The following is a 104796-nucleotide window of genomic DNA, read 5'->3' as shown; positions in this document are numbered from 1 at the left end:
GCGAGGACGCGCCCGTGCGTCCCTCGCCCACCGACGGCCTCGTCAATCTGTGGCGACAACTTCGCATCCGCTGGAGTGCATGACCGTGCGTGAGCACAAGATCGTAGTGATGGGCCCCCTCGGCGCAGGCAAGTCCACCCTGGTGCAGACCCTGACCCGGGGCAAAGCCGTGGTGACCGAAGCCCGCAATACCGACCCCGCCGTGGGCAAGCAATACACCACCGTGGCCATGGACTATGGCGACATCGACCTGCCGGGCGGCGATCGCCTGCGCCTGTACGGGTCGCCCGGGCAGGAACGCTTCTCATACCTCTGGCCGATCCTGCTGGCCGGTGCCGAAGGCGCCATCGTTCTGATCGATGGCAGCGCCGGCGTGGACAGCACGCTGGCCGGGCAGCACCTGAAGGCGATCGCAGACAGCGCGCCGGGGCTGCCGGTGGTCATCGGCCTCACCCGATACGGCAGCACCGATGATCCGGTACAGCCGCACTGGCAGGACTGGTTGCAGGACCATGCACCGCACCTGCCTGCGCTGCCACTGGACCCACGCGACATGGCACAGGCCATCACCGCGATGGATCTGCTGATGAGCCAGATCGAATGCAATGCCATGGCGGTCACCCATGCATGACACCGACCGCACTTCACCCCTGGACGCGCTGGTACGCGACGTCATCGGCATCCAGGCCCTCGTCGTTGCCAGCACCGATGGTTTCGCACTGGCCCAGGCCGGCCCGCAAGGCCATGTCGCCGATCGTCTGGCCGCGATGACCAGCTCGATGCTCGGCCTGGCCAGTGCACTGGGCCGCGAACTGCACTTCGGTGAGCTCGACACGCTGATCCTCGACGCCGCCGACGGCAAGGTGCTGATGCTCGCCATTCCCGGAAAGCAACCGCGCCTGCTGATGACCGCCTGCGACCACCGCTGTGTCATCGGCAATGTGCTCTGGCATGCCAAGCAGTGCGTGCGTGCCCTGGCCGACAGCACGAACTGATGCATGTCCCTCTCACTGCTCAGACGCCTGTTCACCCCCTCACACCCGCAACGGACCACTGAAATGAATATCGCAATCAATAAATGCCTGGACACGCTCATGCAGATCAACGGCGCGCAAGCCGTTGCCCTGGTCGACTACGAAAGCGGCATGCTGTTGGGTGAAGCCGGTTCGGGCGTGGACATGGAACTGGCGGCCGCAGGAAACACCGAAGTGCTGCGCGCGAAGATGAAAACCGCCGAAGCGCTGAACCTCAACGACAACATCGAAGACGTGCTGATCACGCTGGGACGTGCGTACCACGTGCTGCGCCCGGTGTCGGCCAAGAAGGGGCTGTTCTTCTACGTGGTACTGGACCGGCAGAAGGCAAATCTCGCCCTCGCCCGCCGCATGGTACTGGACGTGGAAAGTTCGCTGGCGCTGTAGCACGCAGCAAAGACAGACGGGGGATGGGAACGCCGGGGCTGCTCTGGGGAGAGCGGCCCCGGCCTGCGAGTGCGCCCTGCACACCTCACTTGCCATCGGGAATTCCTTGCATGCCAGCTGGATCGTCAGCGCACGCAGCACGCGACGTGTCATCACGCTACCCGCCCTGGGCCACGGTGGGCATTACCGTCGCGCTGGTCGCCATCTACGCGATCCTGTTGCTTGCGCCCGCCCCACACGCCCCTGCCAGCCGCATGCGCTTGCGCGATGCCGCGAACGCACTGGGCGGCGCCATCACCGCCGTCGAAGCCAGCTACGCCGCGGGCGATCTCACCTTGACCGACCAGCACCTGGGCTTGCCTGCCAGTGCGGCGCACTGCAGCCATCTGCGCGCCTCGCTGCCCGATTCGGGACAGGCCGTGCTGTCCTGCGAGCTACGCGGAACGGCCGCCCTGCGCGGCAGTGTCCGGTGGTCGCGCACCGCTTCCGGCGAGTGGCGGTGCAATGCGCACATTCCTGATGTGCATTCGTTTTCGCTGAAATTCCCTGCGAAATGAAAGCGCGGCGTCTGATTATTTGTAAAAAGCCATCCCAGGCGCCTCAGAAAGTCGATTTTACGAATTGTGGAATATCCCGACTGGGGCATGCGTGATTTTCTATGGCTGCGCCACGAATCATTTTTCGCGGCCATGACCAACGAATCAGCCACGTCACAGAGGATTATCATGAATACCGCATTCGGCCCAGCCCCGCGCACAGGCATGCGCGCCTCCCGGCAAAAGGGTTTCTCCCTGATTGAACTCATGGTGGTGGTGGCGATCATCGGCATCCTGGCGATGATCGCGTTGCCGCAGTACCAGCGTTTCTCGGCGAAGGCGAAACTGGCTGCGGCGCTGGCTGAGATTGCGCCAGGCAAGGTGGGCATTGAATCGGCCATCGCTGAGTCTGGCGAATCCCTGAGCACCACCCTGGCAGACTCCGGGCTTCCCAGCGAAAGTTCCCGCTGCACGACCATTTCCCTGCCGTTCAATGCTCCCGACTCGGTGACGATCCAGTGCGACCTGCAGCTGGACAACACCTATGGCGGAGGGACCCTCAGCCTGATCAGGGATGAACTCGGTGCATGGACGTGTGAAGGCACCATCGACGATCAGACGCTGCTGCCCGCAGCCTGCAGGTCCTGATAAATCTCATCGCATCTGCAGCTTCGGAGTCCTGACAGAGGACGTGAGGACTCCCTTGGCGTTCTGTATCTCACGCACTGGGCAGAGGACAACAATGAATTCATCCAGCAAAGAGGCTGACCGCAATCACGTGGCGTCGATGAGGCCGAGGGGCTTCACCTTGATCGAGCTGATGGTGGTCCTGGCCATCATCGGCATCCTCGGCGTGATCGCACTGCCGCAGTACCAACGATTCACGGTCAAGGCCAGGTTGGCCGCTGCACTCGCAGAGTTGGCACCGGGAAAAGCCGGCGTAGAGGCCATCCTGGCCGAAGGCACATTGTTGTACGACATATCGGTAACGCCCGAATCACTCGGCCTCCCAACGCCCGCGAAGTACTGCAGCGGGTTCACCGTACAGATGGAATTTGGCGACCTGAGATACCGGATGATCTGCTATGTGGGAACGCATGCGGCCTATGGCGGCAATCGCAGGATAGACCTTGTACTGGACAGGGATCTGAAGTGGCGCTGCACAAGCGACATTGAAGACAAGAGCCTGCTGCCGGAAGGCTGTCGCTCCTGAGCGGCGCCCTTCCATCGTCTCCGGAACGGGATTCAGCACCGGCCATTGCCAGTGCGTTGGATCCGGCGCGCCTTGCCCTGTCCCCAGCGTCGATACATGGCGGTCCAGCACGTCAGTTACTTCCGCACCATGCCTACACAAAACATCCCGAGGGACATTTTCCCGGTTGCAGCAGTCCGGCTGTCCAGAACAGCCGGTGTGCCTGCCGCGTTCGCCCCCACCCTCGTCATCGCCGATCCCAACCCCTGGGTCCGTCGTGAACTGGTGCGCAGCGTCCTGCCTCATCTGGAGGGCAAAGTGCCCGGCGAAGCCCGCTCGCCCGCCGAGGTCCTGATGCAGATCGCCAACCCGGACTGCAAGGTGCTGGTCGTCGACCCGTGCATGCCCACCCTGGGCCAGACCGATGGCATGCCGTTGCTGCGCCAGATCTGCTGCCTGCGCAGCGACCTGCTCATCCTGGTCCTGGCCCAGCAACCCCTGCGCGTACTGCAGGATCGCGAGCTGCCGGCGCAGATCAGGCACGTCTACGCGAAGACGGTCAACCCGGTGTGGCTGGGCCGCTTCATCAGCCAGGCACTGCGCGAGGGATCGACCGGCGTTACACCACAGGCGCCGGATGCAGCCCGGTAGCTGGTGCAGCAGTGGCAGGCAGCGCCTCGAAAAGCACGGCGTCCAGGCTGTTGCCCAGGGCCTCCACCCGCACCGTGCTGCCCTGGCCGGTCCGGCGGTGGTAGGCGTTGGCCCGGTCAACCGCAGCGTCGAACGCAGCGGCGCCACTGCTGAAGGCTTCGGCCACACCTGCGGCGGGGTCCAGCAGGGACCACTGCGCGGCACTGCACTTGACGGTAATGACCATGAGACGCTCCTTGTGGGAAACGCGCAGGGACAGTTGCCCCTTTGCTGATGCCGTCACCGTAGCCAGCCCATCAGCGCGGTCCTATCAGATAAGTACGAAAAGCCCGCACGCAGGTGTCAGAACCTGACCCTCATCACATCCCTGAGCTTGTTTAGCCTGTTCATTCCGTGATCCTTGTCACGGAGTCAGTTCGGCTTCACACTATCGTCACTAACAGGGGCCCCTTCCACATGCGCACCTTCATCTCGCAGCAGCGCGGGACGCTGCTCAAGTTCTATTTCGTGGCCAGCTATCTGGTGCTGATCGAGGAACTGATCCGCGCCGCCATGCATTGAGCGCTTGCTGCCGGCTGAGCCCGGGCGGAAACTGTTGCTTTAAAGGCATGGAGTCCGCCCGATGAAAGCGCTTCTTCTGATTCCAGCGCTGCTGGTCCTGTCCGCCTGCGCCAACCCGCATCAGGCGGCCGCCAGCGCCGATGCGGCGGCCCGCTCACCGGCCACACCGAAGGTCGGCGCTGATCGTGACGCCCACGGCTGCATCGGTTCGGCCGGCTACCAGTGGTGCGAGCACAGCCAGCGCTGCGAGCGGCCGTGGGAACTGGCACAGGCCCAAGGCCTGGCCAACACCGCCGAAGCCATCGATGCCTACTGCGCCAAGCCGGCCAGCCCGGCGCGCACGTGAGCTGCGCGCATCATGGCTGAATTGAGTCCGCTGCCCACCCTCGCGCCCGGCCGCTACCGTCATTTCAAGGGAGGCGAGTACGAAGTGATCGGCATTGTCCGCAGCAGCGAGACGCTGGAACCGCTGGTGCTGTACCGGGCGCTCTATGGCGAAGGTGGGCTGTGGGTACGTCCCTACCCGATGTTCGTCGAGCAGGTCCCCGGCAGCGGCGGGCCGCAGCCGCGCTTCGCGCGTATCGACGATTGAATCGGCTCTGCCGGCACGGCCGGCAGCTGCTGCCCGGCCCCAGGCCTGCGCTACAATCGTACCGTCCAGTCGGTTTCTTTCCGCCATGTCCGCATCTCCCTCCCGCTCGCGCCGCAAGGCGCCCGACAGCGTGCGCCAGTCACTGCTGCAGGCCACCATCGACGTGATCGCCGAGCACGGGCTGGCTGCCTTGACCGTGCAGGACGTCGCCGCCGCAGCCGGGGTCAGCAAGGGCGCGCTGTTCCATCACTTCAGCAGCAAGCAGGCGCTGGTCGACGCGGCCGTCGGCGCCCTCATCGGCGAGTTCGAAGCCCGGGTACGTGCATTGCTCGAGGAACTGCCACCCGGCCATGGCCGCTTCAGCCGCGCTTACGTGCAGGCCAATTTCGAGCACCTGCTGCAGCAGGAGCAGGAAAACGACATCGGCCTGACTCTGGGCAACCTGATGGAACCAGGCCTGCTTGCGCACTGGCGCGACTGGAAGCGCGCGATGCTGGCCGAGTTCCCCGACGAGGCCGGTGATCCGCGGTTGTATGCCGCACGCTGCGCCGCGGACGGCTACTGGGCCACCGCCTACGGGCGGCCACTGGACGAAGAAGAACGCATCAATGCACGGGCGATGGCCGAGCAGGCCCTGAAGCTGTGCGACCCGCAGTGAACCGGAGCCGATGATGAACCCCTACGCCTACCTCGCCGCCGCCATCGTGCTGGAAGTCATCGCCACGTCGCTGCTGAAAGCATCCGATGGCATGAGCCGACTGGCGCCGACGCTGGGCGCACTGGTCGGCTATGGGCTGTGCTTCTACCTGCTGTCGATGACCATGAAGTCGGTGCCGACCGGCATTGCCTATGCGATCTGGTCCGGCGTCGGCATCGTGCTGATCTCGCTGATCGGTCTGGTGGTATTCAAGCAGCGCCTGGACGCCCCTGCCCTGGTCGGCATCGGGCTGATCTGCGCCGGCGTGCTGGTGATCAATCTGTTCTCGCGCAGCAGCGCGCACTGAACGCGCTGCCACGCGATAACGGCTAGCTGACCTTCTTCGCTACGCTCATGCCGATCAGGAACAGCACCACGGCGATGATCAGGCCGGCCCAGAACAGGAACTTGGCGATGCCGACGGCGGCACCGGCAATGCCGCCGAAGCCGAGCACGCCGGCGATGATGCCGATGACGGCGAAGATGATGGCCCACTTGATCATGTCGATCCTTTCCCCACGGGGACTATAAACAGTGGGATCAGGCTAGGCCGCCGCCGATGCCGTACTCGTGAACGGGCCGCGTGCGCGGCGTGAATCAGCGCGGACGGAAGCGCAGCAGCGCGACCGCAAATGCCAGGAACACGCTGCCCACCAGGCGCTCGAACCAGCGCTGCGCGAATGGCTTGGCCAACCAGCGGCGCAGGCCATGGCCGCCGGCCGCGTACATCACGTACCAGAACAGCTCGCAGGCGGCGAACGTGGCGACAAGCACGCTGTACTGCAGCGCCTGGCCACGCGACGGATCGACGAACTGCGGCAGGAACGCGGTCGCGAACAACAGCAGCTTGGGATTGCTCAGCCCGACCAGGATCCCGCCGCGGAACACGGTCCATGCGCCGAGCGACCGCGCCATCGGCTCGGCAGCGTCCACCGCCACCGGCGACACCGGCCGGCAACTGTCACGCCACGCTTTCAGGCCCAGCCAGGCCAGATAGGCCACGCCGAGATAGCGCAGCACCTCGAACAGCATCGGCGAGGAATGCAGCAGCGCGCTCAGGCCGGCGGCCGATGCCGCCAGCACCAGCAGCATCGCCAACAGGCAACCGGCCATCGCCGGCACACTGCCACGGAAGCCGAGCCCGACGCTGCGGCCGAGGATATGCAGCATGTTCGGGCCCGGCGTACCGCACAGGACGAATACGGTGGCAAGGAACCACCACCAGGTGTGCAGGGCCATTCGACATCCACTCCAGAAGACTGCACAAGCATAGGCTGCAGCGCTACCCTGTGGCACATACAGCCCGGCATGGAACCGGCGGTTACAGATCGCCCGCGCCCCACCCGGGCGGCGATCCATGCTGCAATGGCAGCCCCTGGCATGGAGCACGGCATGAAGACCCTCGGCCTGATCGGCGGCATGAGCTGGGAAAGCTCGGCGCAGTACTACCGGCTCATCAACGAGGAGGTGCGGCGGCGCCTCGGTGGCGCGCATTCCGCGCAGCTGCTGCTGTGGTCGGTGGATTTCGCCGGCATCAAGCAGCTGCAGCATGACGGCGACTGGGATGCGCTGGGCGACCACATGGCCGATGCCGCACGGCGCCTGCAGGCCGGTGGCGCCGACCTGCTGCTGGTCTGCACCAACACCATGCACAAGCTGACCGACCGCATCGAAGCGGACTGCCCGCTGCCACTGCTGCATATCGCCGACCCGACCGCCGCCGCGATCGTGCAGGCTGGCGCGCGCAGGGTCGGCCTGCTCGGCACCGCCTTCACCATGGAACAGGATTTCTACCGCAGCAGGCTGCAGGACCGCTTCGGCCTGGAGGTCCTCATACCCGACGCGGAGGATCGCCACAACGTGCACGACATCATCTACCGCGAACTGATCGCCGGCGTGGTCAGCGAGCAGTCACGGCAGGCCTATGCCGCAGTGATCGCGCGCCTGGTCGAGCGTGGCGCGGAGGCGATCATCCTCGGCTGCACCGAGATCATGCTGCTGGTGCGGCCGGAGGACAGCGCGGTGCCGCTGTTCGACACCACTACGCTGCATGCGCTGGCTGCGGTGGACGCGGCGCTGGCCTGAGGCACAGCGATACGTGCGCGGAATCAGTCCGCGTCGCGTATCTCCAGTGCGGTGACCAGCCAGTCGACCACGGCCTGCGAATCACAGAGGAAGAACACGGCATCACCCGATCGCGCCTCGGTCAGCAGGCGGTACACGGTGATCGCCACGCCCGACTGGCTGGCAATGAATGCCTCCGGGCTGCGCGGCCCTTCGGCCTGCCTGGCCACGGCCTGCAACGCGATGCGGGCGGCCGCCGTGGCTGGCGGCTCTGCGCCGCGGGTCAATTCCAGCCCGCGCAGGCCCCAGGCAACGAACACATGCTTGCCCTTGAACGTGGTGTCCAGGACGCACACCTCGGCAGCGTCTCCGCCCGCCGAGCGATGAATGACGATACTGCTGATCAACGCAACCCCCTGTGGTCGTCGTGGTCCGCGCATCGTCCTCCACAGGCCGCGCACACGCCAGTGACGGCAGCCACAGGCCGCGCCGACAGGCGTGGGAGACATGTAAAAAGGTGTAACCCGATGCGACCGGATGTGCAGCGATGATACGGGATGTAAGCCGCTGCATGGACCCGCGCGCACTACTAAATCCCCCCTGAGCCCAGGATGCAGCGATCCGTTCCGGGCAGCGTGGACTGCGCCATTCTTGCCGCCCGTTCCCGCACCCGAGGCCCCCAATGATCCATCGCCTGCTGCTGCCCATCGGCGGCATTGCCCTTGCCCTTTCGCTGGCCGCCACCACCGTGGCCGCCCGCGATTACGACGCCGACGCGTTGCCGCCACTGCGCTGCGAATCGCAGTTCAACAAGACCGCACAGTGCCCGATCGAGGGCCCGATGCGCCTGGCCAGGCAGTTGTCGGTCACCCGCTGCGTGGAAAACCAGAACTGGGGCCAGCGCCGCCGCATGCTGTGGGTCACCGACGGCTGCCGCGCCGAATTCGTCGCCGACGATTACGGTCGCTGGCCTGGACGCGGCCGCGGCCATGAGCGCGACGATGATGGCCAACGGCTGGTGTGCGAGTCGTACGAGAAGAAGGAAAAAGAATGCCGCATCCGCGTGCGCCATGAGGTCCGCCTGGTCAAGCAGAAGTCGGTGACGGCCTGCATCGAGGATCGAAACTGGGGCTGGGACCGCCGCGGCGTGTGGGTCAGCGACGGCTGTCGTGCCGAGTTCCGGGTCTTTTGACTGCCGGCCACGCGCTGGCTGCGACGGATCAGTGATCGCGACCGGCGCGCTCGATAGACTGCATGCAACCGCCCGAGGAACGATTGATGACATCGCCGGATCCCGCCACGATGACGCTGCAGATCCGCGAGGCCCGCCCCGTCGATGCCGCCGCGCTGATCGCGCTGGACAGTGTGGCAGCACACGACCCGCGACGGGCGACGCAGATCGGCCAGTGGCTGGCGCAGGGCCAAGTGCACGTGGCCGAGCAGGATCGCGTTGCTGTCGGCTATCTGGTCATCCATCACCACTTCTTCGGCGAAGCCTTCGTTGAAATGCTGATGGTGGCGCACGCGCAGCGCGGCCGGGGCATCGGTGCCGCCCTGCTTCGCCACGCCATTGCGCGACGCGGCGGCGGCAAGCTGTTCACCTCCACCAACAGCTCCAACAGCGGCATGCAGTGCCTGCTTGCTGCGTCGGGCTTCGTCGACAGCGGCATCGTGCACGGCCTGGACGAGGGCGATCCGGAGCTGATCTACCGGTTCGCCGGTGAGTGATCGCGCTGCGCCACGCGCACAAAAAAAACCCACGCATCGCGGCGCAGGCTTCTTGATTCATCACAGTGGTCGGGACGGCCGGATTCGAACCGACGACCCTCTGCCCCCCAGGCATCGTCACAGATGGGCATACCCTGTTGATCAGAAAGGAATTCTGCCCCACTGGGAACACCCCAAAAGTGCAGATTGCGCCCCAATCCGATCAATCACTTACGCGCAGATAGGGTGCAGCTCCGCCCTCCTATACACCCCGCCGCATCTGCTCCAGCCCTGCCCTCACCCACGCTTTGCTGCGGACGTCCCTCGCTCGAGGTTTCGTCTCCCCCGGCGGCTTGCGCGGCTCCAGCGCTGCCTTGATCCGCTCAATCTCCTTCGACCCAGCCTCGGCCAGGCGTCGAGCCTGTTGCTGCTGCTCGCGGGTCGGCGGCAGGCCGGGCAGTGGACGGCGCAACTGGATCGGCGTGCTGTCGGTCAGCCGGGCGACGGCCTCACGCAGAGGCAGCTCGGGATACAGACGTGCTGCGCACCAGCGCTCGGCGTAGCGCTTCGCCTGGCGGACGCTGGCGGCGCGCACTTCCTTCACCTGCCACATCTTCTGGCCTTCCATCCATAACCTGACTCCGGGACCGTCATCAGGCGTGACGCTGTCCGTCTCGCGGCCGTTGTACCAGAGCGCTCACCGGTCTGGACCCAGCCATAGGGGATCGGGGCGGTGCGGAAACCTTGGTAGCCGTGCGAGGTATGCATGACCGGAAGGATACGACCGGCGGTCGCAGATCCTGCGAACGCGCCAGCAACCTGCCTGAATCGTTCGGGCAGAGTCGAGCCATAGTCGACCCTGTGCCGGGGCGGCGCTGCTCACGCGCCCCCCGGGTTGAGCAGCCTGCGGCCCCGGATCCGGCAAGGTCAGGATGCCCGTCTTGGCCGGCTGACACCATCGGGCAACCTCGCCCTGTTGGGTCGGGCTGTCCCTACACGCCCCGGGCACGGCCAGCCGGACTACCCTGCGGCCATGTGCGGCCGATTCGTCCAGCTCCCCGTGATCGACTTCGGCCAGCTGGGGCTGGCTGATCTTGCCCCGGCTTGGCCGAGATCCAGCCAGCTACAATCTGGCGCCGACGCAGCGCGCCTCGGTGATCCTGGACCGCGGCGAAGGCCGGCAGGTCCCCCGACTGGCATGGGGCCTGCTGCCGTTCCGGGCCAAGGCCAAGGGTCTGCAGGGCTCGACCATCAATGCCAGGATCGAGACGGTGGCCACCGAGCCCGCCTTCCGGTCGGCCTTTAAGAAGCGTCGCTGCGTGATCCCGATGGCCGGCTACTACGAGTGGTCGGTGAGCCCCGAGGACGGCAAGAAGGATCCGTGGTTCATCCACGCCACCCGGCCGCTGCTGGCCGCTGGCCTGTGGGAGGACTCCAGCCCGCTGCTGCCCGATGGCAACCTTGGCACCTTCACCATCATCACCGGAGACAGCAGCGGGGTCTCGGCCGACATCCACGACCGCATGCCTGTGTGGCTGCAGGCCGATCAGATCGATGAGTGGATGGCCGCCAGCCCCGACGACGCCATGGCCATGCTGCTGGCCAGCGAGCCGCCGGCGATGGAGGCGTACCGGGTCAGCCGCGCGGTAAATACACCGCGCAACAATTGCGAAGACCTGCTCCAGAAGTCCGCGTGATGCCCGCGCCAGTGTGGGCGGCTGTCGTCCCAGCTTTTGATGAGCGGCCCTCCGAAATCCCTCCCTCTCCATCGGCCTCCGCGGATGTTGTGATCCAACGGCAGCGGCGCAAGGGCGGAACCCACAACATTTTGGACTAAAGTTCCAAGGACGCCGGCCGCTGGCCTGTGAGCGAACATGGAGGAGTAGTGGCAACGGATGAACGAGACAATAGTTGAAAGGCAGAACCGCCGTCGAGAAAGGCAGAAGCTCAAAATATCGAGACTCATCACCGCAGCGGCAGCCATTACCTTCCTATTCTGGGCACGCAAACAATTTAGGCGCGGAGTACTGCAAACATCCCAAAATAACGACTCCACAGCCACGACAACAAAATCGCACATCGAAAATGATTCATTCAAACCAGACCCCTTAGTTCCGCCATTGCGTGAGCTCAAGGACCCTTTACTTGACTTCCTGTACACCTCGCTGGTTTCATACCTTTCCGTTGGGCTCGCCTCGGGCCTTCTGCTACTTACCGAAGCCTATGCCCGGGCGGACATAGCGAAAGTGGCAACTCAAGCATTGTCTGGACTCTCCTCAGTTCCGCTGATGGCTGCGTCGGTAGTGCTCATTTCGGTCAGCTCCCTGGTGCTCATTGCCATAGTATCCGCCCCCTTCTCCCCAAACATCGAACGGCTCGCCAGTCTCCACAAGCCATTCAACGGAATAATAGCTTTCTCTACGCAGCTTCCCTTCGCAATAGCAGGCGTAGATTTGGCCACGAGCTTTAAAATGGCCATAGCATTTAGTGGCCCCGCCCCAATGTACTATCACACATGGCTGGCCGGGATTTGCCTCGGAATTGCGATGATGGAGAGCATCCTCGCGTACTTGGTCAGGCGAGCATCACGCCCCACTCAAAGGCTCAAGCAGTGGGCGAGCACGGTATTTTTTGTGTGGGGAGCACTAATTCTCCTACTGACAGTCGCGGTGGACGTGATTGACTGGAGAAACGTCACAGATCCAGAGAAGATTTGCCGGGCGGAGGCCGACGACCCGACTAGATCGACAGTTCAAGCACGGGAAGATTAGGAGCGGCCTCGATCAGCCTGCCTCCGCGCACCCACACGTTGTACGGCAATGCTAGCTGCAGCTGGCCGAACGCCCGCATCTGTACGTCGTCATACGTCGTCAGCGTGCTGGTGCCATCACTGTTGTGTGCGGTGACGGTCGCCAGCAGTCGAGGACTGCTGCTGACCAGTTCGCCGAATTGATCCCAAAGATCAGTCCGCATCGCTGTAGTGCCTCTCAAGTGTTACGGTCTGCTCGATCACCACTGCCTGCTGATCGATCACAACATCAACGCGCAGCGATTCGCACTGCCCGTGCCATCTCCCCGCAGCGTCAACGACCTCCACCAAGTCCAACGGCATGATAGGACCGACCTCACCTGGTCTAAGTGGATTGGGAAACAGCGGCATGGTGAGGTCGACAGCGGCTTGCCCACCGCGATCGCTGAGGATGTTCCGACCGCGCTCGGCGCCGGCAGCAGCAACATTGATCAGCGGACTGCTGACCTGTTGCGCGAACAGCTGACCTGCCTCGCCGTCCTTGCGCACTTTGCAGGTGATGCCCTTCCCCGGCAGCTCACCGGTGACCAGCACTGCATCGTACAGCGGCGCGCTGCGCATCCGGTACGACGACCCGCAGCTGCCGCGCAAGGCGACCCTGACCGATCTAGGCCTTGCTGCCGCAGAGGCCGAGATCGCCAAGGCACGCGACCTGGCGCTCACGGCATGAGCGTGCAGCCCATCCTGCCAGTGGAGCAGCAATTCGCCACCGGCCATCAAGGCGAGTCGCTCGTGCTGATGGTGTGCCAGGGCTGGCTATGGGCCGGCCTCTACACCGCCGCGCCGCGCGAGTCGCTCCTGAAGGTCGCCGCCAGCGCCAGCCGGAGCGTGGGGGTATCGCACCACTCGCTCACCCTCGGCGGCGTCACGTTTTCCCTCAACCGACTTGCCGCACAGGCCGCGCACCGCTGGCTCGACCGCCAGGGCGTGCGCGTTCGGTCGATCTCCCCCATCAACCGCGCTACGCGCCGCACGCGAGGAATCCCCGCATGAGCCGTTCTGTTGTGATCTATGGGCCGCACCTGTGCGGCAATAACGCCAACGCGCAGGAACTGCGCGAACACTTCGGCCTACAGGCCGTGATTGAAGACTGGGATGGGCACAGCAGCTATCCGCTGGATAACACACTGGTCCTGACTGAGAACCCCGATGCTGTCGCCGACAGCTCATCCAAGGTGATGCACCACGGCTGGGCCATGCGCGCACTGATCGCGGAGTCCCGAGCATGAGCGCACGCCCGCAGCAGACCGGCCGTGCCGCCGAAGTGCGCAACGTCCTCGCCATGTTCCCGCTGGGCGCCACGGTCGAGCAGATCAAGACCGCTGGCCGCATCAACAGCACGCACCAGGCTATCGGCTACACGCTGAAGGGGTTGGCGCGCAGCGGGCAGGCCATATGCCACCGCTCGGGCGTGCGCGGGGGTCTGGCGCCTCTCTAGCCACACGCAGCATGCAATTGCCCCGCTGCGCGCGGCACCTGCCCGGGTGCAGCCGGCCAGCACGCCAGGTCCGCTTACAGGCGTCAGTGACGCGGCGACCACGATCCGACATCGGGCACTGGACCGGCAGCAATTGGCCGACGAGCTGGACGCCTTCCTCGCAGCGGGCGGGCACATCGAGGTGTTGGGACATACACCACTTCGCCCGCTGATGAGCCGGCACGCGGCAAACCACGGCAGCTATGCGGAGCGCATGGCAGCCCATGACATTGACTGAGGCAACCATGAGAAGCGAATTGCACGCAGCGACCGTCACTGAACCCGGCAGGCCCGGCAGCACCTACTCCGATGGCCCTGCGTGGCATGCGTTCGGACTGAGCCGCGCCGCCTATCACGCTGTGCCACGCAGCACGCTGCAGTCGATACCGGTCGAATGGCAGGCGCGCTTTGTCGCGCTAATGGTGGAGGCACGCGCAATGCCGCCGGATGAGGCGTTCCCTGAGTACCAGGTGATCCGTATCGAGGGTGGCGAGTTTGCCCACGACCCCAATCGGCGCTATCGCCACGCCGCGCCCTTCCCCCTTCGCTCTGCTGGCGCCGAGCAGGCCTCCACAGCGCATGCGCTCGCTGGCGCTTTCGTCAACACCGATACCCAATTTGATCAGGCACGCCGATGACCGAGAAAGTCACCACTCTCTCCATGAACTGCCCCGTCCTGCGCGACGCATTCGAAACGATCAGTGCGATCGCGGTCGAGGCCGTGTGGCTGCCGAACCAGGCGAAGACGATCACGCTCGCCCAGGCCCAGACCGCGCTGCGTGATCTGCATCACCGCCTTCCTCGCATGCAGGATCTGCGCGTGTTCGAACCCGCCGTAACCGCCTATGTCTCGACTCTGCGCAGCAGCATGCAGGACGGCGACACGCCGCTCTGCGATACCGCCCGGGCCCGGTTGGCGCAAGCGACCGAGCTGCTGGAGCTGGTCAGGAATCAGTCCCGCACCGCCGTCGATCCGGCGGACCCGTGGCGCGGCCTGTACCACCCGAGTCGCCTCCCAGCGCGCAATGCCGACGGCGAGATCCTATGCCATCCGGACGTACCGGCGTGGGCCGATGGTCGCGAGGTATCGCTGCAACCGCTCTTCCTTGCGCAGGGCTTCGACCTGGCCGTGATCGAGGGCGAGTTTTCCGAAGAGGGAATCGGATCTGGAATCTTCAGCGCGGCGCAGGAGCTGCACGACTGGAATCCGAAGGAACCCGGCGATGACTGGCGTCTCGTCTGGTTGGGCGAGACCGAGGACGGCCTCGCTGCCTGGTTCGTGCAGCCGCTTGCGATCGTCGTGATGGAAGCCAGGAAAGCCGATCATGGCTGACTGCACAAACGCTTGCCTTACGTTTTCGTACGACGACGTTGGCGGCGGCGGTCACCCCATCACCGTATCGCGCCAACCGAGCGACCTTGCACCACTACCTGCGCGACAAGATGGACATGATCGACCTGGTGGCATTGGGAGTGGCGGCGTGAGCGAAGATTGGCGTGCAGCGGATGGCTTCGAGATCCTACTTCGGTTCCGGGTCAATAAGCGCGCGCAGGTCCGTGTAGTCTGTCCGCTCTACGCCGACAAAATCTTGGAAGTCGCCTGCGTACTGGATCGACGCATTCAGCATCCAGCTGAGTTGCTTCCGCAAGCCGCGGAACTCGCTGAACGCACCGGCATAGAGAACATGGGATTTTCCGCCCAGATCCTCGGGATCCTGGGTGACACGAATTTTTGCTCGCATTCGCTTTGCAAGATCGTTGAGCGATCGGCTTGCGCCAATCAGGGTCCCAGCGTCAGGACCCAATGCATTGGGCAAGTTGTGGATGCGGTCTTCAACGGTCTCGGCAACGGCTACGAAGCTCAGAGCAGTCTCATCCAAAGCAATGACTAGCGCGTGTCCGCTCTTGATTCCCATGGCGGCAGTCTCCCACTCGATGGCGGCGTGAAGAGCTTTAAGCGTCGCTGCAAGTCGCCCGGGAAGAACGGTCATCTCCACAAGCATCAAACGTCCGAGTATCCCTGCAGTGTCCTCGCGAAGCTTGACTGCCTCGCCGTGCTGCTGAGCAGCGATCTCCGTTGCCTTTTCGGCTATCTCAGTCGCTCGCTTCGATGTTCCGTGCGCGAGCACCGCCACGAAAGTGGTGGCAGCTGCCGCGCCTACGCCCACAACGACCGCGGCCCAGTCGGCCACATTTCCCCAATCCACCGCGAGCGGACATATCGCCATCGCCGTTTCCCCATGCCCATGATGGATCCGATTCTGCCATGACCGGTACCCGCTACGACTGCCGGCTGCCGAAGCGCACCGGAGGCTTCGCCTCGGGCCGGTCCATCGACAAGGCACTGGGCGACCACGCCCTCACCTACCGCCTGTTCCGCCGCGACCACCGCCGTGCAATGCCCATGCACGCGGAAACCCTTCTTGCCCATAAAAACCGTGCTGTGATCGCCGGCCAACTGCGCCGGGGGCGCCGCGTCCTGAGCGACCAGGTGGACGACATCGATATGGTGGCGCTGCGGTCAGCGGCCTCGCGCGGCGTTTGGATAGCGATCCTAGCGCTTTGGCGCCATCGCAGAAGCAGTTGGCAAGAAGCTACTCACTTCTTGGTGGAGCGCGTCAACCCAGTCTTTCAGACTACGAAAGTCGTCTTTAATAGCCGCAACCTCTATGTTCGACGCGTCAAAACGGCTGCGGCAAATCGCAATGCAACTGCGTACGCGCCGGAGGCTATGTTCGATGTGAAAAAGCTGCACACGCTGCGACTCTTCGAAGACATAGCGATCAGGCACAAGAGGATTGACGGGCAAAGAATCCTCACAAACTCCAAAAAAATCTATCAGTGGCCGGAACGCTCTCTTGGAGAGAATCGTCGGCAAAAGATCAGCCTCAAAACTGTGCACCAGGGCTTGCGCATATGTTGCCGCCTCCAAGTCCATCACCCAGCGCTGGTGCTGAGCTCTCTTTCTCTCGAACTCACCAAGCAGCCCTGCGTCTACCTCTCCCTTTCGATGAAGATAAGTCATCAGCGCAATCACGCCGGCAATGAAACCGACCACCCAAGTTCCGATCGCAGCGGATACGCCTGCGTAAGCGGCAATTGCATCCCACCACACCACGCAGTCATCGACGCCCAAAGGACTGCACCGAAAAACTCCATCAAACCACTTCATTCCCTGATCCCCCTGTGGACTCGCCAGCATTCTGCCACGCAGTCGCGCCGGGTGGAGAACTGCCATGGCTGACCAGCTGCTCACCGCTGCAATGGTCCACATGTTCGCCCTGGCCGGGTTCATGGCCGACATCGACACCCTGTGGGCGATCAGCCGCGCATGCCGCGCCGCCCGAAATGGGCTGCGCTGGTGCTGGCGGAGGTGCGCTCATGGATAAGAAGCCGGACTTCATCATCTGCGACCCGCAGCCCTGTGCGTACCAACGCCGCGACGAACTCCCCGCAGACACTGGCGGCCTTAGCAAGTGGCATGAGATTGGCCGGGATTTCTATATGGAACTTGAGCGGTTGCAGAAGGACGCCCCGGGTGTTGTGCGGGGGATCCAACTGCGAAAGCTCTATGCGGCAAAGGAGGACTGACGATGCGAGTCCTGATCGCCTGTGAGTACAGCGGCGCTGTCCGGGATAACTTCCTTGGGGGGGCACGAGGCCATGAGCTGTGACCTGTTACCGACGGATATTCCTGGACCGCACTACCAGGGCGACGTGCGCGACGTGCTGGATTACCCGTGGGATCTGATGATCGCCCACCCGCCCTGCACCCATCTGTCGGTCAGTGGCGCGCGGCATTTCGAGGCCAAGCGCATGGATGGCAGGCAGCAGTCGGCGGTGTCGTTCTTCATGATGCTGGCGAAGGTCGATATCCCGATGATCGCCATTGAGAACCCGGTTTGCATCGTGTCCTCGACGTGGCGCCAGCCGGACCAGGTTATTCAGCCTTGGCAGTTCGGGCACGGGGAAACCAAGGCTACGGCGCTGTGGCTGAAAGGGCTGCCCCGCCTGACTCCAACGAACATCGTGGAAGGCCGAGAGGATCGCACCCACCGCATGGCGCCCGGGCCTGACCGCTGGAAAGAGCGCAGCAAGACCTATCCCGGCATTGCTGCAGCGATGGCGGACCAGTGGGGATCAATTCTGCACCTGCGGAGGATGTCCGCATGAACACCGCCACCGAGCAGCTGCGCGCCGCGCTGGCCACGAACTGAAGGAGACCAGCATGCAACTGATGACCCCCGAGCGGTGGCTGGCCCGTTACTTCGAAGAAGGCAGCCGCCCGTCTATGCAGGTGCTGCAGCGGCTGCTGCGGGAGGGCAAGCTGCCCGGCCGCAAGGTCGGCGGCACCTGGTTCATCGACGAACACGAATGGCTCGCCGGCGGCGATGATCTTGTCGCGCGAGTATTGGGTGAGGCAGCCTGACGATGGCACCGAGACAACGAAGCAAGAGCCGCCAGGGATGGTCGGCCAACCTGTATCCCAATCGGGAGGGGTTCAAGTACCGGCACCCGGTCACGAAGAAAGAGACGTGGATGGGCACCGACCAAGCCCGCGCGTTCGCCGCGGCCAAGAAGCTCAACGCGCTGCTGATCCCCACCAACGACTTGGTCGCGCGGGTCATCACGCCCGGCGAGACGGTGGCTGATGCGATTGTCGTGTTCCGCCGCGATGACGTGCCCGGCAGGAAGTGGGCGCCGAAGACGGCCGAGGTCTACGAAAGCGTGATCCGACGCATCGAGGCCGGGCTGGGTTCGAAGGCAGTGGCCGACGTGACGGTGAAGGTGTGCGCCACCTTCATCCGCGAGGTGACCGAATCCGACCGCGCGCGCCAGCAGTTCCGGCTGGTGTTGGGCTGGATCCTTGCCTGCGCCGTGGAAGAAGGCTAGATAGATACAAACCCCGCTCTGGCGACGCGCCGGTTCCAGCACGAGCGGAAGCGCGTGCGCCTGACGCTCGACGTGTACCGTGCCATATGGGACCAGGCCGCACCCTGGCTGCGCAACGCCATGGACCTGTCGCTGGTGACGCTGCTGCGCCGCGAGGACGTGGTGACGGTGAAGTTCTCCGACGTTCGTGACGGCCACCTGTGGATGGTACCGTCGAAAACCGAGGGCTCGACGAACGTTCGACTACAGATCGCCGTGGCCGGGCCGCTGCTCGACCTGCTGACGCGATGCCGCGATGACGTGGTTTCGCCGTTCGTGATCCACCGACTGCCGGAGAAGGCCAGGCCCAGCGACAAGCGCGCGAAGGACCGAGCGCACCACACGCAGGTGTTGCCCGAGCAGCTGTCGCGTGCGTTCGCGAAGGCACGCGATGCTGCCGGCGTGGGTGGCGAAGCGCCGCCAACCTTCCATGAGATCCGCAGCTTGGGCGGCGCGCTGTTGCGCGATGCGGGCTGGACGACCGAAGAGGTGCAAGTATTGATGGGGCACGCTTCCAAGTCGATGACCGAGCACTACTTGGACGGCCACGACGCGCCTTGGACGGAAGTCCACGCAGGTGCGGACCTAGTCCGGTGATCGCTTACGATTCGGGACAGGCTATGACTATCTAACGGAATGAGCATTTGCCCGAATCAATGGCAATCCGATCACGCATCCAGCGCCCGCAGTAACGCGCGTGATCGGCTGTGGACAGTACCGCTAGCTTTGTAGGAATTCCCCTACACCCTTGTTCCCTCTTCAAGTGGCAGACTACGTATCGTTACGCCACCGAGGCGTAAGGCCAGCATTGCTAGAGGGGGCAGCATGGTTACGTCAGCAAAAAAGGCTGGGAACTCCAAAAAGAACGGGTTTCCCACTGAAGTCAGCGCAGCTCCGAACAAGGACTTCTTTGTTGAGATGCTCACGCGAGACATTGAACTGGGGGATGCAATTCTTGACTTGCTCGACAACTGCGTCGACGGAATCGTGCGCGGAATTAAGTCAAAGAAACCCAGCACCAAACCATACTCCAAGTATTATGCAAACATAACCATAAATAAGAACAAGTTCGAAATTGAGGACAACTGCGGCGGCATTCCACTAGAACTGGCGCGCAGCAAAGCGTTTCACATGGGGCGACCACCAGGGCACTCTGACGACGCGGCTACCGTTGGCATGTATGGCATCGGGATGAAGCGCGCCATCTTCAAAATTGGGCAGAATACTGAGGTGAAGTCCAGAAATGGCGACGACGCGTTTGCGGTCACCATTTCAAAAGCTTGGCTTGCAAACAAGGATGAGTGGAATCTGCCAATCCGGAAAGTGCCACTTGCACAAATGAAAGCCGAAGGAACCATAATCTCAATTACGGACCTTCGCCCCGAAATCGCTCGTCGCTTCGACCCCAGCAAAGATTCGTTCGTCGAAGACTTTTCAACCTTCGTCTCACAGCACTATTCAATCATCATCTCCAAGGGATTCACCGTCCGAATCAACGGGGTCGCGGTCAGGCCTACCCAATTCCGACTATTAATGAATGAAAAGGGGAGCAAGTCGGCCGCTGGCGGCAGAATTGCACCGTTCGTGGTGGAAACGAACATCCAAGGCGTTGCAGTCACGATTGCGGTTGGTCTATATAGAAACCTTCCGTCAGAAGACGAAGTCGAGCGTGAGCAAGAGGAACGGGCAAGCAAAGATGACGCCGGCTGGACGATTGTTTGCAATGATCGCGTCGTAGTCTATAGGGATAAGACTCGACTCACGGGCTGGGGCGAGGCGGGTGTGCCCGCGTACCACAGCCAGTTCATTGCTATATCTGGCATCGTAGTGATGCAGTCAACGGATCTTTTCAAACTCCCCCTGACCACGACCAAACGCGGCATCGATCCTTCTTCAGAAGTATTCTCAATAACGAAGGATTTCATGCGCGAGGGAATTAAGTATTTCACAAAGTTCACAAACCGCTGGAAGCGCCTCCATCAGGACCGCGATAACTTATACAAATCGTCTGACCTGCATTCACTTGACTCCATAGTCGCCAATATTCCTGCTTCGGACCGGACTATTATTCGCGCGTCAGCGAAAGGTGCCGGAGGCACGAAGTACTCGCCGAAGCTCCCCTCTCCTCCAACAGTGGAGAAAGAAGTTCGAGTTACCTTCTTTAGGCCTAGAGCCCAGATTGAGCTCCTCTCAATGGCGCTTTTCGACGAGCCGAATGTCTCGCCCTCAGACGTCGGACTCGCTTGCTTCGAACGGGTGTTCGAAGAGGAAGGCCAGTAATGTCGGTCCAGGCATTCTCGTATCAACTTCGACCCGGAAAATTCATTGACCGAAGTCTGTTCATTGAACTACTTCAATTGCTTGATCGCCAAGGCTCCAAAGCAGGCTCCTTACGTGAGGCAATTTACATCGGATTTGGCGGTCCGTGCATGGAGGATCACAGAGCACTTCATGCCGCACTTGGCTTGTCGAAGATGATATCGATCGAGAACGATGCAAACGTCTTTCTGCAACAGCAATTCAATCGCCCGCTGAGGGAGATCAGCTGCCTACAAATCGATGCCAAGGACTTTGTGGACGAGTTCGACGCTCATCTGCGTGACCACAAGGTGGCCGCCTCGGCTAGGAAGATTATTTGGTTCGACTTCGAGAAATCTGAAGAGCTGTCTGGACAGCTCCAGTCCCTTCAAAGCCTAATCGGGTTGGCCAACGCGGGCGACGTGCTTCGACTCACCGTGAATGCCCATGCATCTGCTCTGGGCAACATGCGTGAAGGTGAGCAGGAACCTAGCCTGAGAGCAAGGCGGCTGAGCAAGCTTCGTCAGCTTCTAGGAGATTTTGCGCCTGCTGATCTCAATGAGGACTCTACCAAGGGTAGAGAGCTGCCCAAGGCAATTCACTCCGCCATCAAGTTGGCCGCACTCGCTGCGACGAGTCGCTCCGGCAAGACATTTCTTCCTCTGCTAACTGTGAGCTACGCCGACGGCCAAACGATGCTAACGGTTACAGGCATCGTACTTGAGGACGATAATGTGAAGGCGTTTCTTGATGCTACAGGATTGAGAAAATGGGCATTCTACGCGGACGGCTGGGACAAGATCGAGAACGTGTCCGCTGCGCCATATCTCACCCTCAGGGAGCGTATGCACCTCGACCAAGCTGTAATGGGGGGGCGCAACAAGCTGCCCGTCAAACTTAACTATCTAAGAAATGTCCAGAATGTTGGCGGAGAGATTGAGTTAATAAAACTATACAGACGGTACCAGCGGTTCTTCCCCCGCTTCCAGCACGTCGAGATCTGACACGCTCCGGCCGGCGACCATCGGGCCGGAGCTACATTAGCGAACGCACACGCTTAAGGATCGCTTCCGCCAAGAGTGGACTAACGCTGTTTCCTATCTGTCGGAACGAGTGCCATTTGGTTGGATGAAACTGAAACCAATCGGGGAACCCCTGGAGACGTGCAGCCTCGCGGGGTGAGATCACTCGAGCATGCCTGTGATGGATCGGGCGCACAGCTTGAAAGCTTCCCCGATCAGACGCAGTTCCCGCGCGCAATGTCGGGCACAGACCATCGGCTTTGAGCCTAGGGGCTCGGGAAATCTTGTCAGTGCCACCTTGGGGAACCAAGCTAAAGCGCGCAGTAACCTCGGGGCTATGGATCGTTCCCAAATTCCCCGAAACTAGTTTTTTGTCGCGGAGACATGCGATCGACTCCGCACAGCCTACCCCTGCTGGGATGTGCCCTACAAGTCGAGCGTAGAACGGATCTGACTGATCTAGACCCTTTACGACTCTCCAACCCTGCTCTGCGGACTGCCAGCTGCTGCGCACTTGAGGCAGACCAGCCAAGGCGGCACCCACGGTCACCGCCTCGCGCTCGACCTTGAATAGCTCATCCGCCGAGATGTGGCCAACAGATCCCGGGTCGTAACCAAAGAAGAAAACTCGTGGGCGGCTAGTTGGAGCCCCCATGTCACTTGCTGCGACCTGGCGAATAGGCAAGACAATGTAGTCGGCTGGGATAAGTCGAAGTGCGGCCTCTACGACTGACCTGTTTCTATCTGCGAGTATTCCTGGAACGTTCTCTGCGAGGAAGAATCGAGGCCTAATTTCGCTAACGAGTCTGAAGAAATCAGAGAACAGGTTGTTCCTCGGATCCTGCGGGTCGCGCTTTCCCATGTCACTGAATCCCTGACACGGCGGACCTCCTATCAATCCGTCCAAACGCCGACCATCCAGCTTTGCCGCCTTCAAAAGTTCGTCGCCAGTAACCTTACTGACATCCCAATTTAGGTGATTTGCCTTTGGGAAGTTCACAGTGTGCGTAGCAATTGCGATCGGATCTAGTTCCGCCGCAGCGGCGATGTCGAAGCCCGCACGAGCAGCCCCGAGGCTCATTCCACCTACGCCGGCGAACAGATCAATCACTGAGAACTTCTGGCGCAACGAGTCGGAATTGTCGATTTGCTGGGCCAAGGCCGCCTTCCTGTGGTTTCTTTGCGCAGATTATAAGTCGCCCACCTTATCAAGTCGATCGACGACGGCTCCCACGCTTTGACAACCTCCTAACACCCGCCCGCGCAGCTGGTATGGCGTGCATAGGGTGGAGATAAGGTGGAGATAGGGTGCAGAAAGAAAAAGGCTCGCACGACGAAGTGCAAGCCTTTGATCTTATTACCAAAATTGGTCGGGACGGCCGGATTCGAACCGACGACCCTCTGCCCCCCAGGCAGATGCGCTACCAGGCTGCGCTACGCCCCGACTGATGCTGCGATGTGCCCGCCAGTGCGGCGGGCCGTGAAGTATAGCGGATTACGAGGGAAATGGGATCAGCGGCGCAGCAACTGCAGCACTTCTTCCAGCTCCATGCGCACCTGCTTGATGATCTGGTTGCTCAGCGCCGATTCCTCGCGGGCATCGGGACCGTCCAGTCGCAGGCGTGCACCGCCGATGGTGTAGCCCTGTTCGTACAGCAGGCTGCGGATCTGCCGCACCATCAGCACGTCGTGGCGCTGGTAGTAGCGGCGATTGCCTCGGCGCTTGGCCGGTTCAAGGCTGGGAAACTCGGTTTCCCAGTAGCGCAGGACGTGCGGCTTGACGTCGCACAGCTCGCTGACCTCACCAATGGTGAAGTAGCGCTTGGCCGGTATCGGCGGTAGTTCGCGGTTACTGCCCGGATCCAGCATAAGCTTCCACCCGCTCCTTGAGCTTCTGGCCCGGACGGAAGGTCACCACCGTACGGGCGGAAATCGGAATTTCCTCGCCGGTCTTGGGGTTGCGGCCCGGGCGCTGGTTCTTGCGCCGCAGGTCGAAATTGCCAAAGCCCGACAGCTTCACCTGACGTCCCTGTTCCAATGCTTCACGCAGCACATCGAAAAACGCGTCGACGAATTCCTTGGCTTCCCGCTTGTTCAGACCGACTTCGTCGAACAGCTTTTCCGCCATCTCCGCCTTGGTCAATGCCATTGCCTGCTACCCCCGAGTGCTGCCCGCTCAGCCGCGGATCCGGGCGTGGTGTTCACGCTCGATGGCAGTGACCGCCTCGGCCACCACCGCATCCACGTCGCGGTCCGTCAGAGTGCGCGACTTGTCCTGCAAAATCAAGCCCATAGCGAGACTCTTGAATCCCGGCTCGACGCCCTGGCCGACATAGCGATCGAACAAGTTCAGGTCACGCAGCAGCGGGCCGGCGGCCTGGCGGACGGTGGCGGCCAGATCGGCCCAAGCCACCTGTTCAGGCACCAGGAACGCCAGGTCACGGCGCACCGCCGGGTAACGGGACAGCTCGCCGGCACGCGGCAGGCGGCGGGCGGTCAGCGGTTCCAGATCCAGCTCGAAGGCGTAGACGTCGGCCTCGATCTCCATTGCCCGGGCCAGGCGCGGGTGGATCTGGCCGATCCAGCCGATGGCCACGCCATCGCGGAACACCTCGGCCGAACGCACCGGGTGGCCATAGGCACGCGCCGACGGGCGGAACTCCAGCTGCGCACCGCTGGCGGCGGCCAGCGACTCCAGGTCGCCCTTCAGGTCATGGAAATCGACCTTGCGGGCCGGCAGGCCCCACTGCACCGCCTGCGCATCACCGCAGACCGCAGCGGCCACGCGCGGGGTTTCCAACGGTGCCGGTTGGCCGTCGCCGACCTGCTGGGTGAACACGCGGCCGATCTCGAACAGGCGCACGCGGCTCAGCTGGCGCGCGGCGTTGCGGCCCAGCGTGGCGACCAGGCCCGGCAGCAGCGACGGGCGCATCACCGCCAGCTCCGCCGACAGCGGGTTGGCCAGCGGCACCAGGCCGTCGCGCAGCTGCCACTGGGTCAGCAGCACATCGTCGACGAAGGCAAAGTTGACGGTTTCCTGCTGGTCACGGGCGACCAGCTGGCGACGCACGCTCAGTGCATCCAGCTGGGTCTCGCTCGGCATCGCGACGCGCGAGGCACCGCCCGGCAGCGTGGTCGGGATCTGCTCGTAACCGTGGATACGGGCCAGCTCTTCAATCAGGTCTTCTTCAATGGCAACGTCGAAGCGGCGGCTTGGCGCGGCCACCTGCCAACCGTCGGCCGTCGCGCTCACGTCCATGCCCAGCGCGCGCAGGATGCGCTCGACTTCGGCGTCTTCGATGGTGATGCCGAGCACGCGGGTGATGCGCGCGCGGCGCAGCACGATGGTTGCCGGCTGCGGCAGATCGGCCTCACGCACGGCCTCGGTGACCGGTGCCGGGGTGCCGCCGGCCAGGTCCAGCACCAGGCGGGTGGCGTATTCGATGGCGGTGCGCGGCAGTGCCGGATCGACGCCACGCTCGAAGCGGTGGCCGGCATCGGTGTGCAGGCCCAGCTTGCGGCCGCGGCCCATGATCGCGGCCGGTGCGAAGTGCGCGGCCTCCAGGAACACGGCGGTGGTCGTGTCGGTGACGCGGGTGTCGAAGCCGCCCATCAGGCCAGCCAGGCCGACCGCACGGTCGGCATCGGTGACCACCAGGAAGCTGTCGTCCAGCGCGGCATCGCGGCCATCCAGCAGCTTCAGGCTCTCGCCGGCACGCGAACGGCGCACCGCGATGCTGCCCTGCAGGGTGCCGAGGTCGTAGGCGTGCATCGGCTGGCCCAGCTCCAGCATCACGTACTGGGTGATGTCGACCAGCAGCGAGACCGGGCGCACGCCGCTGCGGCGCAGGCGCTCGGCCATCCACAGCGGGGTCTTGGCCGCAGCGTTGACACCTTCGATGACACGTCCCAGGTAACGCGGCGCCTCGGCGCCTGCGTCCAGCTGGATCGACAGCTCACGGCTGCCGACCGCGGCAATGGCATCGGCGGCGAAATCCAGCACTTCGCTGCGGGTGGCCGCGGCGACGTCGTAGGCGATGCCACGCAGGCTGAAGCAGTCGGCGCGGTTCGGGGTCAGCTTGATCTCGATGCTGGCGTCCGGCAGGCCCAGGTAGTCCACCAGCGCCTGGCCGACCGGGGCGTCATCGGGCAGTTCCAGCAGGCCGGACGCATCGTTGTCCAGGCCCAGTTCCTTGGCCGAGCACAGCATGCCGTTCGACTCGACGCCGCGCAGCTTGGCCGGCTTGATCTTCAGTTCGCCGATCTGCGCGCCGACCATTGCCAGCGGCGCGACCAGGCCCGGGCGCGCGTTCGGCGCGCCGCAGACGATCTGCAGCAGCTCGCCCTGCCCGGCATCGACCTTGCACACCTGCAGGCGATCGGCTTCCGGATGGCGGACGGCCTCGACGATGCGCGCCACGACCACGTGATCGAGACCTTCGCCCAGCGCGGTCACCTCTTCCACTTCCAGGCCGATGGCGGTCAGCACTGCGCTCAGTTCATCGCGCGTGGCGGAGGTCGGGACGTGGCTGCGCAGCCAGTTTTCGGAGAATTTCATGGTGTCATCCTGGTGGGCCCGGCGCATGCGCCTGGGCCTGCGAATTTAAGAGCCGTCGAGCAAGCTCGACGCTACGGACCGGCGCTTACGCGAACTGTTTCAGGAAGCGCACGTCGTTCTCGAAGAACGCGCGCAGGTCGTTGACGCCGTAGCGCAGCATCGCGAAGCGCTCCACGCCCATGCCGAAGGCGAAGCCGGTGTAGCGCTCCGGATCGATGCCGACGTTGCGCAGCACGTTCGGATGGACCATGCCGCAGCCGAGCACTTCCAGCCAGCGGGTGCTGCCATCGGGCTGCTGCCAGGCGATGTCCACTTCCGCGCCCGGCTCGACGAACGGGAAGTAGCTGGGACGGAAGCGCATTTCGAAATCGCGCTCGAAGAAGGCACGGACGAACTCGGCCAGCGTGCCCTTCAGGTCGGCGAAGGTCGAATGCTCGTCCACCAGCAGGCCTTCGACCTGGTGGAACATCGGCGAGTGGGTCTGGTCGCTGTCACTGCGGTACACCTTGCCGGCGGCGATCATGCGCAGCGGCGGCGCGTGGTCGCCCATGTAGCGCACCTGCACACCGGAGGTATGCGTGCGCAGCAGGCGGCCGTCGCCGAAGTAGAAGGTGTCATGCATCGCACGCGCCGGATGGTGCGGCGGGAAGTTCAGCGCTTCGAAGTTGTGCCAGTCATCCTCGATCTCCGGCCCTTCCGACAGCTCGTAGCCCAAGCGGCCGAAGATGCCGGTGATGCGCTCCAGGGTGCGGGTGATCGGGTGCAGGCCGGCGCGCTCGCCATTGCGGCCCGGCAGGGTGATGTCGATGGCTTCGGCCGCCAGGCGCGCATCCAGTGCCGCGTCGTCCAGCAGCGCCTTGCGCTCGCCCAGCGCGCGGGTCAGCGCATCGCGGGCTTGGTTGATCGCTTCACCGGCGGCCTTGCGCTCGTCGGCCGGCAGGGCGCCGAGCTGCTTGAGCTGCGAGGTGATGCTGCCACTCTTGCCAAGCAGGGCCACGCGCAGCTGTTCCAGCACGTCGGGGCTCTGTGCGGCGGCCACATCGGCCAGCGCCTGGGTGGTGAGGGATTGGATGTCGCTCATGGGGGGCCGGAACTCCAGTCGATCTGCCATCGCGATGCGCGAAGGGCCGACCCCTGTCGCCACCGCCGGTCCCCGCGCTGCCGCTGTGGCCACGCCGGGACCCAAAAAAGAATGGGGAAGGACTTGCGCCCTTCCCCATGCATTGCCTCTACCTGACACCGTTCACGCGGAACGGAAACGGCATCGGGAAGGACTTATGCCGCCAGCGCGCCCTTGGCCTTTTCGGCCAGCGCGGCAAAACCGGCTGCGTCGTGCACGGCGATGTCAGCCAGGACCTTGCGGTCCAGGGTGATGCCGGCCTTCAGCAGGCCGTTCATGAAGCGGCTGTAGCTCAGGCCGTTGATGCGGGCAGCCGCATTGATACGGGTGATCCACAGCGAACGGAAGTTGCGCTTCTTCTGCTTACGGCCGATGTAGGCGTACTGCTGTGCCTTGATGACGGCCTGCTTGGCGACGCGGAAGACCTTGCGACGGGCGTTGTAATAGCCCTTGGCGAGATCCAGGATTTTCTTGTGGCGGCGACGCGCCTGTACGCCACGCTTAACTCGTGCCATTTTTCAGTTCCTCAGAGGTAAGGGAGCATGCGGTCCAGACGGCCTGCGTCTTCTGCACGGACATGGCCCGTCTGACGCAGATTACGCTTACGCTTGGTCGCTTTCTTCGTGAGGATGTGGCTACGGTTGGCGTGGCCGCACTTGTACTTGCCCGAGGCGGTCTTGCGGAAACGCTTGGCCGCTGCCCGGTTGGTCTTGATCTTGGGCATTGCAATGTCCTTGATGGGATATGACCCTGGTTTCTGACTGATCTGGCGGCGGCCTGGGCCGCTCTTTCCGTCCTGCCATGATCGGCGTACGACCCGTCCTGGGTGGGTCGAGCCGGGCATGATACAGGCAAAACCGCCCTGCCGCCAGCCCTTTCAACCCCCTGACGCTGTACCACAAAAGCAAAGGGACGCCCGCGGCGCCCCCTTACCCTGAACCATTCAGCCAGGCGCCCCGCAAGGCAGCCCTTGCAGCCTCAGGTCTTCTTCTTCGGCGCGATCATCATGACCATCTGGCGCCCTTCCAGGCGCGGACGGGATTCGATGACGATGTCCTCGCCCAGATCGGCCTCGATCCGGTTGGCCATCTCGCGACCCAGTTCCTGGTGGCTCATTTCACGGCCACGGAAGCGGATGTTGACCTTGATCTTGTCGCCTTCCTCAAGGAAACCGCGCATCTTGCGCAGCTTGATCTGGTAGTCGCCCTCGTCCGTGACCGGACGGAACTTCACTTCCTTGATCTCGACCTGCTTGGTCTTCTTCTTGGCCTCGCTGGCCTTCTTCTGCGCTTCGAACTTGAACTTGCCGAAGTCCATGATCTTGCAGACCGGCGGATCGGCCTGCGGCTGGATTTCGACCAGGTCCAGGCCTTCATCTTCGGCCATGGACAGCGCTTCGTCGCGCGACAACACGCCGATCATTTCTCCGTCACTGCCGATCACGCGGACGCGCGGCACACGGATTTCCTGATTCTTGCGGTTCTGTTTGTTGTCAGGGGTGCTGATATTACGTTCTCCCAAGGGTATCGAACCGGTCCGGGTGCCTGTGCGCCCGGACCGGACCTTTGCTTACGCGCCCTCGGCGTGGAGCCGCTCGATGAAGGCCTGCAGGCTCATGCTGCCCAGGTCTTCGCCAGAACGCGTACGCACCGCCACAGCGCCGTTTTCCTTCTCGCGGTCACCAATGACCAGCAGGTACGGCACGCGCTGCAACGTATGCTCGCGGATTTTATAGCCGATCTTCTCGTTACGCAAATCCGAGCTGACGCGGAAGCCTTGCTCCGCAAGGGTTTTGGTCACGCCCGAGACGTATTCAGCCTGGGCGTCGGTGATGTTGGCCACCACCACCTGGGTCGGCGCCAGCCAGGCCGGGAACTGGCCGGCGTGGTGCTCGATCAGGATGCCCAGGAAGCGCTCCATCGAGCCGACGATGGCCCGGTGCAGCATGACCGGGTGCTTCTTCTGGCTGTTCTCGTCCACGTACTCGGCACCCAGGCGGCCCGGCATCATGAAGTCGACCTGCATGGTGCCCAGCTGCCAGGTACGGCCGATGGCGTCCTTCAGGTGGTACTCGATCTTCGGGCCATAGAAGGCGCCCTCGCCCGGCAGCTCCTGCCACTCCACCCCATTGCTGGACAGTGCCGAGCGCAGTGCGCCTTCGGCCTTGTCCCAGGTGGCGTCGTCGCCCAGGCGCGATTCCGGGCGCAGGGCGATCTTGACCTGGATCTCATCGAAGCCGAAGTGCTGGTAGACCGCCAGTGCCTGCTGGTGGAACGCGGTGACTTCCGCCTCGACCTGGTTTTCGGTGCAGAACACGTGGCCGTCGTCCTGGGTGAAACCACGCACGCGCAGGATGCCGTGCAGCGCGCCGGACGGCTCGTTGCGGTGGCAGGCACCGAACTCGCCGTAGCGGATCGGCAGGTCGCGGTAGCTGTGCAGGCCCTGGTTGAACACCTGCACGTGGCCCGGGCAGTTCATCGGCTTGAGCGCGTAGGTGCGCTTCTCCGATTCGGTGAAGAACATCGCGTCCTGGTAGTTGTCCCAGTGGCCGGATTTCTGCCACAGGCTGACGTCCAGGATCTGCGGGCAGCGCACTTCGCCGTAGCCGGTCTTGCGGTAGACCTTGCGCATGTACTGCTCGACCACCTGCCACAGCGCCCAGCCCTTGGGGTGCCAGAACACCAGGCCCGGCGCCTCTTCCTGCAGGTGGAACAGGTCCTGCTGCTTGCCGATGCGGCGGTGGTCGCGCATTTCGGCTTCTTCGATGCGCTTGATGTACGCCTCGAGCTGCTTCTTGTCGGCCCAGGCGGTGCCGTAGATGCGCTGCAGCTGCTCGTTCTGCGCGTCGCCACGCCAGTAGGCGCCGGAAATGCGGGTCAGCTTGAAAGCCTTCAGGAAGCGCGTGTTCGGCACGTGCGGGCCGCGGCACATGTCCACGTATTCCTGGTGGTAGTACATGCCCATCGCCTGGATGTCGTCGGACATGTCCTCGATCAGGCGCAGCTTGTAGTCCTCGCCACGGGCCTTGAAGATCTCGATCACTTCGGCGCGCGGCGTCACCTTCTTGATGACGTCGTAGTCCTGGGCGATCAGCTCACCCATGCGCTTCTCGATCGCGGCCATGTCGTCCGGGGTGAACGGGCGCTCGGAGTAGATGTCGTAATAGAAGCCCTCGGCGATCACCGGGCCGATGACCATCTTGACGTCCGGGTACAGCTGCTTGACGGCGTGGCCGACCAGGTGCGCGCAGGAGTGGCGGATGATCTCCACGCCCTCCTCGTCCTTGGCGGTGATGATGCGCAGGCTGGCATCGTGGTCGATGACATCGCTGGCATCGACCAGCACGCCATCGACGGCACCGGCGATGGTCGCCTTGGCCAGGCCGGCGCCGATCGACTGGGCGACGTCCATGACGCTGACGGGGTTCTCGAACTCGCGGCGGCTGCCGTCGGGAAGGGTGATATTGATCATCGCATTGGCTTCGTGCGGGGCCCGCGGGGCGGGCTGGAAAGCGCTCCCGGGGCGGCGCCCGGGCAACAAAAAAGCGCCACGAGGGCGCCTGGAACGCAGGGCCTTCGGGGGCAGGTCAACAGTGGGCGGTGGTAGTGCTCATGTCGCACGCTCGGCCGGCGCTGGGCGCGGGCCACCTTGTTCCAGTCCAGGGTTCAGCGTTGATCTTAAACCAGCGCGCGGCAAAGCCCAAGCCAGGCCGGCGGCCGCCCCGCCGGCGCGGCTGAATGGAGGCCGCTGGCGGGGTCAAATATCAATGATTACCATACGCAGGCGTTTATCACTCGCGTGTGGCGCGCCCTTTCCCGGCCCTGGATCCGCCCATGTATACGCAGTCGATACCGGCCCGCACCGGCCTGTTCCGTGCCCCGCTGTCCGTCCTGGCCATTGCGCTGGCCACTGTCGTGTCCGGCACGTTTCCGGCACTGGCCGCAGCCGACGAGGCGCGCACCCTGGACACCGTCCAGGTCACCGCGCCGATCGCCACCGAAAGCGGCAGCGCGACCAAGACCGACACCCCGCTGCGCGAGATCCCGCAGTCGATCTCGGTGATCACCGACCGGCAGATGCGCGACCGTGGCATCCATGGCGTGGAGGAAGCGGTGTGGTACACCGCCGGCGCCCAGGGCGGCCAGTTCGGCGAAGACACCCGCAGCGACTGGCTGCTGGTCCGCGGCTTCAGTCCGGCCCGCTACCTCGATGGCCTGGCCATGGTGGAAGGCACCTGGACCGGCGGATCGCGCCTGGAGCCCTATGGCCTGGAGCGCATCGACGTGCTGAAGGGCCCGGCCTCGGTCAATTACGGGGCAATGCCGCCGGGCGGCCTGGTCAACTTCGTCAGCAAGCGGCCGCACGCCAACCCGCAGCAGGAAGTGGAGCTTCAGGTCGGCAACTACGGCCTGAAGCAGGCCGCGTTCGACATCGGCGGCGCGCTCAACGACAGTGGCAGCGTGCTGTACCGGCTGGTTGGCCTGGCCCGCAACAGCGACAACGTGATCGACCAGGTCCATGACGACCGCTATTACCTCGCCCCGTCCCTCACCTGGACCCCGGACGAGGCCAATTCGCTGACTGTACTGGCCCGCTACCAGAAGAACGACACGGTCGAGACCGGTGGCTTCCTGCCCTACCAGGGCACGGTGGTGCCCGGAGCCAACGGGCGCTACATCTCGCGTCACTTCTTCAGCGGCGAACCCGGGGTCAACGACTACACCAAGGAAAGCGCCTCGCTCGGGTATGAATTCCGCCACGATTTCGGCGACGGCACCGTGTTCAACCAGAACGCGCGCTACAGCTGGGCCGAAGTGGATGCCAGCCACGGCAGCCTGGGCCTGTTCGGCCTGGAGTCGCCGGACAGCACGCGGCTGGTGCGCTACTACTACCCGCGCCTGGATACCTCCGAAAGCGTGGCCATCGACAACAACCTGACCTTCAGCTTCCACAGCGGCCGCGTCGAGCACACCGTGCTGGCCGGGCTGGACTATCGCCGCGCTCGCGACGACTACGCTTCGGCCTTCCTGTTCGGCGCACCCGGCATCGATGCCTACAACCCGGTGTACGGCGCGCCGGTGCAGGTGCCCGACTACACCTCGCGCCAGGTGCAGACGCAAAGCATGCTGGGCCTGTACCTGCAGGACCAGATCCGCATCGATCGCTGGCTGGTCACCCTGGCCGGCCGCCAGGACTGGGTCGGCACCGATACCGAGCAGCGTATCGGCACTGCGAGCCGCGCCCACCAGAGCGATGACAGGTTCTCCGGCCGTGTCGGCGTGAACTATCTGTTCGACAACGGCGTGAGCCCGTATGTGAGCTGGTCGCAGTCGTTCCAGACCACCATCGGTACCGACTACGCGGGGCGCGCGTTCGTGCCGACCACCGGCGAGCAGTTCGAGGCCGGCGTGAAGTACCAGCCCGAGGGCGGCCATCTGCTGTTGACCGCAGCCGCCTACCAGATCGAGCAGGACAACACGCTCACCGTCGACCCGCAGCACACGCTGTTCTCGATCCAGCAGGGCCAGACCCGCGTGCGCGGTGCCGAGCTGGAAGGCCGCTGGAACATCGGCCAGGGCCTGAGCGTGTACGGCAGCTACACCCGCCTGGATGCCAAGGTCCGGCGCAGCACCGATGCCGCTTCGGTAGGCAAGCGGGTGGCGCTGGTTCCGAAGGAAAGCGCGTCGCTGGGCGCCGACTACACCTTCACCGCCGGCGCGCTGAGCGGGTTCGGCTTCGGTGCCGGCGTCCGCTACAACGGCGGCATCTATGGCGACATCTACAACGACTGGTACACGCCGTCGTTTACCCTCATCGATGCCAGCGTGCACTACGACCGCGGCCCGTGGCGCCTGCAGGTCAATGCGGCCAACGCCGCCGACAAGAAGTACGTGTCGGCCTGCAACAGCGCGGTCTGGTGCTACTACGGCTACCCGCGCACCGTCACGGCCAGCGTGCGTTACCAGTGGTGAGCCGACGATGATCACGGTGGGCCTGTCGACGCTGGGTTTCTGCAGCCTGGCGGTGCTGTCGGCGATGTTTTCCGCGCTGGCCTTCTACGCCGCCTCGCCGCATTGCCGCTGGCCGCGGCTGCGCCGCGCCGGTCGCCTGGGCCGGCAGATCGGCCTGGTCGCCGCGGTCGCCTCGTTGTGGCTGTGGATGGCCGAACTGGGCGTTGCTGCCGGCCTGGTGGCGATGCTGTGCACCTGGATGCTGGCCGCGATGCTGCTGCCAACGCTGGCGGCCTGGCATCGGCCGGCCGCGGACACCCCGAGCAAGGAGCCGCGCTGATGTGGATGCGCGCCCTGTCGGGCATTTTCACCGGCTTCCTGCTTGCGGCCGCCGCCACCGGCCTGCTGACCTGGCTGCCGCCGGGGCCGTGGCCCAGCGCGGTGGTGCCGGCGCTGATCGCCTTCGTCCCGCTGTGGATGCTGGCGGCGCTGTGGGCCTTCAGTTTCCGCACGGTGGCGCGTGCTTGGCTGGTGCCGGGCGCCTGCGCCGGCGCCGGCTTCGCCGTGTTGTGGCTGCTGCGCCTGAGCGGCGCGGTGCAATGAGACAGAACGCATGAAATTCAGTTCGCAGACCCTGCGCACGTTCACCACCCTGCACACCTGGGTTGGCCTGGTTGCCGGCTTCGGCCTGTTCGTGGCCTTCTATGCCGGTGCGCTGACGTTGTTCCACCACGATCTGCCGCTGTGGCAGACGCCGGGCGCGGCCACCGTGCTGCCGGCGGGACTGGACGATGCGCAGTATCTGCTGGACGACGTGCTGGCCGTGCACCCGGAAGCGCGCCGCCATGTCGGCATGACGTTCCCCGGCGCCGATCACCCGCAGCCGCTGGCCTACTGGCAGGCTGCCGACGGTGGCTGGCGTTATGCCTGGCCGGGCCAGACCGGCGGCAGCCCGACGCCTCCGCAGGCGGGCCTGGCCGAACTGGTCAACGAACTGCACTACAGCCTGGGGCTGCCGGTGGCCGGCATCTACGTGATGGGCATCGTCAGCCTGCTGTACGGCATGGCACTGCTCAGCGGCCTGGTCATCCATCTGCCCAAGCTGTTCGGCGACCTGTTCGCGCTGCGCCCGGGCCGCAACCTCAAGCAGCTGTGGCAGGACGCGCACAACGTGATCGGCGTGCTCAGCCTGCCATTCCACCTGATGTTCGCGGTGACCGGTGCCCTGCTCTGCCTGGTCTTCATCCAGATCGCCCTGCTCAACCCGCTCATCTTCGATGGCAAGGCCATGCAGGTGGTGCCGGCGGCCATGGATACCGCGCCGGTGCGCGCGGCCAGTGGCGTGCCGGCTGCGCCGGGCCGCCTGCGCGAGCTGCATGCCCGCGCACTGGAAGTGGCGCGGGCGCAGGGTATTGCCGATTTTGAACCGGCCTACCTGAAGCTGGCCAACGGCGGCGACGCCAACGCCATCATCGAGATCACCGGCGAATCCAGCGGCACCCTCGGCCCGCTCGGCTCGGTCGCGCTGGACGTGGCCAGCGGCCGCGTGCTGGCCAGCCAGCTGCCCGGCCACCGCGACGCCAACCACGCCACGCTCAGCGCCGCCTACGCGCTGCACTTCGGCGAATTCGGCAACGGCGTGGTGGTCTGGCTGTACTTCCTGCTCGGCCTCGGCGGCGCGTTCCTGTTCTATTCGGGCAACCTGCTGTGGATCGAATCACGGCGCAAGCGCCGGCAACCGCAGCAGCCGCGCGCAGGGGTGAACATGGCCCGGGCCACGGTGGGCGTGTGCATCGGCCTGTGCGTTGCGATCTCGATCGCCTTCGTCACCGCGCTGGTACTTGAACGCGTGGCCCCGGCAGCGGTGGACCACGGCATCCGCTGGGCCTGCTTCGGCAGCTGGGCGGCGTGTGCGCTGTGGGCAGCGCTGCGCCGGCCGGCTCAGGCTGCGCGCGAACTGCTGTGGGCGGCAGCGATCGTGACTGCGCTGGTGCCGATCGTGCACGGCGCGGTCAGCGGCGACTGGCTGTGGCGTGCGGCCGCGAACGACCATTGGCCCCTGTTCTGGATCGATGCGATCGCCCTGGCCATGGCCTTCGGCTTCGCCCGCCTGGCAGTGGCCAGCCAGCGCCGCGCCCGCAACGGCGATCCCAATAGCGTCTGGGCGAATTGAGGCCTTCGTACGGCGTCCGGATCACGCGCCGCTGGGGTAACGGCTGACTTCGATCAGATTGCCGTCGGGATCGCGGAAGTACACCGACTCGATCGGCCCCAATGCACCTGTGCGCGGCACCGGCCCCTCTTCCACCACGACAGCCTGCGCGCGTAGATGGGCCAGCACTTCGGCAATCGCCGCGCCCGTAACCAGGCACAGATCGGCACTGCCCGGCGTGGGCTGCGCGGCATGCGGCTGCAGTGGTGCACTGGCCGGGTGCAGGTTGATCTTCTGCTGGCCGAACTGCAGCGCGGTGCGGCCGGCGCCGAAACGCACGACCTGCATGCCGAGCACGCGCTGATAGAAATCACAGCTGCGTTCGATGTCGGCGACGGTGAGGACCAGATGGTCGAGGCGGTCGATGAGGATCATGCCCGCAGCGTAACGCTGCGGGCGTTGCCTTGCTGTGCGGCCCCGGGCCGATGGCGTTGCCGATCGCGCCGGGCTTCGCCCGGCATCGGCGGGCAACTCAGTCGCCGACGCGTGCCTTCTGCCAGGGGCCGAGCATGGCATTGAGCAGGCTGGCCTGTTCGTCGTCGCCCGTCAGCTCCCACATGAACACGCCGGCCAGGCCTTGCTCGCGGGCGAACTGCGCACGCAGGCCGATCGAGCGCGGGTCTTCGTAGCTGATGAAGATCTTCTTTTCCGGGTTGTACAGCCACGGGCTCTGCGCCTGCGCCTGCCAGTGCTTCGTCCAGCCGGGCTGGTCCAGGTAGCGCGCCTTGATCACCCGCCAGTCGCCGGCGTCGGCCGGTGCGCTGTAGGGTTGATACAGGCCATCGGGCGCATCGCCGGTGACCTTGAATGCGCGCCCGTAGAACGGCACGCCCAGCACCAGTTTATGGGCCGGCACGCCATGGTCGCGGTAGTACTGCACCGCGCCGGCCACGTTGTTCCAGCGCCGCAGTTCCGGTGCCAGCGGATCGGCCTGCACTTCCTGCAACGGGGCATTGAAGGTCGATACCGCCGAGAAGCCGGTGCCCATGTCGTAGCTCATCAGGTTGATGAAATCGAACACCTTGGCCAGTGCCGGCAGGTCGTAGCTGGCGGCCGGATCGTACGGGCCATCGGTCTGCAGGCGGCCGGCGGCCAAGGCGGCGGTCAGCAGCATCGGCTGACCCTGCTTGCGCCCGCGCGCGTCGAGTGCGACGCGGAACGCCTGCGCGAGCTTGGTCAGGTTGGCGCGATCCTGCGGGCGGTGCGCCAGTTCCTTCGGCCCACCGCTGACCGGGAATTCCCAGTCGATGTCCACGCCATCGAAGCTGCCGGCATGGCGATCGAAGAACAGCGCCATGCAGGAATCGACCAGGCGCTTGCGGCTGGCCTCGCTCAGCGCCGCATCGGAAAATCCGCCCGCGCCCCAGCCGCCGATGGAAATCAGCGTGCGCAGGTGCGGATGCGCCTTCTTCAGCTCGGCCAGCGCAGCGAAGTTCCCGGGTGCTTCGGCCCCGATCGTGCAGCGCCCGTCCTCGAGGGTGGAGAACGCGTAGAACAGGTGGGTCAGGCGCTCGGCCGGAATGCTCGACACCGGATAGCGCTCAGCCGAGCCACCCGGGTAGTACGCACCGAAGATCGGCGGTTGTGCCGGTGCAGCCTGCGCTGCGATGGGCAGGGCGCCGGCAATCATTACGGCAAGGACGGCCAAGGTCTGGCGGAACATGCGATCTCCTGGTTCAAAGGCGTCGCCACGTTAGCAAACCGATGCGCCTGCGGGACGGATGTCGCGGCATGTCGTCCGGCGGACAGGCGGCAGCCATTGAAATCTGCCACATCCCTGGCCGACCCGCGCCGAAAGCACGTCGCTGCAGGACAACATGCGACCCGCCTGGGCTATCGTGGCAGCGGATTTTCACCCGCGCATGGACATGACCGCAGAGCACAACGCAGACGGCGAACTGTTGGACGACGAAACCCTTGAAAAACTGCAGTCGCTGGAAGCGCGCGCCTATGCCGCGTTCGACGACGGCGATCTCGTCGATGCAGCCACGTTGTTCGGCAAGCTCGTCGAACTGACTCCCTGCATCCCCCATCTGCACTACATGCAGGGGCTGGCATACAAATACCTGCGCGACTGGCCGGCATCGCTGCAGGCCAACCTGCGCTCGGAGCAGCTGCGCGATGCGTTCGACCCGGCCACCGCGTGGAATGCCGGAATCGCCGCCACCGGTGCCGGCGACTGGGTGGAGGCACGTCGGCAATGGAACCGGTGCGGCATCACCGTGCCCGGCGACGCGGGGCCGATCGACGGCGATTTCGGCGTGGCCTGCCTGCGCCTGGCGCCGTGGTCCGCCGCCGAGGTGGTCTACATGCGCCGCATCGATCCGGTGCGCGCCCGCATCGAGAATGTGCCGCTGCCGGAAAGCGGCTTCCGCTTCGGTGACATCGTGCTGCATGACGGCGCCTCGACCGGCCACCGCAGCTACCGGGAGCAGAGTGTGCCGGTGTTCAATGCGATGCAGCGCCTGCAGCCATCGGACATGGCCACCTTCACCGTGTTCGTGCAGTGTGATTCAGCCGATGACATCGCTGCCCTGGAAGCCATGCAGCTGCCCGGCATCAGCATGGTCGAGGATTGGACCGCGACCGTGCGCAGGCTGTGCCGCCGCTGCAGCTACGGTACGCCGCACCAGCATGACGACGCCGCGGAGCGCGCGGATGGCTGGGCGCGCGCGCGCGATCTCGGCATTGCCGCGCAAGGGCGTGCCGCGGTGGAAAAACTGCTGGCAACGTGGGCCGCTGCGGCACCGGGACGCGTGCTGGAAGCCATCGAACAGCGCGAGCATCCGCCGAGTGACCCCGAGCCGGGCCAGGTCTGGTGGCTGGGCGAGGAAGAAGAGGAAGAAGATGCCCGGTAACGCCGAGCTTGCTCGACTTCGGCGATGTCTCCAACAGCGTGTCAACCAAGGTTGACACCTACCCAGGCGCGGCTGCAGGTGCGAGCGTGTCAACCCAGGTTGACACCTATCGAGGCAAGGCGCAGCGCGTTGTCGCACAAGGCCTTCAGAATTCTTCAGGCGGCTTTCCAGCACTTCAGATGCGGTGCTGGCTCAATCGGGCTCCCTTTCGATGGAGCCCGACGATGCGTCCGATCCTGCTTGCCCTGGCCCTGCTCTGCACAGCCCCCGCGCTGCCCTCCAACGCGCACCCCACGCCACCCGACCCGGCACGCCTGGCTGCACTGCGGCAGGCCATTGCCAGCGACGACCTCAAGCAGATCCGCAGCGTGCTGCTGCAGGTCGATGGCAGGATCGTCTACGAAGGCTATTTCAACGGCGCCGACGCGCAGACGCTGCATGACGTGCGCTCGGCCAGCAAAAGCGTGACCGCACTGCTGGTCGGTGCCGCCATCGGTGAAGGCCGCCTGCCGGGCGTGCAGGCGCAGGTCTACGATTACTTCCCCGCATTCACCGCGCGCCATGCGGTCGACCCGCGGCTGCGCAGCATGACCGTGCAGGACCTGCTGACCATGAGCAGCCTGTGGGAGTGCGATGACGAGAACCCGTTCTCGACCGGCCACGAGGAGCGCATGTACGTGGGCGAGAAGTGGCTGGACTTTGCGCTGGGATTGCCGGTGAAGGGCTTCGCACCGTGGATGCAACGCCCGCAGGACAGTCCACACGGGCGTGCGTTCGCCTACTGCACGGCCAATTCCTTCGTGCTCGGCGCCGTGCTTGAACAGGCCAGCGGGCAGCCCCTTGCGGACTACGCCGCGCGCGTACTGGAGCGCCCGCTGGGCATCAGTGAAAGCCATTGGAACCGATCGCCGGAGGGCATCGGCATGGGCGGCGGCGGCACCCGCTACCGCACCCGCGACCTGGCCCGGTTCGGCCAACTGGTGCTGGATGAGGGGCGCTGGGAGGGCCGCCAGCTGGTGCCGAAGGACTACATCCAGGCGATGGTGCGGGCGCAGGCGACCGCTGCCGATGGCAGCGATTACGGCTACCAGTGGTGGGGCCTGAAGCTGGATGTGCAGGGCTCGCCGCGCACGGTGTGGGCGATGTCCGGGAATGGTGGCAACTACGTGTTCGTGCTGCCCGAACAGCGTGCGGTCGCGGTGGTGACCAGCCAGGCATTCAACCGGAACTTTGCCCATCCGCAGTCGCGGCGCATCCTCACCGAATTCCTGCTGCCGGCGCTGCGCTGAGCGCAACCAGGTCGTCCGGCCGCCACGCTGCGGCCAGCACCTGCGCGCGCTGCCGGCCGATGTCCGAATCAAGGCGATCGAGCAGTGCCGGCCAGCCCGGCGCGCTGCGCAGGGGCGCAAACAGCGGCGTGACGCGCAGCCATGCCACATCGCGGAAGCCCTCATCAACGGCTTGGTGCAGCGCCGCCACGGCATCGTCGGCGCGTGCATCGGCCTGCAGCAGCAGTGCCCGCTCCATGGCCGCGTCGGGCCATCCGTCGCCAGCCCCCGCACTGGCGCCAAGCTGCTGCAGGCGCTCGGCGATCCAGCCGGGCGGGACGGGTTGCGCGCCCTGCAACGCCGCCAGGGTCTGCCCGAGTGACTGTTGGGGCCGCAGTTGGCGGCCGCGCTCGAAGGCGTCTGCCGCAGCTGACCGATCTCCGGCCAGCAGCGCCAGCTCCCCCTGCAGCCGCAGCAGCTGCGGATGCGGCGTGCCACGTGACAGCGCCTCGTCCAGCGCCTGCCGGGCCTGTTGCGGCGCGCCGGCCAGGTACAGGCTGCGCGGCCATGCGATGTTGGAAAAGACGTTGTCCGGATACAGCTGGAAGTTGCGGGCGTGGCGCTGCGCCGCCACCTGGGTGAAGCCCAGCAGCTCCAGCTCGCGCGCGACCTGCACGTCCCGGAAGCGCACGCGCTCGGGCGCTTTCAATGACAGGTTTTCGCGCAGCGCCGTCGCCAACTGGCCGCGCTCCTGCTGCAGGTAAGCCAGCGACGCGCGGCTGCGTTCGTCGCCCGGGTCAAGTTCAAGGGCGCGGGTATAGCCGGTGATCGCCTGGCGCATGTCGCCCAGGCAGTCCTGCGCGTATCCCCACAACGCGTGGACGGCGGCATCGCGTGGTGCACGCTGACGCTCCTGGTCGGCCAGGGCCAGCGCCTCCTTCATCTGGCTGGGCGTGCCGTTGAACAGGCAGCCCTGCGCCGAGAGGGCACGCGACAGGCCGCGCCGCGCCGGCGCCGAGTCCGGATCGGCCTGCAAGGCCTGCCGGTACAGGTGGATCGCGCGCTCGTTGTTGCTGGCCTGGCCGATCGCTGCGTAATAATCCGCGCGCTGCAGCAGCGGGTGCACGGCACCGCGCGGTGTCGGCCGAGTCCACACCAGCAGTGTGAGCGCCACGGCCAGCGCTGCGACGGCAGCTGCACCCCACCTGGCTCTGCGGCTCCAGCGCGAGCCCGCGGGCGGCGCGGTGGCGGGCAGCGGCGGCGCGCACAACTGGTAGCCACGGCCCCGCACCGAACGGATGTAGCGCGGGCGCCGGCTGTCATCGCCCAGTGCCTGCCGCAACAGCTTGACCCGCTGGCTGACCGCGTCTTCGCCGACCACCGCCGGCGCCCAGACCTGCGCAGCCAGGGTGTCAAAATCCACGACCTCGGTGCCATGTGCGAGGAGCACGTCCAGCAGGGTCCAGCTCAGGCCGCTGACCGGCAACGCTTCGCCGTTGCGGCTGACGCGTTGCGCCGGGCGATCGATGTCCAGGTCCAGCAGCCGCAGGTTGCCCATGAACGAAGCATACCGGCACGGCGGCGCCGGATCGCGGGCAAAGAAAAAGCGGGCCGAAGCCCGCTTTTTCATTTGCGAAAGCGTGAGGACCAACGGTCCTCACCCACCGCGACAGCGTAATCGACCGGAGGTCGATTACTCGGCGCTGGCGGCTTCGCCTTCTTCCACGGCCTTCATCGACAGGCGGATACGGCCCTGCTTGTCGACTTCCAGCACCTTGACCTTGACCACATCGCCTTCCTTCAGCACGTCGCCGACCTTCTCGACGCGGTCGCTGGAGATCTGCGACACGTGGACCAGACCGTCCTTGCCCGGCAGGATCGTGACGAACGCACCGAAGTCCATGATCTTGGCGACCTTGCCTTCGTAGATGCGGCCCGGCTCGACGTCCGAGGTGATCTGCTCGATGCGGGCCTTGGCGGCCTGGGCAGCGATGGCGTTGACCGAAGCGATGACGATGGTGCCGTCATCCTGGATGTCGATCTGGGTGCCGGTTTCCTTGGTGATGGCCTGGATGGTCGAACCACCCTTGCCGATCACTTCGCGGATCTTGTCCGGGTGGATCTTGATGGTCAGCAGTCGCGGCGCGTAGTCGGACAGCTCCGAACGCGGGGCGGTCAGGCCGTGGGCCATTTCACCCAGGATGTGCAGACGGCCAGCCTTGGCCTGCTGCAGGGCCTGCTTCATGATCTCTTCGGTGATGCCTTCGATCTTGATGTCCATCTGCAGGGCGGAGATGCCCTCAGCGGTACCGGCCACCTTGAAGTCCATGTCGCCCAGGTGATCTTCGTCACCCAGGATGTCGGACAGGACGACGAAGCGCTCGCCTTCCTTGACCAGGCCCATGGCGATACCGGCAACCGGCGCCTTCACCGGCACGCCGGCGTCCATCAGGGCCAGCGACGAACCGCAGACCGAGGCCATCGACGAGGAGCCGTTCGACTCGGTGATTTCCGAGACGACGCGGATGGTGTACGGGAACGATTCCAGCGACGGCATGACAGCCAGCACGCCACGCTTGGCCAGGCGACCGTGGCCGATTTCGCGGCGCTTCGGGCCCATCATGCGGCCGCACTCACCCACCGAGAACGGAGGGAAGTTGTAGTGGAACAGGAAGTTTTCCTTGTACTCACCGGCAACGGCATCGATGACCTGGCCGTCACGGGCGGTGCCCAGGGTGATGGTCACGATGGCCTGGGTTTCGCCACGGGTGAACAGCGAGGAACCGTGGGTACGCGGCAGCACGCCGGTCTTCACGGCGATCGGGCGGACGGTGTCCAGCGCACGGCCGTCGATGCGGACCTTGGTATCCAGCACCGAGTTGCGCATGGTGCTGTATTCCAGCTCGCCGAATTCCTTCGACAGCTCGGCCGGGTTCCAGCCCTCGGCGGCCACACGGCCGGCCAGGGTTTCGACCACGTCCTTCTTGATCGCCGAGATGGCGTCGCGGCGCTGCAGCTTGTCGCGCACCTGGAAGGCTTCGCCCAGGCGCGGGCCGATGGCTTCCTTCAGGGCGGAGATCAGCGCGTCGTTCTTGGCCGGGGCTTCCCAGGTCGACGGCTTGGTGCCGGCTTCGACGGTCAGCTCGTTGATCGCGTTGATGACCTTCTGCATTTCGCGGTGACCGAAGGTCACGGCGCCCAGCATCACTTCTTCGGACAGCAGCGCGGCTTCGGATTCGACCATCAGCACGGCGTTGGAGGTACCGGCGACGACCAGTTCCAGCTGCGAGTCAGCCAGTTCGCTGACGGTCGGGTTCAGGATGTACTCGCCGTTCTTGTAGCCGACCTTGGCAGCGCCGATCGGGCCCATGAACGGGGTGCCGGCCAGCGACAGGGCAGCCGAGGCACCGATCAGGGCAGCGATGTCGCCGTCCACGTCCGGGTTCAACGACATGACCGTGGCGATGATCTGCACTTCGTTCTTGTAGTCTTCCGGGAACAGCGGGCGGATCGGACGGTCGATCAGGCGCGAGATCAGGGTTTCCTTCTCGGTCGCACGGCCTTCACGCTTGAAGAAACCACCCGGGATACGGCCGCCGGCGTAGAACTTTTCCTGATAATCGACGGTCAGCGGGAAGAAGTCCTGGCCTTCGCGCGCGCTCTTGGCGGCGACGGCGGTGACCAGCAGTACGGTGTCGTCCATCTTGACGATGACGGCACCGCTGGCCTGGCGGGCGACTTCGCCGGTCTCAAGCGTGACGGTGTGCTTGCCGTACTGGAAGGTTTTGGTGATTTTTGCCACGGAGGGTGTCCTTGGGGATGCTGTCTGCGAATTTGGACCGTCGGCGACCCTTGCCGCCAGCGGGTGGCCGGATCGTTCCGGCCTGAATCGGGGATTGCGGTGCTACAAAACAAAACCGCGGCGCATCGCTGCGCCGCGGGGGGATTCGTTGCTTAGCGACGCAGGCCAAGCTTTTCGATCAGGGCCTTGTAACGCTCGACGTCCTTCTTCTTCAGGTAGTCGAGCAGGCTGCGACGGCGGTTGACCATCTGCAGCAGGCCGCGGCGGCTGTGGTGGTCCTTCTTGTGGGTCTTGAAGTGGCCGGTCAGCAGTTCGATGCGGGCGGTCAGCAGTGCAACCTGGACTTCCGGGGAGCCGGTGTCAGCCGAGCTGCGCTTGTTGTCTTCAATGACCTTCTGGGTGTCGATCGACATTTTCTTTTTTCTCTGTGATGCGTGGCCGGCAGGAACGCGCTTCGCGCACCGCCAGGCTCGCCGTGGACTACGAGGATGAAACCTGCGCGAGGCAGGTTGCCGGAAAACGGCCGCGAAATTGTAACGGTCGGGGGCTTCCGGGACAAGGACCGGGGCTGAACCGGCAGGCCCCGGTCAGAGATTGAATCGGCGCTGCGGGGCCAGCAGGCCACTGTCATCGACCTGGCCCAGCCCCTGGACAGCATCGTCCGGACCAAACACCGTCACCAGGCCACGCGGCCAGGACACGTCGCGCTGGCGCTGGCCGACGCAGAAGCGGTGCGCCTGTTCAGCGTCGAGGTCGACCCGCGGGTATTCGGCCAGGCCAGCCGCCAACGGCAGCAGCAACGCGTCCATGCCGGCCTCGTCCCCCGCCTCGACCATCGCCCGCAGCTGGTCCAGGGAGACCATCGCCGGCGCGCGGAATGGTTCGACCCACAGCCGGCGAAGCGCGCTGATATGGGCGCCGCAGCCCAGGCTTTCGCCCAGATCGCGCGCCAGGCTGCGGATGTAAGTGCCCGAGCCGCAGGTGACGCGCAGGCGCAGCCGCTCCGGCTGCTGCTCCAGAACCTCGATGGCGTGGACCTGGACCTCGCGCTCCGGGGCCTCGATGGCATCACCGCGACGGGCCTTCACATACAGCGGCTCCCCACCCTGCTTCAGCGCGGAATAGATCGGCGCCCGCTGCAGGATGCTGCCGGTCAGCGGCGCCAGCGCGGCCCGCAGCGCTTCGGCACTGATCACCGGCACCGGGCGCTGCAGCAGCACCTGGCCTTCGGCATCGTCGGTATCGGTGGTCTGCCCGAGCACGATCTCGGCGTCATAGGCCTTGGCCGAGCCGAGCAGCAGGCCGGCGATCTTGGTCGCCTCGCCGAAGCACAGCGGCAGCAGGCCGGTGGCCAGCGGGTCGAGGCTGCCGGTGTGGCCGCCCTTCTCGGCACGGAACAGGCGGCGCGCCACCTGCAGGGCGGCGTTGGAGCTCATGCCGGACGACTTGTCGAGCAGCAGGATGCCATCCAGGCGGCGGAACTGAATTCGGGTCATGACAGGATGTTGTAGAACCGAGCCATGCTCGGCTGCCGCAGCGCGGCCCAGACGGGCATCACGTTGCCGGTATGCAACAACGCCGGGCATGCCCGGCGTCGTGCGGTTATTCTTCGTCGCCTTCGCGACGCTTCTCCGCGGCCAGCGTATCGGGCAGGTCGCGCAGGATGTTGTCGATGTGCTCACCACGGTCGACCGAGTCGTCGTAGTGGAAATGCAGTTCCGGCACGTGGCGCAGCTTCATCGCGCGGGCCAGGTCCATGCGCAGGCGGTAGCCCAGCTCCTTCAGGCCGGCGACGGCTTCGGCCGAACGCTCCGGCATCAGCGCGGTGACGAACACCTTGGCATGGGCCATGTCGCGGGTGATTTCCACGTCGGACACGCTCACCGAGGGCAACCCGTGCTCGCGCACGGCGTTGTGCACCAGGGTGCCGAGTTCACGGCGCAGCTGGGCGGAGACACGGTCGGTTCGATGGAAAGTCTTGGGCACGCGGTCGGGCTCTCGATTCAAATGTGACCCAACCAAGGTCGGGTCCTACCAGGAGGAGCGGCCCGACCAAGGTCGGGCCCCACCAGGGGGCGGACCGAACCCGTGAGGGCCGGTCCGTTGCAGCATTACAGGGTGCGCGGCACTTCGATACGCTCGAAGCACTCGATCTGGTCACCCGGCTTGACGTCGTTGTAGGCCTTCACCGCGATACCGCATTCGGTACCGTTGCGGACTTCCTCGACGTTCTCCTTGAAGCGGCGCAGCGATTCCAGCTCACCCTCGAAGATCACCACGCTGTCGCGCAGCACGCGGATCGGCTTGTTGCGCTTGACCACGCCCTCGATGACCATCGAGCCGGCAACGGCGCCCAGCTTGGAGCTGCGGAAGACGTCGCGGACCTCGGCGATACCGATGATCTCTTCGCGGATCTCCACGCCCAGCAGGCCGGAAGCCACCTGCTTCACCTGATCGATCACGTCATAGATGATCGAGAAGTAACGCAGGTCAACGCCGTTGGATTCGATGATGCGACGGGCCGAAGCATCCGCACGCACATTGAAGCCGATGACGGTGGCCTTCGAAGCAGCCGCCGAATTGGCGTCCGACTCGGTGATGCCACCCACGCCGGAGTGGATCACGTTGATGCGGATGTCTTCGTTGGACAGCGCGACCAGTGCCTGGCTCAGGGCCTGCACCGAACCCTGCACGTCGGCCTTGATGACCAGGTTGAGGACCTGCTGGCCCTCGCCCTTGCCCAGGGTCGCCATGATGTCTTCCATGCGGCTGCCGGCAGTGGCGACCAGGCGCGATTCACGGCGCTTGGTCTCACGCTGCTGGGCAACGTCCTTGGCCAGGCGCTCGTCCTCGACCACCACGAAATCATCACCGGCTTCCGGCACGCCGGACAGGCCCAGGACCTGCACCGGGATGGACGGGCCGGCGAACTCCGGCTGCTTGCCGGTTTCGTCGAACAGTGCACGCACGCGGCCGTACTGGATGCCGCACACCAGGTAGTCGCCCTTCTTCAGGCGACCCTGCTGCACCAGCACGGTAGCGACCGGGCCGCGGCCCTTGTCCAGCGACGATTCGATCACCACGCCCGAGGCGCGGCCTTCGTCAACGGCCTTCAGTTCCAGCAGTTCGGCCTGCACCGAAACGGCGTCCAGCAGGTCGTCGATACCCAGGCCGGTCTTGGCCGAGATCTCCACCATCTGGATGTCACCGCCGAAGTCTTCGGCCACGACCTGCTCGGAGAGCAGTTCGTTCTTGACCCGCATCGGGTCGGCGCCGGACTTGTCGATCTTGTTGATGGCCACGATCAGCGGCACACCCGCCGAACGGGCGTGCTGGATCGCTTCCTTGGTCTGCGGCATGACGCCGTCGTCAGCGGCCACCACCAGCACCACGATATCGGTCAGCTTGGCACCGCGGGCACGCATCGAGGTGAACGCGGCGTGGCCCGGGGTATCCAGGAAGCTGATGACGCCCTTCGGCGTATCGACGTGGTACGCACCGATGTGCTGGGTGATGCCGCCGGCTTCGCCAGTGGCGACCTTGGTGCGGCGGATGTAATCCAGCAGCGAGGTCTTGCCGTGGTCGACGTGGCCCATGATGGTGACCACCGGCGGACGCTGCACGGCTTCGCCCTGGTTTTCACCGGTCGAGGCCAGCAGTGCGTCTTCGGCGTCGTTGTCATTGGCACGGATCGCCTTGTGGCCGAGTTCTTCGGTCACCAGCGCTGCGGTGTCGTGGTCGATGGACTGGGTGATGGTGGCCATCACGCCCATCTTGAACAGCGCCTTCACCACCTCACCGCCCTTCAGCGCGAGCTTCTGCGCCAGGTCGGCCACGGTGATGGTTTCACCGATCGCCACTTCGCGCACGACCGGTGCGGTCGGACGCTCGAAGGCGTGCGGACCGGCATTGTTGCCACCGCGCGACATGTCGCGACGGCCACCGGACTGGTTGCGACCGCCCGGACGACCCCGGGTGTTGCTGTTGTTGCTGTTGCCACGACGCGCACGGTCAGCGGCCGACAGATGCATCTGGCCGGCAAAGCGATCGCCCGGGCCACGCTCATTGCGCGGCGCGCTGCGGTTGTTGCGGTCGTCGCTGCGCGGCGGCGGCGGTGCACTACGCGGCGCAGCCGGGGCTGCGGCCGGGGTGCGCGGCGGACGCGGCGCGGTTTCGTCGATCGGCGCGCGCACCTTGGGCTTGCTGGCAGCCAGTGCCTCGGCCGCCTTGGCGGCAGCCGCAGCTTCTTCGGCGGCCTTCTTTTCGGCCTCTGCGCGTTCCTTGGCGGCAACCTCTTCCTCGCGGGCACGGACGATGGCTTCGTCGCGCAGACGATCCTTCTCGGCCAGGGCCTGCTGTTCGGCAAGGTTGCGCGCACGCGACTCTTCCAGCTTGCGCAGGATGTCGGCGCGCTCTTCGTCCGGCGTCATGGCGCGAGCACCATCCTTGACGTAGGTGCGCTTCTGGCGCACCTCGACATTCACGGTCGTCTTGCTGCGACCGGAATTGACCGTCACTTCCTGCTGCTTCCGGCGGTTGAGCGTGATCTTCTTTGCAGACTGATCGGTCTCTTCCGGGGCCTGCTCGGGCTTGCCGTGCGAACGACGAAGGAAGCCCAGGAGCTTCACCTTCTCGGAGCTGGTCACGACCTGGTCGGGACCGCTGAACTTCATGCCGGCACCGGCCAGCTGTTCCAGCAGTTTTTCGACCGGCGTGTTGACCAGTTCGGCAAGCTTGCGGATGGTGGTTTGCTGCGACATTCGGATCCTATGATCTTGTGGGCGCCCCCCCGCATCTGGAGGTGGCGCGGATTCTACGCCCTGAGCGGCTCAGGGCCCTGTTCATTGCCGGCTCATTCGCCGCGTTCCAGTCGGGCGATCTCTTCGGCACGGGCGGCCAGGATCAGCGCAGCGGCGCGCGCCTGATCCAGTCCTTCGATGCCGAAGTCCATGACCTCGTCGGCGGCCAGGTCGGACAGGTCCTCGCTGGTACGCACGCCGTGGCCGGCCAGCGCATACGCGGTGGCTTCGTCCATGCCCTTCAGGGACAGCAGGTCCTGCGCCGGCTGGCCGTCTTCAAGGCCTTCCTCGACTGCCAGGGCCTCATTGAGCAGCGCATCGCGGGCACGAGCGCGCAGCTCTTCGACGATGTCCTCGTCGAAACCTTCCACGGCCAGCAGTTCGCCGACCGGGACATAAGCGATTTCCTCGACGGTGCCGAAGCCTTCGCTGACCAGGATGCCGGCGATCTCTTCGTCCACTTCCAGCTTGTCCATGAACAGCTGGCGGGCCGAAGCCTGCTCGGCCTCCGACTTGGCGGTGACCTGGTCCTGGGTCATCACGTTGAGCTGCCAGCCGGTCAGGCGGCTGGCCAGGCGCACGTTCTGGCCGCCCTTGCCGATGGCCTGGGCCAGGCGGTCTTCGGCAACCGCCAGGTCCATCGAGTGCTTGTCTTCATCGACGATGATCGACTGCACTTCGGCCGGCGCCATCGCGTTGATGACGAAGTTGGCCGGGTTGTCGTTCCACAGCACGATGTCCACGCGCTCGCCATTGAGCTCGTTGGACACGGCCTGCACGCGCGAACCACGCATGCCGATGCAGGCGCCGATCGGATCGGTGCGCTGGTCGTGGGCGAGCACGGCGATCTTGGCGCGGTCGCCCGGATCGCGGGCACAGGCCTTGATTTCCACCAGGCCCTGGCCGACTTCCGGCACTTCCAGCTTGAACAGCTCGATCATGAATTCCGGCGCGGCGCGGCTGATGAACAGCTGCGGGCCACGCGGTTCCGAGCGCACTTCGGCCAGGTAGCCGCGCACGCGGTCACCGGCGCGCAGCACGTCGCGCGGAATGCCCTTGTCCTTCGGAATGAAGCCTTCGGCGTTGCCACCGAGGTCGACATAGATGTTGCCGCGCTCGGCGCGCTTGACCACACCGGTGATCAGTTCGCCGACGCGATCCTTCCACGCATCCACGACCTGCTGGCGCTCGGCTTCGCGCACGCGCTGGACGATGACCTGCTTGGCGGCCTGGGCGGCGATGCGGCCGAAGTCCGGGTTCTCGATCTGCTCTTCGATGTAGTCGCCGACGTCCACGCCTTCGGCTTCGTCGACGGCGTCCATCAGGCGGATCTGGCGGTCCGGCGATTCCATCACCACGTCGTCGGCCACCACTTCCCAGCGGCGGTAGGTTTCGTAGCTGCCATCCTTGTGGTCGATGACCACGCGGGTCAGCACTTCCTCGTCGGGATAGCGCTTCTTCGCTGCCGAGGCCAGGGCGGCCTCGATGGCATCGAAGATCACTTCACGCGGCACGCCCTTCTCGTTGGCGACCGCGTCGACTACCAGCAACAGTTCCTTGCTCATTGGCTCACTCCGCGCGCGGCTTCTTTGCCGCCGGCTCGTTGGAAGAAGAATTCTTGTTCGGCTTCGGACGCTTCGGCGCCGGACCGGTCGGCTTGCTCGGGGCCAGCCCCAGCGCCACCCAGTCAGGCATGATCCGTGCCTTGTCGATGTTGTCGGCCGACACGACCACTTCGGTCTTGTCGACAACGAAGGTGATGGTGTCCGCAGCCTCGTCGGTTGCTTCGATGCGGCCCTGCAGGCGACGACGGTTGTCCTGCGGCAGCTTCAGGGTGACCTTGGCCATTTCGCCAAGGTGACGACCGAACTGCTCCAGGTTGAACAGCGGACGATCGACGCCCGGCGAAGACACTTCCAGCGTGTAGTTGCCGCTGATCGGGTCTTCGACGTCCATCTGCGCCGACACTTCCCGGCTGACGCGTTCGCAGTCGTCGACATTGATGATGCGCTCGGGCTGTTCAGCCAGCGGCACGTCGATGTAAAGGCGCAGGGTCGCACCGCCGGGGGCCGGCAGATACTCAACGCCCAGCAGCTCCAGGCCCAGCGACACAACGGTCGGGGCGAGCAGATTCGCGATGTCGGTTGCCTTGTCGCTCACAGCCTGCCTTGATCTCTATGGTTGGGTGCCGGCCTTGGCCAGCGTGGAAACATGACGCCCCGGAAACGACAAAGGGCCCGCTGGGCCCCTTTTTCCGGAAAGACTCCGGTGACTGGATTCCGGTTGCAACCTGCAGTGCCTGCTGGTTGCGGCCCTCCTTCCGGGTCCGGACTCCCGCTGGGAGGCCGCCTTCAGGGGTACTGCTAGGCCGCTGATGATAGCGGCTGCACCGCGCTGGTGCAAGGTGCGGGGCCGGGGCCAGATCCCTTTCCCGCAGCAAAAGGGATCTGGCCCCGATCGCGCGGAGACGCCACACAACCCAAAGAAAAACGCCTTCGAAGCAGGACTTCGAAGGCGTTTTCTTTACTTGGTAGCGGGGGCAGGATTTGAACCTGCGACCTTCGGGTTATGAGCCCGACGAGCTGCCAGACTGCTCCACCCCGCATCAGAAGCGGAATCATGAGGCATTGCTGGGATAAATGCAAGCTTTCCCTCATTCATCAAACCGGTTGGCGCCGATCCGACGTTGGTAGCGGGGGCAGGATTTGAACCTGCGACCTTCGGGTTATGAGCCCGACGAGCTGCCAGACTGCTCCACCCCGCACCGGAAGTGTTTGAACTGCTGCCCTGCTCTTTCGAGGAGGGCTACCGCAACGATGTTCTGGCTGAACCGCTGCAGTGACAACTCAGGCTGCGCATATTACACGAATCGCGCAGCTTTGTGTCAACTTTTATGCAAGATGCGCAAATGCCTGCTGGCACCAGACCATGATCGGGTTCCAGGCAATGCCCAGCGCCAGCAGCGCCAGTGCGTTCACGCCCAGCACCAGGCCCAGCACGCGGTCGTTGCTGCGCGGCATGGCCTCGCCCACCGGCTCATCGAAGTACATGACCTTGATGACGCGCAGGTAGTAGAAGCAGCCGACCACGGCGCACAGGACGCCCAGGATCGCCAGCCACAGCAGGCCGCCATTGACCGCCGCGCCCAGCACGGCCAGCTTGGTCCAGAAGCCCAGGAACGGCGGGATGCCAGCCAGCGACGCCATGATGCACAGCACCAGGCCGGCCATCCACGGGTTGCGGGCATTCAGGCCCTTGAAGTCTTCGATGTTCTCGGCTTCGAAGCCAGCACGCGACAGCGCGATGATCGCGCCGAACGCGGCGGTCGACATGATGGCGTAGGCCAGTGCGTAGAACAGCGCGGCGGCGTAGCCCTGCGCGCCACCACCGGCGATGCCCATCAGCAGGAAGCCGATGTGCGAAACGGTGGAGAACGCCAGCATGCGCTTCAGGTTGCTCTGCGCGATGGCCATCAGGTTGCCGATGACCAGCGAGACCGCGGCCAGGCCGGCAATCAGCAGCTGCAGTTCGGTCGACAGCGGGCCCACGCCCATTTCCAGCAGGCGGTAGGCCATGCCGAAGGCGGCCAGCTTCGGCGCCGAGCTGATGAACAGTGCGATCGGTGCCGGGGCACCCTGGTACACGTCCGGCAGCCACATGTGGAACGGCGCGGCACCCAGCTTGAAGGCAACGCCGGCGATCATGAACACCGCACCGGTGATCAGCAGCACGCGCTCTTCCGAGTGCGGGATGGCATCACGGATGACGTCCAGGTGCAGGCTGCCGGTGGCGCCGTAGATCAGCGACATGCCGTACAGCAGCAGGCCCGAGGCCAGCGAACCGAGCACGATGTACTTCATCGCCGCTTCGGAGGCCAGGCCGTTCTCGCGGTTGCTGGCAACCAGCGCGTAGGAGCACAGCGCCAGCAGTTCCAGGCCCAGGTAGACCATCAGCAGGCTGCCGGCCGAGACCAGGATCATCATGCCGGCGGTGCCGAACAGGATCAGTACCGGAATCTCGCCCTGGAACAGGTTGCGGTCACGCAGGTAGCGCCAGCCATAGACCAGGGTCAGGCCGCTGAGCAGCACGATCCCGGTCTTCATCACGTCCGCGGCGGTATCGCGCACGAACATGCCATGGAAGACCTCCCCCTGCCCGCCCACGCCGGTGGCCAGCATGAACAGCACCACGGCCAGCGCAGCGAGCGAGAACAGGTGGGTGACGATCTTGTTCCGGTTGCTGACGAACAGGTCGAGGATCATCAGGGCGAAGGCGCTGCCGATCAGCACCAGCTCGGGAGCGAGCGGTGGCAGGTCAGCGGCGGTCAATGGCAGCAGCGGCGAGGTGGTCATCATCAAATCCTGGAATTACAGCAGCTTGCTGGATGCGATCTGCATCGCCAGCTTCGCGATCGAGGGCTCCATCAGGTCGGTCAGCGGCTTGGGGTAGATGCCCAGCGCCAGCACGCCGATGGCGAACACGCCCAGCACCAGCCATTCGCGGCCGTTGATGTCCTTCAGTTCGGCCACATGGCTGTTGGCCACTTCGCCGAAGAAGATGCGCTTGTACAGCCACAGGGTGTAGGCGGCGCCGATGATCAGGGTGGTGGCCGCGCCCAGCGCGATCCACGGATTACGCTGGAACGCCGACAGGATGACCATGAACTCGCCAACGAAGCCGCTGGTGCCCGGCAGGCCGGCATTGGCCATGAAGAACAGCATGGCGAAGGTGGCGAACCACGGCATCACGTTGACCACGCCGCCGTAATCGGCGATGCGGCGGCTGTGCATGCGGTCGTACAGCACGCCGACGCAGGAGAACATCGCGCCGGACACGAAGCCGTGCGAGATCATCTGCACCATGGCGCCCTGCAGGCCGAGGCGGGCGGCGTCGGCATTGCCGGCTTCACGCACCAGCCACAGGGCGATGAAGGTGCCCAGGGTGACGAAGCCCATGTGCGCGATCGACGAATAGGCGATCAGCTTCTTCATGTCGTCCTGCACCAGGGCGACCAGGCCGACGTAGATCACCGCGATCAGCGACAGCGCGATCACCAGCCAGGCCCATTCCTGCGATGCATCCGGGACGATCGGCAGGTTGAAGCGCAGGAAACCGTAGCCGCCGATCTTCAGGGCGATGGCGGCCAGGATCACCGAACCGGCGGTCGGCGCTTCCACGTGGGCATCCGGCAGCCAGGTGTGGACCGGGAACATCGGCACCTTGACCGCGAAGGCGATCAGGAAAGCGAAGAAGATCCAGGTCTGTTCCTTGGCCGACAGCGGCAGCGCATACAGGTCGGCCAGCTGGAAGCTGCCGCCCTTCAGGTACAGGTAGATCAGTGCCACCAGCATCAGCACCGAGCCGAGGAAGGTGTACAGGAAGAACTTAAGCGCGGCGTAGATGCGGCGCGGACCGCCCCAGACACCGATGATGAGGAACATCGGGATCAGCATCGCCTCGAAGAACACGTAGAACAGCATCGCGTCCGTGGCCGAGAAGATACCGACCGTGACGCCTTCCAGGATCAGGAAGGCGGCCACGTACTGGTTGACGCGCTTGTCGATGGCGCTCCAGGCGCCGATCAGGGCAAGCACGCTGACCAGCGTGGTCAGCAGGATCAGCGCCACGGCAATGCCGTCCACGCCCAGGTTGTAGCCGATCTTGTACGCCGGGATCCACGCATGGGTCTCGACGAACTGCAGACCGTCGATGCCCGCGTTGTAGCCGCTCAGCAACGAGAGGCTCGCCACGAAGGTCAGCACCGCGACGCCCAGCGACGCCCAGCGGGCGGTCTGCGCATCACGGATCGCAAGGATCAGGGCGCCACCGAGGATCGGCAGCCAGATGAGGACACTGAGTAGAGGCCAGTTCGACACGTCTTCTTATTCCGTACAGGTCATCAACGCAGGTAATGCATCAGCACGCCCAGCAGGGCAATCAGGCCGATGATCATCGCGAAGGCGTAGTGATAGAGGAAACCGGATTGGGTACGACGCAGCACGCCGGCTGCGACGTCCACAACACGTGCCGAGAGATTGACCACGCCGTCGACGATGTTGCTGTCGATCCAGCGTGCGACCTTGCCAAGCTTGACGCTGCCGCCGGCAAAGCCATCGATCCACAGCTTGTCGAAGCCGTACTTGTTTTCCAGCACCGACACCAGCGGGGCGAAGGTCTTGCGCGCCTTGCCCGACAGGTCCGGCTTCCACAGGTAGAACAGTGCAGCCAGCAGGAAGCCCGCCAGGGTCAGCCAGAACGGCGGCAGCATCATGCCGTGCAGCGCGAACGCCACCGGCCCGTGGAACTCTTCGCCCAGGAAGGCAACGGTGTTCTTGGCCGGATCGTAGAAGTCGACGATGCCGGTGAAGAACGTGTTGACCTGGCCCTGGATCGCCGCGTGGGCGTGGTGGCCGGCCCAGTCGGTGCCATGCAGCATCGGACCGATGCTGAAGAAACCGATGGCGATCGACGGGATGGCCAGCAGGATCAGCGGCAGGGTCACCACCCACGGGGTTTCATGCGGCTCATGCGGACCGTGGCCATGGCCGTGGTCGTCATGGGCATCGCCGTGGTGTGCATCGGCATGGTGTGCGTCTGCGGCGTGGTGATCGTCATGGCCGTGGCCATGGTCATCATGCGCGTCGCGGAAGCGCTCCTTGCCATGGAAGGTCATGAACAGCAGGCGGAAGCTGTAGAAGCTGGTCACCAGCACGCCACCCAGCACCGCCCAGTAGCCATAGGTGGCCACCCAGCTGTTCTGCATGTGGGCGTGGATCTCGGCCGCCTCGATGATGGTGTCCTTCGAGTAGAAGCCCGAGAAGAACGGCGTACCGACCAGGGCCAGGGTGCCGATCCACATGGTGACGAAGGTGATCGGCATGTACTTGCGCAGGCCGCCCATCTTGCGCATGTCCTGCTCGTGGTGCATCGCGATGATGACCGAGCCGGCGCCCAGGAACAGCAGGGCCTTGAAGAAGGCGTGGGTCATCAGGTGGAACACGGCGGCCGAATAGGCCGACACGCCCAGTGCCACGGTCATGTAGCCCAGCTGCGACAGCGTGGAATACGCGACGACGCGCTTGATGTCGTTCTGCACGATGCCGATCAGGCCGGTGAAGAACGCAGTGGTGGCACCGATGAAGAGGATGAAGTTCAGCGCGGTCTGCGACAGCTCGAACAGCGGCGACATGCGGGTAACCATGAAGATACCGGCGGTCACCATCGTCGCGGCGTGGATCAGTGCCGAGATCGGGGTCGGGCCTTCCATCGAGTCCGGCAGCCACACGTGCAGCGGGACCTGGGCCGACTTGCCCATGGCGCCGATGAACAGGCAGATGCAGATGACGGTGGCGATCGACCAGATCACCGGCTCGTTCAGCAGCTGCATGCCGAGGATCGTGCCGTCCCAGATCTGCAGCTGGGCGCGCGGATCAGCCAGCATGCCGGCCTGCGAGAACACCTGCGAGTAGTCCAGGGTGCCGAACACCCACAGCACGCCGGCGATGCCCAGCAGGAAGCCGAAGTCACCGACGCGGTTGACCAGGAACGCCTTCATGTTGGCGAAGATCGCGGTCGGGCGCTTGAACCAGAAGCCGATCAGCAGGTACGACACCAGGCCCACCGCTTCCCAGCCGAAGAACAACTGCAGGAAGTTGTTGCTCATCACCAGGGTGAGCATCGAGAAGGTGAACAGCGAGATGTAGCTGAAGAACCGCTGGTAGCCCGGATCGTCCTGCATGTAGCCGATCGTGTAGATGTGGACCAGCAGCGACACGAAGGTCACCACCACCATCATCATCGCGGTCAGCTTGTCGACCATGAAGCCGACGTGGGCCGAATACTGGCCGACTTCGAAGAACGTGTAGATGTTCTGGTTGAACGGCTGCGCGCCGCCCCACAGCAACTGGTAGAGCGTGTACATCGACAGGCCGCAGGCAACCGCGACGCCGAGGATGGTGATGGCCTGCGCGCCGAAGCGCTTGACCTGGCGACCGAACAGGCCGGCGATGATGCTGCCGAACAGCGGTGCGAGCACCACTGCGATCAACAGACTCTTGGAGAGAGTGATTTCCATCTGTGGATCAGCCCTTCAGCGAATCGACTTCGCCGACATTGATCGTGCGGCGGGTACGGAACAGGGTCACCAGGATCGCCAGGCCGATGGCGGCTTCCGCGGCGGCGACGGTCAGGATGAAGAACACGAACAGCTGGCCGGACGGATCGCCCAGCTGACGCGAGAAGCCGACGAAGTTGATGTTCACCGACAGCAGCATCAGTTCGATCGACATCAGCAGGACGATGACATTCTTCCGGTTGAGGAAGATGCCGGCCAGGCTGATGGCGAACAGCACCGCGCCGAGCGCAAGCATGTGGCCAAGGGTAATCACGGCTGGGTCTCCTCGCCGGCGGCCGGCTTGCTGTTGCTGTGCACGACCGGTGCTTCTGCACCCATCTTGACCATGCGCAGGCGCTGGTCGGCCTTGACCATGGTCTGCTCGCCCGGGTTCTGGCTCTTCACGCCGGTACGGCGGCGCAGGGTCAGCATCACGGCGGCGACGACGGCCACGGTCAGGATGACGGCAGCGAATTCGAACGGCAGCAGGTACTCGGTGAACAGCGTGCGCGCCAGCCAGGTGACGTTGGAGCTGTCGGCGGCGACCGCAGCAGCGTTGTCGGCCGGGAACGGCGTGACCGATCGGGCCTTGACGCCGATCAGGATCAGCATCTGCACCAGCATCGCGACCGCAACGATCAGGCCGACCGGCAGGTAGCGCACCCAGCCCTCACGCAGCTTGGTGGGATCGATGTCCAGCATCATCACCACGAACAGGAACAGCACCATCACCGCGCCGACGTAGACCAGCACCAGGGCCACGCCGAGGAACTCGGCGCCCACCAGCAGCCACACGCAGGCGATGGAGAAGAAGGTCAGCACCAGGCAGAGCACGGCGTGAACCGGGTTGCGCACGCTGATCACCGCACCGGCCGAAACCGTTGCCGCGATGGCGAACACCCAGAAAGCGATATTTACCCAATCCATCTCTCGACCTCAGCGGTAAGCGGCATCGGCGGCGCGACGCTCGGCGATCTCGTTTTCGAGACGGTCGCCCAGGGCCAGCAGCTGCGGCTTGGTAACGATGTTTTCGCCACGATTCTCGAAGTGGTACTCGAGGATGTGGGTTTCGACGATCGAGTCCACCGGGCAGCTTTCCTCGCAGAAGCCGCAGAAGATGCACTTGAACAGATCGATGTCGTAGCGCGTGGTACGGCGGGTGCCGTCTTCGCGCTTGGCCGAGTCGATGGTGATGGCCAGCGCCGGGCACACCGCTTCGCACAGCTTGCAGGCGATGCAGCGCTCTTCCCCGTTGGGATAACGGCGCAGGGCGTGCAGGCCACGGAAGCGCGGCGACTGCGGGAACTTCTCCATCGGGTACATCATCGTGTACTTCGGCTTGAAGCTGTACTTCAGCGTCAGCCAGAGGCCCGCCAGCAGTTCGAGCAGCAGCAGGCTCTTGAAGTAATGGGTAATCCTGTTCATCACTTTAGACGCCCTTTTGAATCACGCCGAAGAACACCATGACGGCGGTAACCGCGATCCACAGAATGGCCAGCGGGATGAAGACCTTCCAGCCCAGGCGCATGATCTGGTCATAGCGGAAGCGCGGGAAGCTGGCACGGAACCAGATGTAGGCACTGGCGAAGAAGAACACCTTGACGAACAGCCACGGTGCACCGCCCTTCCAGATCCAGTCGACCAGCGGCGAGACATCACCGAAGTTGACCCAGCCCTGGATCGGGCTCAGCCAGCCGCCGAGGAAGAAGATCGAGATCAGGAAGCTGATCAGGATCATGTTCGCGTATTCGGCCAGGAAGAACAGCGCGAAGGCACCGCCGGAGTATTCGACCATGTGGCCGGCAACGATTTCCGACTCGCCTTCCACCACGTCGAACGGCGCGCGGTTGGTTTCCGCCACGCCCGACACCCAGTAGATGACGAACAGCGGGAACAGCGGCAGCAGGAACCAGTCGAAGAAGCCGGAGCTGCCGGCCTGCGCCATCACGATGTTGCTCAGGTTCAAGCTGCCCGAGGCGATCATCACGCCGACCAGGGCGAAGCCCATCGCGATTTCGTAGCTGATCATCTGCGCCGAGGCGCGCATGGCACCCAGGAACGCATACTTCGAGTTGGATGCCCAACCGGCCAGGATGATGCCGTAGATGCCCAGCGAGGTCATCGCCAGCAGGTACAGCAGGCCGGCGTTGGCGTTGGACAGCACGATCTGCGAATCGAAGGGCACCACCGACCAGGCCGCGAAGGCCGGGGCCAGGGTGATCAGCGGGGCCAGCAGGTAGATCGCCTTGTTGGCGCTGCTCGGCTGGACCACTTCCTTGAACAGCAGCTTGAAGACGTCGGCGAAGGCCTGGAAGATGCCCATGCCCACGTACATCGGGCCGTGGCGGACGTGCATCCAGCCGATCAGCTTGCGTTCCCAGACCACGTAGAAGGCCACCGAGACGATCACCGGAACGGCGATCACCAGGATCTTCAGGATGATCCAGATCAGCGCGCCGATGTCACCGAGGCCCAGCAGCCACTGGTGCAGCGGGTCGACCGCGTTCAACAGCAATTCGTTCATGCAGCCACCACCGATACGCGAGCGGCACCCAGCGGCGCGGTCGCGCCGTGGCCCGATTCAATCCAGACCGAACCCGCAGCGACGCGGGCGTCGACCACCACCGGCAGGGTGGCCTTGCCGGCATCGGTGCCGACCTTGGCCATCTGCCCTTCCTGCAGCTGCAGGCGAGCGGCATCTTCAGCGTTCAGCACGATGCGCGGGGCGTTGTTGAGCGGATGCGACTGCAGCGCCGGGGCGCGACGGACCACCGCATCGGTGCGGTAGATCGCGGCGGTTGAAGCCACTTCCAGGCCTTCGCCGGCCACGGCCGGCTGCGCCGAAGCGGCAACGCTGACCGACACCGGCGCCAGGCTGGCACGCAGGCCGGCCAGGTCGGTGAAGTCGAAACCGGCCAGCGCCATTTCGCCGCCCAGTGCGCGCAGCACGCGCCAGCCCTCACGCGCCTCGCCCGGCAGCTTGCCGCCGGCACGGGCCGACTGCTCGCGACCATCGAGGTTGGTCAGGGTGGCGTCGATTTCCGGCAGCGCGCCGATCGGCAGGATCACATCGGCAACGTCGCGGGTGGAGGCACAGGCGAACTGGCTGAAGGCCACCACCTTGGCACCGACCAGCGCCTTGCGCGCGGCCGGAGCATCGGCGAAGTCCAGGCCCGGCTCCAGGCCGTACACCACGTAGGCCTGGCGCGGCTGCGCCAGCATCGCGGCGACGTCCTTGCCGGCCGGCAGCACGCCGGCACGGGCCAGGCCAACGGCATTGGCGCCCTGCGGGATGCGGCACAGCTTGGCACCGGTGGCGGCTGCGAAGTCACGCGCAGCGGCGCGGATCGCGGCAGCCTGCGGGTGGTTCTCGGCGATGCCACCGACGATCAGCACGGTGTTGTTGCCACCCTGCACTGCCGAACGCAGCTCGGCGTTGGCCAGCGCGTCGGCGAACTTCGACGGCGCGACGATCTGCTTGCCGGCGATGCTGAAGGCAAAGTCGAAGTCCACCGGGTTGACGACGTGGATCTTGGCGCCGTTGGTGGTCTGCGCCTTGCGCAGGCGGGCGTGCAGCAGCGGCAGTTCGTGGCGGATGTTGCTGCCCAGAACGACGATGCGGTCGGCGCCTTCGATTTCCGCCAGCGGCAGGCCGAACACTTCGGCGGTTGCGGCGTCGGAGAAATCGCGGTTGTTGATGCGGTGGTCGATGTTGCTCGAACCCAGGCCCTTGGCCAGGCGGGCCAGCAGCGCGCCTTCCTCGTTCGAGGTCGACGGATGCACCAGCACGCCCAGGGTGTCGCCCTGGTTGGCCTTGAGGATTTCGGCGGCCGCGGCCAGGCCTTCGGCCCAGCTCACTTCCTTCCACTCGCCATTGACCTTGCGCAGCGGCTTGACCGCACGGTCTTCGCTGTACAGGCCCTGGTGCGAGTAGCGGTCACGGTCGGACAGCCAGCACTCGTTGACGGCTTCGTTGTCGCGCGGCACGGTGCGCAGCACTTCGCCGCGGCGCACGTGCAGGAACAGGTTCGAACCCATCGCGTCGTGGTAGCCCAGCGACTCGCGTGCGGTCAGTTCCCACGGGCGGGCGCGGAACTGGAACACCTTGTTGGTCAGCGCACCGACCGGACAGACGTCGACGACGTTGCCGGACAGCTCGGTGGTCAGCGGCTTGCCGTCGTAGGTACCGATCTGCAGGTTCTCGCCGCGGTACATGCCACCCAGTTCATAGGTGCCAGCCACGTCGGCGGTGAAGCGCACGCAGCGCGTGCACTGGATGCAGCGGGTCATCTCGGTGGCGACCAGCGGACCCATGTCCTCGTCCGGCACCACGCGCTTGCGCTCGTTGAAGCGGCTGACCGAACGGCCATAGCCCAGCGACACGTCCTGCAGCTCGCACTCGCCGCCCTGATCGCAGATCGGGCAGTCCAGCGGGTGGTTGATGAGCAGAAACTCCATCACCGAGCGCTGGAACTTCAGTGCCTTCTCGCTGCGGGTGGCGACCTTCATGCCGTCCATCACCGGGGTGGCACAGGCCGGCGCCGGCTTCGGCGACTTCTCCACGTCCACCAGGCACATGCGGCAGTTGGCGGCGATCGGCAGCTTCTCGTGGTAGCAGAAGCGCGGAATGGAGATGCCGGCCTTGTCGGCGGCCTGGATGATCATCGAGCCCTTGGGCACGACCAGCGACTTGCCATCGATCTCGATGGTGACGTGATCGGGTGGGACGCTCGGATTTACGGGTTGCGCGCTCATGCAGCGGCTGCCTCCACCTTCTTGCCGTCAACCATCGAATGACCGTTGACGATGTAGTACTCGAACTCGTCCCAGAACTGGCGCAGGAAGCCCTGGATGGGCCATGCAGCCGCTTCGCCGAACGCGCAGATGGTGTGGCCTTCGATCTGGCCGGCCACTGCCTTCAGCTGGTGCAGGTCTTCCATCGTGGCCTTGCCGGCAACGATGCGCTCCAGCACACGGTGCATCCAGCCGGTGCCTTCGCGGCACGGGGTGCACTGGCCGCAGGATTCCTTGTGGAAGAACTGGCTGATGCGGCATGCGAACTTGACGCAGCAGACGCTGTCATCGAGCACCACGACGGCGCCCGAACCCAGGCCCGAGCCCAGTGCACGGATGGTGTCGTAGTCCATCGGCAGGCCCTTCAGCTCGGCCGCGGTCAGCACCGGCATCGACACGCCGCCCGGAATCGCGCCCTTCAGGGTGCGGCCCGGACGCAGGCCACCGGCCATTTCCAGCAGGTCATCGAAGGTGGTGCCCAGCGGCACTTCGAAGTTGCCGCCGTTCTGCACGCAACCGGACACCGAGAAGCACTTCGGGCCGCCGTTGGCGGTCAGGCTCAGGCCCTTGAACCACTCCGGGCCGTTGCGGATGATCGCCGGCACCGAACCGTAGGTTTCGGTGTTGTTGATCGTCGACGGCTTGCCGTACAGGCCGAAGTTCGCCGGGAACGGCGGCTTGTAGCGCGGCTGGCCCTTCTTGCCTTCCAGCGATTCCATCAGCGCGGTTTCTTCGCCGCAGATGTACGCGCCGGCGCCCAGCGCACCGTAGATGTCGATGTCCACGCCCGAGCCCATCACGTTCTTGCCCAGCCAGCCATTTGCATAGGCATCGGCCAGGGCCTGCTCGAAATGTTCGAACGGCTCGTGGTGGAACTCACCGCGCAGGTAGTTGTAACCCACGGTCGAACCGGTGGCGTAGCAGGCGATCGCCATGCCTTCCACCACCGAATGCGGGTTGTAGCGCAGGATGTCGCGGTCCTTGCAGGTGCCCGGCTCGGATTCGTCCGAGTTGCAGAGGATGTACTTCTGCATGTTGCCCTTGGGCATGAAGGACCACTTCAGGCCGGTCGGGAAGCCGGCGCCACCGCGGCCGCGCAGGCCCGAGGCCTTGACCATCTCGATGACCTGCTCCGGCGGGATCTTCTCTTCGAGGATCTTGCGCAGGGCGGCATAGCCACCGGTCTTCAGGTAGCTTTCGTACGACCACGGGGTGTCGTAATGCAGGGTGGTGTAGACCACCTGGTGCGGCAGCGGCGCGGGGCCGACCGGACCCTTGGATTCGTGGTGATGTGCCATGCCCTTACTCCAGCCCGTCCAGCAGCTCGTCGACCTTTTCCAGGGTCAGACGCTCATGGTAGTGACCGTTGATGACCATCATCGGCGCGCCACCGCAGCCGGCCAGGCACTCTTCCTCGCGCTTGAGGTAGACGCGGCCGTCCGGGGTCGATTCACCGTGCTTGATGCCCAGCTTCTTCTCGCAATGGCGCACGATGTCCTCGGCGCCATTGAGCCAGCAGCTGATGTTGGTGCAGATGGCCACGTTGTTGCGGCCCACCTTCTCGGTCTCGAACATCGAGTAGAAGCTGGCGACCTCGTAGGCCCACACCGGCGGCAGGTCGAGGTACTTGGCCACGCCGGCGATCAGTTCGTCGGTCAGCCAGCCCTCGTTCTGCTCCTGGGCCGCATGCAGCCCCTGCAGCACGGCAGAGCGCTTGCGGTCCGGCGGGAACTTGGACAGCCAGTGATCGATGTGAGCGCGGGTCTTGTCGCTCAGCACCACCATCGGGTCGACGTCGCGCGCCGCCTCGAAATTACCTGTCGCCTTCATCGGCCGACCTCAGCGAAATGCATAACGTGAAATTCCAGAAACTGCGGCGCCGGCTTGCGCCGGCTGCCTGCAGCGGGCGTTGGCGTGGCGGACGGCATTACCGGTCAACCTCGCCGAACACCAGATCGTAGGTGCCGATCATTGCCACCACGTCGGCCAGCATGTGGCCGCGCACGATCGAATCGATCGAGGACAGGTGGGCGAAGCCCGGCGCACGCAGGTGCACGCGGAACGGCTTGTTGGCGCCATCGGAGACCAGGTAGCAGCCGAACTCACCCTTCGGGGCTTCCACCGCCGAATAGGTTTCACCGGCCGGCACGCAATAGCCTTCGCTGAACAGCTTGAAGTGGTGGATCAGCGCTTCCATGTCGTCCTTCATGTCCTCGCGCTTGGGCGGAGCGACCTTGAAGTTCTTCACCATCACCGGGCCCGGGTTGGCCTTCAGCCACGCCACGCACTGCTTGATGATGCGGTTGGATTCGCGCATTTCGGCAACGCGGACCAGGTAACGGTCGTAGCAGTCGCCTTCCTTGCCCAGCGGGATGTCGAAATCGACGGCATCGTACTTGGCGTACGGACGCTTCTTGCGCAGGTCCCAGGCAACGCCCGAGCCGCGCAGCATCACGCCGGTCATGCCCCACTGGTGGGCCAGTTCCGGGCTGACCACGCCGATGCCGACCGTACGCTGCTTCCAGATACGGTTGTCGGTCAGCAGGGTTTCGTATTCGTCAACGCGACCCGGGAACTCGTTGGTGAAGTTCTCCAGGAAGTCCAGCAGCGAGCCTTCGCGCGAAGCATTGAGCTGCTTCAGCGCCTTGCCCTTGTGCCAGCGCGATTCCTTGTACTTGGGCATGTGGTCCGGCAGGTCGCGGTAGACACCGCCCGGACGGTAGTACGCCGCGTGCATGCGCGCGCCGGAGACCGCTTCGTAGCAGTCCATCAGCTCTTCGCGTTCGCGGAAGGCGTACAGCATGACCGCCATGGCGCCCAGATCGAGCGCGTTGGAGCCCAGCCACATCAGGTGGTTGAGGATGCGGGTGATTTCGTCGTACATGGTGCGGATGTACTGCGCACGCTCCGGCGCCTCGATGCCCATCAGGGTCTCGATCGCGCGCACGTAGGCGTGCTCGTTGCACATCATCGACACGTAGTCCAGGCGATCCATGTAGCCGATCGACTGGTTGAACGGCTTGGACTCGGCCAGCTTCTCGGTACCACGGTGCAGCAGGCCCACGTGCGGGTCGGCGCGCATGATGGTCTCGCCGTCCATTTCCAGGATCAGGCGCAGCACACCGTGAGCGGCCGGATGCTGCGGGCCGAAGTTCATGGTGTAGTTGCGGATTTCCTGCCGGCTTTCGGCGGCGTTGCTGGCGAACGCTTCGCCGGCCTGGTGTGCGTGGCTCACTTCACTGCCTCCTGCGCGCGCTCGCCTTCTGCGGTCTGCAGACGGGCGTCGTCACGGATCACGCGCGGCACGCCGACACGCGGCTCCACCGAGGTGACCGGTTCGTAGATCACGCGCTTCTTTTCTTCGTCGTAGCGGACTTCGACATTGCCGATCAGCGGGAAGTCCTTGCGGAACGGATGCCCGACGAAACCGTAGTCGGTCAGGATCCGGCGCAGGTCCGGGTGGCCTTCGAAGATCACGCCGTACAGGTCGAACGCTTCGCGCTCGAACCAGTTCAGGCCCGGCCAGATGCCGGTCAGCGAGGACACCACCGGCAGCGCTTCGTCAGGGGCGAAGCAGCGCAGGTGCATCATCAGGTTGTGCTGGTACGAACGCAGCTGGGCGACCACGGCGAAACGCTGGGTCGGCATGTGCTGCGGGCGGGCACCGTCAGCGCCGTTTTCCTCGGTGGGGAACTCGCCCCAGGCGAAGCGGCCCTGGGCCTTGCCTTCGACACCACGGCTGAAGCCCTGCGAGGACACGTCGGCGGTGTCCCATTCGTCGGAGCCATAACCGAGGTAGTCGACGCCGCAGAGATCCACGGCCTGCTCGAAACCAAACTCGTCACGCAGCGCCAGGGCGGTGGCGTGCCACTCGGCGGCAGGCACTTCCAGCGTCACTTCGCCGCGGGGTTCGACCACGATGACCTTCGCACCAGCGAAACGTGCGGACAGTCGGTCGATGAAGGATGCTTGCTCTGCCATGGGGGCTTGGCGCGCTCTTGTCAGGTGAAGGGGTCAGCGGGCGATGGTCTGTGTACGCCAGATCTTCTTCTGCAACTGCAGGATCCCGTACACCAGCGCCTCGGCGGTCGGCGGGCAGCCCGGGACATAGATGTCCACCGGCACCACGCGATCACAGCCGCGCACCACAGAATAGGAGTAGTGGTAGTAACCACCGCCGTTGGCACAGCTGCCCATCGAGATGACCCACTTCGGGTCCGGCATCTGGTCATAGACCTTGCGCAGCGCCGGGGCCATCTTGTTGACCAGGGTACCGGCCACGATCATCACGTCGGACTGACGCGGCGACGGGCGGAACACCACGCCATAGCGGTCAAGGTCCAGGCGCGCGGCGCCGGCGTGCATCATCTCGACCGCGCAGCAGGCCAGGCCGAAGGTCATCGGCCACATCGAGCCGGTGCGTGCCCAGTTCAGCAGTGCGTCGACGCTGGTGGTGACAAAGCCCTTTTCCAGCAGCGGGTTGTCGCCTTCCGGCCGCAGGATGTCATCAACCCGGCCTTCCGGCGACGGATTGTTCATGAGGCCATCGAGAGTCTGAATCACTCCCATTCCAGCGCTCCCTTCTTCCAGACGTAAATGAAACCGAGGAACAGCATGCCGACGAACAGGCCCATGGTAATGAGCGAACGGGCGCCCAGCTCCATGAAGACCTGGGTCCACGGCACGATGAAGATGATTTCCAGGTCGAAGACGATGAACTGGATCGCGATCAGGTAGTAGCGCACGTCGAACTTCATGCGCGCGTCTTCGAAGGCCTCGAAGCCGCACTCATACGGCGACAGCTTTTCCAGATCGGGGCGGCGGGGACCGAGGAATCGACCAACCAGCATCAGCGTAATGCCGATACCGGTGGCAACGATCAGAAACAGCAGAGACGGCAAATATTCGGCCAGCACAGCGATTCTCTCTTGCCTCTGCCGCTGCGCCTGCAGGCGCTTTGGCATGGGGGAGTGGACGGGAATCTGCCTGGCGCCTTGCGCGCCAGACGAACCCGCTTTACTTACAAATGGTGCCCAAGAGGGGACTCGAACCCCTACGACCTAAGTCGCTACCACCTCAAGGTAGTGCGTCTACCAATTCCGCCACCTGGGCAAACGATCACATCAGACTATCTTCCCGATGCGCCGCGTATTGTAACCGGCTTCAGTGTTTCTGGGAGCCTTCCGAAGGCTTTTCTTCACCAGAAACCGAAGATTCCGCCTTAGCCGGCACATTCGCGGCCGGAACCGGGGCGGCCGGGACCGCATCGGCCTTCGGAACGGCCGGCAGTTCGCCCGCCGGAGCCGCCGGAGCGGTTGCCGCCGGGGCGGACATCAGGCCCAGATCCTGGTCGGCCGCCGGGCGCGTGCCGTGACCGGCATACCAGGCCATGAAGAGGCTGATGCCGAAGAACACCACGGCCAGCCACTTGGTCGACTTGGACAGGAAGTTCGAGGCGCCGCGCGCACCGAACACCGTACCCGAGGCACCGGCACCAAAGCCCGAACCCGCCGCCGCACCCGAGCCACGCTGCATCAGGATCAGCGCGATCATGGCCACAGCGACCAGCACGTAGACGACATTGAGGATCAACATCAGCATTGGAAACCGCCCTCGGACAATACTTCTAGGATTAGTTCGCGGCCGCCGCCCTTGCGATGGCCAGGAAGTCCGCGGCCACCAGGGAGGCACCGCCGACCAGCCCACCATCGACATCCGGCTGCGCGAACAGTTCCCCGGCATTGTCGGGCTTCACGCTACCGCCGTAAACAATGGGCAGTGAATCAGCAATTCTAGCATCGATACGCGCGACTTCGCCACGGATGAACGCGTGCACCTGCTGTGCCTGCTCCTTGCTGGCGGTGCGGCCGGTGCCGATCGCCCAGACCGGCTCATAGGCCACCACGGCCTGGGCGAAGCCGGCCGCGCCGACCAGCTCCAGCACCGGCGCCAGCTGGCTGGCGATGACCGCTTCGGTCTGGCCAGCCTCGCGCCGCTCCAGGGTTTCGCCTACGCACAGCACCGGCACCAGGCCGGCATGCAGGGCCGCAGCGAACTTGCGCGCGACCAGCTCGCTGCTTTCGTGGTGGTACTGGCGGCGCTCGGAATGGCCGACCAGGCCATAGCGGGCACCCACCTCGTGCAGCATCGCCGCGCAGACCTCGCCGGTATAGGCGCCCTTCTCGTTGCTGCTGACGTCCTGCGCACCGAACACCAGGCCGGTGTCGCCGAAGTCCTCGACGAGCTCGCCCAGGTAAGGCAGCGGCGGCAGGATCACCACGTCCACCCCCTCCAGCGGCAGCCCGGCGGCCACCTGCCCCAGCAGTTCATTGGCGAATTGACGGCTGCCATGCAGCTTCCAGTTTCCGGCGACGATCTTGCGGCGCATGAGCGGGTGGCTCCTGTGTGAAGTCAGCCGGTCATGATACCCGCTACGGCAAAAATCCGTTTCCGTGTAAGCGGTTACATGGATTTTCAGCCAACGGCGCGACCCCTCGTGGCGGGTTTGGGGTTGGGTGGGTCGCAGAGAGCCCGGTTGGATCTGGGTCTTGGCCGGGCGGGTGGGACTGCGCAGGGGTCGCTGCAAGTACGTCCCTGTAAGCTCGGTCGCCGCATCCATGCGGCTCACGCCCCTGCGCAGCCCCACCCGCTCGGCCTCTGACAGATTCCGGCGGTTCCGCCCGCCACGGAAAGAAAAAAGAAGATCAAAGGCAGAAGCCGAGCCCGCTCCCCGCCCTCGATACCTGACAGATCTCATCCACGCATGGCGTGGATCTACCGTGTCGACCAAGGTCGACACCTACCGCAAATCCCGATTTACCCACCGTCACCGGGAGACTGTCGGAGGTGGGGCGGTGTGGGTTGGCAGGACCGTTGGCGCCATGGATGGCGCCATCGAGCCCCCAGGGATGGGTTCACGGCGTGTCCTGCCGACCCACACCGCCCCGCCCAACCCGCAGAAACCCAGAGCCGCTTTGGCTTTGGCTTTGGCTTTGGCCCCTGCGGGTGCAGGGCGCAGCCCAGCAAAGAAAAAGGCCGCCTTTCGGCGGCCTTTTCATTACTTCAGCTTGATCTCGCGCAGGCGTTCCTCGAGGAAGCCATGGGCGGTGATCGCCTCCGGGTACCGGCTGGGGTTCTCGGCGGTGATGCACGACGGCAGCACGTCGATCAGGAAATCCGGGTTCGGGTGCAGGAAGAACGGCACCGAATAGCGCGGCTGGCGGGCCAGTTCGCCCGGGGGGTTGACCACGCGATGGATGGTCGACGGGTACACATGGTTGGTCAGGCGCTGCAGCATGTCGCCGATGTTGACCACGATGGTGTCCGCGTCTGACGTAAACGGCACCCACTCGCCATCGTGCGACTGCACTTCCAGGCCGGCGGCACTGGCGCCGACCAGCAGGGTGATGAAGTTGATGTCGCCGTGGGCACCGGCGCGCACGTTCGGGATGTCGTCGGTGGTGATCGGCGGGTAGTGGATCGGACGCAGGATCGAGTTGCCGAAGTTGGTCTTGTCGGCGAAGAAGTCCTCCGGCAGGCCGATATGCAGGGCCAGCGCCGACAGCACGCGCGAACCCAGGTTGTCCAGCGCCTGGTACAGGCCGTAGCCGCGCTCACGGAAACCTTCGACCTCGGTCGGCCACAGGTTCGGCGCCATCACCTCGCGGTACTTGGAATCATCGGCGATTTCACGGCCGATATGCCAGAACTCCTTCAGGTCGAAGTGCTTGGAGCCCTTGGCGGTTTCCACACCGAACGGGGTATAGCCGCGGGCGCCGCCGCTGCCGGCCACGTGGTACTTGCGCTTGACCTCGTCAGGCAGGGCGAAGAACGCCTTGAAGGCATCGTAGGCCGCGTCGATCTCGGCCTGCGGGATGCCGTGGTTGCGGATGCCCGCGAATCCCCATTGGCGGTAAGCGGCACCCAGCTCGGCCACGAAGGCCTCGCGGTCGCTGTCGAAACGGGTGATGTCGAGGGTGGGGATCTGGCTCACAGCGGTTCCTGGCTTGTCGTTGGTCTGGGGGGCCAGCGCATTCACGGCCCGCCTGAACATTGTGACAGATCGCCCGGCGGACGCTACCCGGCACAAGGAAACAAACCGATACAATGCGCGACCCGCGAGTACTTTAACGAATCCCTTACGTTGTCGCCGCGCGTTCCACCCGTGCCATCCCGACCCGCCCCGCACCATGCCCAACGCTTCAGACACCGCCGCCCTCCCCCTCGCAGGCCAGGCCCTCCGCTGGCGCCAGCTGGCGTGGTGGTCGCTGTTCGTGGCGGGCAACGCGGCCATTGCCGCGCTGATCACTCTGGGCAACGTGCCGCTGCAGGACAACCCGGGTGGCAGCCAGGGCCTTGCCTATCTTGCCATCGCCCTGCCCGGCCACCTGCTGGCGTTCGGCGCATTGGCCGGCCTGCTGCCGCTGCTGCTGGGCCTGTGGTCGCGCAGCGCGCGCACGCTGAGCATCAGCGCAGTGCTGCTGCAGGGCCTGTGGCTGTGCCTGCTGCTGGTCGATGCCAAGGTCTTCACCCTGTACCGCTTCCATCTCAACGCCATGGTCGTGAACATGGTGTTCGGCGGTGCGCTGCAGGACCAGGTCGCCCTGTCGTGGAAGACCTGGCTGCAGGTCGGCGTGCTGGTGGCCGCCCTCTTCACCGCCGAAAGCCTGCTGGCCTGGGCCTGCTGGAAGCTGCTGCCGGCCGCGCCGCGCCGACGCCGGGTCCTGCAGGCATGGGCGGTGGTGGTCGTGCTGATGGCCAGCGGCCAGGTCGCCACGGCCTACTACGACGCGCGCGGCGACCGCGATGTGATCGCCCAGTGGAACTACCTGCCCTGGGCCCAGCCGATCACCGCCAAGAGTTTCATGCGCCGGCTGGGCGTGGTCAGCGAACAGCAGGTCGGCCTGCCCGATCCGCGTCACGCCCAGCTGCTGTATCCGCTGCAGCCACTGCGCTGCCAGAATCCGCACCGCCCCAACGTGTTGATGGTGGTGCTGGAATCGCTGCGGCAGGATGCGCTCACCGCGCAGGTGATGCCCAACACTTCGGCACTGGCCCGGTCCGCACGCGTGTACGACCGCCACTTCAGCACCGGCAACGCCACCCGTTACGGCCTGTTCGGCCTGCTCTACGGGCTGCCGGGCGGCTACTGGCCGAGCATGCTCGACGAACAGCGCGGCTCACAGCTGTTCAAGGTACTGCAGCAGCAGGGCTACGACCTGCATCTGTATGGCAGTGCGCCGCTGTACAGCCCGGAATTCGACCGCACCGTGTTCGCCGACGTGCGCGACCAGCTGCACCAGGGACCACCCGGCCTGCGTTCGGAAGGCCGTGACCGCAGCATCGTGGCCGCGCTGCGCAACGACATCCGCGCCAGCCAGGCCGCGCATGCCCCCTGGTTCGGCTTCGTCTTCCTCGATTCCACCCATGCGCCGTACCACATCCCCGCAGGCTATCCGCCGCTGGCGACGCCGATGGCCGGGGACATCGACTTCCTGAAATTCGGTCCGGATCACGATCCGACCCCGGAGTTGAACCGCTACCGGACTGCGGTGCACTACGCCGACAGCCTGCTGGGCACGCTGCTGGACGACCTGCGTGCGCAGGGCCTGGAGCAGGACACGATCGTGCTGGTCACCGGCGATCACGCCGAAGAATTCAACGACCTCAAGCTGAACTACTGGGGCCACAACGGCAACTTCTCCGACTACCAGCTGCAGGTGCCGTTCGTGCTGCATTGGCCCGGCCAGGCAGCGGGACACGAAACCCGCACCAGCTCGCATGAAGACTGGGTGCCGACGCTGATGCGCCATGCACTTGGCTGCGAGAACGCGCTGTCCGATTTCAGTACCGGGCAGGACCTGCTGGCCGAGCCCGCAGGGGAGCGCGCACTGGTGGTGGAGAGCTGGTCGCAACGCGCCGTCCGCCACGGTGATGCCATCTACGTGTTCGACAAATTCGGCAATGCCACGGCACTGGACCTGCATTACCGCCCCTTGCCGCAACAGGCCCCGGATGCCGCTGCCGTCCGTACCGCATGGGAAGCGCTGACCCGCTTCCGCAACCGCTGACTACAAGGATCGCCCCATGAAACGTCCTCTGCGCATCCTGCACACCGAAGCCGCCAAGGGAATGGGTGGCCAGGAGATCTACATCTTCCGCCACATGCAGGCCATGCGCGCGCGCGGCCATGCGGTGTCGCTGCTGTGCCAGCCCGACGCGCGGCTGGCCCAGCTGGCCCGCGATGATGGCTTCACCGTGCACACCCTGCGCATGGGCGGCCTGGCACGCCTGCTGCGTGGCATCTGGTCGGTCTCGCGGCTGGTGCGCCGCGAACGCTACGACGTGGTCAACACCACCAGCCGTCGCGACGCCCTGATCGCCGCCGCCGGCGCCCGCCTGGGCGGCACGCCGCTGGTGGTGCGCTCGCGCCACCTGATGAGCCCGGTCAACTCGCTGCTGACCTACACCGGGCTCCCGCACCGGGTGCTGACCGTCAGCAGCTTCGTCAAGCAGCTGCTCGCCGATCGCGGCATCCCGGCCGAGCACATCGGCATCGTGCCGCCGATCGCGGTGCCGCCGCGCTGGAGCGACATGCGCCTGGAGAACCCCTGGCAGCGCCTGCAGCAGGTGCGCGCCGAAGTCCGCGCCGAACTCGGCTTCGGCGAGCAGGACGTGGTGGTGGGCTGCGTGGCGGTGTTGCGTGAACCCAAGGGCCATGCCGACCTGCTGCAGGCGATGGTTCCGCTGTGCAAGGCCAACCCGAACCTGCACCTGGTGGTGGTGGGCGACGGCCAACCGGTGATGGAGCGGCTGCAGGCGATGTGCGCGGAACATGGGCTGCAGCAGCAGGTCCATCTGCTGGGCTACCGCGACGGTGCCTGCCGCCTGATGGCAGGTTTCGATGTCTTCGCCCTGGCTTCGCACAAGGAAGCTGCAGGCACCGTGTTCCTGGAAGCGGCCTATGTCGGCGTACCGATCGTGGCCACGCGCGTCGGCGGCGTGCCGGAGATGGTGGTCGATGGGAGCAACGCAATCCTCACGCGTTTGGGCGACAATGCAGCCCTGACCGGCGCCCTGCGCCTGCTGGTGGATGATCCGGAACGACGCCGGCAGATGGGTCGCGCCGGCTGGGACTGGATGCGCAGCGCGCACCGCTTCACCCCGGCTGGCCACGGCGAAACCACCGAACACTATTACCAGCAGTGGCTGAAGGAGCTGGGACATGGCTGATGCCCGAACCGTACCGGTGCTGATGCACCATCACGTCAGCCCGTCGCCGGGCATGATCACCGTGTCACCGGAGAACTTCGAGAGCCAGATCGCATGGCTGGCCAGCAATGGCTGGACCTCGCTGACGCTGGACCAGTACGCCGGTTTCCTGGCCGGCACGCCGGTGCCGCGCAAGTCGATCGTGATCACCTTCGACGATGGTTACCTGGACAACTGGGTGTATGCACACCCGATCCTGCAGAAGTACGGCATGCACGCCGTGGTGTTCGTGGTGACCGGCTGGATGGGCGAAGGCCCGGAGCGCCCGCACGCCGGCATTGCCGGGGCGACGCTGCCGGCCACGCCGGACCATCGCGGCTGCGAAGCGGCGATCTACGAACAGGATCGCAGCGATGACGTGATGATGCGCTGGAGCGAAGCACGCGCGGCCATTGCCGCCGGCACCTTCGAAGTGCACTGCCACACCCACACCCACACCCGGTGGCTGCGCCGCAACGACCTCGACCGTGCGCAGCGGCGCGCGGGCCTGAGCCAGGACCTGGCGATCTCGCGCGGCGTGCTGCAGGACAAGCTGGGCGAAGTGTCCGATACGCTGTGCTGGCCGTATGGCGACTTCGACCAGGACCACATTGACGTGGCGCGCGAGCACGGCTTCCGCTACCTGCACACCACCCATCCGTTCGGCCGCAACGTGATCGGTGGTGACCCGGAACGCATCTACCGCTTCGCGATCCGCAACCGCCCGGCGAGCTGGCTGCGCAAGCGCATCGCGCAGAGCTACACCCCGCTGATCGCACCGCTGTTCAATGGCTTCAAGGCGCGCCAGAAGAAGATGGTGCCGGGGCCGTGAGCGCAAGGGCCTCCCCGCCCGCTGCGGCGCGGGAGGCCTGCGTTGGTCTCAGAAGAAGCGCCCGTACACGGCCTGCACGATCTCGCCGTTGCCGGTGTTGATCAGCAGCGCATCCGGCCCGTAACGCACCCATTCGTAGCCCATCGGCGGCATGTCCAGGCCGAACAGCCAGAAGTCGTTGAGGATGTAGTCGCCGATCCAGTACGGACGCGGCAGGAACTGGCCGTAGTGCCAGCGCTGGTAGGCATAGCCCACCGGTGGATGGTAGGGCCCGATGCGGAAGGCATGATCGGCGCGGAAGTTGTGGCGGTACTCCTCGCGGAACGCCGGCCGGGCATTGCCCAGCTCACGCGGGCGCTCCATCCGCGGGTAGCCCCACGGCGCGCGCATCGGCTCCTCGCGCGGAGCGGACATATGGGGTCCACCTTCGGGACGGCGTTCTGCGCTGGCGACCGAAACGCCGCCCAGCAAAGGCAGCACCAGCAGCGCACCTGCCAGCAGGCAGCGGCTGTAGCGCAATGAGGTGTTCATGGTCAGGGTCCTTGCAACAGGAGTGGAAGGATGGAGCACGAACGGCTCCGACCGGGTCCCTGCCTGCGCAGAGCCTGCATGCAGGCCAGAGATCCTGATTCCGGAAATACGCCGCGCATCGTTCACGCCATGTCACAAAGCGCACAGCCGCAGCTGAACGTGATAGCGGGTGGCGATCGGTTCAGTCACCCCGCTGGAAAGCAACATGGCCGCAGAGCGGCCATGTCGTGGTACCCGGGTGTATGATCGTCGGAATCAGGCGGCCGCTTCACGCACGGCCGTGGATAGGCGATCGAGCGTTTCCTGCATCAACACCGCATCATCGGCTTCGACGGTGACCCGCACCACCGGCTCGGTACCGGATGGCCGCAGGAAGGCACGACCACGGCCGGCCACCGACTGCTGCGCGACGGCCAGTGCCGCCTGCACGCTGTCGGCCTGCACGGTGGCCTTGGCCGAGACATTGCCCAGGCGCACGTTGACCGTCTTCTGCGGTACCCGCAGCAGTCCCTTCAGCGACTGGCGCAGGGTCTGCCCGCTGTTGCGCAGTGCCACCAAGACCTGCAGGGCGCTGACGATGCCATCACCGGTGGTTGCCCGGTCCAGGCACAGCAGGTGACCGGAGGCTTCGCCACCGAGCACGCCACCGCCTTCGATCAGCGCCTGGTGCACGTAACGATCGCCCACGTTGCTGCGCACGAACGGAATCTGCAGATCGGCGAATGCCTTCTCGATGCCGTAGTTGCTCATCAAGGTGCCGACCACCGGGCCGCGCAGGCGGCCTTCGGTCTTCCACGCGCGCGCCAGGATGTACAGCAGGTCGTCGCCGTCAACCGGATTGCCCTGGTCATCGGCCATCAACACGCGATCGCCGTCACCATCGAAGGCGATGCCGAGATCGGCGCGGGTCTCGCGGACCTTGGCCGCCAGATTGTCGATATGGGTGGAACCGACGCCGGCATTGATGTTGACACCGTTCGGTTCGGCACCAATGCCGATCACTTCGGCACCCAGTTCGCGGAACAGCAACGGCGCAATCTGGTAGGTGGCGCCGTGGGCACAATCAAGCACCAGGCGCACACCGCGCAGATCGAACGCGCGCGGCACGCTGGCCTTGCAGAACTCGATGTAGCGGCCGACCGCCTCGCGCGCACGCGCTGCCTTGCCCAGCTTTTCCGATTCGGCGGTGGTGAACGGAACGTCCAGCGCCGCTTCCAGGGCCAGCTCGGTGGCATCGTCGAGCTTCTCGCCCTGGGCGGAGAAGAACTTGATGCCGTTGTCGTAATGCGGGTTGTGCGAGGCGCTGATGACGATGCCGGCATCCACGCCCAGCGTGCGGGTCAGGAAGGCCACCGCCGGGGTTGGCATCGGCCCCAGCAGCTGCACGTCAGCGCCGGCGGCGACCAGCCCTGCCTCCAGCGCTGCTTCGAACATGTAGCCGGAAATACGCGTGTCCTTGCCGATCACCACGATCGGACGGTGCCCGTCCTGGCCGCGCTGGGCGACCAGCACCCGGCCCAGCGCATTGCCCAGGCGCAACACGAAGTCGGCCGAGATCACCCCCTCGCCGACCCGGCCGCGGATGCCGTCCGTACCGAAGTACTTGCGGCCTCCCATCACGCGACCTCTGGCGCCGGCTGGCGGCCCAGCATCGCCAGCAGGTCGGACAGGCGGTCACGCAGTTCACGGCGGTCGCAGATCTGGTCGATGGCACCGTGCTCCAGCAGGAACTCCGAGCGCTGGAAGCCTTCGGGCAGCTTTTCGCGCACGGTCTGCTCGATCACGCGCGGGCCAGCGAAACCGATCAGCGCCTGCGGTTCGGCGATGTTGATGTCGCCCAGCATCGCAAACGACGCCGACACGCCACCGGTGGTCGGATGGGTCAGCACCGAAATGTAAGGCAGGCCGGCTTCACGCAGCTTGCCCAGCGCGGCCGACGTCTTGGCCATCTGCATCAGCGAGAACAGGCCTTCCTGCATGCGTGCGCCGCCACTCTGCGAGAAGCACACGTAGGGCGCGCCGATCTCGACCGCGGTTTCCGCAGCCAGTGCGAAGCGCTCACCGACCACCGAACCCATCGAACCGCCCATGAAGGCGAAGTCGAACGACGAGGCGACCAGCGCACGGCCCTTGAGCAGGCCACGCATGGCAATCAACGCGTCATACTCGCCGGTGTTCTTCTGCGCGATCTTGATGCGCTCGCTGTACTTCTTCTGGTCCTTGAACTTGAGCAGGTCGGTCGGGCCCAGCCGCGCACCGATCTCGGTGGTGCTGTCGGCGTCGAACAACGCGGCCAGGCGCGCGCGGGCACGGATGGCCATGTGGTGGCCGCACTTCGGGCAGACCTCAAGATTCTCTTCCAGTTCCGGCCGGTACAACGCGCTGCCGCAGCTGCTGCACTTTTCCCACAGGCCCTCGGGGACGCTGCGCTTCTTGCTGGGGGTGTTGTCGGTGCGGATGCCAGACGGCATCAACTTGCTGAGCCAACTCATGCGGGAGGACACTTCCGTTCAGGGCGGCCCAAAGGCCGCAAAGGCGGACAGTCTAGCTCCGCTTTCCCCGCCCGTGCACCCCTTGCCGGGCTCCGGGCGGGCGGAAAAAACCATGCTGGGACGTACGTTTAGCCCCGTGGCGGCGCCGGACATTGGCCGGCAGCCACTGCATGCGGGCGGCTGCGGAGGATGCCGGCAGGCGGCCGGCACGACCGTTACCCGTCCAGCGCCTGCCTCAGCGGGGCAAGGAAGGCCCGGGCGCGCTGGGCCGCGTCTTCAGCCGAGCCGGCTTCGGCCAGCGCCGCGACCAGCGCACTGCCGACCACAACGCCATCGGCCTGCCGCGCCATCGCGGCGGCACTGGCGGCATCCTTGATGCCGAAGCCAGCCACCACCGGCACCGCAGCGCGTTCGCGCAGGGCCTGCAGGCGCGCACTGGCGGCATCGCTGTCCAGGCGCTCGGAGGCACCGGTGACACCGGCGAAGCTGACGTAATAGAGGTAGCCACGGGCCAGTGCCAGCAGCTCGTCGGCGCGCGCCTCGCTGGTGGTCGGCGAGGCCAGCAGGACCAGCGCCAAGCCGGCCGCATCGAAGGCCTGCTGCGCCTCACCGGCTTCTTCCGGCGGCAGATCGACCAGCAGCACGCCATCCACGCCAGCCTCGACGGCCGCCTTGGCAAACGCGGCGTAGCCGTGGATCTCCACCGGGTTCAGATAGCCCATCAACACCACCGGTGTCTGCGCATCGCGCTCACGGAACCGGGCTACCGCCTGCAGCACGTAGCGGCTTCCGGCACCCCGTGCCAGCGCGCGCTCGGAACTGCGCTGGATGGTCGGGCCATCAGCCATCGGGTCGGAGAACGGCACGCCCAGTTCGATCACATCGGCGCCGGCATCGACCAGCGCGTGCATGACCGGCACGGTTGCTTCCAGCGAGGGATCACCGGCGGTGACGAAGGGGATCAGTGCCTTGCGGCCAGTGGCACGCAGGCGGGAGAAGCAGGCATCGATACGCTCAACGGACATGTCAGGTACATCCTTCAATCAGGTCAACGGCGCCGCTGGCGCCCCAGTACATTCTCGATACAACGCCATCGACGATCTCCACGCGGATCGCCAGGTCCGAGCCCGGGTCCTGCCAGAGCAGACTCTCGCCGGCTTCCGGATCCTCGCCATACGGCTGCGCGGTGGCACCGCGCGGAAGCAGCCGCAGCGCTTCTGCGCGTGCCATGTCCAGGCGCAGGCCGAACGGTCCCGGCTGGATCACCACTTGCCCAGAATCGTCGATCGGGGCCAGGTCGAAGCGCACCACGTCGCCGTCCTGCACCATCATCGCCACGCCTTCGGGCAGCGTGCCGCGCTCGTAGTATTCGCAGCGCCCCTGCGTGGCCTCGTGCAACCCGGCCGAATGCCAGGCGCCTTCCGCCTGGACTTCGCTGAACGGCTGGCCGATCAGCACTTCACCGGCATGGTCCAGGGCCACCGAAACCACTGCCGGTGCGCTGTCCTCGTCGACCTCCGGGGTGGCAACCGGCACAGGGGCGTCATCGATCGGCCGATGTGCCATGTCATCGTTGCTGGCCGGGTGCTGTGCCGGCGCGATGGCCGCCGGTGCCGCCGCGGCGGGGGCCAGCAGCGGCGGATCGGGCGGCTTGCAACCGCCCAACCCCACCGCCAGCACCAGCGCGCCGCCATGGCGCAGCACCGGATTCACAGCTCCAGGCCTTCACGCGCAGCGATGGTGTGCACGTCCTTGTCGCCACGGCCAGACAGGTTGCACAGCACGATCTGGTCACGCGGACGCCCACGCGCCAGCTTGATCGCCTGTGCCAGCGCGTGGCTGGATTCCAGCGCCGGCAGGATGCCCTCGGTGTGGGCCAGCAGATGGAAGGCCTGCAACGCTTCCTCATCGGTGATGCCGAGGTAGCGCGCGCGGCCGCTGTCAGCCAGGAACGCGTGTTCCGGGCCGACGCCGGGATAGTCCAGGCCGGCCGACACCGAGTGGGTCTCGATGATCTGGCCATCGTCATCGCACAGCACATAGGTGCGGTTGCCATGCAGCACGCCGGGGCGACCGGCCGCGATCGACGCGGCATGGCGTCCGGTGTGGATGCCATCACCTGCCGCTTCGGCGCCGAAGATCTCGACCTGGCGGTCGTTGAGGAAGGCATGGAACAGGCCGATGGCATTGCTGCCGCCGCCGACGCAGGCGGTGATCGCATCGGGCAGGCGCCCGTACTCGGCCAGCATCTGCTCGCGCGCTTCGCGGCCGACGATGGCGTTGAAGTCGCGCACCATGCGCGGGTACGGGTCCGGGCCGGCCACGGTACCGATGATGTAGAAGGTGTCCTGCACGTTGGTGACCCAGTCGCGCATCGCTTCGTTGAGCGCATCCTTCAGCGTGGCCGAGCCGGAGGTGACCGGCACCACCGTCGCGCCCAGCAGCTTCATGCGGTAGACGTTGATCTTCTGCCGCTCGATGTCGGTGGCGCCCATGTACACCACGCACTCCAGGCCCAGCCGCGCGGCGACGGTGGCACTGGCCACGCCATGCTGGCCGGCGCCGGTCTCGGCGATGATGCGCTTCTTGCCCATCCGCGCCGCCAGCAGCGCCTGGCCGATGGTGTTGTTGATCTTGTGCGCGCCGGTGTGGTTCAGGTCCTCGCGCTTGAGCAGGATCTGCGCGCCCCCAACGTGATCGCTCAGGCGCTGGGCGTGGTAGATCGGGCTTGGACGGCCCACGTAATGGGCCAGGTCGCGATCGTAGGCGGCCTGGAATTCCGGGTCCTGGCGGGCCTGGTCATAGGCCTGGGCCAGTTCCTGCAACGGACCGACCAGGGTTTCGGCAACGAAACTGCCGCCGTAGCGGCCGAAGTGACCCTGGGCATCCGGGAAGGCGTGGTAGTCGGCAATGGGGGAGGCAGACATGGCAGGGACCGGTGGTTCAGACAGGTGGATACTCTAGCGCACGGGTCATGACCGGAAAATGGATATTATCTGGCGCATATCGTCAGGAAATCTCACATGAGCCGCTCCCTGCTTCCGCCCCTCAATGCGCTGCGTGCGTTCGAGGCCACCGCCCGGCTCGGCGGCGTGGGTCGCGCCGCACAGGACCTGCATGTCACCCACGGTGCGGTCAGCCGGCAGTTGAAGCTGCTGGAGGACCACCTTGGCCTGGCGCTGTTCCAGCGCGCCGGTCGCGGCCTGCGCCTGACCGCTGCGGGCGCGCGCCTGCAGGCGGCATGCAGCGAAGCCTTCAGCGGCATCGAAGCCTGCGTGCGCGAGCTGCGGCGGCCTGCGTCGGCACCGGCGCTGGTACTGGGCTGCAGCGGCAGCGTGCTGGCGCGCTGGATGATTCCGCGCCTGCCGGCACTGGAAGCCGCCCTGCCCGGCGTGCGCCTGCAGTGGTCAGCACTGGACGGCAGCTTCACCGAGGCGCAGGCGGCACTGGATGCGGTCCTGCTGCTGGCGCAGGGGCCGTGGCCACGGGGCTGGCAGGTGCGCGAGCTGGCGCCGGAGCGGGTCGGCGTGGTGGTGGCGCCGTCACACCCGGCGGCGCAGCGCCTGCGCCATGTGCCGCCGTCGGCACTGCTGCAGGAGACGCTGCTGCATACCAGTTCACGGCCGCAGGCGTGGCCCTCGTGGGCACAGGCACATGGCCTGGACGCCTCGGCGCTGAAGTTGGGTACCGCGTTCGAGCATCTGTACTACCTGCTGGAAGCAGCGGTGGCCGGGTTGGGCCCGGCGATCGCACCGGAGCCCCTGGTGGCCGAAGATCTGGCGGCAGGGCGGCTGATCGCGCCGTGGGGATTTGCCGCCACGGGCGGCTTCTGGGTGCTGGCGCGGCCGGATGGACCGGCCGATGCACGCGTGGATGCACTGGCCGATTGGTTGGTGCAGCAACTGTAGCGTCGAGCTTGCTCGACGCTGCTCGGATCGATCAGGGTGCCGTGGGTGCGGCCAGCCGCTGCTGCAGGTCCTCGCGCAGGCGCGAGAGTTCCACTTCCGCCTGCTGCCGCTGCTGCATCCCCTCACGGTGGATGCTGCGCACTTCTTCCACCGTGGCGATCAGCTGGTCGTGCACATGGCGCAGCGTGGCCACGTCGATCACCCCACGCTGGTTGCTGCGCGCGGTATCCACCGAAGCCTGGCGCAGCAGGTCGGCATTGCGGCGCATCAGCTCGTTGGTGGCATCGTCGATGGCGGTGGACAGTTCGACCGCCGCCTTCTGTTCGCCCAGCGAGAGCTGGATGGCAAACTGGCGTTTCCACGACGGAATGGTGATGTCGCGGACGGTGTTGAACTTCTCGATAAGCTGCAGCGCGTTGGCCTGGATCAGGCGGATCATCGGCAGCGACTGGTCGGCGGCGTGCTGCATCAGCTGCAGGTCGGACACGCGCTTCTCGATCAACCGGATCGCGTTGTCGATCTCGCCCTGGCGGATGCGCTGCTGCGGATCCTCACTGCCCTGCCCGGCCAGCTGTTCGGCCTGCAGTTCGCCCAGCCGCTGCTTGCCCGCAGCCGCATACAGGCCGAGCGCATGGCGTTCTTCGCGGACGATGTCGTGCATGCGGTCGAATTCGCCCACGCGCTTGCCCATCAAGGCCTGCTGCACGCCGACGTCGCCCAGCAACTGCTCGATCTGCGCGTTGGTGTCGCTGAACTTCTGCACCAGCTCGCCCTTGGATACGCGCAGGCGGTCGATCAGGCCACCGATCACCGGCACCTTCGACCGCTGGGCGAAGCCGTCCAGCTTCAGGCTGCGTGCGATGCGCACCACTTCGCCCAGCTTGTCGCCACTGGCATCCAGGTCACGATTGCGCACCTGATCCAGCAATTGGCTGGAGAACGCTGCGGTGCGCGTGGCCGCTTCGCGACCGAAGACCTGCAGGTTGCCCGGGCGCAGATCTTCCAGCTCCAGACGGATCTCGGCGATGCGCGGCAGATCCTCGCGGAGCAGTCCCAGCGCCTGCAGTGCGCCTTCATCGAGCCCAGCGGCGGTGGTCGTGCCGGGCACGAGGGCACCGGGGGTCTGGCTGTCCTGGGTCATCGGGCAGTCTCCTTGCAGTTGGGTAAGCGGCAGTGGCAGCTGGCTCAAGGCAGTCTAGCCTGAGCCGCGGCCACCTCGTCATCGATCTGTGCATGCAACCTGGCGGCCTGGCCGGCCAGCGCAGCGCCCGCAGCGGCCTGGCCTGCCAGTGCGGCCTGCCGCCAGGCCGGCAGCAGGACGTCATGGATGCGGGCGAAGCGGTGCAGCAGTGCGTTGTCCTGGTCCTGCAACAGCTGCCATTGACCGGCTTCCAGACGGCGCAGCGAGGTCAGCCGGCGAAGATGGTCCAGCCGTTGCGACAGCGCGGCCTGCCCGGCGATATCCAGCGCCGCCAGCAGCGGCGCAGCCCGTTCGACCCAGCCATCCAGCGCGGCGGCCGCCTCTGAATGTTCAATGATGGCCATGGCCCGCAGCTGCATGTGCTGCTGCAGGTGCTGGGCCTGCTCACGCGCCTGCAGGGCCAGCACGCCCAGCTGCGACTGCAGCGCGCGCCCTTCTGCCTCGCGGGCGACATCACGCCCCAGCAATCGACCCCACCAACCCTCCTGCTGCCGGATCTGTGCCGGGTTGGCGGCCTGCAGGGCCAGCGCGATGCGTGCCAGCGCGGCCACCAGGCCCTCGCCCGCGCCCGGCGGCAACGTCGTTTCGCGCCGTGCCAGCGCCTCCAGCAACGGCGCACCATAGTCGGCCAGCACGGCGACATCGGGCGTGCCCGGCAACATCGGTGATGGCAGTGGCGCCTGCGTGGTCACGGCAGCGGTGGCGGCTTCGGCGTGGATGCCGGAGGGGCATCACCGTCTTCCGGCGGCAATGACTCGCCGTAGAAGTGGCGCATCAGGGCCTCATCCAGTGCCCGCTCCTCCGGCGTCGCGGCACGGCGCACGCGCGCACGCTGCGCCACCAAGGCACTCGGTGCACCACGCTCCACCTGCTGTCGAGCCCAGCCGGCAAACGCGGCCAGGGTCTGCGACACCTGTACCTGCTGCGCCTGCGACGCCGCCAACAGTTCCACCAGCGGCGCCAGGCCCGCCTGCAGGTCTTCGGCCAGGATCGTGGCCGGCACACTGGGGGCTGCCGCGACCGCGACCGGGACCGGCGCGGCGGTGGCGCGTGTTTCAGAAAGGCGATGCAAGGCGTCCAGCAACGCCGGCCACGGCGCCGGGTCCGCAACGGCGATCGCTTCCGGCGCCGGCGGTGGCAGCTGCAGGGCGTTGGCGATATCGGCCAACTGTGCGACCACGCGCCCGCCAACATCGCCGTCGTCAGCCCCCATGGCCTTGTTGCGCAGGAAGTCGCGCTTGATCTGTACCCAGCGCTGCGCCTGCGCGTCATCCAGTACGCCGCGCAGTTCGGCCAGCTTCAACAGGTTCTCTTCGGCGCCGGTGGTCAGCAGCTGTGCCTCGCCCAGGTAGTGGTCGGAGATCAACTGCTGCAGCTCGTCCTCGTTCATCACCGGCGAGATCTTCTCGGCCAGCTTGTTCATGTTCCGGTAGCTGCCCTGCAGGCGGAACGGCGGCTCGGTGCGGTAGCGGTCGTCCTGTGCAGCACTGGCGATGTACTGCTGGTTGACCCGGTAGACCACGTCGCGCACGCGCAGCATGCGCTGCAGGGTCGCAGTGATCTCGTTGATCTCCGCGCTGCTGTAAGCGTGGCTGAGGCCGTTGGTCGAAACGTCCTTGCCCATCGCGCGGTCGACCAGCACGTACAGGTCAGCCATGTCGCGCGTGGCCAGCGGCGCCAGCACCGGATTGGAGGTCAGGCTGTTCTCGATGTAGCTGAGGGTAAAGGCTGCTTCCATGCCACCGAGCACATCACCGAGGTTGTAGATGTCGGCACGGTTGGCCAGCATGTCCGGGATCTTGAACACCTCGCCGGACTCGGTATACGGATTGCCGGCCATCACCACGCAGAACTTCTTGCCGCGCATGTCGTACGTACGGGTGCGACCGCGCCACACGCCCTCGATACGGCGGGTGCCATCGCACAGCGAGATGAACTTCTGCAGGAACTCGGGATGGGTGTGCTGGATGTCGTCCACATACAGCATGGTGTTGTTGCCCATCTCCAGCGCCAGGTTGAGCTTCTCAAGCTCCTGCCGCGAGGTCGCGTCCGGTGCCTGTGCCGGGTCCAGCGAGCGCACCTCATGCCCCAGCGCCGGACCGTTGATCTTCATGAAGACCAGACCCAGCCGGTGCGCCACGTATTCCATCAGCGTGGTCTTGCCGTAGCCCGGCGGCGAAATCATCATCAGCAGGCCCATCAGGTCGCTGCGCTTGTTCTCGCCGACCGTGCCCATCTGCTTGGCCAGGTTGTCACCGATCACGCCCAGGTAGACATCATTGATCAGCTTGTTGCGCACGAACGAGGACAGCGGCCGCGCCTTGAACTCGGACAGCCGCAGGGTCTCACGCTCGCGGCCGATGATGCCCTGGCGCAATGCCTGATAGGCATGGAACGCTGGCACGAAATGGCGCAGGTGCTGCTTCAGGCGTACCAGGAAGTCATCCAGCGACACCACCAGCGTGCCATTGCTGATGCGCGCGTGCTCGCCCAGCAGGCCAGCAACCTCCGACTGCAACGCGGCGTCGCTGGCGCGGGTGCGCAGCTGCCGCTGCACCAGCAGCAACGCCGCAGCTTCATCGACATAACCGGCATGCATGGCATGCGCCGGCATCCGCGCCAGCGCACGCAGCCACTGCCCGGCCAGTGCCCAGCGCGCGGCCAGCGAATCCTGGCTGCGCTGCAGGGCGCGTTCGACCGCCTCGCGCTGCCCGGCCTGCTCCAGCTGCTGCGCCAATGCCTCCAGCAGTGCCACCGCATGGCGGCTGCTGCTGAACACCGGATCGCCCGCCGCCAGTTCTTCGCCCAGGTAGGCGGCTGCGGCCTCCGCGGCATCGGCATCGAACGGCAACGCGTGGGACTGCGCATACGCCAGCAGCGCCTCGGCCATTTCGGCACGCAACGCCAGGCGCCCTTCGTCGGACCCCAGCAGGCGCGCCAACGCTTCGGCGCCCACCTGCCGCGCCGACCATTGCGCCACCGTCTCGTGGCGCTGCTCGCCCGCCCAGAACAGCAGCGCCAGCGCACGCACCCGTGGTGAATGGCGCAGGCTGCCAGCGGCCTGCTGCAAGGGCAACAACGCACGCAGGATCAGCGCGGCATCATGGTCATGAATGCCTCGCTCGTAGCCTTCGCGGTAACGCGGTGCGGCGAACGCACGCACGCGCTGATCCAGCGCATCGGGATTGGCGATGTCGTGCTGCAGCATGGCCAGATCAAGGCCGTCGCGTCCCTCCTGCGCGGCCATCAGCAGGCTGCCGGCCAGATACTCGCCGCGATACAGCGTGGGGGATTCAGAGTCCAGCGTCACCGGCCAGAACGGCTTCAGCGCATCCAGCTCCGGATCGTGCAGGGTTTCCAGGAAATCAGTGCCGGTCAGATGGATGGCCAGCGTATCGCCACGCGGCAGCAGGGTCAGGTCCAGTGCCTGGGTGTTGACGCTGAAGCGATGGCGCGGCCCCAGCCGCACCACGTTGCCGCCGGCTTCGTACAGATCACTGCGGTCGCGCAGCTGGCGTACCGCCTGGTCACGCACGCCCTTCAGGCGCGCCTCGACGTCGTCGGCCTTGACGTTGTCGTGCAGCGTGCGCAGACGCTCGGCCAGCTCACGCAGCTTGAGGATCAGCGGATCGCCGGCGAAGAAGGCGTTGAGTTCATCGGCGGTGGCGAAGCGCTCGGTGCGCTTGGCCAAGCCGTCGAGGATGCGGTTGGCCGCATCCAGGACCGAACGCGCCTTGCGCTGGCGGTCATCCAGAAGTGCCTGTTTGTGCGTTTCGAAGGCTTCGACCAGCTCTTCGCGCTTGCTGAGGATGTCGCCGAGGAACTGCTCGTGTTCGCCGAACTGGCTCTCCAGTTCCTCCAGCTGCACCAGCAGGCGCGACAGCTGCTCGTCGGCGCGCTCGGGGTCGGTGGCCAGGGCCAGCGCGCTGGTGATCGACTGCGAGAACAGCGCGAACTGTGCGGCGAACTGCGCCACGGCCTCGGCCGAACCGAGCGACCTGCGGCGCTGATCAGCGCGCGCGCGGGCCTGGTTGAGGCGGCCGTACAGCACCGAAATGGACTCGACCACGCGGGTGCGGGCAGTGGCATCGTCCACCTTCAGGCCGGCCATCAGCTCGGACAGCATGTCCAGGTCGGCTGCCATCCCGCGCAGCCCCTCCAGCTGCTCATCCAGCTGGCGGGCACTCTGCGCCTGCTGGGCAGCTTCATCCAGCACCTGCAGGCGCGTGGTCAACGGCACCAGCGCGGCATCACCGGCGAGAAACTCACCCGTGGCGGCGCCGACATGGTCCTGCGCCTCCATCAGTTCGGCCGTCATCGTCTCGATGCGCACGGTGTCGATGTAGCGCAGCTCGCGGATGGTCAGCAGCCGCCCACGCAATGCGGTGATCGCATTGAGGGCCTCGACGAAGGCCTGTACTTCGCTCCAGTTCTGCGGTTGCAGCCGGCCCAGCAGCGCCTTGTGCGCGGCCTCTGCCTCGACCATCGCCTGCGCCGACTGCTGGCGGATCGACTGCACCTTCTCGTATTCGTCCAGCACCGATTCGCCGGTGGCGCTGATCTGCCGTAGCAGGACCTCGGCGCCATCGCAGGCGTCATCGCCCAGCCAGTGGTGTGCATCGAACAGGCGCCGGGTATCGGCCACCAGGCGCTGGTAGCGCTGTACCGACACGTCCTGGCCTTCAATCTCGCGCGCCAGGTTGAACAGGTTGGAGATGCCGCGCACCAGCTCGGCGTTGCCGATACGGCCCATGAAGGTGTTGCCGGGCGGTCGGCTGGCGGCAAACTCGTCACTGCTGAAAGGGGTCTGCCAGACCTGCATCGGATGGATGCGGGTCGGTTCGCTGCCCTCAGCGTGGAACAGCACCATGCGCCCGTCCTGCATCAAGGCGTAGCCATGGCCGAACACCGGGTTCTGCAGCACGCGCTGGATGGTGTTGTAGACGAACAGCGCCGAGCGCCCACCTTCGCGCTCGTAGAAGATGTACAGCACGTCCTCGCCGTTCGGCGAACGGATGCTGCGCTTGAACTGCATGCCGGCCATCGAGGCGTCGAACGCCTTGTGCTCGCCGCCCTGCAGGTAATAACCGCCCGGGAAGATCACGCCGTGGTCTTCGGGCAGCTGCACGCAGGCCTGCACGATCGCATCGTTGCGCACGATGCCGCCGGTCAGCGTGTTGTAGATCAGGCCACGCCACTCCGTCTCGCGGTACGGCAACACCTTCAGCAACACCAGCGAACCGACCCGCGCGAATTCGAACTGGGCGTCGTCCAGCGACTGCGTGCTGTCCTCGACCGGCTCGCTGTAGATGCCCTGTCCGGTCTCGGTATTGTTCTCGACCTTGATGGTGAGGTCGCCGCCGGTGGTCTCCACGAACAGGGTATCGAGGATGTTCAGGTGTGAATGGCGTCCATTGACCGCCAGGTCGCGGGTCGCCTTGGTCCATTCGAAGTCGAACGGCGGCGGCAATGCGATATCGCGCTCACCGCGCGCATCCAGATAGGTCAGTTCGCCATCGCGCGACAGCGCCCAGCGGAACACGCGCACATCGCTGCTGCGCTCGCCGATCTGGAACGAGGCCAGCAGCTTGTCGCCCACAACGATCAACTGCAGCAGGCGCGCGTGCTTGTAGTAGGCATACAGCTCGTTGAAATCGTGCACGAACCCCGGCTGGTCGAGGAAGCTGCCCTTCAGCTCCAGGGCAGCGACGTCGTAGCCATCGCTGCCCTGCACCAGCCGGTACAGGCCGAACACATCTTCGATGCGGGTCTGGGTCTTCAGCCCGATGAATACGTTGTAGCCGAACAGCAGGCGGTCCGGGCCCACCTGCACGATGTCACGGCCGACGCAGTTGTTCTCGCTGCGGATGCGGAAACGCCCGACCACTTCCAGGCGGCTGTCGCCGAACTCGGCCAGGCGCTGGTGGTTGAGCGTTTCGGCCAGGCCCTGCAGGCGCTGGCCCTGCTCGGCCAGGCGGCGGCGCAGGACTTCGTAGGCGCCACCCTGGGCAACGGCCTGGTCGACGGTGTTGCCGCCGGCCTCCGCTGCGGTGGATTCGGCGGACGGATGGGTTTCAGACATCAGCAGGCTTCCGGCTCACGGGCGGACGGCCGCAGTTGCGACCGGCGCGGGCGGGCGATGGCGGCGCGGCCATCGCCCGATGCATCAACGGGCGCTGTCGACCACGGTGGCCGACACGGTGGGCACCGCTTCGGCTTCCTCGGTGATCTGGCGCGGTGCCGGCTCGGCCACCGCCACGCCCAGGTAGCGCTGCATCAGCTCCTGCACGATCGGACTCTTGCCGGCAAAGCCTTCGATCGACTTGCCCAGCGACACCGCCTTGACCAGGTTCTCGAACATGCCACCGTCGCCACCGACCAGGTCGATATCGGCGTTGCGCAACGCACTGGCGATGACATTGGCGTTCTCGCGCGAGACTTCCTTGCCGGCTTCGATCGAGGCCAGCGCCTGCTTCAGGCTGTTGTCCAGCATCATGCGGAACTCTTCGTGGCCACGCGCCTGGTCGCTCAGCGAGGCGATCGCCTCGAACTTGCGCACCAGGCCTTCGGCCTCGGCCAGCAGCTTCTTCTGCACCACGCCGGCTTCGGCATTGCCCAGCGATTCAGTGGCCGTGGCACGGGCCAAGCCCATCTTCTCCTCACCCTGCGCCTGCGCCTGCAGGGTCTCGGCCAGCACGCGGGCTTCGTTGCTGCCTTGCTTCAGGCTGGCTTCGGCCTTGGCTTCGATCACGCGGGCTTCGGCGATGCCGACCTTCTCGATGGCCAGCGCCGAGGCCTCACGCACCTGTGCTTCGGCCAGGCCAGGGGCGGCCTGTTCGGCACGGTAGGCATCGGCCAGCAGGCGCTTGGCTTCGGCCTGCTTGCCGGCCGCTTCGTGCTCGGCCTGGGCCAGCGTGGTCAGTTCCACCGCACGATGCTTGGAGGCAGTTTCACGCGCCTGCGCTTCCTTCACTTCGCGCACCAACGACTCCTGTGCCTTGGCCTCGGCTTCCAGGATCAGCACCTGCTTCTGGCGATCTGCTTCGGACACCTCGCGCACTTCCTTGATGCGCTCTTCTTCCTGCGCCACGGTCTTGTCGATGGAGATGCGTTCGCGGGTGATGTTGGCCACGTCCATCTTGCCCTGCTCGACCACCTTGTCGCGCTCCACGCCCTGCAACTGCACTTCACGGTCGGTGGTGACCTGCTCCAGCTGGCGTGCACGCTCGACGCGCTCGGCTTCGATGGCCACGGCACGCTGGCGGTTCTGCTCGGCCACTTCCACTTCGCGCAGGCGGTTCTGGTCGCGGATCTCGATCAGCTGCTGCGCTTCGATCCGGGCATTCTCGGACAGCTGGCGCTGTTCTTCCTGCACCTTGGCGGTCTCGGCCTCCTCGCGCGCACGGATGGTCTCGATCTCGCGCTTCTGGCGTGCTTCGGCTTCGGCCTGCTGACGTTCCAGCGCCAGCAGCGCTTCGCGGGCTTCCACATTCTTCTTGGTGATGGCGAGCTTCTCGTTCTGCTCCAGCTCGTTGGTCACCACATTCTGCGCGGCGGTCAGCTCGGTGATCTTGCGGATGCCCTGGGCGTCGAGGATGTTGAACTGGTCCAGCAACGACTTCGGGGTCTGCTCCAGGTAATCGATCGCCACGTCTTCCAGCACATAGCCGTTGAGGTCGTTGCCGATTACCGCGATGATCTCGTCGCGGAATTCCTGGCGCTTCTCGAACAGTTCGGTGAAGTCGAACTTCTTGCCAACCGTCTTCAGCGCTTCGGAGAACTTGGCGTTGAACAGCTCATCGACGGCATGCTTGTCCGACGCACGGTCGGCACCGATGGCCTTGGCCACGCGCAGCACGTCGGCCTGGGTCTCGTTCACCCGCAGGTAGAAGGCCACCGCGATGTCGGCACGCATGTTGTCGCGGCAGATCAGGCCTTCCTTCCCGCGGCGGTCGATCTGCAGGGTGATCAGGCTGATCCGCATCAGTTCTGCGCGGTACAGCACCGGGATGATCAGCGCACCGGTGAAGTGCACCTTGGGCGTGGAGCTCATGTCGTTGACGATCAGGGCCACGCCCTGGTCGACCTTGCGGTAGAAGGCCTTGAACAGGCCGGCCACGCCCAGCAACAGGACGAGCAGGCCGCCGGCGACGGCCAGGATCGGTAAGAGGGACGCCAACGTCATTGATGATTCTCCTTGTTGCCCGGAAGCAGGTTGTCCTGGAAATCGAGGGCGATCGCATCAGCGCGGACCACCCGGTAGTAGTGTTGTTCTGCCATGTGCTCGACCAGCACGATGCGCTCGCCACGCTGCAGTTCGGTGTCGCTGCGGATCTGCAGCACCAGCCCGGCGCCGCCATCATCGACATTGGCATGACCGCTGCGTGCGTCCACCTTCGGCGATGCGACCACGCCGATCCGACCCAGCAGCGACGCCTGCGGCACCGGCCGCAGGCGCAGCAGGAAGCGACGGACCGGGCGCAGGATCAGCGCGGTGATGGGTACCGCAGGCAGTGGTGCCAGCACCGCCACGAGCGTACCCAGGCCCCAACGCAGCAGGTCCGGCAGCGGCAGCAGTACGAACAGATGGATGAAATAGGTGATGAGCCAGCCGAACAGGCCCAGCAGGGTGACCACCACCATGATCGGGACGCCACCCAGCCCCCAACGCGCCAGAACGGCCGACAGGCCACTGAGGTCGGTCCCAGCCTCGAGTGCGCCATCGGCGCCGAGATCGCCGAAACCATCATCGACCAGGCCGAACGCCACAACCGCCCAATACATCACCGACACCATCAGCAGAATGCTGTACGGCAGCGTCGGGTAACCGAGCACGACGGTGAGGAACTCCTGCATCGCTTGCCTTCCTGGGCTGTGGGCGGCGGCCGCCCGTTCGGGGCGCGCCGTGCGCGCTCCGTTGATCCCCGCGCCGGCCTTCATGGCAGGCGCGCTTGGGTCCATCCTATGTGAAGAATGCGTGCAGGCTCAAATCCAGATCCAAATCACGCCAAATAGTGACGCAAATCACTCGAGAACCGTGCAGTCCGCGCGCCGCACTTCTTCAACGAAGGTGCGCATCTTGTAGCCATCCTTGATGCCCGGCTCCAGCTCGATGCCGCTGGAGACATCCACGCCCCACGGCAGCGTGGCCAGCACGGCGTCGTAGACGTTTTCCGGATTCAAGCCGCCGGCAAGCAGGAACGGGCGGTGCAGGCCGGTTGGGATCCGGCCCCAGTCGAAGGCCACGCCGGTGCCACCACCGCCGCCCGGCGCATGGCTGTCGAACAGGAAACCGGCCGCGCTGGGATAACGCAGCTGCAGGGTGCGGGCGTTGATCTCTTCACGCCCCCCCATGGCGATCGCCTTCAGGTAGGGCATGTTGAAGCTGCGGCAGAAGCTCTCGTCTTCCTCGCCATGGAACTGCAGCAGGGTCGGCCGTACCGTGCGCAGCACCTCGCGCACCTCTTCCTTGCTGTTGTTGCGGAACAGCGCCACCACGTCGACCATCGGCGCGATTGCCTGGCGCATCGCGCGTGCCTCGGCGGGGGCCACCCGGCGGCTGCTTTCACGGGCGAAGATGAAACCCACCGCGTCCACACCCAGTTCACCAGCCAGGCGGACGTCGCCGGCCCGGGTCATGCCACAGAACTTGATGCGTGTGCGGTAGTAGGAGCGGCTCATAGCGTGACCTCGGCGGGCAGATGCCAGTTGTCGGGGTACAGGGGCCCAAGGAACACCAGGCCCTGCGGCGGTGCGGTGGGACCGGCTACGGTGCGGTCGCGCCCGGCCAGCAGTTCGGCGATCCATTCCACCGGCTTTTCGCCGCTGCCCACCAGGATCAACGAACCGACGATATTGCGGACCATGTGATGAAGGAATGCATTGCCCTGCACGGCCACTTCAATCACCTCGCCCTGGCGGCTGACCTGCAGCGACTGCAGCTCGCGCCGCGCATGCAGCGCCTGGCACTGCACCGAGCGGAAGGCACTGAAGTCGTTCTCGCCGAGCAGGGCTTGCCCGGCGACGTGCATCAGGGTCTCGTCCAGCGCGCGGCGCTCCCAGCTCAGGGTCTGCCGGTCCAGCGCCGGGCGCACCTCGCGGTTGAGCAGGCGGTAGCGGTAGCGGCGCGCGCGCGCCGAGAAGCGGGCGTGGAAATCATCGGCCACCGGCACGCACCAGCGCACCGCGATCGAGCGCGGCAGGCGGGTGGTGGTACCCAGCAGCCAGGCGCGCGGATCGCGCACCACATCGGTATCGAAGTGCACGACCTGGCACTGGCCGTGCACGCCGGCATCGGTGCGGCCGGCACAGACCACCTGCAATGGCGCGTCGGCCACCGACGACAGGGCCTGTTCCAGGCTGGCCTGCACGCTGGGGCCACCCTCGCCCAGGTTCTGCCAGCCCCTGAAATCGCTGCCGTCGTACTCGACGCCAAGCGCGTAACGCATGTGCTACCTCGATGTTGCGGATGGGGCGGCGCTCAGGCCGGATCGCGTTCGGACCAGACCGCCAGTTCATTGCCACCGGGCTCGACGAACTGGAAGCGGCTGCCGCCGGGGAAAGAGAACACCGGGCGCACGATCTCGCCACCGGCATCGCGCACCGCTGCCTCGACCGGCGCCAGCTGGTCGGCGTACAGCACCAGCAGCGGCGCACCCGCATCGCTGGCCCGCTGCGGCTGGCCGCGGAAGAAACCGCCCTGCAGGCGTCCATCGTCGAAGGCGGTGTAGTCGCTGCCATAGTCAACGAACGACCAGCCAAATACCTTCTCGAAGAAGGCACGGCTGGCGGCAGGGTCACTGGAGGCGAATTCAACGTAGTCGATGCGGCGCTCGCGGTTCATGGCACGGTCCTTGTCGGCAGGTTCGGTCACGGCAGGCGGTCCAGCAGCTCACGGGCGTGTGCCTGGCTGTGCAGGTCGCCGCCTTCGATCACTTCCTGCAACAGCGTGCGCGCGGTCTGCGCGTCCCCCAGATCGAGATAGGCGATGGCCAGTTCCAGGCGCTCCTGGCCGGCACGCGGTGACCAGCCCGCATCGCTGCCCGGCGCGGCGGTGCCTTCCTCGTGCGTGGCATCGGAGGCGTCATGCAGCGCTTCGGCGGAATGCCCGTCGTCATGCGATTCCGCGGGCAGGTCGAACACACCACGGAACTGGGGTTGCTGTTCGGCGTGCAGGGCGTAATCCGGCACCTCCACTTCAGCTGCGGCTTCGGGCGGAGTCTCCGCCTGCGGCGCATCGTCATTGTTCACCACCGGCTCGTCCCAGCGCGGCAGGTCGGCCACTGCTTCGGGCAGCGCCACAACCTCGTCGTCATGCAGCGTCTGCGCCTGCCAGTCCACCCGTGCCGACCCGTCGGCGATGGCTTCGTCCTGCACCTCATGCGCGCTCGCCCAGGCCGGCATTGCCGGTTCCTGGCGGCCACCCTCAGCCAGCGCCGACGACCACGAAGACTGTTCGGCCAGCGTATCCAGCGCGGCGCCGGCCGGCACCACCGCAGTCAGGGCGGCCGCGTCATCTTCCTCGCGCAGCGGCGGCAACGGCGACGGCTTGCGACGACGCACCAGCCACGCAGCCGCGGCGGCCAGCAGCAGCACCGGCAGGCCAAGCCAGTACCATGGCGTCGCCGCATCGCGCGCACCCGGGGCCTGCGCGAGGCGCTGCTGTGCGGCCGCCAGATCGTTGTCCTTCATCGCAATCAGCGACTGCTGTTGTTGCTTCAACTTTTCCAGGTCGGCCACGCGCTGTTTCAGCTCGCCGATCTCGGCATCGCGGGTGGCGATGTCTTCGCGCGCCTGACGCAGTTGTTCGTTGCCCAGCATGTCACCCTCGCTGCCGGCAGCGGTGCCGGTGGTTGTGCCCGCGCGCGCGGCGTCGGACGCCAGTGCCGGAGCGATTTCAAGACGTGCCCCATTGGCCGTGGCCGGGGAGGAGTCGGCCGCTGCGGCCGCTTTGGCGACCGGCGCGACCGTGCCGGCGGGCTGCGGCACGGTGCGGGCCTGGCGCCATTGCGCCGCGTGCTCACGCACCAGGGCGGCCGCTTCGCTGGCATCGACCGCCGCCAGCGCGTCGCTACCCGGCAGGCGCAGCACCGCGCCCTGCTTGAGCAGGTTGACGTTGCCGCGGATGAAGGCTTCGGGATTGGCACGCAGCAAGGCGATCATCGCGCGATCGCGACTGACCTGGTTGCCGGCGGCGACCCCGCTGGCGATCTGCGACAGGGTCTGCCCGCGCTGCACGGTGATGCTGCCCTCGGCCGGCGGCGCCGCAACGGCGGCCGGTGCCGTACGCGGCCGTGCCGGAGCCGGCGTGGGCGCAGGCGTCCGCGCCGGCGTGTTGACCGGCGCCGCGGCAGGCGCAGGTGCCACCTCGCGTGCAATCGCGTTGGACAGGGTACCGGCAGGCGCGACGATTTCCGGTTCCGCCACGGCCAGCGCACTGGCCGGCGCGTCCACCAGGGCGGAGTACTCGCGCACCAGGCGGCCCTGGCCCCAGTCAGCCTCGATCAGGAAGCTCAACGACGGGGTCTCCACCGGCGTCTGCGAGGTCACCCGCACCACCGCCCTGCCCTGCGCATCGCGGCTCAGTTCGAACTGCAGCTCGCTGACCAGGCCGGCCGGCCGCTGCAGGCCGACGCGCTCGAAGGTGGCCGGCGAAGCCAGCGCCACGCGCAGGTTCTCCAGCTCGGAGGGATCGGCCGAGACCACCAGGATCTCGGCCAGCAACGGCTGGCCCGGCTTGGACAGGACACGGATATCGCCCAACCCCAGGGCGAGCGCCGAACTGCTGGCCAGCGCCAGCAGTGCAGCGGAAAGATAGCTGAGCGGGCGCTTTGCGCCCCGGGCCCGTTTATTCATGGGCGACACTATAAAGCGTGCGGACCAAGGTCCGCACCCACCGAGGGGCGACCTGCGATAGTGCCGGCCGCTGGCCGGCACTCGCTTCAAGCCATGGATCACGGCAATGCCGGCCAGCGGCCGGCACTAACAGTAAAGCAAGCGCGGTGATCAGCGCTGTTCGGCGGCGACCAGCTCGGCCAGCTGCACGGCGTTCAACGCTGCGCCCTTGCGCACGTTGTCCGACACGATCCACAGGTTCAGGCCGCGCGGGTGCGACAGGTCCTCGCGGATACGACCGACATACACCGCATCGGTGCCGGACGCGTGGGTGACCGGGGTCGGGTAACCACCGGCTTCGTGGCGATCCACCACTTCGATGCCCGGCGACTGCTCCAGCAGCGCGCGTGCTTCAGCCACGGTGACCTTGTCGCGGGTCTCGATCGCCACCGACTCGGAGTGACCGTAGAACACCGGCACGCGCACGGCGGTCGGGTTCACCAGAATGCTGTCGTCGCCGAGGATCTTGCGGGTTTCCCACACCAGCTTCATTTCTTCCTTGGTGAAGCCGTTGTCCTGGAAATCGTCGATGTGCGGGATCAGGTTGAAGGCGATCTGCACCGGGAAGCGCTGCGGATCGATCTCCTGGAAGCTCAACAGCTGCCCGGTCTGCTTGCCCAGCTCCTCCAGCGCCGAACGGCCACCGCCGGACACCGACTGGTAGGTGGAGACGTTGATGCGCTCGATGCCGTACTTGCGGTGCAGCGGCGCCAGTGCGACCAGCATCTGCATGGTCGAGCAGTTCGGGTTGGCGATGATGCCGCGGGGGCGGTTGCCGACCTGGTCCGGGTTGACTTCGGAGACCACCAGCGGCACGTCATCGTCGTATCGGAAGGCCGACGAATTGTCGATCACCACCGCACCGGCGGCGGCGAACTTCGGCGCATATTCCTTCGACACGCTGCCACCGGCCGAGAACAGCGCGATCTCGACACCGCTCGGATCGAAGCTGGCCAGGTCCTGGATCCTGACCTTCTGGCCATTGAACTCGACTTCGCCACCGGCCGAGCGCTCGGACGCGAGCAGGCTCAGGGTGCCGACGGGGAAACCGCGTTCGGCCAGGATGGCCAGCATGGTCTCGCCGACCGCACCGGTGGCGCCGACGATGGCGACGTGGAAACTGCGCTGTGCATTGCTCATGGGGGAACTCTCACGAAAACGGGAAGGGGAAAATCACGCACGACAGCTGGGTTCGGGGAACCTCCTCAAGCGGGATGCGCGGAGGTTCCCTATCGTTTCCCGGTTTTTTTGCCCAGGGCCACGCGCGCAGCCAGGGCCGCGTCCGCGTTGATCGCGCTCGGCATGCGCACGGGCTCACCGGCCAGGCCGAGCCCGGCCAGCAGGTTATCCACGGCAAGCTGTACCATCGCCGTGCGCGTGGCCAATGAGGCACTGCCGATGTGCGGGGTCAGCACCACGTTGCGCAGCGCCAGCAATTCAGGACGCACCGTCGGTTCGCCCTCGTAGACATCCAGGCCGGCGGCGGCCAGGCGGCCGTTGGCCAGCGCATCGGCCAATGCGATCTCATCGACCAGACCGCCACGGGCAATGTTCACCAGCGTGGCCGACGGCTTCATCCTGGCCAGCGCGGTGGCATCGATCAGGTGATGCGACGCCGGGGTGTACGGCAGCACCAGCAGCAGGTGGTCGGACTGCGCCAGCAGCGTGTCCAGATCCACATAGCGGGCACCGAGCGCGGCTTCGGTTTCGGCCGGCAGCTGCGAGCGGTTGTGGTACAGCACCTGCATGCCGAAACCGTGCGCAGCGCGGCGGGCGACACCCTGGCCGATGCGGCCCATGCCAAGGATGCCCAGCGTGCTGCCATGGATGTCGGCACCGAGCATGGTCTGGAACGACCACTGCTGCCACTGTCCCTCGCGCAGCCAACGCTCGGATTCGGTGATGCGGCGCGCGGTGGCCATCAGCAGGGCGAAGCCGAGATCGGCGGTGGTCTCGGTCAGGACGTCCGGCGTGTTGCTGGCCAGGATGCCGGCCGCGCTGAGCGCATCGACATCCAGGTTGTTGTAGCCGACGCCGACGTTGGCGATCACCTGCAGCCGTTCAGCCTCGGCCACCTGGGCCGGGCCGATGCGCTCGTTCAACGTGATGATCGCGCCGTCGGCGCTGGCCAGCTGTTCGGCAATCTGCGCGGGCGTCCAGGCGGTCACGGTGTCGGTGCTGCGCAGCTGAACGCGATCACGCAACGGCGCGATGGCCGCGTCGATCAGCGGCTGGCTCACCCATACCGTCGGCCGCGTGTCAGCCATCGATCTGCCCGGGAATGCGCGGGGTGATCGTGCCGACGTCACCGCATTGCGCGCGGTGGCGCAGTGCCTGGTCCATCAGCACCATGGCCACCATCGCCTCGGCGATCGGGGTGGCGCGGATGCCGACGCAGGGATCGTGGCGACCGGTGGTGACCACCTCGACCACGTTGCCGGCCGTATCCAGCGACGGACCCGGCAGGCGCAGGCTGGAGGTCGGCTTCAACACGATCGACGCGACCACCGGCTGGCCGGTGGAAATACCGCCGAGGATGCCGCCGGCATGGTTGCTGGCGAAGCCCTGCGGGGTCAGCAGGTCACGATGCTCGGTGCCCTTCTGCGCGGCGCTGGCGAACCCGTCGCCGATCTCCACGCCCTTCACCGCGTTGATGCTCATCAGCGCGGCGGCGAGATCGCCGTCGAGCTTGCCGTAGATCGGCTCACCCCAGCCAGGCGGCACGTTGTCGGCGACCACGTCCACGCAGGCGCCGACCGAATCACCGGACTTGCGCAGCGCATCCATGTACGCCTCCAGCTCCGGAACCTGGGCGGCATGCGGCCAGAAGAAGGGATTGTCCTCCACCGCCGACCAGTCGAAGCCGGCCGGCGTGATATCGCCCAGCTGCGACAGGTAGCCGCGCACGGTGACGCCGAAGCGCTCGGCCAGCCACTTCTTGGCGACCACGCCGGCGGCCACGCGCATGGTGGTCTCGCGCGCCGAGGAACGGCCGCCACCACGCGGGTCGCGGATGCCGTACTTGTGCCAGTAGCTGTAGTCGGCATGGCCAGGGCGGAACTGCTGGCCGATGTTGGCGTAATCCTTGCTGCGCTGGTCGGTGTTGCGGATCAGCAGCGCGATCGGGGTGCCGGTGGTCAGGCCCTCGTACACGCCGGACAGGATCTCGACCTCATCGGCCTCGCGGCGCGCCGAGGTGTGCCGGCTCTTGCCGGTGGCGCGGCGCTGCAGGTCGTGGGCGAATTCGGCCGCGTCCAGCGCCAGCCCCGGCGGGCAGCCGTCGATCACGCAGCCGATGGCCGGCCCGTGCGACTCGCCGAACGTGGTGACGGTAAACAGCTTGCCGAACGAATTGGAACTCACGGGCGCTGCGCCGCCAGTTCGGTGATGCGCGCGCTGTGGGCGATCAGTTCGCGGCACTCGACCGCGAAGATGCCCATCTGGCCAACCTTGAATTCGATCCAGGCGAAGTCGACTTCCGGCAGCAGCTTGATCAGGTGCTGCTCGGATTCACCCACTTCGCAGATCAGCAGGCCGTCTTCGCTCAGGTGCAGCGGGGCGTCACGCAGGATCTTCAGCACCAGGTCCAGGCCGTCGTCACCGGCGCGCAGGCCCATGTCCGGCTCGTAGGAGTATTCCTGCGGCAGGGCATCGGTCTCGTCGTTGGTGACGTACGGCGGGTTGGTGACGATCAGGTCGTAGTGGCGCCCGGTCAGGCCATTGAACAGGTCCGACTTCAGCAGGGTGACGTTGTGCGCCTGCAGGCGCTCCTTGTTCTCTTCGGCCAGCGACAGCGCGTCGTCGCTCAGGTCGACGCCGTCCACTTCCCAGTTCGGGTAGTAGTGGCCCATGGCGATGGCGATGCAGCCCGAACCGGTGCACAGGTCCAGCGCACGGCTGACGTCACGGCCGGCCAGCCACGGCTCGAAGCCGCACTCGATCAGTTCGGCGATCGGCGAACGCGGCACCAGCGCGCGCGTATCGCTCTTGAAGCTGAGGCCTGCGAACCACGCCTCGCCGGTCAGGTAGGCGGCCGGAATGCGTTCGTCGATGCGGCGCTGGAACAGCTCCAGCACGCGCAGCTTCTCGGCCTGCAGCAGGCGCGCCTGGCCATAGGCCGGGCCGAGGTCGTGCGGCAGGTGCAGGCTGTGCAGGACCAGCTGGGTGGCCTCGTCCAGCGCGTTGTCGTAGCTGTGCCCGAAGGTCAGCCCGGCTTCATTGAAACGGCTGGTGCCGTAGCGGATCAGATCGATGATCGTGTGGAGTTCGGCGGCCGTTTCAGCGGTCATGGCGGTACTGCGGGCAAAGTGGCCCCCGATTATAGGGGCTGGCGCCGGTGGCGGCATCCGTTGCGGCGGAAACGATCCGGTCGCAGCCGGTATGATGGGGCCCACTTCGCGCGGGAGCCCCCATGTTCAATCGCAACGCCGGCATCATCCTGCTGATCGCCCTGGCGGCGGGCCTCGGCCTGCTGGCCGCGCAGCAGGTGTTCGCGCCGAAGCCGCCGGCCAACGCCCCGGCCACCGAAGCGATCACCCTGTACCCGCAGCCGCGTGCGCTTCCCGACTTCAACCTGGCCCAGTCCGACGGCACCCGCCTGATCCCCGGCGAGCTGAAGGGCCATTGGACCCTGGTATTCCTCGGCTTCACTTTCTGCCCGGATGTCTGCCCGACCACCCTGGCCGAGCTGGCTGGCGCGCAGAACCAGTGGGAGGCCCTGCCCGACAGCCTGCGCCCGCGCGTGCTGTTCATCTCGGTCGACCCGGACCGCGACAGCGCCACCCGCCTGGGCGAGTACGTGCACGGCTTCCACAAGGACACCCTGGCCGCCACCGCCGACGTGCCTTCGCTGGAGCGCTTCGCCACCTCGCTGGGCTTCGTGTTCCAGAAGGTGCCCGGCAAGCACTTCGACGAGAACCCCGAGGATTACACCGTCGAGCATTCGGCCAGCCTGGCCGTGCTCGACCCGCAGGGCCGCCTCGCCGGCCTGGTGCGCCCCCCGTTCAATGCGCCGGCGATCGCCCGCGACCTGCAGAAGCTGACCGAGAAAACCGCCCCATGAGTCTCACCACCGCCCTGACGTACGCCCTGCCCCACCGACTGCTGTCTTCGATGGCGCGCTCGCTGGCGTACTCGGACGATCCGCGCGTGTCGCGCTGGCTGATCGACACCGTCACCCGCAAGTTCAACGTCAACCTGGACGAAGCGGCCAACCCGGACCCGCGCAGCTACGCCACCTTCAACCAGTTCTTCACCCGTGCGCTGAAGCCGGGCGCGCGCGTGGCCGATGCCGATCCGCGCAGCCTGGTGATGCCGGCCGATGGTCGGATCAGCCAGCTGGGGAAAATCGAGGCCGGCCGCATCTTCCAGGCCAAGGGCCAGTCGTTCACCGCGGCCGAGCTGCTGGGCAGCGACGAGGATGCCAAGCCGTACAACGACGGCCTGTACGCCACCGTCTACCTGTCGCCGCGCGACTACCACCGCGTGCACATGCCGTGGACCGGCACCCTGCGCGAGACCGTGCACGTGCCGGGCCGCCTGTTCAGCGTCGGCCCCGCCGCAGTGAACGGCGTGCCACGCCTGTTCGCCCGCAACGAGCGCCTGGTCTGCCATTTCGACACCAGCTTCGGCCCGATGGTCAGCGTGATGGTCGGTGCGCTGCTGGTGTCCGGCGTGGAAACCGTGTGGAGCGGCGAGGAAATCCCGGCCTATGGCGACCGCATCACCCGCAAGGACTACCGCGGCCAGGGCATCCAACTGGAGCGTTTCGCCGAGATGGCGCGCTTCAACTACGGCTCGACCGTGATCGTGCTGCTGCCGCCGGGCGTGGCTGAGTTCGCCCCGCAGCTGGGCGCCGAAAGCCCGGTGCAGCTGGGCCAGGCGCTGGCTACGCTGCGCTGACCGTAGATCCACGCCATGCGTGGATGGATTCGACGGGATGCCGGCCAGCGGCCGGCACTGCCGTACGCGCGTTACTGCAGGGCCGGGGCGGGGCCGACGTCCATGCCGTCGTAGTCTTCCACGCCCTTTTCAGTGGCCAGGGCCGCGAATTCCTGGTTGCGGCGGTCCAGCGAGGCTTCGTCGTGGATCTCCACGCGCTCCACGTGCAGCACGTGGAATGGCGCATCGCCTTCTTCCGGCTCCTGCTCGAACAGTTCGACGAAGGTGTAGCCCTGCGCCTGCAGATGGTCGGCCAGGGCCTGCAGCGGCTCGGCGGTCGAGTGAACGAAGAAGTACCCCCACAGCAACGGGCCGTTGATGTCCCAGTCGGTGTTCTCGCGGAGGTTGGCGAACAGGTTGCGGGTGTCTTCGAGGTCCATGCGGGTTCCAGGGGTGGGGGGATTACTTGTCGCAGCCCTGCAGCTTCAGCGTCTGGCCGTGGCGCAGGCTGTAGGCCGGGGCTTTCAGGCCATTGGCGCGGGCCAGGGTCGGCACGTCGCACTGGAACTTCGCGGCGATGGCGCCCAGGGTCTCGCCCTTGCCCACCTTGTGGCTGCGCACCGGCTTCGGACGGGCGGCGGCTGCCGCGCGCGGCGTCGACACCGAGGCCACCGGCGCGGTCGGGACGCTGGTGGAGGCCGCGGCATCAGCCACCGGCACCACGCCGCCGACAGCCACGCTGCCGGTGTAGCTGGCCGCGGTCGGGCGCTTGATCGCCGCATTCAGATCGGCGGTGATCAGGGTCCGGGCCAGGTCCGCACGCGGGCCACTGACGCAGTTGCGCTGGTACAGGCCGGCGATGCGGGTGGTGGCGTTGATCAGCGTGCCGGCCGGAATCCAGCCATCGGCCTCATAGCGCGGGTTGAGGTTGCGCAGCGCGCGCATGTAGCCATCACGGGTACCGTGGCTGCCCAGGCAGATGGTCAGTTCGTAGATGGTGGTGGACTTGGCCAGGCGCAGCGTGGCCGGCTGCGCGCTGATCTTCGGGAACTCCACGCCGTACTGCTGCGGGTGCAGGAAGATCCAGGCCGCGGCGATCACCATCGGCACATAGTCCTTGGTCTCGCCCGGGAACTGGTTGTAGACGCTGTCGGTCCAGAAGCTCTGGCCAGCGCTCTGCTTGAACACGCGCGCGGCGCGGCCTTCGCCACCGTTATAGGCGGCCACCGACATTTCCACGTTGTTGTTCAGTTCGCGCAGGCGCTCGTTGAGGTAGCTGGCGCTGGCTTCGGCGGCACTGCGCGCATCAAAGCGCGTGTCGAAACCGGTGCCGTCCGGGCCCAGGCCAAAGCGGCGGCCGGTGGCCGGCATGAACTGCATCAGGCCGGCAGCGCCGGCACGCGAGGAGGCATGCACGCGGCCGTTGGATTCCTTGGCCATGATGCCGAACAGCAGCGCCTCGGGAAGACCGCGCTTTTCCCATTCCGGCCACATCACCGCGCGCAGGTTCTGGTAGTTCTCGTAGCTGGTCAGCAGCGCCGGGCGCATGTCGGTCAGCCAGCGACGGATGCCGGCCTGTACCGCCGGGTTGTACTCGACCATGGTGTCGAAGGCGTGCCGCTTGTCGTTCAACAGGGAGGCAGCGCGGGCCGCCTCGGGCACATCGGCGGTGAGCGGGCCGATATGGTCGGGGTCGGCCTCCAGGCGGTCACCGCCTTCGTCGGCCACGCCATCGCTGGCGGCTGCGTCGGCATCGTGCTTGAGCAGGCGCTTGTAGCTGGCCAGCAGGGTGCCCATCTGGCAGCCCTTCTGCTTCACGCAGTCGTTGAGCACATCTTCCATGTCCTCCAGCGCCGCGTCGGCCTCGTTGCTGCCCTTCGGGTCGGAATTTGCGACCAGCAGCAGGGCGTCGCTGTAGCGCTTCTCGGCAGCGGTCATGCGCTGCTGCAGCGCATCGACCTTCACCTTGTCCCGGGCCGAAACCCGCTGCGCATGGGCGTCGGGCGCCAGGGAAACCAGGCCGGCCAGGGCCAGCAGCGGCCAACCGCGGGAAATCAGGACAGGAACGGGCATTGATGGCACTGTGTGTGAAACAGGCAGGCAGAGTAGCGGCGCCGCCAAGGTCGGGGCAAGCCGGACCTTCGGACCGTCACCCCTGCCCGTTAACATTGGGCTATTCACCACAAGGGCTGGACCATGGATCCGATTCTGCTCGGCAAAGGCATTACCGACAATATTGCCGTCACCCTGCTGCCGAAACTCGGCAACCGCCACGGCCTGGTGGCCGGCGCCACCGGCACCGGCAAGACGGTGACCCTGATGACCTTGGCCGAAGGCTTCTCGCGGCTGGGCGTGCCGGTGTTCCTGGCCGATGTGAAGGGCGATGTGTCCGGCCTGGCCGTACCCGGCACTGGTGCCGAGAACCTGCTGCAGCGTGCCGCCGAAATCGGCGTGGCCGACTATGCCCCGGCCGCCAGCCCGACCATTTTCTGGGATCTGTACGGCAAGCTCGGCCATCCGGTGCGCACCACCGTCAGCGAAATGGGCCCGACCCTGCTGTCGCGCATCCTTGAACTGAACGACACCCAGGCCGGCGTGCTCGACATCGTGTTCAAGCTGGCCGACGACCGTGGCCTGCTGCTGCTGGACATGGACGACCTGCGCGCCCTGCTCGGCCTGGTGGCCGAGGAGCGCAAGGACATTTCCACCGAATACGGGCTGGTCAGCGCGCAGTCGATCGCCGCGATCCAGCGCTCGGTGCTGCGGCTGGCCCAGGATGGCGGCGAGCACTTCTTCGGCGAACCCGCACTGGAGTTGGCCGACATCATGCGGGTCAATCACGACGGTCGCGGCATGATCGGCATCCTCGCCGCCGACCAGCTGGTGCTCAAGCCCAAGCTGTACTCCACCTTCCTGCTGTGGCTGCTGTCGGAACTGTTCGAGCAGCTGCCGGAAGTGGGCGATCTGGACAAGCCGAAGCTGGTCTTCATCTTCGACGAGGCGCATCTGCTGTTCGACGACGCGCCTGCGTCGCTGGTGCAGCGCATCGAGCAGGTCGTGCGCCTGATCCGTTCCAAGGGCGTGGGCGTGTATTTCTGCTCGCAGTTCCCCGATGACGTGCCGGGCAACATCCTCGGCCAGCTCGGCAACCGGGTGCAGCACGCGCTGCGTGCATTCACCCCGCGCGACCAGAAGGCGGTGAAGACCGCCGCCGAGACCTTTGTGCCGAACCCCAAACTGGACGTGGCCAAGGTGCTCAGCCAGCTCGGCACTGGTGAAGCGCTGGTGTCCACGCTGCAGGACAAGGGCATACCGATGCCTGTGCAGCAGACGATGATCGCGCCGCCGCGCTGCCGGATGGGACCGATCACCGACGCCGAGCGCGCGCAGGTGCGCGCTGGCAGCCCGGTCGGCAGCCGCTACGACACTGCGATCAACCGCGAATCGGCAGCGGAACTGCTGGCGCAGCGCGCGCAGAAGGCGACCGAGCAGGCGCAGGCCCCTGCCGCACGCAGCCGCGAGCAGGACGAGGCGCAGGAAGGAGGCTTCGGCCAGTCGATCAAGGATGCGATCTTCGGCACCAAGCGCCGCCAGGGCATGATCGAGACCATGGCCAAGCAGACCACCCGCACCGTCGGCACCAAGCTGGGCAACCAGATCGTGCGCGGTATCCTCGGCAGTATCTTCGGCGGCAAGCGCTGATCTGCTGCTGCCGGGGTCGGATCCCTCCCGCCAGGGAGGGCTCCGACCCCGCTCCCCATTCGTCATCCAGAAAAGAAGTCGTACTGCATGTCCCGTTGGCGTCCCCCTGCAGAAAAGAGCACCGCCCTGATCACCGCCGCCGGCCATGCGCGGTTGAAAGCCGAACTGGATGAGCTGTGGCGCGTGCGTCGGCCCGAAGTGGTCAAGGCCCTGGCGGCCGCCGCCGCGGAAGGCGACCGCTCGGAGAACGCCGAGTACACCTACCGCAAGAAGCAGCTGGGCGAGATTGACCGCCGCGTGCGTTACCTGACCAAGCGACTGGAATCGTTGCGCGTGGTCGACACCACGCCGACCGATCCGCAGGCAGTGTTTTTCGGCGCATGGGTGGAGCTGGAGAACGTGGACAGCGGTGACACCAGCCGCTACCGCATCGTCGGCCCGGACGAAACCGATGCCGGACTTGGCTGGATCAGCATCGATTCGCCACTGGCGCGGGCGCTGCTGAAGAAGCGGCTGGATGACGAGTTCTCGGTGGAGCTGCCCGGCGGGCAGTTCACCTTCGCGGTGATCGGCGTGGAATACGCATCCCGGTAGAGTCGACTGTTAGTTGTGTAAACCCACCACGTTGTTCAGCGGGATTCTGGAAATAGGCGGTTGGCTGCCGATCCCCAT

Annotated in this window: 111 protein-coding genes and 4 tRNA genes; 46 read left to right on the top strand and 69 right to left on the bottom strand. The window is 65.7% G+C overall.

Annotated elements, in window-relative coordinates; translation table 11 throughout:
* The first annotated feature begins 79 nt into the window (after window positions 1-79).
* The 7 genes from ACMZPQ_RS00575 to ACMZPQ_RS00545 all read left to right on the top strand — a co-directional run bounded on the left by ACMZPQ_RS00575 (window position 80) and on the right by ACMZPQ_RS00545 (window position 3800).
* A complete protein-coding gene (locus ACMZPQ_RS00575) occupies window positions 80-631 on the top strand; it encodes a GTPase (RefSeq protein WP_197580467.1) in 552 nt (183 codons plus the stop codon).
* Window positions 624-995 (top strand): roadblock/LC7 domain-containing protein, encoded by a 372-nt coding sequence (locus ACMZPQ_RS00570; protein WP_197580466.1) that lies wholly within the window; start codon window positions 624-626, stop codon window positions 993-995. The genes ACMZPQ_RS00575 and ACMZPQ_RS00570 overlap by 8 nt, the downstream gene beginning before the upstream one ends.
* A 63-nt stretch (window positions 996-1058) precedes the next feature.
* Window positions 1059-1421 carry a hypothetical protein gene (locus ACMZPQ_RS00565; RefSeq protein ID WP_008266506.1) on the top strand — a complete coding sequence of 121 codons (363 nt, stop codon included), beginning with the start codon at window positions 1059-1061 and terminating at the stop codon, window positions 1419-1421.
* Between the two features lie 146 nt (window positions 1422-1567).
* Window positions 1568-1978, top strand: a complete 411-nt coding sequence (locus ACMZPQ_RS00560; protein WP_312645781.1) for a pilin — start codon at window positions 1568-1570, stop codon at window positions 1976-1978.
* A gap of 168 nt (window positions 1979-2146) precedes the next feature.
* Entirely contained in the window at window positions 2147-2605 is a 459-nt protein-coding gene (locus ACMZPQ_RS00555; RefSeq protein ID WP_312645779.1) for a pilin, read from the top strand.
* Window positions 2606-2699: 94 nt separating this feature from the next.
* A complete protein-coding gene (locus ACMZPQ_RS00550; protein ID WP_312645777.1) occupies window positions 2700-3170 on the top strand; it encodes a pilin in 471 nt (156 codons plus the stop codon).
* Window positions 3171-3266: 96 nt separating this feature from the next.
* Window positions 3267-3800 carry a response regulator gene (locus tag ACMZPQ_RS00545; RefSeq protein WP_197580464.1) on the top strand — a complete coding sequence of 178 codons (534 nt, stop codon included), beginning with the start codon at window positions 3267-3269 and terminating at the stop codon, window positions 3798-3800.
* Here ACMZPQ_RS00545 and ACMZPQ_RS00540 read toward each other — a convergent pair.
* Entirely contained in the window at window positions 3769-4026 is a 258-nt protein-coding gene (locus ACMZPQ_RS00540) for a hypothetical protein (protein ID WP_197580463.1), read from the bottom strand. The two genes, ACMZPQ_RS00545 and ACMZPQ_RS00540, sit on opposite strands and share 32 nt — an antisense overlap.
* A gap of 396 nt (window positions 4027-4422) precedes the next feature.
* On the opposite strand from ACMZPQ_RS00540, the gene ACMZPQ_RS00535 reads away from it, so the two are divergent.
* The 4 genes from ACMZPQ_RS00535 (at window position 4423) to ACMZPQ_RS00520 (ending at window position 5957) form a co-directional block, all read left to right on the top strand.
* Window positions 4423-4707, top strand: a complete 285-nt coding sequence (locus ACMZPQ_RS00535; protein ID WP_197580462.1) for a hypothetical protein — start codon at window positions 4423-4425, stop codon at window positions 4705-4707.
* Between the two features lie 12 nt (window positions 4708-4719).
* Entirely contained in the window at window positions 4720-4953 is a 234-nt protein-coding gene (locus tag ACMZPQ_RS00530) for a DUF1653 domain-containing protein (RefSeq protein ID WP_197580461.1), read from the top strand.
* Window positions 4954-5038: 85 nt separating this feature from the next.
* Window positions 5039-5611, top strand: coding sequence for a TetR family transcriptional regulator (locus ACMZPQ_RS00525; protein ID WP_197580460.1), 573 nt, complete (start codon window positions 5039-5041; stop codon window positions 5609-5611).
* Window positions 5612-5624: 13 nt separating this feature from the next.
* Window positions 5625-5957, top strand: a complete 333-nt coding sequence (locus ACMZPQ_RS00520; protein WP_197580459.1) for an SMR family transporter — start codon at window positions 5625-5627, stop codon at window positions 5955-5957.
* Between the two features lie 22 nt (window positions 5958-5979).
* On the opposite strand, the gene ACMZPQ_RS00515 is transcribed toward ACMZPQ_RS00520, so the two are convergent.
* Both ACMZPQ_RS00515 and ACMZPQ_RS00510 read right to left on the bottom strand, forming a co-directional pair.
* Window positions 5980-6153, bottom strand: coding sequence for a DUF1328 family protein (locus ACMZPQ_RS00515; RefSeq protein ID WP_197580458.1), 174 nt, complete (start codon window positions 6151-6153; stop codon window positions 5980-5982).
* Window positions 6154-6247: 94 nt separating this feature from the next.
* The gene (locus ACMZPQ_RS00510; protein ID WP_197580457.1) at window positions 6248-6889 is read right to left on the bottom strand and encodes a LysE family transporter; all 642 of its coding nucleotides are present in this window, start codon (window positions 6887-6889) and stop codon (window positions 6248-6250) included.
* A gap of 153 nt (window positions 6890-7042) precedes the next feature.
* Between ACMZPQ_RS00510 and ACMZPQ_RS00505 the strand changes: the two genes are divergently transcribed.
* The gene (locus ACMZPQ_RS00505) at window positions 7043-7735 is read left to right on the top strand and encodes an aspartate/glutamate racemase family protein (protein WP_197580456.1); all 693 of its coding nucleotides are present in this window, start codon (window positions 7043-7045) and stop codon (window positions 7733-7735) included.
* Between the two features lie 23 nt (window positions 7736-7758).
* On the opposite strand, the gene ACMZPQ_RS00500 is transcribed toward ACMZPQ_RS00505, so the two are convergent.
* Window positions 7759-8154, bottom strand: coding sequence for a hypothetical protein (locus ACMZPQ_RS00500; RefSeq protein WP_197580455.1), 396 nt, complete (start codon window positions 8152-8154; stop codon window positions 7759-7761).
* A gap of 242 nt (window positions 8155-8396) precedes the next feature.
* Between ACMZPQ_RS00500 and ACMZPQ_RS00495 the strand changes: the two genes are divergently transcribed.
* Entirely contained in the window at window positions 8397-8906 is a 510-nt protein-coding gene (locus ACMZPQ_RS00495; protein ID WP_197580454.1) for a DUF3011 domain-containing protein, read from the top strand.
* Window positions 8907-9016: 110 nt separating this feature from the next.
* Entirely contained in the window at window positions 9017-9442 is a 426-nt protein-coding gene (locus tag ACMZPQ_RS00490) for a GNAT family N-acetyltransferase (RefSeq protein WP_312645763.1), read from the top strand.
* A gap of 241 nt (window positions 9443-9683) precedes the next feature.
* Here ACMZPQ_RS00490 and ACMZPQ_RS00485 read toward each other — a convergent pair whose 3' ends face one another.
* Window positions 9684-10049 (bottom strand): hypothetical protein, encoded by a 366-nt coding sequence (locus tag ACMZPQ_RS00485; RefSeq protein ID WP_197580452.1) that lies wholly within the window; start codon window positions 10047-10049, stop codon window positions 9684-9686.
* 526 nt (window positions 10050-10575) lie between these two features.
* Here ACMZPQ_RS00485 and ACMZPQ_RS00480 point away from each other — a divergent pair.
* Both ACMZPQ_RS00480 and ACMZPQ_RS00475 read left to right on the top strand, forming a co-directional pair.
* On the top strand, window positions 10576-11118 hold the full coding sequence (locus tag ACMZPQ_RS00480) for an SOS response-associated peptidase (RefSeq protein ID WP_414486082.1): 543 nt from the start codon (window positions 10576-10578) through the stop codon (window positions 11116-11118).
* Window positions 11119-11316: 198 nt separating this feature from the next.
* Window positions 11317-12192 (top strand): hypothetical protein, encoded by an 876-nt coding sequence (locus tag ACMZPQ_RS00475; protein WP_197580451.1) that lies wholly within the window; start codon window positions 11317-11319, stop codon window positions 12190-12192.
* On the opposite strand, the gene ACMZPQ_RS00470 is transcribed toward ACMZPQ_RS00475, so the two are convergent.
* Both ACMZPQ_RS00470 and ACMZPQ_RS00465 read right to left on the bottom strand, forming a co-directional pair.
* Entirely contained in the window at window positions 12161-12394 is a 234-nt protein-coding gene (locus ACMZPQ_RS00470; RefSeq protein ID WP_197580450.1) for a hypothetical protein, read from the bottom strand. The genes ACMZPQ_RS00475 and ACMZPQ_RS00470 overlap by 32 nt on opposite strands.
* Window positions 12384-12764 (bottom strand): hypothetical protein, encoded by a 381-nt coding sequence (locus ACMZPQ_RS00465; protein WP_312645760.1) that lies wholly within the window; start codon window positions 12762-12764, stop codon window positions 12384-12386. Before ACMZPQ_RS00465 ends, ACMZPQ_RS00470 begins: the two co-directional genes overlap by 11 nt.
* Here ACMZPQ_RS00465 and ACMZPQ_RS00460 point away from each other — a divergent pair.
* From ACMZPQ_RS00460 to ACMZPQ_RS00430, 7 genes are all read left to right on the top strand, one after another.
* Window positions 12754-12900, top strand: a complete 147-nt coding sequence (locus ACMZPQ_RS00460) for a hypothetical protein (RefSeq protein ID WP_197580476.1) — start codon at window positions 12754-12756, stop codon at window positions 12898-12900. The genes ACMZPQ_RS00465 and ACMZPQ_RS00460 overlap by 11 nt on opposite strands.
* The gene (locus ACMZPQ_RS00455; protein ID WP_197580449.1) at window positions 12897-13223 is read left to right on the top strand and encodes a hypothetical protein; all 327 of its coding nucleotides are present in this window, start codon (window positions 12897-12899) and stop codon (window positions 13221-13223) included. The genes ACMZPQ_RS00460 and ACMZPQ_RS00455 overlap by 4 nt, the downstream gene beginning before the upstream one ends.
* The gene (locus ACMZPQ_RS00450; protein WP_197580448.1) at window positions 13220-13459 is read left to right on the top strand and encodes a hypothetical protein; all 240 of its coding nucleotides are present in this window, start codon (window positions 13220-13222) and stop codon (window positions 13457-13459) included. Before ACMZPQ_RS00455 ends, ACMZPQ_RS00450 begins: the two co-directional genes overlap by 4 nt.
* Window positions 13456-13668: a hypothetical protein gene (locus tag ACMZPQ_RS00445; protein WP_312645757.1), complete on the top strand. Its 213-nt coding sequence runs from the start codon at window positions 13456-13458 to the stop codon at window positions 13666-13668. The genes ACMZPQ_RS00450 and ACMZPQ_RS00445 overlap by 4 nt, the downstream gene beginning before the upstream one ends.
* 133 nt (window positions 13669-13801) lie before the next feature.
* The gene (locus ACMZPQ_RS00440) at window positions 13802-13945 is read left to right on the top strand and encodes a hypothetical protein (protein ID WP_312645755.1); all 144 of its coding nucleotides are present in this window, start codon (window positions 13802-13804) and stop codon (window positions 13943-13945) included.
* Window positions 13932-14345 (top strand): hypothetical protein, encoded by a 414-nt coding sequence (locus ACMZPQ_RS00435; RefSeq protein WP_495495815.1) that lies wholly within the window; start codon window positions 13932-13934, stop codon window positions 14343-14345. The genes ACMZPQ_RS00440 and ACMZPQ_RS00435 overlap by 14 nt, the downstream gene beginning before the upstream one ends.
* Window positions 14342-15040, top strand: coding sequence for a hypothetical protein (locus ACMZPQ_RS00430; protein WP_197580446.1), 699 nt, complete (start codon window positions 14342-14344; stop codon window positions 15038-15040). Before ACMZPQ_RS00435 ends, ACMZPQ_RS00430 begins: the two co-directional genes overlap by 4 nt.
* Before the next feature lie 187 nt (window positions 15041-15227).
* Here ACMZPQ_RS00430 and ACMZPQ_RS00425 read toward each other — a convergent pair whose 3' ends face one another.
* The gene (locus ACMZPQ_RS00425) at window positions 15228-15899 is read right to left on the bottom strand and encodes a hypothetical protein (protein WP_197580445.1); all 672 of its coding nucleotides are present in this window, start codon (window positions 15897-15899) and stop codon (window positions 15228-15230) included.
* Window positions 15900-15973: 74 nt separating this feature from the next.
* Here ACMZPQ_RS00425 and ACMZPQ_RS00420 point away from each other — a divergent pair, with 74 nt between their 5' ends.
* The 9 genes from ACMZPQ_RS00420 to ACMZPQ_RS00380 all read left to right on the top strand — a co-directional run bounded on the left by ACMZPQ_RS00420 (window position 15974) and on the right by ACMZPQ_RS00380 (window position 21941).
* Window positions 15974-16951, top strand: coding sequence for a hypothetical protein (locus ACMZPQ_RS00420; protein WP_197580475.1), 978 nt, complete (start codon window positions 15974-15976; stop codon window positions 16949-16951).
* A complete protein-coding gene (locus ACMZPQ_RS00415) occupies window positions 16944-17096 on the top strand; it encodes a hypothetical protein (protein ID WP_197580444.1) in 153 nt (50 codons plus the stop codon). The genes ACMZPQ_RS00420 and ACMZPQ_RS00415 overlap by 8 nt, the downstream gene beginning before the upstream one ends.
* Window positions 17089-17298, top strand: coding sequence for a hypothetical protein (locus ACMZPQ_RS00410; protein WP_197580443.1), 210 nt, complete (start codon window positions 17089-17091; stop codon window positions 17296-17298). The genes ACMZPQ_RS00415 and ACMZPQ_RS00410 overlap by 8 nt, the downstream gene beginning before the upstream one ends.
* A 72-nt stretch (window positions 17299-17370) precedes the next feature.
* Window positions 17371-17880, top strand: coding sequence for a DNA cytosine methyltransferase (locus ACMZPQ_RS00405; protein ID WP_197580442.1), 510 nt, complete (start codon window positions 17371-17373; stop codon window positions 17878-17880).
* 55 nt (window positions 17881-17935) lie between these two features.
* Window positions 17936-18136 carry a helix-turn-helix domain-containing protein gene (locus ACMZPQ_RS00400; RefSeq protein WP_049441206.1) on the top strand — a complete coding sequence of 67 codons (201 nt, stop codon included), beginning with the start codon at window positions 17936-17938 and terminating at the stop codon, window positions 18134-18136.
* Window positions 18137-18138: 2 nt separating this feature from the next.
* On the top strand, window positions 18139-18600 hold the full coding sequence (locus tag ACMZPQ_RS00395; protein ID WP_312645751.1) for a phage integrase Arm DNA-binding domain-containing protein: 462 nt from the start codon (window positions 18139-18141) through the stop codon (window positions 18598-18600).
* 54 nt (window positions 18601-18654) lie between these two features.
* Window positions 18655-19236 carry a tyrosine-type recombinase/integrase gene (locus ACMZPQ_RS00390; protein ID WP_312645749.1) on the top strand — a complete coding sequence of 194 codons (582 nt, stop codon included), beginning with the start codon at window positions 18655-18657 and terminating at the stop codon, window positions 19234-19236.
* 228 nt (window positions 19237-19464) lie between these two features.
* On the top strand, window positions 19465-20919 hold the full coding sequence (locus tag ACMZPQ_RS00385; protein WP_197580441.1) for an ATP-binding protein: 1455 nt from the start codon (window positions 19465-19467) through the stop codon (window positions 20917-20919).
* Window positions 20919-21941: an O-methyltransferase gene (locus tag ACMZPQ_RS00380; protein WP_197580440.1), complete on the top strand. Its 1023-nt coding sequence runs from the start codon at window positions 20919-20921 to the stop codon at window positions 21939-21941. The genes ACMZPQ_RS00385 and ACMZPQ_RS00380 overlap by 1 nt, the downstream gene beginning before the upstream one ends.
* A gap of 31 nt (window positions 21942-21972) precedes the next feature.
* Here the strand turns inward: ACMZPQ_RS00380 and ACMZPQ_RS00375 are convergent, their stop codons facing one another.
* From ACMZPQ_RS00375 to thrS, 10 genes are all read right to left on the bottom strand, one after another.
* Window positions 21973-23070 carry a DNA cytosine methyltransferase gene (locus tag ACMZPQ_RS00375; protein ID WP_414486083.1) on the bottom strand — a complete coding sequence of 366 codons (1098 nt, stop codon included), beginning with the start codon at window positions 23068-23070 and terminating at the stop codon, window positions 21973-21975.
* Between the two features lie 256 nt (window positions 23071-23326).
* Window positions 23327-23403: transfer RNA gene (locus ACMZPQ_RS00370), tRNA-Pro, on the bottom strand.
* Between the two features lie 68 nt (window positions 23404-23471).
* A complete protein-coding gene (locus ACMZPQ_RS00365) occupies window positions 23472-23828 on the bottom strand; it encodes a MerR family transcriptional regulator (RefSeq protein ID WP_005410431.1) in 357 nt (118 codons plus the stop codon).
* Entirely contained in the window at window positions 23809-24108 is a 300-nt protein-coding gene (locus tag ACMZPQ_RS00360; RefSeq protein WP_005410432.1) for an integration host factor subunit alpha, read from the bottom strand. Before ACMZPQ_RS00360 ends, ACMZPQ_RS00365 begins: the two co-directional genes overlap by 20 nt.
* Window positions 24109-24135: 27 nt before the next feature.
* A complete protein-coding gene (pheT, locus tag ACMZPQ_RS00355) occupies window positions 24136-26517 on the bottom strand; it encodes a phenylalanine--tRNA ligase subunit beta (protein WP_197580438.1) in 2382 nt (793 codons plus the stop codon).
* Between the two features lie 85 nt (window positions 26518-26602).
* The gene (locus ACMZPQ_RS00350; protein ID WP_197580437.1) at window positions 26603-27598 is read right to left on the bottom strand and encodes a phenylalanine--tRNA ligase subunit alpha; all 996 of its coding nucleotides are present in this window, start codon (window positions 27596-27598) and stop codon (window positions 26603-26605) included.
* A gap of 194 nt (window positions 27599-27792) precedes the next feature.
* Window positions 27793-28152 (bottom strand): 50S ribosomal protein L20, encoded by a 360-nt coding sequence (gene rplT, locus ACMZPQ_RS00345; RefSeq protein WP_005410435.1) that lies wholly within the window; start codon window positions 28150-28152, stop codon window positions 27793-27795.
* 11 nt (window positions 28153-28163) lie between these two features.
* Window positions 28164-28361 carry a 50S ribosomal protein L35 gene (gene rpmI / locus ACMZPQ_RS00340; RefSeq protein WP_005410436.1) on the bottom strand — a complete coding sequence of 66 codons (198 nt, stop codon included), beginning with the start codon at window positions 28359-28361 and terminating at the stop codon, window positions 28164-28166.
* A gap of 254 nt (window positions 28362-28615) precedes the next feature.
* Complete coding sequence (gene infC / locus ACMZPQ_RS00335) at window positions 28616-29158, bottom strand: translation initiation factor IF-3 (protein WP_080104334.1); 543 nt, start codon at window positions 29156-29158, stop codon at window positions 28616-28618.
* A gap of 48 nt (window positions 29159-29206) precedes the next feature.
* On the bottom strand, window positions 29207-31108 hold the full coding sequence (gene thrS / locus ACMZPQ_RS00330) for a threonine--tRNA ligase (RefSeq protein WP_197580436.1): 1902 nt from the start codon (window positions 31106-31108) through the stop codon (window positions 29207-29209).
* A 362-nt stretch (window positions 31109-31470) separates the two neighbouring features.
* On the opposite strand from thrS, the gene ACMZPQ_RS00325 reads away from it, so the two are divergent.
* Genes ACMZPQ_RS00325 through ACMZPQ_RS00310 form a run of 4 tightly spaced genes read left to right on the top strand, consistent with a single transcriptional unit; the run spans window position 31471 to window position 35761 of the window.
* On the top strand, window positions 31471-33609 hold the full coding sequence (locus tag ACMZPQ_RS00325; RefSeq protein ID WP_197580435.1) for a TonB-dependent siderophore receptor: 2139 nt from the start codon (window positions 31471-31473) through the stop codon (window positions 33607-33609).
* A 7-nt stretch (window positions 33610-33616) separates the two neighbouring features.
* Window positions 33617-33928, top strand: a complete 312-nt coding sequence (locus ACMZPQ_RS00320; RefSeq protein ID WP_197580434.1) for a hypothetical protein — start codon at window positions 33617-33619, stop codon at window positions 33926-33928.
* A complete protein-coding gene (locus ACMZPQ_RS00315) occupies window positions 33928-34191 on the top strand; it encodes a hypothetical protein (RefSeq protein ID WP_197580433.1) in 264 nt (87 codons plus the stop codon). Before ACMZPQ_RS00320 ends, ACMZPQ_RS00315 begins: the two co-directional genes overlap by 1 nt.
* 10 nt (window positions 34192-34201) lie before the next feature.
* Window positions 34202-35761, top strand: a complete 1560-nt coding sequence (locus ACMZPQ_RS00310; RefSeq protein WP_197580432.1) for a PepSY-associated TM helix domain-containing protein — start codon at window positions 34202-34204, stop codon at window positions 35759-35761.
* A gap of 21 nt (window positions 35762-35782) precedes the next feature.
* Here the strand turns inward: ACMZPQ_RS00310 and ACMZPQ_RS00305 are convergent, their stop codons facing one another.
* The gene (locus ACMZPQ_RS00305; RefSeq protein ID WP_197580431.1) at window positions 35783-36175 is read right to left on the bottom strand and encodes a VOC family protein; all 393 of its coding nucleotides are present in this window, start codon (window positions 36173-36175) and stop codon (window positions 35783-35785) included.
* A gap of 97 nt (window positions 36176-36272) precedes the next feature.
* On the bottom strand, window positions 36273-37463 hold the full coding sequence (locus ACMZPQ_RS00300) for a glycosyl hydrolase family 18 protein (RefSeq protein ID WP_197580430.1): 1191 nt from the start codon (window positions 37461-37463) through the stop codon (window positions 36273-36275).
* A gap of 199 nt (window positions 37464-37662) precedes the next feature.
* Here ACMZPQ_RS00300 and ACMZPQ_RS00295 point away from each other — a divergent pair, with 199 nt between their 5' ends.
* Together ACMZPQ_RS00295 and ACMZPQ_RS00290 are read left to right on the top strand one after the other, a co-directional pair.
* Window positions 37663-38658, top strand: coding sequence for a tetratricopeptide repeat protein (locus ACMZPQ_RS00295; protein ID WP_197580429.1), 996 nt, complete (start codon window positions 37663-37665; stop codon window positions 38656-38658).
* Window positions 38659-38882: 224 nt separating this feature from the next.
* Window positions 38883-39947, top strand: a complete 1065-nt coding sequence (locus ACMZPQ_RS00290; RefSeq protein ID WP_197580428.1) for a serine hydrolase domain-containing protein — start codon at window positions 38883-38885, stop codon at window positions 39945-39947.
* On the opposite strand, the gene ACMZPQ_RS00285 is transcribed toward ACMZPQ_RS00290, so the two are convergent.
* The 28 genes from ACMZPQ_RS00285 to ACMZPQ_RS00150 form a co-directional block, all read right to left on the bottom strand.
* Window positions 39916-41484 carry a winged helix-turn-helix domain-containing protein gene (locus ACMZPQ_RS00285; RefSeq protein ID WP_197580427.1) on the bottom strand — a complete coding sequence of 523 codons (1569 nt, stop codon included), beginning with the start codon at window positions 41482-41484 and terminating at the stop codon, window positions 39916-39918. The genes ACMZPQ_RS00290 and ACMZPQ_RS00285 overlap by 32 nt on opposite strands.
* A gap of 135 nt (window positions 41485-41619) precedes the next feature.
* Window positions 41620-43728 (bottom strand): polyribonucleotide nucleotidyltransferase, encoded by a 2109-nt coding sequence (pnp, locus tag ACMZPQ_RS00280; RefSeq protein WP_197580426.1) that lies wholly within the window; start codon window positions 43726-43728, stop codon window positions 41620-41622.
* 152 nt (window positions 43729-43880) lie between these two features.
* Window positions 43881-44141, bottom strand: coding sequence for a 30S ribosomal protein S15 (rpsO, locus tag ACMZPQ_RS00275; RefSeq protein WP_005410445.1), 261 nt, complete (start codon window positions 44139-44141; stop codon window positions 43881-43883).
* Window positions 44142-44315: 174 nt separating this feature from the next.
* A complete protein-coding gene (truB, locus tag ACMZPQ_RS00270) occupies window positions 44316-45224 on the bottom strand; it encodes a tRNA pseudouridine(55) synthase TruB (RefSeq protein ID WP_197580425.1) in 909 nt (302 codons plus the stop codon).
* 106 nt (window positions 45225-45330) lie between these two features.
* Complete coding sequence (gene rbfA / locus ACMZPQ_RS00265; protein WP_107231057.1) at window positions 45331-45714, bottom strand: 30S ribosome-binding factor RbfA; 384 nt, start codon at window positions 45712-45714, stop codon at window positions 45331-45333.
* Window positions 45715-45839: 125 nt separating this feature from the next.
* Window positions 45840-48488 carry a translation initiation factor IF-2 gene (gene infB, locus ACMZPQ_RS00260; RefSeq protein ID WP_197580424.1) on the bottom strand — a complete coding sequence of 883 codons (2649 nt, stop codon included), beginning with the start codon at window positions 48486-48488 and terminating at the stop codon, window positions 45840-45842.
* Window positions 48489-48580: 92 nt separating this feature from the next.
* A complete protein-coding gene (nusA, locus tag ACMZPQ_RS00255) occupies window positions 48581-50092 on the bottom strand; it encodes a transcription termination factor NusA (protein WP_006458580.1) in 1512 nt (503 codons plus the stop codon).
* Between the two features lie 4 nt (window positions 50093-50096).
* Window positions 50097-50687: a ribosome maturation factor RimP gene (gene rimP / locus ACMZPQ_RS00250; RefSeq protein ID WP_053450381.1), complete on the bottom strand. Its 591-nt coding sequence runs from the start codon at window positions 50685-50687 to the stop codon at window positions 50097-50099.
* Between the two features lie 368 nt (window positions 50688-51055).
* Window positions 51056-51132 (bottom strand) — tRNA-Met (locus ACMZPQ_RS00245).
* A gap of 82 nt (window positions 51133-51214) precedes the next feature.
* Window positions 51215-51291, bottom strand: a tRNA-Met gene (locus ACMZPQ_RS00240).
* 127 nt (window positions 51292-51418) lie between these two features.
* Complete coding sequence (gene nuoN / locus ACMZPQ_RS00235; protein ID WP_049456506.1) at window positions 51419-52879, bottom strand: NADH-quinone oxidoreductase subunit NuoN; 1461 nt, start codon at window positions 52877-52879, stop codon at window positions 51419-51421.
* Window positions 52880-52894: 15 nt separating this feature from the next.
* Window positions 52895-54403, bottom strand: coding sequence for an NADH-quinone oxidoreductase subunit M (locus ACMZPQ_RS00230; protein ID WP_008268294.1), 1509 nt, complete (start codon window positions 54401-54403; stop codon window positions 52895-52897).
* Window positions 54404-54426: 23 nt separating this feature from the next.
* A complete protein-coding gene (nuoL, locus tag ACMZPQ_RS00225) occupies window positions 54427-56601 on the bottom strand; it encodes an NADH-quinone oxidoreductase subunit L (RefSeq protein ID WP_197580423.1) in 2175 nt (724 codons plus the stop codon).
* A 7-nt stretch (window positions 56602-56608) separates the two neighbouring features.
* Window positions 56609-56914, bottom strand: a complete 306-nt coding sequence (gene nuoK / locus ACMZPQ_RS00220; RefSeq protein WP_005410454.1) for an NADH-quinone oxidoreductase subunit NuoK — start codon at window positions 56912-56914, stop codon at window positions 56609-56611.
* Window positions 56911-57567, bottom strand: a complete 657-nt coding sequence (locus ACMZPQ_RS00215; protein WP_197580422.1) for an NADH-quinone oxidoreductase subunit J — start codon at window positions 57565-57567, stop codon at window positions 56911-56913. Before ACMZPQ_RS00215 ends, nuoK begins: the two co-directional genes overlap by 4 nt.
* Before the next feature lie 9 nt (window positions 57568-57576).
* Complete coding sequence (nuoI, locus tag ACMZPQ_RS00210; protein ID WP_005410456.1) at window positions 57577-58065, bottom strand: NADH-quinone oxidoreductase subunit NuoI; 489 nt, start codon at window positions 58063-58065, stop codon at window positions 57577-57579.
* A gap of 4 nt (window positions 58066-58069) precedes the next feature.
* The gene (gene nuoH, locus ACMZPQ_RS00205) at window positions 58070-59164 is read right to left on the bottom strand and encodes an NADH-quinone oxidoreductase subunit NuoH (protein ID WP_197580421.1); all 1095 of its coding nucleotides are present in this window, start codon (window positions 59162-59164) and stop codon (window positions 58070-58072) included.
* On the bottom strand, window positions 59161-61395 hold the full coding sequence (gene nuoG / locus ACMZPQ_RS00200) for an NADH-quinone oxidoreductase subunit NuoG (protein WP_197580420.1): 2235 nt from the start codon (window positions 61393-61395) through the stop codon (window positions 59161-59163). Before nuoG ends, nuoH begins: the two co-directional genes overlap by 4 nt.
* A complete protein-coding gene (gene nuoF, locus ACMZPQ_RS00195; RefSeq protein ID WP_006458704.1) occupies window positions 61392-62732 on the bottom strand; it encodes an NADH-quinone oxidoreductase subunit NuoF in 1341 nt (446 codons plus the stop codon). The genes nuoG and nuoF overlap by 4 nt, the downstream gene beginning before the upstream one ends.
* A gap of 4 nt (window positions 62733-62736) precedes the next feature.
* Window positions 62737-63264 carry an NADH-quinone oxidoreductase subunit NuoE gene (gene nuoE / locus ACMZPQ_RS00190; protein ID WP_006381132.1) on the bottom strand — a complete coding sequence of 176 codons (528 nt, stop codon included), beginning with the start codon at window positions 63262-63264 and terminating at the stop codon, window positions 62737-62739.
* 97 nt (window positions 63265-63361) lie between these two features.
* Window positions 63362-64669: an NADH-quinone oxidoreductase subunit D gene (locus ACMZPQ_RS00185; protein WP_197580419.1), complete on the bottom strand. Its 1308-nt coding sequence runs from the start codon at window positions 64667-64669 to the stop codon at window positions 63362-63364.
* On the bottom strand, window positions 64666-65415 hold the full coding sequence (locus tag ACMZPQ_RS00180; protein ID WP_005410462.1) for an NADH-quinone oxidoreductase subunit C: 750 nt from the start codon (window positions 65413-65415) through the stop codon (window positions 64666-64668). The genes ACMZPQ_RS00185 and ACMZPQ_RS00180 overlap by 4 nt, the downstream gene beginning before the upstream one ends.
* A gap of 33 nt (window positions 65416-65448) precedes the next feature.
* Window positions 65449-66003, bottom strand: a complete 555-nt coding sequence (locus ACMZPQ_RS00175) for a NuoB/complex I 20 kDa subunit family protein (RefSeq protein WP_197580418.1) — start codon at window positions 66001-66003, stop codon at window positions 65449-65451.
* Complete coding sequence (locus tag ACMZPQ_RS00170) at window positions 65994-66350, bottom strand: NADH-quinone oxidoreductase subunit A (protein ID WP_008265012.1); 357 nt, start codon at window positions 66348-66350, stop codon at window positions 65994-65996. The genes ACMZPQ_RS00175 and ACMZPQ_RS00170 overlap by 10 nt, the downstream gene beginning before the upstream one ends.
* A 111-nt stretch (window positions 66351-66461) precedes the next feature.
* Window positions 66462-66546, bottom strand: a tRNA-Leu gene (locus ACMZPQ_RS00165).
* 51 nt (window positions 66547-66597) lie between these two features.
* On the bottom strand, window positions 66598-67035 hold the full coding sequence (gene secG, locus ACMZPQ_RS00160; protein ID WP_197580417.1) for a preprotein translocase subunit SecG: 438 nt from the start codon (window positions 67033-67035) through the stop codon (window positions 66598-66600).
* A gap of 31 nt (window positions 67036-67066) precedes the next feature.
* Window positions 67067-67822: a triose-phosphate isomerase gene (gene tpiA / locus ACMZPQ_RS00155; RefSeq protein WP_197580416.1), complete on the bottom strand. Its 756-nt coding sequence runs from the start codon at window positions 67820-67822 to the stop codon at window positions 67067-67069.
* A 669-nt stretch (window positions 67823-68491) separates the two neighbouring features.
* On the bottom strand, window positions 68492-69427 hold the full coding sequence (locus ACMZPQ_RS00150; RefSeq protein ID WP_312646498.1) for an isopenicillin N synthase family dioxygenase: 936 nt from the start codon (window positions 69425-69427) through the stop codon (window positions 68492-68494).
* 196 nt (window positions 69428-69623) lie between these two features.
* Between ACMZPQ_RS00150 and ACMZPQ_RS00145 the strand changes: the two genes are divergently transcribed.
* The 3 genes from ACMZPQ_RS00145 to ACMZPQ_RS00135 are packed head-to-tail and all read left to right on the top strand — an operon-like array spanning window position 69624 to window position 73516.
* Window positions 69624-71504 carry a sulfatase-like hydrolase/transferase gene (locus ACMZPQ_RS00145; protein ID WP_197581982.1) on the top strand — a complete coding sequence of 627 codons (1881 nt, stop codon included), beginning with the start codon at window positions 69624-69626 and terminating at the stop codon, window positions 71502-71504.
* A gap of 16 nt (window positions 71505-71520) precedes the next feature.
* Window positions 71521-72666: a glycosyltransferase family 4 protein gene (locus ACMZPQ_RS00140; protein WP_197581983.1), complete on the top strand. Its 1146-nt coding sequence runs from the start codon at window positions 71521-71523 to the stop codon at window positions 72664-72666.
* Complete coding sequence (locus tag ACMZPQ_RS00135) at window positions 72659-73516, top strand: polysaccharide deacetylase family protein (RefSeq protein WP_197581984.1); 858 nt, start codon at window positions 72659-72661, stop codon at window positions 73514-73516. Before ACMZPQ_RS00140 ends, ACMZPQ_RS00135 begins: the two co-directional genes overlap by 8 nt.
* A 48-nt stretch (window positions 73517-73564) precedes the next feature.
* Here the strand turns inward: ACMZPQ_RS00135 and ACMZPQ_RS00130 are convergent, their stop codons facing one another.
* From ACMZPQ_RS00130 to trpB, 6 genes are all read right to left on the bottom strand, one after another.
* Complete coding sequence (locus ACMZPQ_RS00130; protein ID WP_197581986.1) at window positions 73565-74047, bottom strand: RcnB family protein; 483 nt, start codon at window positions 74045-74047, stop codon at window positions 73565-73567.
* A 255-nt stretch (window positions 74048-74302) separates the two neighbouring features.
* Complete coding sequence (gene glmM, locus ACMZPQ_RS00125) at window positions 74303-75664, bottom strand: phosphoglucosamine mutase (protein WP_197581988.1); 1362 nt, start codon at window positions 75662-75664, stop codon at window positions 74303-74305.
* Window positions 75664-76539: an acetyl-CoA carboxylase, carboxyltransferase subunit beta gene (gene accD / locus ACMZPQ_RS00120; RefSeq protein WP_197581990.1), complete on the bottom strand. Its 876-nt coding sequence runs from the start codon at window positions 76537-76539 to the stop codon at window positions 75664-75666. Before accD ends, glmM begins: the two co-directional genes overlap by 1 nt.
* A gap of 215 nt (window positions 76540-76754) precedes the next feature.
* Entirely contained in the window at window positions 76755-77564 is an 810-nt protein-coding gene (gene trpA / locus ACMZPQ_RS00115) for a tryptophan synthase subunit alpha (protein WP_197581992.1), read from the bottom strand.
* A gap of 1 nt (window position 77565) precedes the next feature.
* Window positions 77566-78252, bottom strand: a complete 687-nt coding sequence (locus ACMZPQ_RS00110; RefSeq protein WP_197581994.1) for a hypothetical protein — start codon at window positions 78250-78252, stop codon at window positions 77566-77568.
* Entirely contained in the window at window positions 78249-79466 is a 1218-nt protein-coding gene (trpB, locus tag ACMZPQ_RS00105; protein WP_197581996.1) for a tryptophan synthase subunit beta, read from the bottom strand. The genes ACMZPQ_RS00110 and trpB overlap by 4 nt, the downstream gene beginning before the upstream one ends.
* 96 nt (window positions 79467-79562) lie before the next feature.
* Between trpB and ACMZPQ_RS00100 the strand changes: the two genes are divergently transcribed.
* The gene (locus ACMZPQ_RS00100) at window positions 79563-80447 is read left to right on the top strand and encodes a LysR family transcriptional regulator (RefSeq protein ID WP_197581998.1); all 885 of its coding nucleotides are present in this window, start codon (window positions 79563-79565) and stop codon (window positions 80445-80447) included.
* 31 nt (window positions 80448-80478) lie between these two features.
* Here ACMZPQ_RS00100 and ACMZPQ_RS00095 read toward each other — a convergent pair whose 3' ends face one another.
* The 13 genes from ACMZPQ_RS00095 to prmB all read right to left on the bottom strand — a co-directional run bounded on the left by ACMZPQ_RS00095 (window position 80479) and on the right by prmB (window position 98831).
* Window positions 80479-81588: a toxic anion resistance protein gene (locus tag ACMZPQ_RS00095; protein ID WP_197582000.1), complete on the bottom strand. Its 1110-nt coding sequence runs from the start codon at window positions 81586-81588 to the stop codon at window positions 80479-80481.
* 44 nt (window positions 81589-81632) lie between these two features.
* On the bottom strand, window positions 81633-82310 hold the full coding sequence (locus ACMZPQ_RS00090) for a hypothetical protein (protein ID WP_414486131.1): 678 nt from the start codon (window positions 82308-82310) through the stop codon (window positions 81633-81635).
* Between the two features lie 26 nt (window positions 82311-82336).
* The gene (locus ACMZPQ_RS00085; RefSeq protein ID WP_197582003.1) at window positions 82337-87730 is read right to left on the bottom strand and encodes a DNA repair ATPase; all 5394 of its coding nucleotides are present in this window, start codon (window positions 87728-87730) and stop codon (window positions 82337-82339) included.
* An 84-nt stretch (window positions 87731-87814) separates the two neighbouring features.
* A complete protein-coding gene (locus ACMZPQ_RS00080; RefSeq protein ID WP_197582005.1) occupies window positions 87815-89833 on the bottom strand; it encodes a flotillin family protein in 2019 nt (672 codons plus the stop codon).
* Window positions 89830-90504 carry a DUF1449 family protein gene (locus ACMZPQ_RS00075; RefSeq protein WP_197582007.1) on the bottom strand — a complete coding sequence of 225 codons (675 nt, stop codon included), beginning with the start codon at window positions 90502-90504 and terminating at the stop codon, window positions 89830-89832. Before ACMZPQ_RS00075 ends, ACMZPQ_RS00080 begins: the two co-directional genes overlap by 4 nt.
* A gap of 168 nt (window positions 90505-90672) precedes the next feature.
* Window positions 90673-91329 (bottom strand): phosphoribosylanthranilate isomerase, encoded by a 657-nt coding sequence (locus ACMZPQ_RS00070; protein WP_014037969.1) that lies wholly within the window; start codon window positions 91327-91329, stop codon window positions 90673-90675.
* A complete protein-coding gene (truA, locus tag ACMZPQ_RS00065; protein ID WP_197582009.1) occupies window positions 91326-92096 on the bottom strand; it encodes a tRNA pseudouridine(38-40) synthase TruA in 771 nt (256 codons plus the stop codon). Before truA ends, ACMZPQ_RS00070 begins: the two co-directional genes overlap by 4 nt.
* Before the next feature lie 32 nt (window positions 92097-92128).
* Window positions 92129-92491 carry a VOC family protein gene (locus ACMZPQ_RS00060; RefSeq protein WP_197582024.1) on the bottom strand — a complete coding sequence of 121 codons (363 nt, stop codon included), beginning with the start codon at window positions 92489-92491 and terminating at the stop codon, window positions 92129-92131.
* A 26-nt stretch (window positions 92492-92517) separates the two neighbouring features.
* The gene (locus tag ACMZPQ_RS00055; protein ID WP_197582011.1) at window positions 92518-94503 is read right to left on the bottom strand and encodes a FimV/HubP family polar landmark protein; all 1986 of its coding nucleotides are present in this window, start codon (window positions 94501-94503) and stop codon (window positions 92518-92520) included.
* Between the two features lie 150 nt (window positions 94504-94653).
* Window positions 94654-95682 carry an aspartate-semialdehyde dehydrogenase gene (locus tag ACMZPQ_RS00050; RefSeq protein WP_197582012.1) on the bottom strand — a complete coding sequence of 343 codons (1029 nt, stop codon included), beginning with the start codon at window positions 95680-95682 and terminating at the stop codon, window positions 94654-94656.
* Window positions 95683-95771: 89 nt separating this feature from the next.
* Window positions 95772-96809 (bottom strand): 2-hydroxyacid dehydrogenase, encoded by a 1038-nt coding sequence (locus tag ACMZPQ_RS00045; RefSeq protein ID WP_197582014.1) that lies wholly within the window; start codon window positions 96807-96809, stop codon window positions 95772-95774.
* Window positions 96802-97905: a chorismate synthase gene (aroC, locus tag ACMZPQ_RS00040; protein ID WP_197582016.1), complete on the bottom strand. Its 1104-nt coding sequence runs from the start codon at window positions 97903-97905 to the stop codon at window positions 96802-96804. Before aroC ends, ACMZPQ_RS00045 begins: the two co-directional genes overlap by 8 nt.
* Entirely contained in the window at window positions 97902-98831 is a 930-nt protein-coding gene (prmB, locus tag ACMZPQ_RS00035; protein ID WP_197582018.1) for a 50S ribosomal protein L3 N(5)-glutamine methyltransferase, read from the bottom strand. Before prmB ends, aroC begins: the two co-directional genes overlap by 4 nt.
* Before the next feature lie 122 nt (window positions 98832-98953).
* On the opposite strand from prmB, the gene ACMZPQ_RS00030 reads away from it, so the two are divergent.
* Window positions 98954-99604: an SCO family protein gene (locus ACMZPQ_RS00030; RefSeq protein ID WP_006459101.1), complete on the top strand. Its 651-nt coding sequence runs from the start codon at window positions 98954-98956 to the stop codon at window positions 99602-99604.
* A complete protein-coding gene (asd, locus tag ACMZPQ_RS00025; protein ID WP_019336666.1) occupies window positions 99601-100443 on the top strand; it encodes an archaetidylserine decarboxylase in 843 nt (280 codons plus the stop codon). The genes ACMZPQ_RS00030 and asd overlap by 4 nt, the downstream gene beginning before the upstream one ends.
* A 71-nt stretch (window positions 100444-100514) precedes the next feature.
* On the opposite strand, the gene ACMZPQ_RS00020 is transcribed toward asd, so the two are convergent.
* Both ACMZPQ_RS00020 and ACMZPQ_RS00015 read right to left on the bottom strand, forming a co-directional pair.
* Complete coding sequence (locus ACMZPQ_RS00020; protein WP_008267600.1) at window positions 100515-100862, bottom strand: ribonuclease E inhibitor RraB; 348 nt, start codon at window positions 100860-100862, stop codon at window positions 100515-100517.
* Window positions 100863-100884: 22 nt separating this feature from the next.
* Window positions 100885-102495 (bottom strand): transglycosylase SLT domain-containing protein, encoded by a 1611-nt coding sequence (locus tag ACMZPQ_RS00015; protein ID WP_197582019.1) that lies wholly within the window; start codon window positions 102493-102495, stop codon window positions 100885-100887.
* Window positions 102496-102618: 123 nt separating this feature from the next.
* On the opposite strand from ACMZPQ_RS00015, the gene ACMZPQ_RS00010 reads away from it, so the two are divergent.
* Both ACMZPQ_RS00010 and greB read left to right on the top strand, forming a co-directional pair.
* Entirely contained in the window at window positions 102619-104124 is a 1506-nt protein-coding gene (locus ACMZPQ_RS00010) for a helicase HerA-like domain-containing protein (RefSeq protein ID WP_197582021.1), read from the top strand.
* An 87-nt stretch (window positions 104125-104211) separates the two neighbouring features.
* Complete coding sequence (greB, locus tag ACMZPQ_RS00005) at window positions 104212-104718, top strand: transcription elongation factor GreB (protein ID WP_197582023.1); 507 nt, start codon at window positions 104212-104214, stop codon at window positions 104716-104718.
* The last annotated feature ends 78 nt before the right edge of the window (window positions 104719-104796 follow it).

The sequence above is a fragment of the Stenotrophomonas maltophilia genome (assembly GCF_047497515.2).
In the GTDB taxonomy this organism is placed as follows: Bacteria; Pseudomonadota; Gammaproteobacteria; order Xanthomonadales; family Xanthomonadaceae; genus Stenotrophomonas.
Note: the sequence above shows the minus strand (reverse complement) of the source record. Positions and strands in the feature narration are given on the sequence as shown.

What these genes read in the sequence shown, in the direction of transcription:
- ACMZPQ_RS00575 (WP_197580467.1), top strand. Translation starts at nt 80, where the DNA reads ATGACCGTGCGTGAGCACAAGATCGTAGTGATGGGCCCCCTCGGCGCA.
- ACMZPQ_RS00570 (WP_197580466.1), top strand. Translation starts at nt 624, where the DNA reads ATGCATGACACCGACCGCACTTCACCCCTGGACGCGCTGGTACGCGAC.
- ACMZPQ_RS00565 (WP_008266506.1), top strand. Translation starts at nt 1,059, where the DNA reads ATGAATATCGCAATCAATAAATGCCTGGACACGCTCATGCAGATCAAC.
- ACMZPQ_RS00555 (WP_312645779.1), top strand. Translation starts at nt 2,147, where the DNA reads ATGAATACCGCATTCGGCCCAGCCCCGCGCACAGGCATGCGCGCCTCC.
- ACMZPQ_RS00550 (WP_312645777.1), top strand. Translation starts at nt 2,700, where the DNA reads ATGAATTCATCCAGCAAAGAGGCTGACCGCAATCACGTGGCGTCGATG.
- ACMZPQ_RS00545 (WP_197580464.1), top strand. Translation starts at nt 3,267, where the DNA reads ATGGCGGTCCAGCACGTCAGTTACTTCCGCACCATGCCTACACAAAAC.
- ACMZPQ_RS00540 (WP_197580463.1), bottom strand. Translation starts at nt 4,026, where the DNA reads ATGGTCATTACCGTCAAGTGCAGTGCCGCGCAGTGGTCCCTGCTGGAC.
- ACMZPQ_RS00535 (WP_197580462.1), top strand. Translation starts at nt 4,423, where the DNA reads ATGAAAGCGCTTCTTCTGATTCCAGCGCTGCTGGTCCTGTCCGCCTGC.
- ACMZPQ_RS00530 (WP_197580461.1), top strand. Translation starts at nt 4,720, where the DNA reads ATGGCTGAATTGAGTCCGCTGCCCACCCTCGCGCCCGGCCGCTACCGT.
- ACMZPQ_RS00525 (WP_197580460.1), top strand. Translation starts at nt 5,039, where the DNA reads ATGTCCGCATCTCCCTCCCGCTCGCGCCGCAAGGCGCCCGACAGCGTG.
- ACMZPQ_RS00520 (WP_197580459.1), top strand. Translation starts at nt 5,625, where the DNA reads ATGAACCCCTACGCCTACCTCGCCGCCGCCATCGTGCTGGAAGTCATC.
- ACMZPQ_RS00515 (WP_197580458.1), bottom strand. Translation starts at nt 6,153, where the DNA reads ATGATCAAGTGGGCCATCATCTTCGCCGTCATCGGCATCATCGCCGGC.
- ACMZPQ_RS00510 (WP_197580457.1), bottom strand. Translation starts at nt 6,889, where the DNA reads ATGGCCCTGCACACCTGGTGGTGGTTCCTTGCCACCGTATTCGTCCTG.
- ACMZPQ_RS00505 (WP_197580456.1), top strand. Translation starts at nt 7,043, where the DNA reads ATGAAGACCCTCGGCCTGATCGGCGGCATGAGCTGGGAAAGCTCGGCG.
- ACMZPQ_RS00500 (WP_197580455.1), bottom strand. Translation starts at nt 8,154, where the DNA reads ATGCGCGGACCACGACGACCACAGGGGGTTGCGTTGATCAGCAGTATC.
- ACMZPQ_RS00495 (WP_197580454.1), top strand. Translation starts at nt 8,397, where the DNA reads ATGATCCATCGCCTGCTGCTGCCCATCGGCGGCATTGCCCTTGCCCTT.
- ACMZPQ_RS00490 (WP_312645763.1), top strand. Translation starts at nt 9,017, where the DNA reads ATGACGCTGCAGATCCGCGAGGCCCGCCCCGTCGATGCCGCCGCGCTG.
- ACMZPQ_RS00485 (WP_197580452.1), bottom strand. Translation starts at nt 10,049, where the DNA reads ATGGAAGGCCAGAAGATGTGGCAGGTGAAGGAAGTGCGCGCCGCCAGC.
- ACMZPQ_RS00475 (WP_197580451.1), top strand. Translation starts at nt 11,317, where the DNA reads ATGAACGAGACAATAGTTGAAAGGCAGAACCGCCGTCGAGAAAGGCAG.
- ACMZPQ_RS00470 (WP_197580450.1), bottom strand. Translation starts at nt 12,394, where the DNA reads ATGCGGACTGATCTTTGGGATCAATTCGGCGAACTGGTCAGCAGCAGT.
- ACMZPQ_RS00455 (WP_197580449.1), top strand. Translation starts at nt 12,897, where the DNA reads ATGAGCGTGCAGCCCATCCTGCCAGTGGAGCAGCAATTCGCCACCGGC.
- ACMZPQ_RS00450 (WP_197580448.1), top strand. Translation starts at nt 13,220, where the DNA reads ATGAGCCGTTCTGTTGTGATCTATGGGCCGCACCTGTGCGGCAATAAC.
- ACMZPQ_RS00445 (WP_312645757.1), top strand. Translation starts at nt 13,456, where the DNA reads ATGAGCGCACGCCCGCAGCAGACCGGCCGTGCCGCCGAAGTGCGCAAC.
- ACMZPQ_RS00435 (WP_495495815.1), top strand. Translation starts at nt 13,932, where the DNA reads ATGACATTGACTGAGGCAACCATGAGAAGCGAATTGCACGCAGCGACC.
- ACMZPQ_RS00430 (WP_197580446.1), top strand. Translation starts at nt 14,342, where the DNA reads ATGACCGAGAAAGTCACCACTCTCTCCATGAACTGCCCCGTCCTGCGC.
- ACMZPQ_RS00420 (WP_197580475.1), top strand. Translation starts at nt 15,974, where the DNA reads ATGACCGGTACCCGCTACGACTGCCGGCTGCCGAAGCGCACCGGAGGC.
- ACMZPQ_RS00415 (WP_197580444.1), top strand. Translation starts at nt 16,944, where the DNA reads ATGGCTGACCAGCTGCTCACCGCTGCAATGGTCCACATGTTCGCCCTG.
- ACMZPQ_RS00410 (WP_197580443.1), top strand. Translation starts at nt 17,089, where the DNA reads ATGGATAAGAAGCCGGACTTCATCATCTGCGACCCGCAGCCCTGTGCG.
- ACMZPQ_RS00405 (WP_197580442.1), top strand. Translation starts at nt 17,371, where the DNA reads ATGAGCTGTGACCTGTTACCGACGGATATTCCTGGACCGCACTACCAG.
- ACMZPQ_RS00400 (WP_049441206.1), top strand. Translation starts at nt 17,936, where the DNA reads ATGCAACTGATGACCCCCGAGCGGTGGCTGGCCCGTTACTTCGAAGAA.
- ACMZPQ_RS00395 (WP_312645751.1), top strand. Translation starts at nt 18,139, where the DNA reads ATGGCACCGAGACAACGAAGCAAGAGCCGCCAGGGATGGTCGGCCAAC.
- ACMZPQ_RS00385 (WP_197580441.1), top strand. Translation starts at nt 19,465, where the DNA reads ATGGTTACGTCAGCAAAAAAGGCTGGGAACTCCAAAAAGAACGGGTTT.
- ACMZPQ_RS00380 (WP_197580440.1), top strand. Translation starts at nt 20,919, where the DNA reads ATGTCGGTCCAGGCATTCTCGTATCAACTTCGACCCGGAAAATTCATT.
- ACMZPQ_RS00365 (WP_005410431.1), bottom strand. Translation starts at nt 23,828, where the DNA reads ATGCTGGATCCGGGCAGTAACCGCGAACTACCGCCGATACCGGCCAAG.
- ACMZPQ_RS00360 (WP_005410432.1), bottom strand. Translation starts at nt 24,108, where the DNA reads ATGGCATTGACCAAGGCGGAGATGGCGGAAAAGCTGTTCGACGAAGTC.
- pheT (WP_197580438.1), bottom strand. Translation starts at nt 26,517, where the DNA reads ATGAAATTCTCCGAAAACTGGCTGCGCAGCCACGTCCCGACCTCCGCC.
- ACMZPQ_RS00350 (WP_197580437.1), bottom strand. Translation starts at nt 27,598, where the DNA reads ATGAGCGACATCCAATCCCTCACCACCCAGGCGCTGGCCGATGTGGCC.
- rplT (WP_005410435.1), bottom strand. Translation starts at nt 28,152, where the DNA reads ATGGCACGAGTTAAGCGTGGCGTACAGGCGCGTCGCCGCCACAAGAAA.
- rpmI (WP_005410436.1), bottom strand. Translation starts at nt 28,361, where the DNA reads ATGCCCAAGATCAAGACCAACCGGGCAGCGGCCAAGCGTTTCCGCAAG.
- thrS (WP_197580436.1), bottom strand. Translation starts at nt 31,108, where the DNA reads ATGATCAATATCACCCTTCCCGACGGCAGCCGCCGCGAGTTCGAGAAC.
- ACMZPQ_RS00325 (WP_197580435.1), top strand. Translation starts at nt 31,471, where the DNA reads ATGTATACGCAGTCGATACCGGCCCGCACCGGCCTGTTCCGTGCCCCG.
- ACMZPQ_RS00320 (WP_197580434.1), top strand. Translation starts at nt 33,617, where the DNA reads ATGATCACGGTGGGCCTGTCGACGCTGGGTTTCTGCAGCCTGGCGGTG.
- ACMZPQ_RS00315 (WP_197580433.1), top strand. Translation starts at nt 33,928, where the DNA reads ATGTGGATGCGCGCCCTGTCGGGCATTTTCACCGGCTTCCTGCTTGCG.
- ACMZPQ_RS00310 (WP_197580432.1), top strand. Translation starts at nt 34,202, where the DNA reads ATGAAATTCAGTTCGCAGACCCTGCGCACGTTCACCACCCTGCACACC.
- ACMZPQ_RS00305 (WP_197580431.1), bottom strand. Translation starts at nt 36,175, where the DNA reads ATGATCCTCATCGACCGCCTCGACCATCTGGTCCTCACCGTCGCCGAC.
- ACMZPQ_RS00300 (WP_197580430.1), bottom strand. Translation starts at nt 37,463, where the DNA reads ATGTTCCGCCAGACCTTGGCCGTCCTTGCCGTAATGATTGCCGGCGCC.
- ACMZPQ_RS00295 (WP_197580429.1), top strand. Translation starts at nt 37,663, where the DNA reads ATGGACATGACCGCAGAGCACAACGCAGACGGCGAACTGTTGGACGAC.
- ACMZPQ_RS00290 (WP_197580428.1), top strand. Translation starts at nt 38,883, where the DNA reads ATGCGTCCGATCCTGCTTGCCCTGGCCCTGCTCTGCACAGCCCCCGCG.
- ACMZPQ_RS00285 (WP_197580427.1), bottom strand. Translation starts at nt 41,484, where the DNA reads ATGGGCAACCTGCGGCTGCTGGACCTGGACATCGATCGCCCGGCGCAA.
- rpsO (WP_005410445.1), bottom strand. Translation starts at nt 44,141, where the DNA reads ATGTCGATCGACACCCAGAAGGTCATTGAAGACAACAAGCGCAGCTCG.
- truB (WP_197580425.1), bottom strand. Translation starts at nt 45,224, where the DNA reads ATGACCCGAATTCAGTTCCGCCGCCTGGATGGCATCCTGCTGCTCGAC.
- infB (WP_197580424.1), bottom strand. Translation starts at nt 48,488, where the DNA reads ATGTCGCAGCAAACCACCATCCGCAAGCTTGCCGAACTGGTCAACACG.
- nusA (WP_006458580.1), bottom strand. Translation starts at nt 50,092, where the DNA reads ATGAGCAAGGAACTGTTGCTGGTAGTCGACGCGGTCGCCAACGAGAAG.
- nuoN (WP_049456506.1), bottom strand. Translation starts at nt 52,879, where the DNA reads ATGACCACCTCGCCGCTGCTGCCATTGACCGCCGCTGACCTGCCACCG.
- nuoL (WP_197580423.1), bottom strand. Translation starts at nt 56,601, where the DNA reads ATGGAAATCACTCTCTCCAAGAGTCTGTTGATCGCAGTGGTGCTCGCA.
- ACMZPQ_RS00215 (WP_197580422.1), bottom strand. Translation starts at nt 57,567, where the DNA reads ATGGATTGGGTAAATATCGCTTTCTGGGTGTTCGCCATCGCGGCAACG.
- nuoI (WP_005410456.1), bottom strand. Translation starts at nt 58,065, where the DNA reads ATGAACAGGATTACCCATTACTTCAAGAGCCTGCTGCTGCTCGAACTG.
- nuoH (WP_197580421.1), bottom strand. Translation starts at nt 59,164, where the DNA reads ATGAACGAATTGCTGTTGAACGCGGTCGACCCGCTGCACCAGTGGCTG.
- nuoG (WP_197580420.1), bottom strand. Translation starts at nt 61,395, where the DNA reads ATGAGCGCGCAACCCGTAAATCCGAGCGTCCCACCCGATCACGTCACC.
- nuoF (WP_006458704.1), bottom strand. Translation starts at nt 62,732, where the DNA reads ATGGCACATCACCACGAATCCAAGGGTCCGGTCGGCCCCGCGCCGCTG.
- nuoE (WP_006381132.1), bottom strand. Translation starts at nt 63,264, where the DNA reads ATGAAGGCGACAGGTAATTTCGAGGCGGCGCGCGACGTCGACCCGATG.
- ACMZPQ_RS00180 (WP_005410462.1), bottom strand. Translation starts at nt 65,415, where the DNA reads ATGGCAGAGCAAGCATCCTTCATCGACCGACTGTCCGCACGTTTCGCT.
- ACMZPQ_RS00175 (WP_197580418.1), bottom strand. Translation starts at nt 66,003, where the DNA reads ATGGGAGTGATTCAGACTCTCGATGGCCTCATGAACAATCCGTCGCCG.
- secG (WP_197580417.1), bottom strand. Translation starts at nt 67,035, where the DNA reads ATGCTGATGTTGATCCTCAATGTCGTCTACGTGCTGGTCGCTGTGGCC.
- tpiA (WP_197580416.1), bottom strand. Translation starts at nt 67,822, where the DNA reads ATGCGCCGCAAGATCGTCGCCGGAAACTGGAAGCTGCATGGCAGCCGT.
- ACMZPQ_RS00145 (WP_197581982.1), top strand. Translation starts at nt 69,624, where the DNA reads ATGCCCAACGCTTCAGACACCGCCGCCCTCCCCCTCGCAGGCCAGGCC.
- ACMZPQ_RS00140 (WP_197581983.1), top strand. Translation starts at nt 71,521, where the DNA reads ATGAAACGTCCTCTGCGCATCCTGCACACCGAAGCCGCCAAGGGAATG.
- ACMZPQ_RS00135 (WP_197581984.1), top strand. Translation starts at nt 72,659, where the DNA reads ATGGCTGATGCCCGAACCGTACCGGTGCTGATGCACCATCACGTCAGC.
- ACMZPQ_RS00130 (WP_197581986.1), bottom strand. Translation starts at nt 74,047, where the DNA reads ATGAACACCTCATTGCGCTACAGCCGCTGCCTGCTGGCAGGTGCGCTG.
- glmM (WP_197581988.1), bottom strand. Translation starts at nt 75,664, where the DNA reads ATGGGAGGCCGCAAGTACTTCGGTACGGACGGCATCCGCGGCCGGGTC.
- accD (WP_197581990.1), bottom strand. Translation starts at nt 76,539, where the DNA reads ATGAGTTGGCTCAGCAAGTTGATGCCGTCTGGCATCCGCACCGACAAC.
- trpA (WP_197581992.1), bottom strand. Translation starts at nt 77,564, where the DNA reads ATGTCCGTTGAGCGTATCGATGCCTGCTTCTCCCGCCTGCGTGCCACT.
- trpB (WP_197581996.1), bottom strand. Translation starts at nt 79,466, where the DNA reads ATGTCTGCCTCCCCCATTGCCGACTACCACGCCTTCCCGGATGCCCAG.
- ACMZPQ_RS00100 (WP_197581998.1), top strand. Translation starts at nt 79,563, where the DNA reads ATGAGCCGCTCCCTGCTTCCGCCCCTCAATGCGCTGCGTGCGTTCGAG.
- ACMZPQ_RS00095 (WP_197582000.1), bottom strand. Translation starts at nt 81,588, where the DNA reads ATGACCCAGGACAGCCAGACCCCCGGTGCCCTCGTGCCCGGCACGACC.
- ACMZPQ_RS00090 (WP_414486131.1), bottom strand. Translation starts at nt 82,310, where the DNA reads ATGTTGCCGGGCACGCCCGATGTCGCCGTGCTGGCCGACTATGGTGCG.
- ACMZPQ_RS00085 (WP_197582003.1), bottom strand. Translation starts at nt 87,730, where the DNA reads ATGTCTGAAACCCATCCGTCCGCCGAATCCACCGCAGCGGAGGCCGGC.
- ACMZPQ_RS00080 (WP_197582005.1), bottom strand. Translation starts at nt 89,833, where the DNA reads ATGACGTTGGCGTCCCTCTTACCGATCCTGGCCGTCGCCGGCGGCCTG.
- ACMZPQ_RS00075 (WP_197582007.1), bottom strand. Translation starts at nt 90,504, where the DNA reads ATGCAGGAGTTCCTCACCGTCGTGCTCGGTTACCCGACGCTGCCGTAC.
- ACMZPQ_RS00070 (WP_014037969.1), bottom strand. Translation starts at nt 91,329, where the DNA reads ATGAGCCGCTCCTACTACCGCACACGCATCAAGTTCTGTGGCATGACC.
- truA (WP_197582009.1), bottom strand. Translation starts at nt 92,096, where the DNA reads ATGCGTTACGCGCTTGGCGTCGAGTACGACGGCAGCGATTTCAGGGGC.
- ACMZPQ_RS00060 (WP_197582024.1), bottom strand. Translation starts at nt 92,491, where the DNA reads ATGAACCGCGAGCGCCGCATCGACTACGTTGAATTCGCCTCCAGTGAC.
- ACMZPQ_RS00055 (WP_197582011.1), bottom strand. Translation starts at nt 94,503, where the DNA reads ATGAATAAACGGGCCCGGGGCGCAAAGCGCCCGCTCAGCTATCTTTCC.
- ACMZPQ_RS00050 (WP_197582012.1), bottom strand. Translation starts at nt 95,682, where the DNA reads ATGAGCAATGCACAGCGCAGTTTCCACGTCGCCATCGTCGGCGCCACC.
- ACMZPQ_RS00045 (WP_197582014.1), bottom strand. Translation starts at nt 96,809, where the DNA reads ATGGCTGACACGCGGCCGACGGTATGGGTGAGCCAGCCGCTGATCGAC.
- prmB (WP_197582018.1), bottom strand. Translation starts at nt 98,831, where the DNA reads ATGACCGCTGAAACGGCCGCCGAACTCCACACGATCATCGATCTGATC.
- ACMZPQ_RS00030 (WP_006459101.1), top strand. Translation starts at nt 98,954, where the DNA reads ATGTTCAATCGCAACGCCGGCATCATCCTGCTGATCGCCCTGGCGGCG.
- asd (WP_019336666.1), top strand. Translation starts at nt 99,601, where the DNA reads ATGAGTCTCACCACCGCCCTGACGTACGCCCTGCCCCACCGACTGCTG.
- ACMZPQ_RS00020 (WP_008267600.1), bottom strand. Translation starts at nt 100,862, where the DNA reads ATGGACCTCGAAGACACCCGCAACCTGTTCGCCAACCTCCGCGAGAAC.
- ACMZPQ_RS00015 (WP_197582019.1), bottom strand. Translation starts at nt 102,495, where the DNA reads ATGCCCGTTCCTGTCCTGATTTCCCGCGGTTGGCCGCTGCTGGCCCTG.
- ACMZPQ_RS00010 (WP_197582021.1), top strand. Translation starts at nt 102,619, where the DNA reads ATGGATCCGATTCTGCTCGGCAAAGGCATTACCGACAATATTGCCGTC.
- greB (WP_197582023.1), top strand. Translation starts at nt 104,212, where the DNA reads ATGTCCCGTTGGCGTCCCCCTGCAGAAAAGAGCACCGCCCTGATCACC.